Source organism: Rhizobium sp. 62_C5_N11_2 (genome assembly GCF_051811185.1).
GTDB lineage: Bacteria > Pseudomonadota > Alphaproteobacteria > Rhizobiales > Rhizobiaceae > Rhizobium > Rhizobium leguminosarum.
In genome coordinates, this window is record NZ_JBPWPW010000001.1 from 561,846 (window position 1) to 677,188 (window position 115,343).

The following is a 115,343-nucleotide window of genomic DNA, read 5'->3' on the forward strand; positions in this document are numbered from 1 at the left end:
CGTCGCTGCCGAGGAAGAGGCAGAGCCAGCAGCACCGGAAAAACGCGAGCGTCCGCGCCGCGACGAGGACAAGCGCGAACGGGCGCTGAGCCGCCTCGACACCAAGCGCGACGACCGCCACGGTGGCGCGCGCAAAGAGGACGACCGCCGCGATGGCGGGCGCCGGGACGATGAAAGGCCAAAGCGTCCGCAGCCGCTCGGTCAGCGCCGCAGCGCCAATGTCTGGATGGCGCCGGGCGCCCGGCCGCTCGGCGAAAAAGCAGCTGCAAAAGCTGCCAAGAATGCGCAGACCGCGCGCCGGCGTGGCGAGCCGGCGCCGGCAAAGAATGATCGCATCGAGGATCGCCCGCGCACACAGGTGAACCGCGTGCGCGAAGAGGATGGCGAATGGATCCGCTCGAGCGAGCAGCCCCGTCGCAAGGATGAGGGCGAGGGCTTCGGCCGCAAGCGTTCCTTCGGGGATCGCCCCGCCCGCGAAGACCGCGGTTTTGGCGACCGCCCGGCGCGCGGCGAACGGCCGTTCAGTGATCGTCCCTCGCGTGGGGATCGGCCCTTCGGCGACAAACCGCGCGGTGATCGCAAGCCGCGTGCGGAAGGTGTCGAGCGTCCTCGTGCCGCCAGAACCTCCGCCGGCGAAGGCCGTTCGGAGCGTCCGCGCGGCGAACGGCCGTTCGGTGATCGCCCCTCGCGTGGGGATCGGCCCTTCGCCGACAAACCGCGCGGTGATCGCAAGCCGCGTACGGACGGCGACGAGCGTCCTCGTGCCGCCAGAACCTCCGCCGGCGAAGGCCGTTCTGCGCGTCCGCGCGGCGACCGGCCGTTCGGTGATCGCCCCTCGCGTGGAGACCGGCCCTTCGGCGACAAGCCTCGTGGCGATCGCAAGCCGCGCGAGGACGGTGATGAGCGTCCGCGGGCAGCCAGAAGCTTTGCCGGCGAGGGGCGCTCCGAGCGTCCGCGCGGTGAAAGACAGTTCGGCGACAAGCCCTCGGGTGACAGGCCTTCTGGTGACAGGCCGCGCGGCAAGGGCTTTGCGGCCAAGCCCGGTGGGGCCAAGCCTGGTGGGGCCAAGAGTTTTTCCGGCAAGCCGAAAGGCGCCAAGCCGGGCGGTGACAGGCCGGGCGGCGACAGGCCTGCAGGCGGGCCGTCCAGAGGTGGTGCTAAAGGAAAGGGAATGACGCGCGGTGCGGATCGTCGGCGGTGAGTTTCGCGGACGGCCTCTCGCCGTGCCAAAATCCAACGAGATCCGGCCGACTGCCGACCGGACGCGCGAGAGCCTGTTCAATATATTGAGCCATGCCTATCCGGAATGCGTCGATGGCACCCGGATCCTCGACCTTTTTGCCGGCACCGGCGCCGTCGGCCTCGAAGCCGTTTCACGCGGCTGTCGCCATGCGCTCTTCGTCGAAAACAGTGTCGAGGGCAGGGCGCTGCTCTGGGAGAACATCGATGCGCTCGGCTTGCACGGCCGCACGCGCATCCTGCGCCGGGATGCGACCGATCTCGGCAGCGTCGGCAATCTCGAACCCTTCGACGTGCTCTTTGCCGACCCGCCCTATGGCAAGGGTCTCGGTGAGAAGGCGATGGCGGCGGCGGCCGAAGGCGGCTGGCTACGGCCTGGCGCAATCGCCGTGCTCGAAGAACGCGCCGATATTGTCGTTTCCGTCCATCCTTCCTATGTTTTCCTCGAAAGCCGCATCTTTGGCGATACGAGGGTGCATTTCTTCCGATATCAGCCGCAATAAGCGGGGGCGGGCGTGCAGCAGGCAGAGATCATCAGCCCGAAATTGCCCGCGATCAGCGATCTGCCAACGGTTGCGGTCGCTTTCGGCGGCGGCGGCGCGCGCGGGCTTTCTCATATCCACATCATCGAGACGCTGGATGAACTCGGCATCCGCCCGGTGGCGGTATCGGGCTCGTCGATGGGCGCGATCATGGGCGCCGGCATGGCTGCCGGCATGTCCGGCGCCGAAATCCGCGAACATGCGCTGACGACCGTCGGCAACAAGACGGCGGTCGTCGCCCGCATCTGGGGGCTGAGGCCGGCGACGGTGCGCGATGCGGTGGCCAAGGGTATCCGCATCGGCCAGTTCAATCTGGAGCGGATCCTCAAAGCCTTCCTGCCGTCCGAACTGCCGGCCCGCTTCGAGGACCTGCTGGTCCCGATGAAGGTCATCACTACTGATTATTACGGGCAGTGCGAAGTCATCATCGAGCAGGGCGAACTGTTTCCGGCGCTGGCCGCCTCGTCCGCCATCCCCGCCGTCTTCATGCCGGTGCGCCTGCGCGACCGCGTGATGATCGACGGCGGCATCAGCAATCCGGTGCCCTATGAATGCCTGATGGATCTTGCCGACATCGTCGTCGGCATCGATGTCGTCGGCGCGCCGGAAGGCGACGGCACCCATATTCCGAACCGCATGGAAAGCATTTTCGGCTCCGGCCAGCTGATGATGCAGACGGCGATCTCGCTGAAGCTCAAGCTTCGCCCGCCGCATATCTTCCTGCGCCCGACGGTCGGCCGCACCGGCGTTATGGATTTCCTCAAGGCCCGCGAAGTCCTCGCCATGTCCGTCGGCGTCAAGGACGATTTGAAATTCGCCCTCGACCGGGAAATCGAGGCGCGGCTGAAGCGCTAGAGCAATTCCAGGAAAAGTGCGAAGCGGTTTTCCGCCCGGAATTGCGTAAGAATAAAAAGTTAGAGCGGCTCTGCGCTTCAATGAAAAGCTGAACCGCTCTGTCGGTCGGATTGACCGTTGGTCCACGGATGAAGGCTTGGTCAGCCGATGTTCGGTGCGATGGGCCGTGTAGAACCGCGCGAAGATGGACGGGTCAAGGAAGCAGAGGCTGGGGCCTGTGCTGTTTTTCGGGAGGTTCCAAACCGGTCGGGCAGCCCAAATTCCGCGGGCGTTTCACCGAGCATCGCTTCGGCTATCAGCTCGGCATCGTCATTGTCGATCTCGAAGAGGCCAAAGCGCAGTTGATAGCCCCAGCTTGCCCGACCGCTTGTGAAGGATAGTCGGTCGAGCAGTGGCCGGATAGGCGTTTCGATGGCCGGCCACCAGGCGACATCCCGCCTCCAGGGGCGGAAGTCGGGATGAACTTCCACCTGATATGCATCAGTTTCCTTGACCATGCCAATTGCAGTCAACGCTTGCAGCCGATCCCTGCCGCCAAATGTTTCGGTCGGCGAATAGTAGATCACGCGGTCACCAGGCGCGCTCCGCCTAAGCGGAGCGGCCTTTCCGTGACAAACCTGCATGAAACCCGCTTCCCGCCCGATGCGCACATGGTTTGCCGATGCCACTGCGATCCAGTTGCGGGACATGTTTCAGCCTTCCGCCACGTTATAGACGCGCAGGCGATGCCCGTCGGGATCCGCCGCGACAAAGCTACGGCCGAAATCGAGGTCGGTCGGCGGCAAAAGGATGGTCGCGCCCTTGCCTTGCCATTCGGTGTGAAGCGTATCGACGAGGTCTGCTGTCGCGACCTTGAAACCGAGGTCGCAGCCGCCGCCCGTGGGAGCTGGCGCCGGCTCAACGCCCTTCTCGCCCCAGAGTCCAAGTGCCAGACCCGAAGGCAGGATGAACATGGCGAAGGTCGGGCTGGCCTCAACGGCGTCCAGCCCGAGCAGTCGGGTATAGAAGCTGGCGCTCTTTGGCGCGTCGACGACGAAGAGTAGAATGCTGTTGCTGTCGATCACGGTAAGCTCCTGTTTGTCAGTCAGGAGGACATTTACAGAAACATGCTGACAGATTCTGGCAGTAGCGAGTCCCCGGCGGCGAGTTCGCCACGCTCAAGCTTCGCACGTCCTGGAGTTGATCTAAGCGTCCGCCGTCGCATCCGCCGTTCCGGCCAGCGGATCGTCCTCGAAGGGATCGGCAGCACGCTTCGGCTTGACCAGCGGTTCGGGGCGGACGGGGTGGGAAAACAGCATGTCGCGCCCGGCCTGCAGCCCTTCGGACACCTGCAGCACCAGACGCGCCTCGTCGCGCTTGCGGATATCCTCGCCGATTTCATAGGCGTCGACCTCGGAAACGCCAAGCGCCTCCAGTGTTCGCCGCCCGAAGAGCAGGCCCGATTCCAGCGTTTCACGCAGCTCGTAGTCGACACCCTTGTTGCGCAGTTCGATCGAATGGATGCGGTCGTAGGAGCGCACGTAGAGCCGCGTCTGCGGATAGTCGGCCTGCACCAGCTCCACCACCTTGTCGGTGATTTCCTTCTTCTGGGTGCAGACGAGCACGATCTTCGCCCGGTCGATGCCGGCCGAGCGTAGCACGTCCTTGCGGGCGCCGTCGCCGAAATAGATGCGGAAGCCGAAGGAGGAGGCCTGGCGGATGCGGTCGGCCGAAAAATCGATGACGGTGACGCTGCGCCCTCCGGCAAGCAGGATCTGGGCGGCGATCTGGCCGAAACGCGAGAAGCCGACCATCAGTACGTCGGCGCTGGCGCCCTCGAAATCCTCGTCCAGCTCCTCCTGCTCGTCGCCGCGCAGCAGCCGCTTCGAAAGGGCCGATCCGATCGGCGTCAGCGCCATGGACAGCGTGACGACCGCGACCAGCAGCGAGGCCGTACTCGTCGACATCAGCCCGACCGTACCCGCCGTGGTGAACAGCACGAAGCCGAATTCGCCGCCCTGCGGCAGCAGGAAGGCGATGCGGATCGCATCGTCGTGCAGGGAGCCCGAGATCCGGCAGAGCCCATAGATGACGATCGCCTTGACGGCCATGACGATCGGCACGGCGACAATGACGAAGAGCGCGTTGTCGGCGAGAACGTCGAGTTCCAGCGACAGGCCGACGGCGATGAAGAAGATAGCGAGCAACACGCCGCGGAAGGGCTCGATATCCGCCTCCAGCTCGTGCCGGTACGAGGATTCGGCAAGCATCACGCCGGATAAGAAGGCGCCCATCGCCATCGAAAGCCCGGCAAGTTGCATCAGGCTCGCCGATCCCATGACGACGAAGAGGGCGGCGGCAATCATTGCCTCGCGCGCGCCGGTCCGGGCGATGATCTGGAAAAGCGGCGTCAGCAGGTAGCGTCCCATGACGATCATCGCCGCAACCGCACCGACGGCGACCGCGAAATCCAACAGCGGTGCGTTGTTGCCCTTGTCGCCGCCATCGAGGATGGTGATCAGCGCCAGCAGCGGCACGATTGCCAGGTCCTGGAACAGCAGCATCGAAAAGGAACGTTGCCCGTATCTGGTGTTGACGTCGCCGTCGCCCTCGAGGATCTGCATGGCAAAGGCGGTCGAAGACAGCGCCAGGCCAAATCCGGCAACGATGCTGCCGCGCCAGTCGAGAACTTGGGAAAACCAGGCAAGTGCGGTCAGCGCCAGCCCCGTCACCACCACCTGCGCCGTGCCGAGGCCGAAGATGTCGCGCCGCATCTGCCACAGACGGGTGGGCTTCAGCTCCAGTCCGATGATGAAGAGCAGGAAGACGACGCCGAGTTCGGCGACGGCGAGGATCTGTTCGCCATCGGTGATGCCGTGGAAGACCGGGCCGATGACGATGCCGGCGGCGAGGTAGCCGAGCACCGTGCCGAGCCCGAGCTTCTTGAAGATCGGAGCGGCGACCACCGCGCCGCCAAGCAGCAGGATCGTTTCGGAAAAAAGGGCATTGGGCGCTGACATGCTGACAATTTCTTTCAACGGCAGGGAGCACGCAGGCAGCCCCGATAAAGAATCGGCGGCGGCGGCCTTGATGCTTGGGAGAGTGCACAATAAATGGAAGCCGAAGGAAAGGCCAAATCATGTCCTCTGAAATTGATTCCTCGACACTTCTTTCCCGCGCAACTCAATTGATCGATCTGGCAAGGAAGGCAGGGGCTGATGCCGCCGATGCCGTCGTCGTCCGGTCGCGCTCGCAATCGGTCAGCGTGCGCCTCGGCAAGGTCGAGGGCACGGAATCCTCCGAAAGCGACGATTTTTCCCTACGCGTCTTCATCGGCAAGCGCGTCGCCAGCGTTTCGGCCAATCCGGGCTTCGATCTTCAGGCGCTTGCCGAACGCGCCGTTGCCATGGCCAAGGTTTCCCCGGAAGACCCCTTCGCCTGCCTGGCGGATGAGGCGAGCCTTTCGAGATCCTATCCCGACCTGCAATTGCTCGATACCACGGAGGTCTCCTCCGAAATGCTGCGCGAGGCGGGTCTTGCGGCTGAAGCGGCCGCGCTTGCGGTCAAGGGTGTCACCAATTCCTCCGGCGCCGGCGCCTCAGCCGGCATGGGCGGCCTCGTTCTTGCCACCTCGCACGGATTCGAAGGTAGTTACATGGCCTCGCGTTTCGGCCATTCCGTCAGCGTCATCGCCGGTGAAGGCACCGGCATGGAGCGCGATTATGATTTCGACAGCCGTCTCTATTATGCCGAGCTCGACGACCCCGCTGAAATTGGCCGTCGCGCCGGCGAACGGGTGATCAAGCGCGTCAATCCGCGCCAGGTGCCGACCGGCAAGGACGTCACGGTGATCTTCGACCCGCGTGTCGCCCGCGGCTTCGTCGGCCATATCGCCGGTGCGATCAATGGTGCTTCCGTCGCCCGCAAGTCCAGCTTCCTGCGCGACAGAATGGGTCAGCAGGTGCTGAAGTCGGGCCTGTCGATCACCGATGATCCGCTTATCGTGCGTGGGCCCTCCTCGCGGCCCTTCGATGGCGAGGGTGTGTCCGGCGAGCGGCTTGTCATGATCGAGGATGGTGTTTTGAAGCACTGGTTCCTCTCGACCTCGACCGCGCGCGAGCTCGGCCTTGAGACCAACGGCCGCGGCGTACGCGGCGGCACTGCCGTCTCGCCTTCCTCCACCAACCTTGCGTTGGAACCCGGCGACATTTCGCCGGAGGATTTGATCCGCAGCGTCGGCAACGGTTTTTATGTCACCGAATTGATCGGCCACGGCGTCAACATGATCACCGGCGAATACAGCCGCGGCGCCACCGGCTTCTGGATCGAGAACGGCGAACTCACCTTCCCGGTCTCCGAGGTGACGATCGCCTCGAACCTCAAGGAGATGTTCATGCGCCTGACGCCGGCAAACGACATCGATCGCAAGTTCGGCGTCGCGGCCCCCACCTTCGCCATCGAAGGCATGACGCTTGCCGGACGCTAGAGCATGATGCCGAAAAGTGTGCGCGGTTTTCGGACGACATCATGCTCCAACTGTAGTTCAGAAATGGATTGATCTGATGAGCGACATGGAGAAAGCCCGGTGGCAGAGCGATCTCACGCTGATCGCCGATGCTGCGAGAGAGGCGGGCGCCGTCGCTTTCGGCTTCTTCAACCAGTCTCCCGAGGTCTGGTGGAAGAATGAGGATCGTTCTCCCGTCAGCGCTGCCGATTTCGCTGCAAACAAGACGCTCGAGACCTTCCTGCGCAAGGCCCGGCCGGATTATGGCTGGCTGTCGGAGGAAACCGACGACGATGCCGACCGTCTCTCACGCGAGACGCTGTTCATCGTCGATCCGATCGACGGCACGCGCGCCTTCCTCGGCGGGCAGAAGGTCTGGTGCGTCAGCGTTGCGGTGGTTCATCGCGGCCGGCCGGTGGCCGGCGTGCTCTATGCCCCGGCGCTTGAGGAGCTCTATGAGGCGGTTGAGGGCGGCGTGGCGCTGAAGAATGGCGTGCCCTTCACCGTCTCGGCCGCCGGACCGGAAGAGATGAGCCGCCTTGCGATCGGCGATGACCTGCTGAAGACCTTTCCGACGGCGTTCCGCGACCGGGTGACGCGCGAGAAATACATTCCCTCGCTCGCCTATCGCATCGCCATGGTGGCGGACGGTCGTCTCGAAGGCACCTTCGTCAAGGGCAATTCCCATGATTGGGACCTTGCCGCCGCCGATCTGATCCTTGTCTGCGCCGGCGGCGGCCTCGTCGACATCGAAGGCCAGCCGATCGTCTACAACCGTGCCGAAGTCACCCACAAGGTCCTCTGCGCGGCCCCAACACCCCGCCTCGGCGAATTCCTCGCGGCCTTTGCGGAGCGACGAGACAGTTGACGTTTCCGTCAAAATCCCGCAGATGGGTGGCGGAGGAGAATAGGCAGAAAGAGAACAAAAAATGACTGAATCCGGTGACAAGAAGCAACTTCTGCATCTCGTTTTTGGCGGTGAACTGGAAAGCCTCGATGACGTCCAGTTCCGTGATCTGCAGGGTCTCGATATCGTCGGCATTTTCCCGGATTATGCCACGGCGCTGACGGCCTGGAAGGCGAAGGCGCAGCAGACGGTCGACAATGCGCATATGCGCTACTTCATCGTCCACATGCATCGTTTGCTTGATCCGCAGGAAAAGGCCAGGGGCAACTGACCTTGGCAAGTGCTGCCGGCCGGCCTCGTCGAGCGGGGCTTTGGTGCATCGGGCGCCCGTCGATCCGGATTGTTGGACGCATTCTGAACAAATTAATCGGCCATTGCGGCCGCAACGATAATTAGGGAATGGGTTTGATGTCGATCGGTTTTGATCGGAGGCTGGCGCAATGAGCTCCCGGATGGCGCGCTTCGGTCTGAACGCATACCGTCTGGCGGGAACCGTGGCCTCTCCTGTGGTCGGCCTCTACATCACCTACCGCACGGCCAAGGGCAAGGAAGACCGGGCCCGCCGCCTGGAACGTTTCGGCTATCCGAGCGCCAACCGGCCGCAAGGCCCGCTCGTCTGGTTCCATGCCGCAAGCGTCGGTGAAACCAACGCCGTCATCCCGCTGATCCGCGAAATCCGCCGCCGCGACATCCATGTCATCCTGACGACCGGCACCATCACCTCCGCCAAGCTCGCCGCCGAGCGCCTCGGCCAGGAAGCGATCCATCAATATGTGCCGCTCGACCTGAAGCCCTCCGTCAGCCGCTTCCTCGATTATTGGCAGCCCGATTGCGCCATCATCGCCGAATCCGAGATCTGGCCGGCAACGGTGTTGGAACTCGGCCACCGCCGCATTCCGCAGATCCTGATCAATGCCCGCATGTCGGACCGCTCCTTTGCCCGCTGGCGCCGGCGCCCGGCGATCGCCGAAGCCTTGTTCGAGAATCTTGCCCTCGTCATCGCCCAGTCGGATGTCGATGCCGAACGTTTCCGCGATCTCGGCGCTGTCCCTGTCCTCACCTCGGGCAATCTGAAGGTCGATACCGACGCACCGCCTTATGACAGCGCTGTCCTCGCCCGCTATAAGAAGCAGATCGGCGAGCGCAAGACCTGGGCGGCGATCTCGACCTTCGACGGCGAGGAGAATGCCGCCGCCATCGTTCATCGGGCGCTGAGGGAGCGCGACCATCAATTGACGATCATCGTGCCGCGCCATCCCGAGCGCAGCGACGAGATCGAAGCGGCCCTGGTCAAGCAGGGGCTGAAGGTCGCCCGCCGCACCCGCGACGATGTCTTGTCCGCCGATGTCGATATCTTCCTTGGCGATACGATCGGCGAAATGGGCCTCTATTTGAGACTGACGGAAATCGCTTTCGTCGGCCGCTCGCTCTTTGCCGAAGGCGGCCAGAACCCGCTGGAGCCTGCCATGCTCGGCTGCGCTATTCTCTCCGGCGGCCATGTGCAGAATTTCCGCGATGCCTATCAGAAGCTTGCCCGCAGCGGCAGCGCCCGCATGGTGCGCGATACCGAAATGCTGGCCAAGGGCGTGCATTACCTGCTGATCAATGACGACGCCCGCCGCAACATGATCGAGGCCGGCATCACTGCCGTGCACGAGATGCGCGGCGCGCTGACGGCGACAGTGAAGGGGCTGGAACCCTATATCAATCCGCTGACGGTGAAGGCGCGGCTGTTGCCCAAGGCCGTGGCCCAGGTCTAAGGAGATATGATGTCGGTAGCGTCCCCTATCAAAGGCATTCTCTTCGACAAGGACGGCACGCTGCTCGACTATGATGAGAGCTGGCTGCCGGTCAACCGCGAGCTTGCCCGCATCGCAGCCCAGGGGGATGAGCTTCTCGCCGACCGGCTGCTTTCCGCTTGCGGCATGGATCCGGTGACCGGCCATATCGTTCCCGACAGCCTGCTTGCCGCCGGCAATACCCGCCAGATCGCCGAGGGTCTCGTTGCCGCGGGCTCGATGGTCGATGTCGGCGAACTGACGGTCCGCCTTGACGAGCTCTTTTCCAGCGCTGCCGAATTTTCCGTGCCGGTGACCGATCTTGCCGGTTTCTTCGCCCGGCTGCATCGGCGCGGCTTCAAGCTCGGTGTCGCCTCCAGCGACAATGAACGATCGATCCGCCAGACGGCGGAACGTTTCGGTTTTGCCCCCTATGTCGATTACATCGCCGGCTACGACAGCGGCTTCGGCGTCAAGCCGGAGCCGGGCATGGTGCTCGGCTTCTGCGCTGCAACCGGTCTTTCGCCTGAAGAGGTCGCCATGGTCGGCGACAACAACCACGATCTGCATATGGGTCTGAATGCCGGGACGGGGCTGCGGATCGCGGTGCTGACCGGCACCGGTTCGCGGGATTCGCTTGCTGCCGCAGCCGATCACGTGCTTGACGATATCACCGCCATCGAGACCCTGCTGCCCGATCTGCAGCTCGCCTGACCGCCGGCACTTAACCCCGAAATTCGGAATCGATTTTCGCGGTTAAGTGCCGGTTCAAAATCATAGAGCGTCCTTGACGCGTCCTGTCGGAGGCGCAGTGCTGTAAGGGCTTGCATTTTTTCAGGTTTTGGCTTCTCAATCCGGCCGGTCGAAAAGCAAGGGGCTGGCTGTGGCTAAAGCAATTCCAGCAAAAGTGCACAGCGGTTTTGCCGGGAAAAGCGCGCAGCGACTTTCCCAAGGGATTGCGTGAGAACAAGCCGGGCAGGGGAGCGGGACGGCAAGATGATATCCGAAGCGCCACCGTTCTGGTGGAGGAAAGCCGATTGGCGGGCCTGGCTGCTGCTGCCGCTTTCTTTTCTGTATGGCCGTATCGCGGGCCACCGCATGGCCCATGCGCGCCGCGCCTCCGTTCCGGTTCCCGTCATCTGCGTTGGCAATTTCACCGTCGGCGGCGCCGGCAAGACGCCGACGGCGCTAACGATCGCCCGCGCCGCCAAGGCGAAGGGGCTGAAACCCGGCTTTCTCAGCAGGGGTTACGGCGGTTCGCTCGATGTGACGACGGTGGTCGACCCTGATCATCACCGGGCGGGCGCCGTCGGCGACGAGCCGTTGCTGCTTGCCCAGGAAGCGCTGACGGTGATTTCCCGCCGGCGCGTCGAAGGGGCTGCGCGCCTGGTGGCGGAGGGTGCCGATCTCATCATCATGGACGATGGCTTCCAGAGCGCCCGGCTGGCGATCGACTATGCCCTGCTCGTCATCGATGCGACCCGCGGCCTCGGCAACGGCCATATCGTGCCGGGCGGGCCGGTCCGCGCGCCGATCCGTCAGCAGCTGCGTTCTGCGACGGCCTTGCTCAAGGTCGGCGGCGGCAATGCCGCCGACAGGATCGTCCGGATGGCGGCGCGCGCGGCAAAGCCCTATTTCACCGCATCGCTGAAAGTGCGCGGCGACAATACGCTTGCCGGCACGAAGGTACTCGCCTTCGCAGGCATCGCCGATCCCGCCAAATTTTTCCGCACCGTTGAATCACGCGGCGCCGAGATCGTCGTCGCCAAGTCCTTCGGCGATCACGAGCACCTGACCGAGGAGGAGATCGACGACATCCTGACGACTGCCGAGCGTCAAGGTCTCTTGATCGTCACCACGTCCAAGGATTTCGTCCGCCTCTCCGGCCATCAGGGCAAGGCGGCACGGCTCGTCGAAAAGAGCCGGGTGATCGAGGTCGACATGGTCTTCGAGGATCACCTCGCCCCCAGCTTAATCATTGACCGGGCGATCGTCGCCTGCCGCGAGCGGAGGCTGCGGGAGATGAAGGCCGGAGTTAAAACGATTCCAAGAAAGGCTGAACGGCTCTAACAGGCAGCTGCAAACGCCTCGTCCTGCGTACATCTCCACATGCAACGCTATCACGCGATCGAGTGAAGCAAAGTTTCGCGGGCGGAAGTCAGATGCAACCGGCATGCGCGATCGATCAAGGCGATATTGCGGCTTTCGAGGGCTTCGATCAGGGCGAGATGTTCCTTGATGGCGACCTCATTCCGGGCGCGTTCATCACGCTTGTTCCACTGATAATGATAGTGGAAGACCATGGCTATCACGTCTTGGAAGCTTTCGATAAAGCGGTTTGGCGCGACTGCGGTAATTAGCCGGTGGAACCGGCTGTCCAGCTCCGAGAAATCCTGAAACCGGGCGTCGATATCCGCGAGCAGTTCCAAATGTGCCGCCCGCATAGATTGGATCTGTTTCCAGACGGGCGACCCGTCGGGCAGGGCAGCGAAAAGCCGTGCGGAGCGCATTTCGAACATCTCTCTGATCTCGAACAGCTCGAGTGCGAAACTGGCTGTGAACCCTTTAAAAACCCAGCCTGCATTCTGACGCTTCTCGATCAGCCCATATTTCTGAAATCGATTGAGAAACTCACGGACAATCGTTGTCGCGACGCCGAATTTCCGAGCTAGTTCCGCCTCGTTGATTTCTGTGCCCGGACAGGCATCGCCGCGCAGCATCCATTCCATGAAGCTCGTCTCGACCTGTTCCGAAATTGCCAAGGTCTCTTTCTTCGGATAGCGCTCTTTCTGTCGTGGCTGCTCACGTATGATCCGCCTGTGTGCTTCAGATATGATGATCCCACGTGCGGACATCCCCGCCAGCACCTTCCGCACCGTTGTTCTGCTCACGCCAAGCTGGGCGCGCAGTGCATTTTCGGACGGCAATTCCGCCCCAAGATCGAGCGTGCGAATGATATCGATCATATCATTGAATGCCCGCTTGAAAGTCGTATCCGTTCTCATAGTGCAACTCGTGATATGATTAGATATCCATAAAAAACAATTTGACGCACGTGTATCATATGTTTCTTATGTATAAAAAACGGGGAGGCTAGGGGAATTTGGAAGACTCCGGGATTCTGCCTCAGAATTCGTCCCGGCCTGGTGGTTCGCACGATGCAACCTTCCAGCCGAGACAATCTGGCATCACATTCGCACTGAAGCTATTGAGCCTTGGCCCTCTATTGATCCTGATTATGCTCATCGCCGTCGTCAGTTTGATCACACCGGCTTTTCTAAAGCCGGTTAACCTGGGGAACATCCTGGCGCAGACTGCAGTGATTGCTGTTGTAGCAATGGGGCAGCAACTCGTTATCCTGACGCGCGGCATCGACCTGTCTGTCGGCTCGAATCTTGCGCTGGCAACAGTCATCGGCGGACTTGTCTATCAGCAGGTTGATTCTTCAGTCGTCGTCATTATGGCCATGCTGCTTGCCGGCGCTGCCATTGGTGCGGTCAACGGCCTGGTCTTTGTCTACGGTCGGCTGCCACACCCCTTTATCATTACACTTGCGACCTTGAGTATCTGCCGCGGTCTGGCACTTGCATTGGCGCCCGGCCACACCACCATGCGCGGGATGCCCGATGCAGTGACCGCGATCGGTGGCGGTACGACGCTTGGTGTGCCCAATTCCTTCTTTGCCGTTGCGATGTTCGCGCTTCTTTTTCTGATCCTGACGAAGTCGATTGTCTTTGGCCGTTGGATCTATGCGGTCGGCGGCGCGCCGAATGCCGCCAGAAGCATGGGTATCCCGGTAAAGGGCGTTCTGCTCGCAACCTACATTATTTGCGGCTTTTGTGCAGGTGTCGGCGCGGTGCTGCTCGCAGGACGGACCGCCGCCGCCTCGCCAATCTACGGCAATCTTTTGGAACTCGACACGATTGCTGCGGTGATTATCGGTGGCGCCAGCTTCCTTGGCGGACGAGGCCATCTCGGCCACGCCCTGATCGGCGCGGTGCTGATCGGCGTCATCCGCAACGCCCTTAACCTTCTAGGGGTCGACGTGTTCTTTCAAATGATCGCGATTGGGCTCGTCATCGTCATCGCCGTAGAGGCCGACGTGCTTCGTAACCATCTCGAGGCGCGCGCGCGTGTGCTTCAATCGGCGAGAGTGCAATGAACACTGCATCCACCACACCGGCACTTTCGGTTCGAAACGCCCAGAAGCGCTTTGGCGCCATCCATGCCCTGAAAAATGTAAGCTTTGATGCCTATGCAGGTGAGGTAACCGCTCTCTTGGGTGACAACGGCGCCGGCAAGTCGACGCTCGTCAAATGCATCAGTGGGCTTCATAGTCTCGACGAAGGAGAAATCCTCGTGGATGGTGCGCCCGTATCGCTCCATTCAACGGCCGCCGCCCGCCGCGCCGGTATTGAAACCGTCTATCAGGATCTGGCGCTTTTCGACAACCTGACCCCCGTACAGAATTTCTATTGCGGACGAGAAATCTCTTTCCCCTCCTGGCTGCCGCGTCCGCTCCGCATCCTCAACACGGGCCTGATGAAGCGGGAAGCAGCGAGCGTCATCGATCGCCTGAAGGTTAAGCTGCCGAGATTCGATGCGCCGGTCGCGCTGATGTCTGGGGGACAGCGACAGGCGATCGCGGTCGCGCGCGCCATTGTTTTTGCGCGCAAGCTGGTAATCCTTGACGAACCAACCGCCGCCCTCGGTCTTCGCGAGTCTCGCCAGGTTCTTGACCTTATCCATCAGCTCAAAGCCGACGGCAATGCCGTGATCATCATCACGCACAATATGGAGCATGTCGTCGAAATCGCCGATCGGGCGGTTGTGCTGCGGCAGGGGCGCAAGGTGGGTGAACTGAAGCCAACGCAAGCGAACAAGCAGGACCTTGTCGCGATGATTGTCGGCGCCGAGGCTTAAAAGGAGATCGCTGCTTCTTTGGGGCAGCGGACAACGAGATCGCTCTAGAGGAGGGCGGTCGAAACATGGGAGGTCTATCATGAAACTGCAATCCCTGCTGGGCGCTCTTGCGCTCCTGGCCGTCGCTATAGTCCCGTCCTGGGCGCAGGAGCCGGTCAAGCTCGGCTTTATAACCAAATTCCCTGTACCGTTCTTCGCAACAATGGAGAACGCAGCCAAAGATTATGCAAAGAGAAATCCCGGCGTCGAGATCATCTACGGGCAAGGTACATCGGCAACCGACATCGAGGGCCAGATTGCACAGATCGAGTCCATGGTGACACGAGGCGTGCAGGGCATTGCCCTCACGCCCGTCGATCCCACCGTGTCCACTGCGCTGGACAAGGCGGTGGCGGCCGGTGTCAAGATCGTGCTGATGGATAACAACATTCCGGATTGGAAAGGCAGGACGGCACTTGCCACGACCAATAATTTCGCTGCGGGCAAAATCGCTGGCGAATATCTCAAAACCGTTCTTAAAGCCGGCGACACGCTCGGGATTCTCGAGGGCGTGCCCGGTGTGCCGGCGCTTGATGACCGCGTGAACGGTATGCTTGAAGGGCTGAACGGCCTTGATGTCAAGATCGTCGGGAAAGGCGCAACAAACTGCACCGAGGAGCTCGGGATCAGTGTCGCCGAGGATCTGCTCACGAAGAACCCGGATCTCAAGGCCATTTATGCCGCTTGCGGCCCGCCCGCTGCTGGCGCGGCGCGCGCAATCAAGAACGCTGGCACTGCCAATGACAAGATTGTGCTGGTCGGTTTCGATTTCTGCTGCGGCGAAGAGGAAGCGCTGAAGAGTGGAGTCGAGGATGCGTCGGTTGCGCAGTTCCCCACCAAGATGGCTGAACTCGGTGTGGATGCGCTGGTAAAATCGATTCGCGGAGAGAAGGTTGAGTCCTTGATTGACTCCGGCGCTGCGCTCGTGACGCCGGAGAATATGGCGAAATTCAAGTGAACCGTCGCCCCTGTGGGGATCGGATCACGCAAACGGTCCGTCCTTCGCTGGGCGGGCCGGCGGGTGACCGCTCGTTGTGCCCAGATTTCAATCTTTTATCGGGATGGCCAGCACGCCTTCAGCAAAGCCTTGGCTGATCGTTATCGATGGTGAGGCGCGCGACGCTTTAGCGCCGCTGGTTCGGCAGCACGCCGGCGCGTTTGTCGGCCTCGATCGCCGAGATCACGTCGGCATAGGGCTCCTGCCGGGCAACACTCCAGTAGCGCAATTCATCGAGCGGGATCTGTTTTCCCGTCATCGCGCAGACGACATAGGAGCCGGGCGAGAGAATCTGGAAATCGCCATCGAGATACCGGATCTTCGCTTCGCGGTTTCCGTGTCCTTCGAACAAATTCATGCGCTCCGTTCCCTGCAGTCTGTCATTAAAGCATGTTGCGCAAAAGTGTGCCGCGGTTTTGCGATCACGACATGCGGAACACCAAAGACCTAAAGCGTGGCAAGCGAATCTGAAAGATCGCGACACGCTTTAGTCTGCCATACTCCCGAAAGGGTTGCTTTTCCAGCTTTTTTAGCTTCTGCCGAAAAGCCGCTCGATATCGCTGAGCTTCAATTCGATATAGGTCGGCCGGCCGTGATTGCACTGGCCGGAGCCGGGCGTCACTTCCATTTCCCGCAGCAGCGCGTTCATTTCCTCCGGTCGCAGCCGCCGTCCGGAGCGCACCGAGCCGTGGCAGGCCATGGTCGCCGCCACATATTCGAGCTTGGCCGATAGGCCCGACGCCGTGTCCCATTCGGCAATCTCGTCGGCAAGCTGGCGGATCAGCCCATGCGCATCGACCTCGCCGAGCATTGCCGGCGTCTCGCGCACGGCAATAGCGCCTGGGCCGAAACGCTCGATCGCAAGGCCGAGTTCGGAAAGCTCGGCCGCATGCTGCATCAACCGGTCGCAATCCTCTTCCGGAATGTCGATGATTTCGGGGATGAGCAGCACCTGAGAGGCCAGCCGCTTGGAGTGCAGCGCCTTGCGCATTGCTTCGAAGACCAGCCGCTCATGCGCGGCATGCTGGTCGACGATGACGAGCCCGTCCTCGGTCTGGGCGACGATATAGTTGGCGTGGATCTGCGCCCGCGCCGCGCCGAGCGGATACCGTGCGTTTGGTTCGGGGGCTGACGGCGGCGAAAACTGTGGCTCGGCCCGCGCCGTCGGCATCGAAAGTCCGTCGAAGGACGCCTGTGGTCGCTCGCCGAAACCCGTTGTCGGCTGAAAGGGCCGGGAGGGCGATGTCTCGGCCGACCATCCGCCCTGCGGCCGCTGGCTATTCGGCTGGAAGCCGGGGCGGAAGGAACGCAGCATGTCGCTCGCACCGGTCGTTGCCGCTCGGCTGCCGTCGCGCGCCAAGGCCTCGCGGATGGCGCCGACGATCAGACCGCGCACCAGGCCAGGATCGCGGAACCGCACGTCGGATTTTGCCGGATGCACATTGACGTCGACGAGAGCGGGATCGAGCGTGATCGACAGCACCGCCACCGGATAGCGTCCGGATGGGATCGTCTCGGCATAGGCGCCGCGGATCGCCGAGAGGATCAGCTTGTCCTGCACCGGCCGGCCGTTGACGAAGGCATATTGATGAGCGGAGTTGCCACGGTTGAAGGTCGGCACGCCGGCAAAGCCGGTCAGCGAGATCTCTTCGCGCACGGCGTCGAGCGCAATCGCATTGTCCCGGAATTCCTTGCCGAGCACCTGCGCCATGCGCGCCAGATGATCGTCGGCGGTCGCCGGGAATTCCAGCGTCGTACGGTCCGAACCCGACAGCACGAAGCGCACCGCCGGAAAGGCGATCGCCATGCGCTTGACGATCTCGGTAATGGCGCCGGCCTCGGCCTTCTCCGTCTTCAGGAATTTGAGCCGGGCCGGTGTGGCAAAGAACAGGTCGCGCACTTCGACGATCGTCCCGGGATTGGCGGCAGCCGGCCGCATATGCGCGATTTTGCCGCCGATCACGGCGATCTCGTGGCCGCCGGTGCTGTCGCGCTTGCGGCTTGCGATGCTGAGCCTCGCGACCGAGCCGATCGAGGGCAGCGCCTCGCCGCGGAAGCCGAGCGTACGGATATCTTCGAGCGTCTCCGATATCTTCGAGGTGCAGTGGCGCCTGACCGCCAGTTCCAGATCGGCCGCGTCCATGCCCGACCCGTTGTCGCTGACGCGCAGCAGCGCCTTGCCGCCGCCAGCCGTGGCGATTTCGATGCGCGTCGCGCCCGCGTCGAGCGCGTTTTCGATCAGTTCCTTGGCAGCGCTCGCCGGCCGTTCGATGACTTCGCCGGCGGCGATCTGGTTGATGAGAGTTTCGGAAAGCTGTCTGATGGCCATGGGCTATTTTCAGGGATTCGCGGGCCGGAGGGAAGGGCTTTCGATGCGCTTTCCCAAAGCGTGATCACCGCCGTCTCCGAATTTGGGGGTGGCTAGTGTTAAGCCGGTTTTAACATAAAAATGGCATTTCTAATCACATACTTCCGGAAGCTGTGAAATCGAACAGATGTGGGACGCAATGGAATGAGTGCCGGCTTCGAAAAGGCGGACACATCATCAGAAATCGATGGGTCTCCCGCCGAGGCCGATCTGCAGACGGCGCTTTTCGATGTGGTGTGCGACAGCCTTTCCGCAGCTTTCATCATCTACGACAAGAACGATCACCTGATCTTCGCAAGCCGCCAGACCCTCGAATTCTTTCCGCTGCCCGCCGAAATGCTGAAGCCGGGCACGCGGCTTCGCGATTTCCTCGGTGCGATGTACGACACCGGCATTCGCCAGCAATATGATGTCAGGCAGGGCGGCTCGCTGAGCCGCGAGGACTGGCTGTCGCAGAAAATCGCCTCGCATTGGCGTGAGCGCTTCGACGCCGTCGAGCGCCACGGCGCCGATAGCTGGGTCCGCTTCGTCAAGCGCAGGCTGCCGGGTGGTTACGGCGTCACCATCATCTCCGACATTTCCGAAAACAAGAAGCGCGAAGAGCAATGGCGCTCCGATCTGGAGCGCGTGCAGCTGACCGAGGACATTCTCGACAATCTGCCGTTTCCGCTTTTCGTCAAGGACCGCAACCTCACCTATGTCGCGGTCAATCTCGCCTTCTGCGAGAAATATCAAACGAGCGCCGACGAGGTGCTCGGGCGCAAGAGTGGTGATCTTTTTTCAGAGGAGATCGCCAAGCGTTTCGAGGAGAGCGACCGCCACGTACTGGAGACCGGCGAGATGTCCGTCTCTCGCCAGCGTCAGATCTCCCGCGACGGCATCGAGCGCGACATCGTCAGCCGCAAGCACCGCATCGGCAAACCCGGCCGCTATTTCCTGGTATCGACCATGCAGGACCTGCCGCGCGACGGCGCCGATCTCGACGAGTTCGGCCAAGCGTCCGCGATCACCGCCTCCAGCAATCAAAGCTACCGCCGGGCCTATGTGCCGGTACCAACCGGCGTCGAGCGGCGCGAACCGGCGGCGATGGAAGCGATCGTTCCGGAGAATTTCTCCGGCCGCAAGGTCCTCGTCGTCACTGCCGACCTCGCAGCCGAGACCGCCGCGTTGCGGACGCTGACGAAATACGGCTTCGAATCCTGCTCGGTCCGCGGCGAGGACGAAGAGGAGCGGTTCCTGGAGATCGCCACCTCCTCCGGCATCTCGCTCGATCTCTTGATCATCGACAACCAGATGGGCATGCGCTGCCTCGAGCTCGCCGAGCAATGCGGCATCCCGGCGCTCGTCATGGACGGTTTCCAGATCGCCAACGAGCTCACATTCCAGATCGCCCGCCATTTCAATCGCAACAGCCGCAGTGCTGCCGGTTCGGATACCGATTGGGAAATCAGCATTTCCGACGATGTGGTCGGCCTGCAGGTTCTCGTGGCCGAAGACAACGACATCAACCAGATCGTCTTCTCGCAGATCCTCGAAGGCCTCGGCTACCGCCATATGCTGGCAGCGACCGGCGACGAGGCCGTGCGCCTCTGGGCCGAGCACCGGCCACAGATCGTGCTGATGGATATTTCCCTGCCCGGTTTTAACGGCTTCGAGGCCGCGCGCCTCATCCGGCAGATGGAGGAAACCGGCGGCGGCACCCGCACTCCGATCATCGGCGTGCTCACCCAGGCCTTCGAGCGCGACCGCGCCGAATGCGTCAAATCAGGCATGGACGACGTCATCATGAAACCCGTCAGCCCCGATATGCTTGAGACGGTGTTTCAGAAGTACCTGATGGACGAACCTATGCGGGCGCGAAACTAGAAGGCGATACCCGTCAACTCCCTAGAATTTGGGCGTTTCAGGCGGCAGAGGCCGCTGATTTCCTATCGAATTGTTAAGACATGCCGGTCATTCTTTTGCATGGCTGCGGGGGAAGCTCGGGTTTGCATGATGAAATCGGCGGAAATAGCTTTCTTGACCGTGGGTCAGAATGAGCTTCAGGCGATGGCCTATACCGATCCGCTGACCGGATTGGGAAACCGCAATCGCATGCGGGAGAAGGTCCTGCAGATCTCTTCCGAGCGCGCCAGCGATCCGGCCCCCTTCACCATCGGCATCGTCAACCTCGACAGTTTCAAGCCGATCAACGATCTGTTCGGCTCGACAGCCGGCGATGAAATCCTCTGCCAGGTCGCCCATCGTCTCAGGGCCTGTATTCCTGATGGTGCGCTTGTGACCCGCCATGACGGCGACGAATTTGCCTTCGTGCTGCCGTTGATCTTCGAGCGGGCGAGCGCCGAGAAATTCGGCCAGATGATCCGCGAGGTGCTATCGGCCCCTTATGACCTCGGCGACCGCAACGTCCGTCTCTCCGCTTCCCTCGGCTTCTCCATCTATCCGTTCGCCGGAGAGGATTGCGAGGAACTGCTGAAGAGCGCCGAGACCGCCCTTTACCGTTCCAAGCGCCGCGGTCGCGGCCAGATCACCGTCTATTCGCGCGAGATCGCGCAGGAAATGAAGCGCGCCACGCAGCTGGAGCAGGCGCTCAGAAACGCCATCATCTCGGATGCGATCGACGTGCATTTCCAGCCGATCGTCTCGCTGTCCAACAATCAGGTCGTCGGCTTCGAGGCGCTTGCCCGCTGGAACGATCCCGATCTCGGCTTCGTGTCGCCCGGCGTCTTCGTGCCGCTCGCCGAAGAGCGCGGCTTCATCGACGCGCTGTCGGAGGCGTTGCTGCGTAAAGCTGCCGAAGCAGCACTTTCCTGGCCGCGCGAACTCTTTCTGTCGTTCAATCTTTCCTCGGCCCAAATGATGGATCCGGGCACGAGCAGCAGCGTCCTGTCGATCCTTGGGCGCGTCGGCTTCGATCCGCATCGCCTGGAGCTGGAGATCACCGAGACCGCGGTGATGAGTTCGGCCGATACAGCTCATCGCATCATCGCTGATCTGCGTGCCGCCGGTGTGCGCATCTCGCTGGACGATTTCGGCACCGGTCAGTCGAGCCTCGGGCGCCTGCGCGACTTCATCTTCGACAAGATCAAGATCGACCGTGCCTTCGTCTCGCGCATCAATTCCGATCGCGCCTCCGAACACATCATCAAAGCGATCCTTACCATGTGCGAGGGCCTGGAGCTGGAAGTTGTGGCGGAAGGTATCGAGGATTATGCCGAGGCGGTGAAGTTGCGCACGCTCGGCTGCGGCATGGGCCAGGGCTATCATTTCGGCCGTCCGGCGGACGGTATCGCGACGCTGCGCTTCCTGCACGAGAATTATTATGATCCGACCGTGATGGAGCGTGTCAGCGCGTAAAACGATGGCGCCCCTGGGAGCGCCATCGCCTACGCTATACTACCGCGCACGGATTACTTAGGCGTGGTCGAGCCGGTTGCCGTGGTGTCGGTACCGGTCGCAGCCGGAGCCTTTTCGGCCGCCAGCATTGCCAGCGTCTTGAACTCAGGTGCGGCCTTCAGCGATTCAGACGTTTCGCTGGTCGTCAGCTTGACGCTGCCGTCCTGGGTGTTCTGCGCGACGGTAATCTTTTCCATCGGCACGGCGACGTTCTTTTCGCCAATGCCGAGGAAGCCGCCGACACCAACGATTGCAGCAACAAACCCGCCGTCCTTCTTCAGGATCAGGTCGTTGACGCTGCCGATGCTTTCATTGTTGCCGTTATAGACCGACTGGCCGATATAGGTGTTGGCGCTGACCTGGTCCGGAGACTGTTCCGTCAGATAGCCGGCCTGAGCCGTATCTGCCGTCGGTGCTGCGGCCGGAGCCTGTGCGGCATCGCCTGCGGGCTTGGTGACGTCAGGCGTCATCGGCTTCGGTGCTGCCGGATCGGCGGGGGCCGCCTGGGTCGGAGCAGCGGGATCCGCAGGCTGCGGGGCTGTCTGCGAGAATGCCGCCGGTACGAAAGCCGTGGCAAACAGTGCGCCAGCGGCAACGGTCGTCAGAAGTTTGCGTGTCATTTCGAACCTACCTTTGTTTTTCCCTAGAGTGTTCGCTGGCGCGGCAACACCTGTTTCTCAGGTCTCGTTGCCGCGCCGGTTCGAAGGGAAAATGACTGGTGGAGCGATTGGTTCCGGTTGAAAACACGGAAAATTTCTCGATTTTCACGGAACATTTATCGAAGAACCGCCGCTAAAACGAGAAAAGGCGCCCCGGTCGGGAGCGCCTCTGATGGCCTCTGATCACCCCGTGATCAGATCACGTAGACGGGATCGAACACGCCTTTGACCTCGATGCCGAGTTCCAACAGCGCGCCGGCACTGGGCTGCGCCGAACGGGCATCCTCATCCAGCCCTTCCCAGGCGGTCGTTACCGCCAGGCGGTCGGCATTGACGCCGATGAAGGCAGGGCAGGATGGTTGGACGGCAGGAACCTTGTAGCGCGAGATGCGCAGGCCGTCCGGACTGTAGCGGTCGACGACGCCGGCGCCCCAGCGCGCATTCCACAAATAGCCGTCGGCATCGACCACCGAGCCGTCGATGTCGCCGGGGTCGTCCATGCTGTCGACAAGCACGATCGGCTCGCCCGAAGGCAGGCCGGTCAATGGATCGACCATGACGCGCATCAGCCGATTGATGCGGGAATCCGTATAATAACCGATCGTGCCGTCAGGCGAGAAGCAGATTGAATTCGGGATGCTGATGCCGTTGAAGATCTTCGTCACCTTGCCGCTAGCGACGTGATAAATGGCGCCGGCCTGGTTTTCCGCCCGCTTGCTCATCGTGCCGATCCAGAGTGCACCGGAAGGATGCGTGCGGCCGTCGTTCGAACGGTTTTCCGGCCTGTCGTTTTCGAGCGCGGCGTAGAAGGTGAGGTTGCCGCTTGCGACGTCGCGCACGAAAAGCCCTTCTTCCGTCGCGATCAGCTGCCGCCCGGCGTCGATGCGGGCAAGCACGCTCGCCATGACAGGCAGCGGATGCACCTTTTTCGCGCCCGTCGAAAGATTGAGCTCGTGCAGTTCCTTGCCGAGGATGTTGAACCACCAGACGGTATTGCTGTCCGGATCATAGGTCGGGCCTTCACCGAGAACGGAATTGGTATTGCAAAGTGTCTTGCCCTCGAACTCATAAATATCGGTCATACGTTCACGCTCCCAATGGCTGCATCATAGGCGTAAATGGTCGCCTTGGCGCGCTCGGCAACCTCTGATGCGGTCATTCCTGGCTTGTAGATGCTGGTGCCGAGGCCGAAGGCGAAGATGCCGGCCTTGGTATAATCGCCGAAATTCTTATCCGACACACCACCGACGGCGGCAATCATCAGCTCCGGCGGCAGGATTGCCCGGATCGCCGTGATGCCGGAAGGGCCGAGCACGCTGGCCGGAAAGAATTTGAGACCGGTGGCCCCGGCGCGCGCTGCTGCCAGCGCCTCGGTCGGCGTAAAGACGCCCGGCATCGTCACCATGCCGTAGTCGCGCGCCCGGATGATCACCTCGGGCTCGACATTCGGGGTGACGAGCAGCTTGCCGCCGGCCGCATGCAGGCTGTCGACCGCCTCGACGGTTAGCACCGTGCCGGCGCCGATCAGCACGTCGGCCGGTGCCATCTTCGCGGCGATCTCGATGGATTTGAACGGCTCCGGCGAGTTGAGCGGGATCTCGATCGCCGTCAGGCCATTTTCGATCAGAGCACCGACGACGCTTTCGGTCTCGTCAGGCCGGATGCCGCGAAGGATGGCGATCAGCGGGCGCTTCATGTCGGGGAAGGGGATACGGTTCATCGTGTCAGCTTTCTCAATTCGGCCAGATGGCTTCGGCGGCAGCCGAAAGCCCGCGGCGCACGGCGGCGTCGGCGTCGATGGCGGTGAAGGCAAGGGAGAGGGTTTTGAAGGCCTGCTCGTAGAGCGCCTGCAGGCGCCCTGAGGCGACGAGGGTGATGTCGGTGCCGTTTGCCGCATCTTGCAGCGCGCCGGCGATTTCGAGGCCGATCAGCGTGCCGGATAGCCGGGCTTGCGCCGCTGCGGCAGAAATCCCGTGCAGGAGCTGGCCGGAGCGGGCGGTAAACAGCAGGTTGGAGGCAAGGGCCGGGCGCGCGAAAGCGGCCGAGACGGCGGCCTCGAAGGCTGCCGCATCCGCCGGCTGCTCTGCCGCACCGGCAACGGCATGCGAAAGGATCGTGTGTTTGCTGATGACGTCGAACAGCTCGCCGGTCATGAAGGTCGAAAAGCCGGTCACCTTGCTGTCCGTCACATGCACCCATTTCGAATGCGTGCCGGGCATGCAGACCGCCTGCGCTCCGGAGCTTGCGCGGCCGAGCGCGCCGAGAAGCTGGGTTTCTTCGCCGCGCATGACGTCGGGCGTCGCCATGTCCCGCTGGGCAAGGCCCGGCAGGATGCGGATGTCGCGGCTTTCGCCTGGTACGGAGACCGCCCCGGTCAGGATCGAGGCAAGCGGCGCCGGCACGTCGATATAACCGGCCTCGACCCAGCCCTGCCGTGCGCCGGCCATGCCGCAGATGATCACCGGCAGGTTTTCCGGCGCCTCGATGGCTGAGAGATGGCCGGTAAGCACCGTGGAAAAGCCGGTCTTTGCCGCGCTCGTCATGCCTTCGCCGCTGCGGCGTTCGGCAAGGACGGTGCCGTCCCTACCCATCAGCCACAAGCGGAAGCTGCTGGTGCCCCAGTCCACCGCGACATAAGCGGGATTTGCCATTACAGAACGCCTCCATCGACAATCAGGGACTGGGCGGTCATTCCAGCCGCACAGTCGGATGCAAGAAACAGGCAGGGACCGACGATCGCATCGGGTTTGAGCGCGACCTTCAGGCACTGGTCCTCGACCGAGCGAGCAATGCTCTCCTCGGTGAGCCAGTGCTGCATCTGCCGCTCGGTGACGACCATGCCGGGCAGAATACAGTTGACCCGGATGTTCTCCGGCCCGAGCCTGCCCGCCAGGCTCTTCGTCAGCCCGACGACCGCCGCCTTGGCTGCCGCATAGGCGGGAAAGCCGCCCATGTTCAGCTTGAAGGCAATCGACGACATATTGATGATCGCCCCGCCGCCGGCCACCCGCATCGACGGCACGACTGCCTGCGAGGTGAAGAACACATGCTTGAGGTTGACCGCCTGGTTGTTGTCCCAATAGGCCTCGGTCACCGCGTCGAATTCATGGCGGTCGTCCCAGGCGGCATTGTTGACCAGCACGCGGATCGGCCCTGAGCTGGCAATGACGCTATCGACCGTGCGCCGGATCGCCTCGATGTCGCGCAGATCGGCATGGTGAAAGGAGACCGGATGCGTGGTCTCTCGCGACAGCCTTTCGGCGAGTTCGCGGCCGGCAGCCTCGGCGATATCGATGAACGAGACCTTGGCGCCTTGGCGCGCGAAACCTTCGACGATCGCAGCACCGATGCCCGATCCGCCGCCGGTCACCAGCACGGCTCGGTCTTTGAACTCGGGAAATTGTGCTGCTGGCATCATGGTCACCGTCGCCTCCCGACCGTATCGTTGTTCCATTATTTGGAACTTAATTTGACTATATGGAATTATCGAATTACAGTGGCCTTTCTGTCAAGGGTGGATGAGGCAATGGATTCAAACGGCGGCGGCGCAGCACAGGCACGTGAGACCGGCACGCTCGGCAAACTGATGGTTCTGCTCGATCTCGTCACCCACGCGGATGCGCCGCTGCGTTTTACTGATGTTCTGGCTCTCGCCGGCCAGCCGCGCGGCACGCTGCATCGCCAGCTCAGCCATCTGGTCGAGGAAGGGCTGCTCGAGCTCGATGGCGACGGCCGTTATGCGCCCGGCCTGCGCCTGCTCGATTTCGCCGCGCGCAGCTGGGCGCGCAACGAATTCCGCATGATCGCCGAGCCGCACCTTGCCGATCTGCAGCGGGCAACCGGCGAGACGGTGCATCTCGGCGTTCTGAGAGGCCAGTCGATCATCTATCTCGACAAGGTCGAAGGCCGACAGCCGGTGCGCATGTATTCTCAGATCGGCAATGCCTCGCCTTGCTACTGCACCGGCGTCGGCAAGGCCGCCCTTTCGCTGCTTCCGGCCGAAAGCCTCGTCGATCTCGTCGCCGGCCTGAGCTTCACCAGCTTTACCGCCTCGACCCATGTCTCGGCCGAAACGCTGCTTGCCGAAATCCGCGAGATTGCCGATCAGGGCTATGCTTTCGACCGCGAGGAGCATGAGGCCGGCATCCGCTGCGTCGCCGCACCGGTCTGGTCGGAGGATCGGACCTTTATGGGGGGTATTTCGATTACCGGCCCGGCCTATCGGTTGTCGATGGAACTTCTGCACCAATGGGCCGTTCCGGTTCAACTGGCGGCTGCGAGGATCATGGAAGGCATGCGCGTCCGTCTCGGTCCGCGCCGTTGAGAGAAAATTGCAATCAGCCCGCTGCTGGACGCAATCGCAGAGCATGCTTATGATGAGCGCGATATTGAGATTTGCCGACGAATCACCACAACTAGAACGGTCCGCGAAATCTACAACCAGTCACCGGCCGAACGCTCAACGCTGAAGCCGATTCCAACCAGCGATCGTCGTTCCCCGATGCAATCGAAACACCCATAGCGGGCAGGTTTCGCAAACGGTTTGCCGGCCGCTGTGCCGAAGATGAAGAAATGTGATGGCACCCTTGTCGCAAACATCCACGGAAGAAGACGATTATATCAAGGAAATAGCGGGCCTGAAGACCCAGTTCGATATTTTCCGTTTCATGAAACGGGTGACGGAAGCCTATCGCAGCCGTGCCTTCATGGTCCTCAACCTGCCGCCGATCACCTCCTTCGATCTTCAGGGCAGCACTGTCATCACCAGCTGGCCGGCCGAGCTTCTGGCTCTCTACGACCAGGAAGGCCTGATGGTGAACAGCCCGGTCCTCAGACGCCTCAGAACATCTGCGCGGCCCTTCTTCTACGACATGTCAAGACAGAACTGGTCGCGGGACGACGGCAAGTCCATCCTCGTCGCCTCCCTGTTCGAGCGCTTCAAGATGATGCGCGGCGCCTATTTTCCGACGCACGAGCCCTCCGGACTGCGCGGCGCCGTCTCTTTCGCCGGCGACCGCGAACCCTTCAGCCCGGCCGAGATGCGCGAACTCTGCTATATCGCCATCCATGTGTTCGACAGGCTTGCCGAGATCCGCAACCTCGATACGCGCATCACCGACACGCTGACCGACCGCGAGATCGATTGCCTCAACTGGACGGCGGCCGGCAAGACCAGTGCCGAAATCGCCGAAATCCTCACCCTGTCCGAGCACACGGTCAATCACTACCTCAACCGCGCCACCAAGAAGCTCGACACGGTGAACCGCACCCAGGCCGTCGCCAAGGCGCTGCGCATTGGCTTGATCAAATAAGTTGCAAAAAACAACCGAATGCTTTCGAAGCCGCCCAGCGCATAGGCAAGTCCTTCCCGGTGGCGAGCTGTCCCAAGCGCTTTTGCGCTGATTTTCCATCTGGCACGCTTTCTGCATCTCGTTTTGCGAGAGGTCCAGAGGGGACTTTGAGACCAGCGCCAGGAAATGGCGCGGCCGACACACCGCTGCCCGACGCCGATGCCGCTTTCTCCCGGCCCTTCGGTGTCGGCGGCGGTTGTTGCGTTTTGGCACCGCTTCTTTCGCAGCTGTTTGCGATTTCCTCTTCCCGGTTCACTTTTCACTGGCCTTTTGCTCGGCTTGCTCTAGTTCGCCCCGGATTGCGCCGGTTCTCGGGGAGACCGTTGCGGCCATCAGGGCGAAAGCCCGGCGGACTTGATGGCCGCAACGGATTGCCAATTCCCCGGCGCTCTTTTGGCACGCCGTCAAATCGATTTTCTTCCCGATGATTTTGTTTGGCGAAGGCTTCCGTCTCCACTATCTCTACTGCATGATTTCAGCCTTGATCGATTTCGATCAAGGCTGAAATCATGCAGCAATTCAAAGTGCTACAGCGTCCTTTGCGCGTCTTGAAAGACGCGCGGCGCTGTAGTCTGCAAGAAAAAGCAGTGAGGGTGGAATGACCGACGTCACCAAGGAACAGGTTCTCGAAACGCTGAAGACCGTGCGTGGACCGGATCTCGAGCACGATATCGTCGCGCTCGGCATGGTCTCCGACGTCTTCATCTCCGACGGAAAGGTTTATTTCTCGATCACAGTTCCGGCCGACCGCGCCAAGGAGCTTGAGCCGATGCGGCTCGCTGCCGAGCGCGTCATCAAGGAAATGCCGGGCGTCAAGGGCGCCCTCGTCACACTGACCGCGGACAAGAAGGCGGCCGCCGCCGCTCCGGCTGCCCGCCCTGCGCCGAACCCGCCGCACGGTCATCCCGGCCACGATCATGGGAGCCATGCCCACGCCCCTCGACAGCCGCCGCGCGCCGGCAAGATCGGTGTGCCTGGCATCGGCGCCATCATCGCCGTCGCCTCGGGCAAGGGTGGGGTTGGCAAATCGACCACCGCCGTCAATCTCGCGCTCGGGCTGCTCGCCAACGGTCTTCGCGTCGGCATTCTCGATGCCGATATCTATGGTCCCTCGATGCCGCGACTGCTGAAGATATCCGGCCGCCCGACGCAGATCGACGGCCGCATCATCAATCCCATGGAGAATTATGGCCTCAAGGTCATGTCGATGGGCTTCCTTGTCGATGAGGAGACGGCGATGATCTGGCGCGGGCCGATGGTCCAGTCGGCGCTGTTGCAGATGCTGCGCGAAGTCGCCTGGGGCGAACTTGATGTCCTCGTCGTCGACATGCCGCCCGGCACCGGCGACGCGCAATTGACCATGGCCCAGCAGGTTCCGCTTGCCGGCGCCGTCATCGTCTCGACGCCGCAGGATCTCGCTCTGATCGATGCCCGCAAGGGCCTCAACATGTTCCGCAAGGTCGAGGTGCCGGTGCTCGGCATCGTAGAGAATATGAGCTATTTCATCGCTCCTGATACCGGCACCCGCTACGACATCTTCGGCCATGGCGGCGCCCGCAGGGAGGCCGAGCGCATCGGCGTGCCCTTCCTCGGCGAAGTGCCGCTGACGATGAACATTCGCGAAACCTCCGACGCCGGCACGCCGCTGGTCGCCTCCGAGCCGAACGGCGTCGTCGCCGGCATCTATCGCGGCATCGCCGCCAAGGTCTGGGATCAGATCGCCGGCCAGTCCCAGCGCCCGGCGCCGATGATCGTCTTCGAATAATGCATGTCGCCCGGAAGTGTGCAGCGGTTCCGGGATAACGACATGCATAAGGAATAATGCATGTCGCCCGGAAGTGTGCAGCGGTTCCGGGATAACGACGGTGCTTGAGCGAGCCGAATCACCGCGGCGGATACCCCAAATTGTGGGGGAAACGTGGTGAAAAGCCGCGCTTCACGGAAGATGTCTTGATTATTTCACGGCTTTGCTTCATATGCCGCGGCGCCATGATGGCGTTTTGCTGCAGATGCTCAATGACGGTCGTCTTCGTTTCGAAGAGGCGGCCCGCCTGCAAGTTCGGAGTTGTCTTGTCGATCGAAGGATTGGGAACTGCGATGCGGTTGAGCACAATGCGCATGCCGGCCTTTGAGGTTGGATGCAGCCGGAGAGACTACCGGTGATTACCGCTTACTGTTCGAATTGCAAGTCGGTCGAGATCCGCGATCTGTCGCATGCCGCCTCCTTTCCCGAGGATGTCGTCTGGATCGACATGATCGAGCCGACCCGCGACGAGGAGCTCTATGTCGAAAAAATTCTCGGCATCGAGGTCCCGACCCGCGACGATCTCAAGGATATCGAGCCTTCCGCCCGTCTCTATGTCGAAAACGACGCCGTCTTCATGACCGCCTCGCTGCTCTGGAAGGCTGACACCGACGTACCGACTCTGACCGATGTCGCCTTCATCCTGGCCGGAAACCGCCTGGTCACCATTCGCTACGCTCATCCCAAATCCTTTGCGCTGTTCATTGCCGCGCTCCACCGGCTGCCGGAAAACTGGCGCAGTGGTGCCGCCCTTCTCGCCAAGCTCTTGGAGACGATCGTCGACCGCACCGCCGAGATCCTCGAAATCTCCGTTTCGCGCCTCGACATCTTGTCGACACATGTCTTCGGCGACCGGGCAAGGAAGGTGCGCAAGCCCTCGAACTACCTCGAGGAGAAGCTGCGCGATATTGCCGGCCATCACCGGATGATCAGCAAGGTGCGCGACAGTCTCGGTTCGCTTGCGCGCCTGCTGACGTTCTTTCACACGATCCCGGCGATCCAGCAGGACCGCGAGGCGAAGGAGCTCTGCCGCACCGTCTCGCGCGATATCCAGTCGCTGTCGGAGCATGCTTCCTTCGTCGCCGCCAACATCACCTTCCTGCTCGATGCTTCGCTCGGGCTGATCAACATCGAGCAGAACTCGATCATCAAGATTTTCTCGATTGCCTCGGTGGTGTTCTTGCCGCCGACATTGGTCGCCTCCATCTATGGTATGAACTTTCAGATCATGCCGGAGCTGACCTGGGTCGCGGGTTATCCCTACTCGCTGGCCCTGATGGTGATATCCGCCGTCATCCCCTTCTTCTTTTTCCGCTGGAAAGGCTGGCTCTAAGGAGCCTGTTGCAACTTCATGTCCGAAGAGAGCCATCCGAACGAACGCCATATGACGCCGCGAAAGCTGTTCTATCTCGGGCTGGGTTCCGTCGGTGTCGTCTACGGCGATATCGGTACCAGCCCGCTCTATGCCTTTCGCGAGGCGTTGAAGCCGGTGGCCCATGACGGCGTCACCCGTTTTGAAGTCATCAGCCTGATCTCGCTGATGATCTGGGCACTGACGATCATCGTCACCATCAAATATGTGCTCTTCCTGCTGCGCGCCGACAACGACGGCGAGGGCGGCACGCTGTCGCTGCTTGCCCTGCTGATGAAGACCGCCAACGGCCATACCGCCATCCTGATGCTGCTCGGCCTGATGGGTGCTGCCCTCTTCCTCGGCGATGCGATGATCACGCCGGCGCTTTCAGTGCTGTCGGCCGTCGAGGGTCTGAAGCTCGTCACACCCAGCCTCGCGGAATATATCGTGCCGATCTCGGTGGTGATCCTGGCGCTGCTCTTCGTCGTGCAATCGCGCGGCACCGGCGCCGTCGCGAAGTTCTTCGGCCCGATCACCGCCGTCTGGTTCCTCGTCATGGCTGCCGCCGGCATTTCCCATATCTCGGACGATTACGGCATCCTGGCCGCCTTCAATCCCTATTATGCCGTCAGCTTCCTGCTGCATGAGGGCTTCTACGGCGTCGTCGTGCTCGGCGCCGTCTTCCTGACGGTGACGGGTGCCGAGGCGCTCTATGCCGATCTCGGCCATTTCGGCCGCCGCCCGATCCAGTGGGCCTGGTTCCTGCTGGTTTTCCCGGCGCTGACGCTGAACTATCTCGGGCAGGGGGCGCTCGTTCTCGGCAATCCGATGACGATGTCCGATCCCTTCTATCTGATGTATCCGAAATGGGCGCTGCTGCCGGTCGTTATCCTGGCGACCGCTGCGACGATCATCGCCAGCCAGGCGGTCATCACCGGCGCCTTCTCGATGGTGCGTCAGGGCATCAACCTCGGCTTCCTGCCGCGGATGGAAATCCTCTTCACTTCGGAAACCAATACCGGGCAGATCTTCGTGCCGTCGGTCAATGCCGTGCTGTTCATCGGCGTCATCTTCCTGGTGCTGAGTTTCAAGACTTCGGACGCGCTGGCGACCGCCTATGGCATCTCCGTCACCGGCGCCATGGTCGTCACCTCGATCATGGCCTTCGAATTCGTCCGCGCCCGCTGGAACTGGTCGCTTCCCGTCGCGGTGATCGCGCTTGCGCCGCTGGTCGTGCTCGAAATGATCTTCCTCGGCGCCAACCTTTTGAAGATCCACGACGGCGGCTATATCCCGATCATGATCGCCACCGCCTTTACGGTCGTCATGTGGACCTGGCGTCGCGGCACGGCGATCCTGATGGAGAAGACCCGCCATACCGATATTCCGCTCGCCTCCTTCGTCAGCTCGATCGAGCGCAAGAGCGAACATTCGCCGGCCCAGGTCCCGGGTACGGCGATCTTCCTGACCAGCGATCCGGAATCCGCCCCCGCCGCCTTGTTGCACAATCTCAAGCACAACCATGTGCTCCACGACCGCAACGTCATCCTAACGATCCGCACGATCAACAAGCCGCGCGTCCCAAGCCACGACCGCTACAAGGTCGAGCAGATTTCCGAGCGTTTCTCCCGCGTCGAGCTGCTGTTCGGCTTCATGGAATCGCAGAACGTCTCGCAGGCCTTGGCGACGCTGCGCAAAACAGGACTGAAGTTCGACATCATGTCGACCTCCTTCTATCTCGGCCGCCGCAAGCTGGTGCCGGACGCCAAGTCGGGCATGCCCTATTGGCAGGACCGGCTCTACATCGCCCTCGCCAACGCCGCTGCCAATCCCTCGGACTACTTCCGTCTGCCGGCCAACCGCGTGGTGGAACTGGGCTCGCACGTTATTATTTGATTGCGCTTCGCCGCCGGCCTTTCTCCCCGTGTCGACGGGGAGAAGCCGCGGGTATTTCGACAGCACGCATCCCTTCGGGTTGTGCTGATCTGCCCCTAGGCACATTCCGGCACGGCCTGTTAACCGGACGTCAAGGTTAATGCGAGATTTTCAATGGAATGTTCCCGCGTTCCATGCCCGGAGTCCGTGTTGCGTCGAAAGAGCCCTTCCCGTAGCAAGCTGCGTCTCATTCCCGAGAATTGGGTGTCGCCCGTAATCTTCGGTCTTGCCGGCTGGCTGATTTTCCCGAGCGTCGCATCTCATGCCGATCTGGCCGCCATGCTCGCCGGCCTCGATCATGAGGGGGAGAACTGGCGCATGGTGCTGACCAATTCGCCGGCCGGCTCCATCCACCAGGCCGAACTCGCCTTCGCCGAGCCGATGGTGACGGGTTCGATCTCCGCCGGTGCCGGCATGGTGCTGCCCGATGGCCGCAAGGTCGCTTTTACCACCAAGGACAAGGGCCACGAGGACACGCCGGACGAGGATCGGGTCAATCGCAGCACCAAGAAGGGCCGCGTCGTCGCTGTCGAGAAGATGCAGCCGCCGAAGGACTTTTCCGCCGGCTCGATCCTCGAGCGCACCAAGATGCTCTTCACCCCGAGCTTCGATCTCAAGGACAGGTCGGCCTTCGTCAAGCCGAAGATCCAGGGCAAGGAAATCCAGATCGCCACATCTTTCTATAAGACGCAGCCTGTTGTGACCGATAATGGCGTGCCGGCAATGCTCGCAAGCCTCGTCACCAGCAACAAGGCCGATGTGCTGGCCACGGCCTATGCGCCGGCAACACCTGACTATGCCCGCCAATCGCCCTTCGATTCCATCCTGGCCGAGCCGGACAGCGGCCGCTTCGTTCCGGAGATCGGCCCGCGCGATCATGCCTGGGCCGCAAGCGTGCTGGCACCGAGCGTCTTTTCTGCCCGCGAACAGCAGTGCCTCGCCTCCGGCATCTATTTCGAGGCACGGGGAGAATCGGTGAAGGGCCAGGCGGCCGTCGCCCAGGTCATCCTCAACCGCGTCCGCAACCCTTCTTATCCGAAGACCATCTGCGGCGTCGTCTACCAGAACGAGGACTGGCGCAATCGCTGCCAGTTTTCCTTCGCCTGCGACAGCATCAAGGACAGGGTGAACTCGGAATATCACTGGCGAGTCGCCCGCGATGTGGCGATGGCGGTGACATCAGGCAAGATCTGGCTGCCGCAGGTGGGCTCGGCGACGCACTATCATGCCGTCTATGTCAGACCGAAATGGGCAAAGACCATGGAAAAGGTCGGTCGCATCGGTCTTCACGTCTTCTATCGCACCTATGGCGGCGGCTGGAGTTGAGATAAATCGCTTGGGCAAGCAGATTTCCGGCCCGGAAAAGCGGATTCTTTCCGTCGAATTTGCGCGATCGATCCGGAGTCGATTTATCTCTTTGATTTGATAGAATTATTTTCTCGCTGGACAGAAGCTGTCTACGCCTTGACTATGCTAATCCCTAAAACTATGTTGCGCGCGACTTCAGAACGGGCCGGAAGGGTCTCAACCTTCGTGTCCGGGGTCCGAATGACCGGGGTAGCGGGAGTGCGGGCGACGGGCAGACGAGGAGAGATCCATGGCGGACGACCGCGAGGAAAGTCTTGAAAAGCGCCGTGCGCAATTGGGAGCGAAACTCGCGACCAAGGGCGTCGAGACGGGAGAAGATGAGGCTAGGGAAGCCCGCGCCGAGGTAAGCCGCAAAGGTTATGCCCAGGCGATGAAGCTTTCCAGCGAGTTCATTTCCGCAATCGTCGTCGGTGCTCTCCTTGGCTATCTCCTCGACCGTTTTGTTGGCACGGCGCCTTGGGGTTTGATTGTTCTTCTGCTTCTCGGATTTTGTGCCGGCGTTCTGAACGTGCTGCGTTCTGCGGGGGTGGTGGCCCATCCCCTGGACGACAAGGACGACAAGAAATAAGGACCGGTTCCGGTCCAGTGCAATGACCCCGCGTCCTGCGGGCCAAAGAGAGAGAACAAGCGGTGTCTAACGATCCGACTCATCAGTTCCTGATCCAGAAGATTGTGCCGATCGAAATCGGCGGAATTGATTTTTCGTTCACCAATGCATCGCTCTTCATGGCCGCTTCGGCTGCCGTTGCCGTAGGCTTCCTCTATTTCGCGACCTCGAACCGCGCCATCGTGCCGGGCCGTTCGCAGTCGGTCGCGGAAATGTCCTATGAGTTTATCGCCAACATGCTGAAGGAAGGCGCGGGCAAGCAGGGAATGAAGTTCTTCCCGCTGGTCTTTTCGCTCTTCACCTTCGTTCTGACGGCGAACCTGCTCGGTATGTTCCCGTATTTCTTCACGGTCACCAGCCAGATCATCGTCACGTTCGCGCTGGCGCTCTTGGTTATCGGTACGGTTCTCGTCTACGGTTTCTATAAGCACGGCTTCCACTTCCTGAATGTCTTCGTGCCCTCGGGCGTGCCGGGCGTTCTGCTGCCGCTGGTCGTCACGATCGAAATCATCTCCTTCCTGTCCCGTCCGATTTCACTCTCTGTTCGTCTTTTTGCGAACATGCTCGCCGGTCACATCACACTGAAAGTGTTCGCAGGCTTCGTCGCCTCGCTCGGAGCCCTTGGTGCTGTCGGTGTCGGCGGCGCCGTTCTTCCCCTCATCATGACCGTCGCCCTGACCGGTCTCGAGTTCCTCGTCGCCTTCCTTCAGGCTTACGTCTTTGCGGTGCTGACTTGCATGTACCTCAACGACGCAATCCATCCGGGCGGGCACTAAGGATAACGACATCGACGTCAAAGGGCGTCAGTCATTCGCCGCAACAACCATTTCAAAGGAGTTCAACATGGAAGCGGAAGCAGCAAAGTACATCGGTGCAGGCCTGGCTTGCTTTGGTATGGCCGGTACGGCTCTCGGCCTCGGCAATATTTTCGGCAGCTACCTCTCCGGCGCTCTGCGCAATCCGTCTGCCGCTGACAGCCAGTTCGGCCGTCTGGTATTCGGCTTCGCCGTTACGGAAGCTCTGGGCATCTTCTCGCTGCTCGTCGCTCTCCTCCTCCTCTTCGCCGTCTGATATCGGCGAATAGATGGATCACGGCCTGCGACCGCAAGCCGTGATCCTTTGCATTTGCAGTCCACCTGGAGGTGAGCATGTTTTTTGTGACCCCGGCTTACGCTGAGGAAGCACCGGCGGCAGCGACGGGTACGGATGCGCACGCCGCTCCGGCCGCAGGCGAGGTCCATACCGAGACTGGTGTTGCCGAAGGCGAACACGCCCGCGGCCCTTTCCCGCCTTTCGATTCGACGACCTTCGCGTCCCAGCTGCTCTGGCTGGTGATTACGTTCGGCGTCTTCTATTTGCTCATGCAAAAGGTCATCGCGCCGCGCATCGGGGCCATCCTTGATCAGCGTCACACGCGTATTTCCCAGGATCTGGAAGAGGCAGCCCGCCTGAAGGCGGAAGCCGACGCCGCCGTCCGGACCTATGAAGGTGAACTGGCCGCTGCCCGCGCCAAATCCAACGCGATCGGCGCCGCCGCCCGCGACGCCGCCAAGGCCAAGGCCGAAGAGGATCGTCGCGCTGTCGAGGCGAGCCTGTCGGAAAAGATCAAGGCTGCCGAACTCCGCATCGGCGAGATCAAGGCCAAGGCCTTCGCCGACGTCGGCACCATTGCCGAGGAAACGGCGGCTGCCGTTGTCGATCAGTTGATCGGCGGCACCGTTGCCAAGGCCGATGTCGCTGCCGCCGTCGCGGCTGCCAAGAAGGAGGCTTGATCGATGGAAATTGCCTTTGACGCGACTTTCTTCGCCTTTGTCGGCCTCGTCCTCTTCCTGGCGCTGGTCGTTTACCTGAAGGTTCCGGGCATGATGGCACGGTCGCTCGACGACCGCGCCGACCAGATCCGCAACGAATTGGCCGAAGCCAAGCGTCTGCGCGAAGAGGCCCAGCACCTGCTCGCCGAATACCAGCGCAAGCGCAAGGAAGCGGAAGCCGAGGCGGCCCATATCGTTGCCGCCGCGGAGCGTGAAGCCCAAATGCTGACTGCTGAAGCGAAGAAGAAGACGGAAGAATTCGTCACCAATCGCACGGCGCTCTCCGAGCAGAAGATCAAGCAGGCCGAGGCCGAAGCGATGAAGGCGGTACGTTCCGCTGCTGTCGATCTGGCGATCGCCGCCGCAGAAACCGTGCTTGCCAAGCAGGCCGATGCCAAGGTTCAGTCCGAGCTCTTCGGCAATGCCGTCGGCCAGGTCAAGACGCGGCTCAACTGAGCGCTTCGAAAAAGATTGAGAGGAAAGGCCGGGCATGTCCCGGCCTTTCCGTTTGAGCGGTTTTTTCTTCTGCTTGGCTTTTTTTGAATGGCCTATTGGGAAAGCAGCTCGTCCGTCTCAGGACCGTCCTCGACCTTTCGCAACGGCCTGAAGCTCATCCGGTGCAGGGAACAGGGGCCGTGCCTCTCGATGCCGGCGCGGTGCTGCGCCGTGCCATAGCCAACATGCGCGGCAAAACCGTAATCCGGAAATACATTATGCGCTCGTGCCATCATCCGGTCGCGCGTCACCTTGGCGACGATCGAGGCGGCGGCGATCGAGACCGAGCGGGCATCACCCTTGACCACGGCCTGCCCGGGGCAATCAAGGCCGGGCGGCACATCGAGCCCGTCGGTCAGCACGTAGCTTGCTGGAATGGCGAGGCTGCAGATGGCTCGGCGCATGGCGTCGAGGCTTGCCTTGCGGATATCCGTCTCGTCGATGCGCGTCGAGCTGGAGGAGGCGATCGAGACGGTCGCCGTCGCCAGAATCTGCACGAACAGTTCCTCGCGCCGTTGCGCCGAAAGCTGCTTGGAATCGTTCAGACCCTCAGGGATGCGCCGCGGATCAAGGATGACCGCAGCAGCAACGACCGGTCCCGCCAGCGGCCCGCGTCCTGCCTCGTCGGCACCGGCAACCGGCCAGTGGCCGGCCTTGCGGGCTTTGAGTTCCAGCCGGAAATCCGGCACGAGCGGAACCGTGTCGAAAAGCAGGGGAGAATCGGGTGACGTGCGAGGTTTCATGCGGCTGAACCTCGCACGCCAACCCGATTGCCCGCAAGTCCCCGGATCAGGGCGGCGGCCGGGGACGCTCCGGCGGATGGTGGCGGTCAGGGCCATCCGCGGGAATTGCGCTCGGGCTCGAAAACAGGCGGTTTTCTCGAGAGCCGATGCGCAAGCTCGAAGCAATTCCAGGAAAAGTGCCGCGCGGTTTTCCGTCCGGAATTGCGTAAAAGGTTAGAGGCAATTCCAGGAAAAGTGTGGCGCGGTCTTCCGTCCGGAATTGCGTAAAAACAAAAGGTTAGAGCAGCGACAACTGCACGCCGCTGCCATCGGGCGGCACGAACAGATCGTCGCGCAGCGGCACGCTGCGGCGTGTCAGGCCGAAACGTCGGGCTGCCATTTCAAAACGCCGGGCGATCTGCCAGGCATAGGGGCCGGCGCCCTTCATGCGCTTGCCGAATTCGGCATCATAATCCTTGCCGCCGCGCATCGAGCGCACCAGCGACATCACATGCCGGTAACGATCGGGGTAATGCTGCAGCAACCAGTCGCGAAACAGCGGGCTGACCTCGAGCGGCAGCCTGAGGATGACATAGCTCGCCTCTGCGGCGCCGGCAGCCTTTGCCGATTCGAGGATGCGCTCAAGTTCGTGGTCGTTCAGCGCCGGGATGAGCGGGGCGGCCATGACAGCCGTCTGCACGCCTGCTTCGGCAAGGGTGCGGATCGTCTCCAGCCGCCGCGGCGGCGTGGCGGCACGCGGCTCCATCGTCCGGGCAAGCTTGCGATCCAGCGTGGTCACCGAGATGCCGACGCGCACCAGGTTCTTAGCTGCCATCTCCTGCAGAATGTCGAGATCACGCAGGATCATCGCCGACTTGGTGACGATGGATACCGGATGGTTCGCCTTGTTCAACACCTCGAGAATGCCGCGCATGATGCGCCATTCCTTTTCGATCGGCTGATAGGGATCGGTATTGGTGCCGATCGCAATCACCCGCACCTTGTAGCCGGGCTTGGCGAGTTCCCGCTCCAGGAGTTTTGCTGCATCGGGCTTGGCAAAAAGCTTCGTCTCGAAATCGAGCCCTGCAGAAAGCCCCATATAGGCGTGTGTCGGCCGGGCGAAACAATAGATGCAGCCGTGCTCGCAGCCGCGATAGGGATTGATCGAGCGGTCGAACGGAATGTCCGGCGATTCGTTGCGGGTGATTGCCGTGCGCGGCTTCTCGACCTGCACTTCGGTCTTGAAGGGCGGTAGCTCTTCCCACGTCTGCCAGCCATCGTCGACGGTCTCCCGCTGCAGCGCCTCGAACCGACCTGTCGGGTTCAGCCCGGCCCCACGTCCACGCCGCCGATCGACCTCGACTCTCAGCCCGGAGGAAACGATCATCGCATCGGCAATATCTGCCGTATTGGCAGGCGCGAATGCGGCCTGCCCTGCCAGGGACTGCTCTCTCATCGGATTCTCCCGTGGCGGAAAGCCATCGCCTCCGCCCGTTCTGCTGATTAAATTCCTATCTGCAAAACGAGAACAATGCAAGAACAAAATGAGGAAAACGGTGCTGGCAAAAATTTGTGCGGCGCATTATAAATGGTCAATGTTGACGGTTGTTCTCGAATGTCAGGATCAGGAATCTGAGCTGGCGCAGACCTTATCGGTATTGGTGGCAGGCGCGGTGGAGGGGCTGGTGAGCGATGTGGTCGTGCTCGATCACGGCTCGCGCGACGGCACCTCGCGGGTGGCCGACGCCGCCGGCTGCCGCTTCCATTCGCAGTGGGATATCAAGGACATCGTCCGCTCCGCCCGCGGCGAATGGCTGCTCTTCGTCGAGCCGGGCGCGAGACCCCAGGCCGGCTGGATCGATGAGATCGCCGAATATGTCGCGCTGAACAAGCTGCCGGCGCGCTTCACCGCCTCGCGTGGTTACAGGCGCCCGTTCTTCCAGCGTGTCGGCCGTGCCGTGCCGCCGCTGGAACTCGGCTTTCTCCTGCCGAAGAAGCAGGCGCTCGCCATCGCCAAAAGCGGGATGCGGCTTACCGAATTCGTCAAGGGCCAGAAGCCGCGCAAGCTCGCGAGCGAACTGATTCCCTCCTGGGTCGCCCGCGCTGCACGATAGGTGCCGCAATCCTCTCCATGAGCAAAAGATGGCGCCCAATAGGATTTCGCGCTATAATTCGAACATGGCGCCGTCGAAGCGCCGCGCTTCGCAACGGAATGGCCATGGAATGCCGGTGAACGGCAGAACAGGTCAGCGAAAATCTCCTCTTCTGCCGGGTTTCCGGCGAAAGGAGGTGCGTCATGGTACGCAATATGATCTACGGCCTCATAGCCGTCATATTGCCGACATTGGTGATCGCGCATCCGCATTCGGCAGCATCGCAGATGATGCGCAGTTGCGCAGGCCGACCCGAAATCGTCAATTTCCTGGACAAAAACTTCGCCGAAAAGCTCACGGCAGTCGGACTGATCAACGAGAACGCCATTCTTGAGGTCTATGCCGCCGAAAGCGGCACCTGGACCCTCATCGTCACGGATGTTCACGGCATAAGCTGCGTTCTGCTGTCGGGTGATAGCTGGGACACCATGCCCGTCTTGCCGGGCCTGGCCACATAGTGAATGCCCCTGGTTCGCCAGGGGCAACCATGCCCTACTTCGTCGCGCCGCGTTTCAGGTGTTCGTCCAGACGCGGCATGATCTCGACGAAATTGCACGGCGCGCTGCGGTAGTCGAGCTGTCCTTTCAGAATGCCGTCCCAGGCATCCCGGCAGGCACCGGGCGAGCCCGGCAGCACGAAGATGAAGGTGGAGTTGGCAACACCTGCCGTGGCGCGCGACTGGATCGTCGCCGTGCCGATCTTCTCGTAGGAGATCCGGTGGAAGATGGCGGAAAAGCCGTCCATCCGCTTTTCGAACAAAGGCTCCAGCGCCTCTGGCGTCACGTCGCGGCCGGTAAAGCCGGTGCCGCCGGTGGTGATGACAACGTCTATGTCTTCTCTGTCAGTCCAGGCCTTCACCCGCGCGGCAATCTCCGCGCGATCATCAGGCACGATCCCCCGGTCGACCAACCTATGGCCCGCCTCTGTAATCCGCGCCGCCAGCGTGTCGCCTGACTTGTCTGTCTCCGGCGTGCGGGTATCCGAGATCGTCAGAACCGCAATGCCGACCGCGATGAAGGGCCGCTTTTCGTCCAGACCTGCCATCATGCGCCTCCCGAAACCGTTTCCGTCGCCTGGAAATACCAGTCGGGCCGCTCGTCGTGAAGAGCTGCCGCCGCATCTTCGGCAGCAGCCATGGTCGCAAAGATGCCGAAACAGGTGGCGCCGGAACCGGACATGCGGGTCAAAAGCGCGCCGTTAGCCTGCAGCATCGCCGAGATCGCCGCAATCTCCGGCACGAGTTCGCGCGCCGGCGGCTCCAGGTCGTTGCGGGCAGCGGCAATCGCCGCGAGCCAGTCGGCAGCTAGAGGCCGGCTCGGTGGCAGGCTCAGGGCCGGATTGTTCTTTGTCGCCAGTTGGCGGAAAACCTCGGGCGTGGAGACGCCCTTCAGCGGATTGGCGAGCACCATGGCAAGGACGGGCAGCTCCGGCACGGGTTCGATCTTTTCGCCGATGCCGCGGGCAATCAGCGGCCGGCTCGCAAGGCACATCGGCACGTCGGCGCCGAGCTTCAGGGCGAGAGCTGCGAGCGCCTCCTCGGGCAAGCTCGTGCCCCAGAGCCGCATCAGCCCACGCAGCGTCGCGGCCGCATCGGCCGAGCCGCCGCCGATGCCGGAGGCAACCGGCAGATTCTTTTCGAGCTGGATACGGACGGGAAAGGCGAGGGGACCGATCGCCTCGCGCAGGAGATCGCGCGCCTTCAGCACCAGGTTGGTGCCGCCGTCGCCGGCAAGTGTTTCGCCGAAACGGCCAGACAGGGTAAATTCGTCGGTCGGCGACCGCATGAAGTCCAGCCGGTCGCCATGATCTGTGAAGGTCACCAGCATATCGAGCAGATGATAGCCATCCGGCCGCTGGCCCGTCACATGCAGGGCCAGGTTGATTTTCGCACGAGCTTCCTCGGAGATGCTGGAGCATGATGCCGAAAAGTCTGAGCGGTTTTCGGACGACATCATGCTCTACTTCTTTGATCTCGAAGCGGCCAAGCCCTCTTCAGGGCCCTCTTCAGGCAAACGTCCCGCCCGTCAGGATTTCTTGTCGACCGGCGGCGGGATGACGGGTGCCGGATCCGGCTGCTTCTTGTCGGCCGCCTTGGCATCGTCGCTGGCGGGAGGCAGGCCGTTGGCGACCTTGTCCTTGATCTTCGGAATTTCGGCGGCTTCAGGCTCCGAGCTGAGCGCCCGGTTCCACTGGTAGACGGCCTCGAGCTTGCGCCCGACGCGCCAGTAGGCATCGCCGAGATGGTCGTTGATCGTCGCGTCGCCGGCCTTGATCTGTGCGGCCCGTTCCAGCTCGTCGACGGCATCGTCGAAGCGGTTGAGGCGGAAATAGGCCCAGCCGAGCGAATCGATGATGTAACCATCGTCAGGGCGAAGATCGACGGCCTTCTTGATCATGCCGAGACCTTCGTCGAGGTTCCGGTTCATGTCGATCCAGGAATAACCGAGATAGTTCAGCACCTGCGGCTGGTCGGGATTGAGCTCCAGCGCCTTGCGGAAGTTCGGTTCCGCCTGGTCCCACTTCTTCAGCCGCTCATAGGCGATGCCGCGTTGGAAGAAGACGCTCCAGTTGGCGCGGCCGGGAATGGGGCCGATCGCATCGACGGCCTTGTCGTAATTGGTGGCCATCGCCTGGTAGTCCTTGGCGTCGGAGAGCACGCTGCCATAGGCGAGGTAACTGCGGATGTCCTTCGGGTCGGAGGCGATCAGCGCCTGCAGGTGCTTGCGCGCCTCATCCACCTTGCCGCCCTGGGCAAGGGCAAGGCCGAGCTGCAGCTCGGAGATGCGCCGCATCGGTGAATTCTCGGGCACCTTCTTGTAGAGCGCGATGGCGCGGTCCATCTGGTTCTGCTTCTCGGCAATGCCGCCGAGCAGCACCAGCGTATCGGCGCTGTTCGGATCGAGCGCATTGGCCGTCTGCAGGTAAAGCGAGACGATATCCTCGGCGCCGTCGCGGTTCAGCGCGCCGCCGACGGAGAAGAGCACGCCGGCAGCCCCTTCTTCGGCCGTCTTGACCTGCTGTTCCTGCTTCTCGTTCTTTTCGACGCTGTCGCGCAGCGCATTCAGCGGCGCATAGTTCGGCAGCAGGTTGTCGCCGACGGAAACGGCGTCGAGCGCCTTCTGCTTGTTGCCTTGTGTTGCTTCGAGGCGGGCAAGCGCCATCACCGCGCGCATGAAGGTATCGGGCGCCGTCGCTCCGCCTTCCTTGTCGAGCACGGCATCGTTCAGATGCTGGCGGGCGGATTTCACGTCGCCGATGGCGATGGCGATCGCGCCGGCATTGTAATTCTGGAAGATGCGGAACCAGTCCGGCCCCTTCATCTTCTCGACCATAGCAAGCGCCTCCTTGCCGCGGCCGGCGCCGACACGAGCCCAGGCGAGCAGCAGGTCGTTCATCATCCGGTCGAGATCGTTCGGCCCCTTATATTTCAGGATGGACTCGGCGGTCTTGTAGTCGTCGCGGCGCACGGCATCCATGCCGCGCACAATCGTGGTGATGCGCTCGACGGAAGGATCGCCTTTCAGGTCGTTGGCGTATTTGACGCCCTCCTTGATGTCGCCATTGAGCAGCAGCGAGATCATCAGCCGCTGGCGAATCTCGGGATTGCCGGGCTCGATCTGCAGCGCCTTCTTGTAGAGCTCGATCGCCGTTTCGTAGTCATGATCGACATCGGCCGTGCGCGCGGCAAGGAAGGCTCCGGAGAAGCTGGTAACGCTATCGGCATCAAAGTGAGCGGCCGTACCGGCATCGTCTGCCTTGGCCGCATCCTCGGCGTTCACGCCGCCGACACTGCCCAGCGAAAGGACAGCTGCAAGCGCTGCGCTCGTAAGAAGACGGATGGCAAGTCTCTGCCGCATTAGGAAACCTTTCTTCGACAGCGTCCCGACAATGGTGCCGGCCGCAAAACAAGTTGCGATCACTGATTCATAACAGGATGGCTTTTTTGAAGCGGCGCCGCAAGAAAATCAGCCTGCGATCAAGGACGTTTGATCAATTGACGCGCTCGATGCAGAAGTCGATCACTTCCATCAGGGCGGATTTCCACACCGTATCGGGAAGCGGCGCAAGCGCGTCCCGCGCGATCGTGCCATAATGGATCGCGCGGCCGATCGTGTCGCTGAGCGTGCCATATTTGGTGATCAGCCCCAGCGCTTTTTCGAGGTTGGCGTCGGTGCTGTTGCCGGCTTCGATCGCATCGCGCCAGAAGGCGCGCTCGTCCTCGGTGCCGCGGCGATAGGCGAGAATAACAGGGAGGGTGATCTTGCCCTCGCGGAAATCGTCGCCGACATTCTTGCCGAGATCGGCAGCCTTGCCGCCGTAGTCGAGCGCATCGTCGACGAGCTGGAAGGCGAGCCCCAGATTCATGCCGTAGGATTTCAGCGCATTGCGGCCGGAGCGGCCGGCCTCTGCGACGATCGGCCCGACTTCGGCGGCGGCAGCAAAGAGAGCCGCCGTCTTGGCGCGAATGACGGAGAGATAATCGTCCTCGGTCGTCTCCATGTTCTTGGCGACCGAAAGCTGCAGCACTTCGCCTTCGGCAATCACGCAGGCGGCGGAAGACAACACGTCGAGCGCATCGAGCGAGCCGACATCGACCATCATGCGGAAGGCCTGGCCGAGCAGGAAGTCGCCGACCAGCACGCTTGCCTGGTTGCCCCAGATCATCCGCGCCGTCGGCTTGCTGCGGCGCAGATCGCTTTCGTCGACGACGTCGTCATGCAGCAGTGTCGCCGTGTGCATGAATTCGACCGATGTGGCGAGCTTGACGTGGTTTTCGCCCCTGTAGTCGAACAGCGAGGCGGAAGCCAGCGTCAGCATCGGCCGCAGCCGCTTGCCGCCGGACGAGATCAGATGGTTCGCCACTTCGGGGATCATCTGCACGTCGGAGCCGGCCTTGGACAGAATGAGCTGGTTCACTCGCTCCATGTCCGCCCTGGTGAGATCGACCAATGGCTTGATGGATGCCAGTTTGTTTTTGCTTTCTTCAAGCGGTATGACCACGCCCAACGACCCGGACTCCTGTTCATTCTTTGCACCAGACAATAGAAAGGGGCGATGGACGCGGCAAGGGGTGAATTGTCGCGCTGAGCGAAATTGGAAGGAAAACGACGGCAAATGCATGAGCTTATCCGCGCCAACGACCCCGTTCTGCTCTCTTATGCCGAGAGTTTGATGAAGGATGCCGGAATTCACTGCTTCATCGCCGACCAGGGCATGAGCGTGCTGGAAGGCTCGCTCGGCATGCTGTCGCGTCGCCTGCTGGTGGATGAGGAGATGGCCGATCAGGCGCGCCGCATCCTCACCGATGCCGGTCTCGGCGGCGAGTTGCGCGAGCGGAAGTGAGCTCCGATGACCGGGGAAACCGCTGACACCATCGATGCCTTTCATCGCGGCGCCTTTCATGTGGTGCAGCCGAAGGGCAGGGGCCATCGCTCCGGCATGGATGCGATGCTGCTTGCGGCTCTGGTCGCCGACGATCGCCCGGTCAGGGTTGCCGATCTCGGCGCCGGCGCCGGTGCTGCCGGCCTTGCCGTCGCCTCGCGGCTTGCAGATTCACAAGTGGTGCTATTCGAGCGCTCGGCCGAGATGGCCGATTATGCCCGCCGCAGCATCCTCTTGCCCGACAATGCCCATATCGCCAACCGCGTCAGCGTCGTCGAGGCCGATGTGACGCTGACCGCCAAGGCGCGCAACGATGCCGGGCTCACCGATGAAAGCTTCCACCACGTCATCATGAACCCGCCCTTTAACGACGCCGGCGACCGGCGCACGCCGGATGCGCTGAAGGCCGAAGCCCATGCGATGACCGACGGCCTGTTCGAAAGCTGGATACGCACCGCCGGCGCGATCATGATCCCAGGCGGGCAAATGTCGCTGATCGCCAGGCCCCAGTCGATCGCCGAGATCGTTGCCGCCTGCGGCCGGCGCTTCGGCGGCATCGAGATCACCGCTATCCACCCGCGTCCGGGCGAAAACGCCGTCCGTATCCTGGTGACTGGTATCAAGGGATCGCGGGCGCGGCTGTCGCTGCGCGCCCCTCTGATCATGCACGAAGAGGGGAGCCACAAGTTCTCCCCTCTCGTCGATGATTTCAACAATGGCCGGGCGGCCTACGCCAGGCTTTAGAGTGGTAAGTTCACGCTTTAGCCGGTGACAAAGTCGAAGAGCAGCTTGACGTTCAGCCCGGCGATGACGACCGCGATCAGATAGGCGATGCCGCTCAGCCAGCGGGGCGCCACCAGTTCGCCCATCTTCGCCTTGCTGGCGGTGAACATGACAAGCGGGAAGACGGCGAAGGAAAGCTGCAGGCTGAGCACCACCTGGGTGAGGATCAAAAGCTGCGCCGTGCCCTGGTCGCCGTACCAGATGGTGACGATCGCCGCCGGCACGATGGCGATGGCGCGGGTGATCAGCCGGCGTATCCAGGGCTTCAGCCGGATCTTCAGGAAGCCTTCCATGACGATCTGGCCGGCAAGCGTTGCCGTCACCGTCGAGTTGAGGCCGCAGCAGAGAAGCGCGATGCCGAAGAGCGTCGGCGCGATAGCGAGGCCGAGCAGCGGCGACAGCAGTGAATGGGCCTCGCCGAGTTCGACGACGTCGGTCTTGCCGTGCGCATTGAAGGCGGCCGCCGCAAGGATGAGGATCGAGGCGTTGATCAGGAGCGCGAAACACAGCGCCACCGTCGAGTCGATCGTCGCAAAGGTCAGCGCCTCCTTCTTTTCGGGAACAGTATGGCCGTAGGCCCGCGTCTGCACGATGCCGGAGTGAAGGTAGAGATTGTGCGGCATGACGGTCGCGCCGAGAATGCCGAGCGCCAGATAGAGCATCTCCGGATTGGTGACGATGTCGGTGGTCGGGAAGAAGCCGGTGAGGACGGCGCCCCACTGTGGGTCGGCAAGCAGGATCTGCACGCCGAAGCAGACCGCGATGACGCCGAGCATCGCGATGATGAAGGCCTCCACCCAGCGGAAGCCGAGCTTTTGCAGGAAGAGGATCACGAAGACGTCGAGCGCGGTGATCAGCACGCCGAGTTCGAGCGGGATGCCCATCAACAGATTGAGGCCGATCGCCGTGCCGATCACCTCGGCGATATCGGTGGCGATGATGGCGATTTCCGCAAGGGCCCAGAGCGGTACCGAGACATATCTCGGAAAAGCGTCGCGGCAGGCCTGCGCAAGATCGCGCCCGGAAGCGATCGCGAGACGCGCACAGAGCGCTTGCAGCACAATCGCCATCAGGTTGGAAAGCAGTGCGACGGTGAGCAGCGCGTATCCGAATTTCGAGCCGCCGGCGAGCGAGGTCGCCCAGTTGCCCGGGTCCATGTAACCGACGGCGACCATGTAGCCCGGCCCGGCGAAGGCTGCTGCCCTGCGCCACCTCGAGCTGTGACGCCCGGTTCCGACGGTGCGGTAGACATCGGAGAGCGATCCCTCTCCGCGTTCGTGCCGCCAGCCGCTCTTTGCATTCGGATTGAGGACGTCCATGCGATTTCCACCTGTTTTATCGTCAGGGCACTATGACGAATTAGAATGATAATGCAAGTCATTCGCAACAACAAAATCAAACCTGCTATTTTCAGGAACGCGGCCATTGCGTTTGCCGTTCCAGCGCATACATGGATGCCGATCGTAAACTGCGATCGTGCGACCCGAAGCGAAGGATGGGAAATGGCCGGATTCTTGAGAAAACTGCTGCCGAAACGGTTCCGCAAGGACGGCATCACCATCCCGGTCGTCCGGCTGCAGGGGGCGATCATCAGCGGCGGCGGCCAGTTCCGGCCGACCCTCAATCTCGCCAATGTCTCTCCGGTTCTGGAAAAAGCCTTCGCCATGAAGGACGCGCCGGCGGTTGCCATCTCCATCAATTCGCCGGGCGGCTCGCCTGTCCAGTCGCGCCTGATCTTCACCCGCATTCGCGAGCTCGCTCGCGAGAAGCAGAAGAAGGTGCTGGTCTTCGTTGAGGATGTCGCCGCCTCCGGCGGTTACATGATCGCCCTTGCCGGTGACGAGATCATTGCCGATGCCACCTCCATCGTCGGCTCGATCGGCGTCGTCTCCGGCGGCTTCGGTTTTCCCGAACTCCTGAAGAAGATCGGCGTCGAACGCCGCGTCTATACGGCGGGCGAAAACAAGGTGATCCTCGATCCTTTCCAGCCGGAAAAGGAAAAGGATATCGAGTATCTGAAGAGCCTGCAGCTCGAAATCCATCAGGTCTTCATCTCAATGGTGCGCGAACGTCGCGCCGGCAAGCTGAGGGACGATGCGGCGGTGTTTTCCGGCCTGTTCTGGAGCGGCACACGCGGCCTCGAACTCGGCCTCATCGATGGCCTCGGCGACATGCGCCAGGAACTGAAGAGGCGCTACGGCCAGAAGACCAAGCTGGAGCTCGTCACCGCCGGCCGCGGCCTGTTCGGTCGCCGGATTCCAGGCGTGTCGCCGGTCTCACTCGAGGGTGCTGCATCCGGTCTCGCAACGGGGCTTGTCGAAGCGGCGGAAGAGAGAGCATTGTGGAGTCGTTTCGGGCTTTGAAGGGAGCAAGAGAGGGGCATGCCGCAGTTAATTACCATTCTGATCCTGGTTTTCTCAGCCTGGTGGCTTTACCGCCGCTTCGTCTCCGATGCCCGTAAGCTCGCCGAAAAGTCGCGCCGCGCTGAAAAGGAGCGCCAGACCGGCGCAATCGGCACGCTGGTCAAGGATCCGGCGACGGGAGAATACCGGCTGAAGCGCGAGGGCGAATAAGAGGCGTCGCCACGCACTGCCGCTCACCCGGTTGGTGAGGGGGAGGGGCAGCGGAATTCCTCTTCCCCATCGGCATTCGACGCCTCTTCAGTGCTGCAAAAGTCTTGACCCCCGCCGCCCTCCATGGCACCTGTCGCGCCGATAATTCCCAAGCAATCGGTGCCGTTCGATGTCAGCTATTCCAGACCATATGAACCCGAAGCGCTCTTTCCAGGCGCTGATCCTGACCCTGCATAGCTATTGGGCGGACAAGGGTTGCGCGGTGCTGCAGCCCTACGACATGGAAGTCGGCGCCGGCACCTTCCACCCGGCCACCACGCTGCGCGCCCTCGGCCCCAAGCCATGGAAGGCGGCTTACGTTCAGCCGTCTCGCCGCCCGTCCGACGGCCGCTATGGCGAAAACCCGAACCGGCTGCAGCATTACTACCAGTACCAGGTCATCCTGAAGCCGAACCCTGCAAATCTGCAGGAGCTTTATCTCGGCTCGCTGGCGGCGATCGGTCTCGATCCGCTGCTGCATGATATCCGCTTCGTCGAGGACGACTGGGAAAGCCCGACGCTCGGCGCCTGGGGCCTCGGCTGGGAATGCTGGTGCGACGGCATGGAAGTCTCGCAGTTCACCTATTTCCAGCAGGTCTGCGGCATCGAATGCTCGCCCGTCGCCGGCGAACTCACCTATGGTCTCGAACGCCTCGCCATGTATGTCCAGGGCGTCGACAATGTCTACGATCTGAACTTCAACGGTCGCGACGGCGACGAGAAGATCAGCTATGGCGACGTCTTCCTGCAGGCCGAGCAGGAATATTCGCGTCATAATTTCGAGTTCGCCAATACCGAGATGTTGCATCGCCATTTTGTCGATGCTGAGAAGGAATGCCGCGCGCTGCTCGATGCCGGCGCCCCCGGCGACAACGCCAACCAGCGCCTGCACAAATGCGTCTTCCCGGCCTATGACCAGTGCATCAAGGCAAGCCATGTCTTCAACCTGCTCGATGCCCGCGGCGTCATTTCGGTCACCGAGCGCCAGAGCTATATCCTGCGCGTTCGCACGCTCGCAAAGGCCTGCGGCGAAGCCTTCCTGCTGACCGATGCCGGCGGCGTCAACCTGGGCAAAGAGGCGGCGTAACGCAACAGCCTGCCAGCCGTATCGTCGATATCGACGGCTGGTCGGGCACCCCGAATCGTCGCGGATATCGGCGTTTGACGGCAGCCGGCAAACCCGCGTAGTCTCCGCGCGGACATTACTTCGCTGCGGGGGAATTCGCGATGTTTATTGCGCTTGGCGTCATCGTTCTGGTCGCGCTCTATCTCATCTTCATCTACAACGGCCTGGTTCGCGCGCGGCAGATGGCGGAAGAGGCCTGGTCGGGCATCGACGTCCAGCTCAAGCGCCGCGCCGATCTGATCCCGAACCTGATCGAGACGGTCAAGGGTTATGCCGCCCATGAAAAGTCGACGCTTGAAGAGGTGGTTGAGCTCCGCAACAAGGCGCAGGCCGTTCCATCAGGCGATGTCGCCGGCAGGGCGCAGGCGGAAGGCCTGCTCGGCCAGGCGCTCGGTCGTGTCATCGCGCTCGCCGAGGCCTATCCCGATCTCAAGGCCAACCAGAATTTTGCCGAGCTCCAGGCTTCGCTGGAAACCATGGAAGGCGAGTTGCAGATGGCGCGGCGTTACTACAATGGCGCGGCCCGCGACCTGAACGTCAAGGTCGAAAGCTTCCCGTCCAATCTCGTCGCCGGCCAGTTCGGATTTTCGAAACGGGAATATTTCGAAATCACCAACGAGGCCGATCGCGCCGTCCCCACCGTGAAATTCTGACGATCCGGCATTTTGCCTTTGCCCGAAAGCGATTAAGAGCAAGGGCAGATTTGCGGCCGGCTAGAGCATTTCGCGCTTTAAGGTCGCCCCATGGACGGAAGAAACAGCATGACACGCACAGCCAAACTCACGATCATCCCGCCTGGCAGGCCGCTTTCCGGCCGCGCCATGCCGCCGGGCTCCAAGTCGATCACCAATCGCGCCCTGCTGCTCGCCGGCCTTGCGAAGGGCACCAGCCGGCTGACCGGGGCCCTGAAGAGCGACGATACGCGTTATATGGCCGAAGCGCTGCGTGCCATGGGTGTCGCAATCGACGAGCCTGACGATACCAGTTTCGTCGTCACCGGCAGCGGCAGGCTGGTGCCGCCCAAGGCGCCGCTCTTCCTCGGCAATGCCGGTACGGCGACACGCTTCCTGACAGCGGCCGCGGCTCTGGTCGACGGCACCGTCATCGTCGATGGCGACGAACATATGCGCAAGCGCCCGATCGGCCCGCTGGTCGAGGCGATGCGCACGCTCGGCATCGATGCGACCGCCGAGACCGGCTGCCCGCCGGTCACCGTCAGGGGCACCGGCCGCTTCCAGGCCGACCGCATCCGAATCGATGGCGGCCTGTCCAGCCAGTATGTCTCCGCGCTGCTGATGATGGCGGCCGGCGGCGACCGGCCGGTCGACATCGAACTCGTCGGCGAGGATATCGGTGCACTCGGCTATATCGATCTGACCACGGCGGCGATGAAGGCTTTCGGCGCCAAGGTCGAGAAGACCAGCCCGGTCACCTGGCGTGTCGAGCCCACCGGCTACCGCGCTGCCGATTTCATCGTCGAGCCCGATGCCTCGGCTGCGACCTATCTCTGGGCGGCCGAAGTCCTCACTGGCGGCGCGATCGATCTCGGTGTTCCCTCCGATGCCTTCTCGCAGCCCGATGCGCGCGCCTATGACATCATCGCCAAATTCCCGCATCTGCCGGCAGAGATCGACGGCTCGCAGATGCAGGATGCCGTTCCGACGCTTGCCGTGCTTGCCGCCTTCAACGAGACGCCGGTTCGCTTCGTCGGCATCGCCAATCTGCGCGTCAAGGAATGCGACCGCATCCGGGCGCTCTCGACCGGCCTCAACTGCATTGTTTCAGGGCTCGCCCGCGAAGACGGCGACGATCTGATCGTGCAGTCGGATCCCGCACTTGCCGGCAAGCGTCTGCCGGCGGATATCGACAGCTTCGCCGATCATCGCATCGCCATGAGTTTCGCGCTCGCCGGGCTGAAGATCGACGGCATCACCATTCTCGATCCCGATTGCGTCGGCAAGACCTTCCCCGCCTATTGGCGGACGCTGGCGGCACTCGGCGTGACCTATCAGGACAACGATTGACGAAACGCGCAGCCGAGGCTGCCGGCGGGAGACAGGGATGGGGCGTCGGTTTTTCGGATTTTGCTTTGCACTGCTGTTGATGCTCGCCGCCCCGGCGGCCTTTGCCGCCGAGGTGATCGACAGTTTTGCCTCCGACATTACGCTCGAAAAGAGCGGCGCGATGACGGTGACGGAAACGATCACCGTCAATGCCGAGGGCAATCAGATCAACCACGGCATCTTCCGTGATTTCCCGCTCTATTTCACCGATGCCGCGGGCCGCCGCCGCAGCGTCGATTTCGATATGGTGTCGGTCCAGCGCGATGGCGATAACGAGCCCTGGCACACCGAATCGATATCAGGCGGCATCCGCATCTATGCCGGTTCTGCCGACGTGACCGTGACGCCGGGCCGTCATCGATACGTCTTCACCTACAGGACCAATCGCCAGATCCGCTATTTCGACGATCACGACGAACTCTATTGGAACGTCACCGGCAATGGCTGGATCTTCCCGATCCGCTTGGCCACCGCGACGGTGAAGCTGCCGCCCGGCGTCGGCGCGACGGAGACGGCCTTCTTCACCGGCCCCCAAGGCGCGACGGAAAAGAATGCCCGCGTCAGCGAGAGCGGCGCTGGCCTGGTCTTTTCCACCACCGCGCCGCTTGATGCCCACGAAGGCCTGACCTTCGCGATCCGCTTGCCGAAGGGGTCGATCGATCCGCCGAGCGCGGATATGGAAAGCACCTGGTGGTTGAAGGACAACCGCAATTATTTCATCGGCTTCGGCGGCCTGATCCTCGTTTTCGCCTATTACACGCGCTCCTGGCTGAAGGTCGGCCGTGATCCCGCCCGCGGCGTCGTCGTGCCGCGCTGGGACGCGCCCGATGGTATCTCGCCGGCGCTGGTCAATTATATCGACAATAAGGGCTTCTCCGGCGAGGGCTGGACGGCGCTGTCCGCCACCGCGCTCAATCTTGCCGTCCGCGGCTACGTCAAGCTCGAAGACCTGAAGAATTCGATCGTCATCCAAGGCACCGGCAAGCCGCTCGGCAAGGAGAAATTCCAGGCCGGCGAAATCGAATTGCTCAAGGTTGCCGGCGGTGCCGGCTCGACGCTGACGATCGACAAGGCGAATGGCGAGCGGGTGAAATCCGTCGGCCAGGCCTTCCGTTCGGCGATCGAAAAAGAGCATCGCGGCAAATATTACAATTCCAACCTGGCTTATACCGCAGGCGGCATCGCGCTCAGCGCCGCGGCCCTGGTGATCCTGTTCGTCTTCGGTTCGCTGGCGCCGGACACCATCGCGCTGATGCTGATCCCGAGCGCCATCTCGGTCTTCGTCGCGGTGTTCGCCGCCGGCCTCGTCAGGTCGTTGCATCGCGGCAAGTCACTGTTCGGCAAGATCATCGCCATCATCGCCGCCGCGGTCGGCGTTTTCGTCGGCATCAGCATTCTGGCGACCATGGTTCTGGCGCTTGCCTCCTCGCTGGTGGAACTGCACGAAACGCCGATGCTCTTTGCCGTCGGCGGCATCGTGCTTTTGAACATCCTCTATTTCTTCATCATGGGCGCGCCGACCCCCCTCGGCGCCAAGATGATGGATGGCATAGACGGCCTGCGCCAATATCTGACGCTTGCCGAGAAGGACCGGATGAACACGGCAGGCGCTCCGGAAATGTCGCCGCGGCATTTCGAGACGCTGTTGCCCTATGCGGTGGCGCTCGGCGTCGAAAAGCCTTGGTCGCGCACTTTCGAAACCTGGCTTGCGGCGGCCGCTGCCGGCGCGGCTGCTGCCTATGCGCCCGCCTGGTATTCCGGCAACTTCAACAGCGGCAGCTTTTCCGATCGCATCGGCGGCTTTTCCTCGTCCATGGCCTCGACCATCGCGTCGACGATTCCCGCGCCGCCGCCATCGAGTTCCTCCTCCGGTTTTTCCGGCGGCGGCTCGTCGGGAGGCGGCGGCGGAGGCGGCGGAGGCGGGGGCTGGTAAGCTTTCCCGCTTGACCTTTTAGCCCTTGGCCCTTAACCGCCAGACAGAAAAGGAAAGGGTCGCGCATGAAGGTTCTGTTGATCGGATCGGGCGGACGCGAGCATGCGCTCGCCTGGAAGCTGGCGCAATCGCCGTTGATGACGGAATTCTACGCCGCACCCGGCAATCCCGGCATTGCCGAACACGCCGTCCTCGTGCCGGTTGACATCGAGGATCACGAAGCGGTCGCGGCCTTCTGCAAGGACAAGGCGATCGATTTCGTCGTTGTCGGCCCGGAGGCGCCGCTGGTTGCCGGCCTCGCCGACCGGCTGCGCGCCGATGGCCTTGTGGTTTTCGGTCCTTCCGCTGCTGCAGCCCAGCTCGAGGGCTCCAAAGGCTTCACCAAGGATATCTGCGCCCGCTACGACATTCCGACAGGCGCCTACCAGCGTTTCAACAATGGACCGAAGGCCAAAGCCTATATCCGCGCCGAGGGCGCGCCGATCGTCGTCAAGGCCGATGGTCTTGCCGCCGGCAAGGGCGTGACGGTTGCGATGACGCTGGACGAGGCGCTGGCGGCGGTCGACGACTGTTTCGAGGGCGCCTTTGGCGCTGCCGGCGCCGAAGTCGTCGTCGAAGCCTATCTCGATGGCGAGGAAGCGAGCTTCTTCTGCCTCTGCGATGGCAAACATGCGCTGCCGCTTGCAACCGCCCAGGATCACAAGCGGGTGGGCGAGGGCGATACCGGCGTCAATACCGGCGGCATGGGCGCCTATTCGCCGGCGCCTGTTATGACCGCCGAAATGGTCGAGCGGACCATGAAGGAGATCATCGAGCCGACGATGCGTGGCATGGCCGAGAGCGGTCATCCCTTCTCCGGCGTCTTTTTCGCCGGGCTGATGATCACCAAGAAGGGGCCGGAGCTGATCGAATACAATGTCCGCTTCGGCGATCCCGAATGCCAGGTGATGATGATGCGGTTGAAGAGCGATCTCCTGCCGCTGCTGCTCGCCACCGCCAATGGCACGCTCGATCAGGTCAAGGCCGAATGGAACGACGATCCGGCACTGACGGTGGTCATGGCCTCCAAGGGTTATCCCGGCGCCTACGAGAAGAACACGCCGATTCTTTCCGTGCCGGATGCAGGCGAGGGCGAGAAGGTGTTTCATGCCGGCACGGGTCTGAAAGACGGTGCACTGGTTGCGACCGGCGGCCGCGTGCTGAACGTCACCGCGTCAGGCGGCACGGTCGCCGAGGCCAAGAACCGCGCCTACGCGCTGCTCGACAGGGTGAGATGGGAAAACGGCTTCTGCCGGCGCGACATCGGCTGGCGGGCGATCGAACGCGAAACGGGCTCGGAGTGAGTATAAACCGGCCCGTTCTTTAAATTTTTACCCTTTCCCCTGACGGGATGGAAACAAAGCTGCGCTATACCGCTCCCAAGATGAGACGGAGTGGCATTGATGCGTCAGATTTTCCTCGGTGCGGCAATCCTGCTGATGGCAGGCCCTGTGATGGCGTCCTCGATAGAAGTGGTCGGCAAGATTGCGCCGCGCGCTGAAGGCAGCATCGTCACCGAAAGCTGTGCCGATTGCCCGCCGCTCCAGGCCGAACTGACCAAGAAAGACTATACGGTGCCGGAGCTGAAGCCCGGCGCTTTCCAGGCAAGTGAAGTCCGCGACGTCGGCGGCGAAAAGAAGGTCTATCGCACCGAAGGCTGGATGGGCGGCTCGCCCGTCGTCTTCGTCAGCAAGGCGACGCCTGAATCCATGATTGCGGCCGCGCCGCCAGCGGCGCCGGTAGACGGCATCGACATGAATGCAACCACCGCGGCCGTCATTGGCGGCGACGCCAGGCCCGTTGCGGCAGGTATGGCGGAACAACCAGCAGCGATTAACGTTTCCGAGTTTAAGCTGCGTTTCTAAAAAAGTTCCCTGCCCCTGCCTGATCAAGGTTTCGATCGCTTGGGGTTCCACCACCGGTGGACGAATGCACCCTCGATGAGCAGCGGGGGTGCATTCCTGTTTTGAAGTGCAATTATAAGCGGCATCGAGAAGTCGTCGTCGGAAATTACCAAGATCATCGGCGTCATCGACGAGATCGCCTTCCAGACCAATCTGCTGGCGCTGAATGCCGGCGTCGGGGCAGCCCGCGCCGGCGAATCCGCCAAGGGTCTTGCGGTCGTCGCCCAGGAAGTCCGCGAGCTTGCCCAGCGCTCGGCTGTTGCGGCCAAGGAGATCAAGGATCAGATCGCCCGCTCCTCCAGCCAGGTCGACCATGGCGTCCGTCTGGTCGGCGAGGCAGGCGAGGCGCTGAAGCGCATCTCCGACCAGATCGAGGCCGCCAACGAGATCGTCGCCAAGATCGCCCACAGCGCCCCCGAACAGGATACGACGCTGCGCTCGATCTCCTCGTCGATGAATCAGCTCGACGCCGCCACCCAGCAGAACGCCGCCATGGCCGAGGAGACCACGGCATCGGCCGAAACGCTGGCCAGCGATACTGACGAGCTGATCGATCTCATCCGCGGCTTCCGTGTCGGTGCGCCACAGCACCGCCAGGCCGAACCGATGCGCCGGGCCAGCTGAGAACTTTAGAAGCAAATGATATGGACCGCCGGATGAAAATCCGGCGGTGTGCCTTGTAACTCTACCCCTTGATTTTGAGGGAAGTTCGCATCGCATTCAATAAAGTTAAAGCTTTTTTATAGGGTGGGCATCAATTGTTACTTACCCGGTCGCAGCATGTTTATTTTAGCAGCGGTAGACGCGTCGTCTTGTTTGGCGCGCTCGCACAGGCGGTAGAAAACCGCACCGGAATGCAGCTATCCATTCCCGTTGCGAGGCGTCATGAAAAATTTGAAGATATCGAAGCAGCTCATATTGCTGGTCGTCGGCCTGATGATCGCCTTTGCGATCGCCACCTCCCTGCAGATCCGATCCTCGGTCGATGCGATCTACAAGGAGCGTTATGACATGCTCCGCGCCGAGGTTCAGTCGGCGGTCTCGGTTCTCAAGCTTTACCAGGCCAAGGTAACCGTGGGCGAAATGACGCTCGAGGATGCCCAGAAGCAGGCCTACGCCACCGTCAACGGGATGAAATACGATCCGGACGGCTATTTCTTCGGTTATAGCTACGACGTCCAGATGGTATTCCACTACGACGCCTCGAAAGTCGGGCAGATCAACAAGGGCCAGCCGGACAGCAAAGGCAAGCTCTATCGCGATGAGCTGGTCAAGCTCGGGCAGCAGGGCGGCGGTCTCGTCGAATATTATTCCACGGTCAAACCGGGCCAGCCGGCCGGCGATTACCGCAAGACGGCCTATGGCCAGGCCTTCGATCCCTGGAAGGTCGTCGTCGTCACCGGTGTCTACATGGACGATCTCGATGCGCAGATAAACAGCACGATCCTCACCGCGCTCTCCGGCAGCATCGTTCTGTTCTTCCTTGCCATGACGGCCGCCTACATCGTCATCCGCGGCATATCGGGACCTCTCAACAACGTCCATGCCGCCCTGAAGGCTGTCGCCGAAGAGGATGTTTCGATCGCCATCCCGCATACCAGCATGAACAACGAAGTCGGCATGATGGCGAAGGCGACGCAGTCGCTGCAGGAAAAGATCAGGGAACGTCATGCGATGTCCGATCGTGAGGCGGCCCAGCAGCTGGCGCTGGAAAACGAGCGCGAAACCAATCTGCGCCAGCAGCAGGATGAAGCCACGCTGCAGGCGCGGGTGGTGACGACGATCGGCCAGGCGCTGGAGATGATCGCCCGCGGCGACCTCACTGTCCGCTGCGCCGATCTCGGCCAGAAATACGCCGCCCTTCGCGACAACTTCAACGATGCGCTGTCGCATCTCGAAGCCGCCATGGCCAAGGTCAGCGCCAAGGGCACCGACATCGGCACCAGCAAGGAAGAGATCCGCCGCGCCTCCAACGAGCTGTCGCAGCGCACCGAGCGCCAGGCCGCCAGCCTCGAGGAAACCTCGGCCGCGCTCGACGAACTCACCGTCGCCGTCCGCCAGACAGCCGATGGCGCCCATGAAGCCAGCAAGCGTGTCCACGCGGTCAGCACCGAAGCCACCCATAGCGATGCGATCGTCACCCAGGCGATCGAAGCGATGAGCGGCATCGAGAAGTCGTCGTCGGAAATTACCAAGATCATCGGCGTCATCGACGAGATCGCCTTCCAGACCAACCTCTTGGCGCTGAATGCCGGCGTCGAGGCGGCCCGCGCCGGCGAATCCGGCAAGGGTTTTGCGGTCGTCGCCCAGGAAGTCCGCGAACTTGCCCAGCGTTCCGCCGCGGCCGCCAAGGAGATCAAGGACCAGATCGCCCGCTCCTCCAGCCAGGTCGACCACGGCGTCCGTCTGGTCGGTGAGGCAGGCGAGGCGCTGAAGCGCATCTCCGACCAGATCAAGGCCGCCAACGAGATCGTCGCCAAGATCGCCCACAGCGCCTCCGAACAGGATACGACGCTGCGCTCGATCTCCTCGTCGATGAACCAGCTCGACGCCGCCACCCAGCAGAACGCCGCCATGGCCGAGGAGACCACGGCATCGGCCGAAACGCTGGCCAGCGATACTGACGAGTTGATCGACCTCATCCGCGGCTTCCGGGTCAGTGGCGAAAGCGCCGCTCCGGCCATGCATCAAGGTCGCCGCGCCGCTTAAACGGCGCGGGGACAAAAGCGTTTTTATCACCAAATTTTTAGCGGCCGTCGGTTCTCCGGCGGCCGTGCCATTTGAGGCTCAATGCGCGATACGGTCGATCAGTTCCTCGATCTGGTGATCGGAAAACACCTCGACGCCATCAGCTTTCAGCGCCGCCGCCGTCACGCCGTGGCCGGCCTGCTTGCGGCCGGAAAACGTGCCGTCATAAATGAAAGCCGAACCGCAGGACGGGCTGCCGTCGATGAGCAGCGCATAGCGGCAGCCTGCCTGTCGTGCGAGCGCCACGGCATTTTCCGCCGCCTGCAAGAACTCTTCCGTCACGTCGGCGCCCGTCAGCTCGACAACCCGCGCCGTGCCGGCCAGCACCTCTTCGCCGGTTGCGGCATTTGCGATCTCGGCCGGCGGCCGCGGCACCTTCATGCCTGCCGACATCTCCGGACAGATCGTCACCAGCCGGCCCTCGGCCTGCCATGTCTCGATCACAGGATGAAGCAACCGCTTCGCCCGGCCGTCATAGCGGACGGCCTGGCCCATAAGACAGGCGCTGACAAGAATCTTGCTCTGCATGTCTCTTGAATAACGCGATGACGGCGGCAATGCCAGACCGCCGATGGCGGCCGAATATCACCCCGAGATCTTCGAGAAATCCGCAACCGTTCCCGTCGCTTCGCGGATCAGCCGCAGCAGGGCGAGACGGTTGGCGCGGATGGCGGCGTCCTCGTCGTTGACGAGCACGTCTTCGAAGAAGCGGTCGACCGGGCCGCGCAGCTTGGAAAGCGCTTCCATTGCCGAGCGGAAGTCTTCCCCGGCGACGGCGTCCGAGGCATCCTTCGAGGCGCTGGAGATTGCGGCGAACAGTTCCTTCTCAGCATCGAGCTTCAGAAGCGCTTCCGAAACGCCATCGGCGATCACGGTGCCCTTCTTTTCCTCGGCGGCGAGCAGCTGCGTCGCGCGCTTGGTGCCGGCGAGCAGGTTCTTGCCGTCCTCCGAGGTGATGAAGGCCGTCAGCGCTTCGACGCGGCGCGCCACCATCAACAGGTCGTCGGCATCTGAAGTCAGCACGGCGTCGATGAGATCGTGGCGGGCGCCCTGGTCGCGCAGATAGACCTTGAGACGGTCGTGGAAGAAGGAGAGCAAGTCGCCATCCCTTGTCGTTGCCAACAGCGGCAGGCGGATCTTTCGCTCGAGCAGGATCCTGACCACACCGAGTGCTGCCCGCCGCAGCGCAAACGGATCCTTCGATCCCGTCGGCTTTTCATCGATCGCCCAGAAGCCGATCAGCGTATCGAGCTTGTCGGCAAGCGCGATCGTGATCGCCACTCTGTCCTCCGGCACGCGGTCCGACGGACCCTGCGGCTTGTAGTGGTCCTCGATCGCGGCGGCAACGGAGGCATCCTCGCCCTGCAGCGCCGCATATTTGCGGCCCATCAATCCCTGCAGTTCCGGGAATTCGCCGACGGCTTCGGTGCGCAGATCGGCCTTGGCGAGCACGGCGGCGCGATCGACCAGAGCCGCGTCGGCACCGGTGATCTTTGCCAGCTCCTTGGCCAGCGCCTGGATGCGAGCGACGCGCGCTCCCTGTGTGCCGAGCTTGGCATGGAACGTCACGTCAAGCGCATCGAGCTTGGCCATGCGCTGGTCGAGCGGCTTCTTGATGTCGAGGCCGAACTTTGCCGCCGAAGCCGTGAGCGTCTCGAGATCCGGCAGATTGCCCTGGTCGCGTTTCCAGAAATGCAGCGCATCCGAAAGCCGGGCCCGCACCACCTTGCCGTTGCCGTGGACGATTTCCTTGCCGCCGTCGCTTGCCTGGATGTTGGAGACGAGGATGAACTTGTTCGAAAGCGTCTCTTCACCCTGTTTGCGAGTGACAAAACACTTCTGGTTGGTCTTGATCGTCAACCGGATGATCTCGGAGGGGATCGAGAGATAATCCTCCTCGAAACTGCCCATCAGCACCTGCGGCCATTCGACGAGGCCGGAGACTTCCTCCAGCAGGCCTTCGTCTTCCACCAGCTCCAGCCCGTTGGCAAAGGCGATGTCGCGGGCGTCGTGCAGGATGATGTCCTTGCGCCGCTCGGCGTCGAGGATGACCTTGGCCTTTTCCAAGTTCGCCGCATAATCGTCGAAGCGCCGGACGGTGATCGCATCGGGCGCATGGAAGCGATGGCCGTAGGTGATGTTGGAAGCGGTAATGCCGTCGATCTCGAAGGGGATGACGGTGGTCTCCTCATGCTCCGGGCCGAAGGTGCAGACGATCGACTGCAGCGGCCGCACCCAGCGCAGCGCACCGGGCTTCGACGAGGCCTTGCCCCAGCGCATCGATTTCGGCCAGGGAAAATCGCGGATGATGCCGGGCATGACATCGGTGACGATCTCTTCCGTCGCGCGGCCGGGCTTGGAGATGACCGCGACGTAGAAATCGCCCTTCTTCGGATCGCTCACCACCTGCGCCTCGGAGACCGAGGAAAGGCCGGCGCCGCGCAGAAAACCCTCGATCGCCTTCTCGTTGGCGTCGGTGCGCGGCCCCTTGCGTTCCTCGCGCACATCGGCGGAGCGGGCCGTCAGGCCGTGAATGTCGAGCGCAAGCCGCCGCGGTGTCCAGTATTCGCGCGCCCCCTCGTAGGACAGACCCGCTTCGACAAGCGCATCGGTGACGAGCTTCTTGAGGTCGCCGGCAGCCTTGCGCTGCATGCGGGCCGGAATCTCTTCGGAGCGGAGTTCGAGAAGAAGGTTTGGCATGTCGAATTTCCTTGCCTCCCGCGACAGGGGAGGGATGGCATGGGCGCCGGGTCAAAACGTTGCTTCTGCTAGCAAAGAATGGCGCATCTGCACAACCGCAAAATCGCCGCCTTTCCGGCATGCTTATCCTGTGGATCGGCGCCTAGCCGTAAACTCCAACATTGCCTTGCCGCTTTTCGCCGCTATGGTCCCGCCACCTCTGACGAAACAGGAAATCCCATGGCCGCAGACCTCCGTTTTCTCGCAGCCCGCATCTCCGCCGAAATCAACGCCCGGCCCGAACAGGCCAAAGCCGCCATCGAGTTGCTAGATGAGGGTGCCACCGTGCCCTTCATCGCCCGCTACCGCAAGGAAGTGACGGGCGGGCTGGACGATACGCAGCTGCGCAATCTCGCCGAGCGGCTGGTCTATCTGCGCGAGCTCGAAGCCCGGCGCGACGCGATCGTCGAATCGATCACCGGCCAGGGCAAGATGACCGACGAGCTGATGACCAAGGTCACTGGGGCCGAAACCAAGGCCGAGCTCGAGGATCTCTACCTGCCCTATAAGCCGAAGCGCCGCACGCGGGCCGAAATCGCCCGTGAACGCGGCCTCGGCCCGCTCGCCGAGACGATCCTCGCCGACCGCGCCAGGGAACCGGCGGTCTTGGCCGAAGGCTTCGTCACAGCTGACGTGCCCGATGTGAAGACGGCGCTCGAAGGCGCGCGCGATATCATCGCCGAAGGCATTGCCGAAAATGCCGACCTGCTCGGCAAGTTGCGCGCCCATATGCGCCAGGCCTCGTTGCTGAAGGCGAAAGTCGTCGACGGCAAGCAGGCGACCGGCGAGAAGTTTTCCGACTATTTCGACCATTCCGAACGCTGGGCGACGGCGCCGGGCCACCGCGCGCTCGCCATGTTGCGCGGCTGGAACGAGGAGGTGCTGACGCTGACGATCGAGGCCGACGCCGAAACCGCCTCTCCGAACAAGCCGGTCGAACGCATGATCGTGGCGGCCTACGAGATCGGTACCAGCCGTCCCGGCGACCGCTGGCTGATGGAGGTCGCAAGCTGGACCTGGCGCGTCAAGCTTTCCATGTCGCTCTCGCTCGACCTGATGCGGGAACTGCGCGAAAGGGCCGAGGAAGAGGCGATCCATGTCTTCGCCCGCAATCTCAAGGACCTGCTTTTGGCCGCGCCCGCCGGCTCGCGCGCGACGATGGGCCTCGATCCCGGCATCCGCACCGGCGTCAAGGTCGCCGTCGTCGACGGCACCGGCAAGGTGGTGGCGACATCGACCGTCTATCCCTTCCAGCCGAGGAACGACGTGCGTGGCGCCCAGGTCGAGCTCGCATCGCTGATCCGCAAGCACAATGTCGAGCTGATCTCGATCGGCAACGGCACCGGCAGCCGCGAAACCGAAAAGCTGGTGGCCGACATGCTGGCCGAGTTGCCGGCGCCGAAGCCGACCAAGGTCATCGTGTCGGAAGCCGGCGCCTCGGTCTATTCCGCCTCGGCAACCGCAGCAGCGGAGTTTCCCGATCTCGACGTGTCGCTGCGCGGCGCCGTCTCCATCGCGCGGCGCCTGCAGGATCCACTGGCCGAACTCGTCAAGATCGAGCCGAAGTCGATCGGCGTCGGCCAGTATCAGCACGATGTCGACCAGCAGAAGCTGTCGCGTTCGCTCGATGCCGTGGTGGAAGACGCGGTGAATGCCGTCGGCGTCGATCTCAACACTGCGTCTGCGCCGCTGCTGTCGCGCGTCTCCGGCCTCGGCCCGTCGATCGCCGACGCCATCGTCCGCCACCGCGACAGCGAAGGCCGTTTCGAGACGCGAAAGGATCTCCTGAAGGTCGCCCGCCTCGGCGGCCGCACCTTCGAGCAATGCGCCGGCTTCCTGCGCATTCCCAACGGCAAGGAGCCGCTCGATTCCTCCTCGGTGCACCCGGAGGCCTACGGTGTCGCCAAGAAGATCGTCGCCGCTTGTGGCCGCGATCTGCGCGCGCTGATGGGCGATAGCGCGGTGTTGAAATCGGTTGATCCGCGCCAGTTCATCGACGAGAAATTCGGTCTGCCGACGGTGAAAGACATCATCGCGGAGCTGGAAAAGCCCGGCCGCGACCCGCGTCCGAGCTTCAAGACCGCGACCTTCGCCGAGGGCGTCAACGAAATTTCCGACCTCCAGCCCGGCATGGTGCTGGAAGGCACGGTGACCAATGTCGCCGCCTTCGGCGCCTTCGTCGATATCGGCGTGCACCAGGATGGTCTGGTGCATGTGTCCCAGCTTGCCGACCGCTTCGTCAAGGATCCCCACGAGGTCGTCAAGGCGGGTGATGTCGTCAAGGTGCGGGTTGTCGAAGTCGATGCCAAGCGCAAGCGCATCGGTCTTTCCATGCGACGCGATGACGGCTCATCAGCGCCGCCGCCGCGTGGTGATTCTCGCCCAAGCCAAGGGTCGCGGCCGCAGAACGAGCGCCGGCCCGCGGCTCAGAAACCGGAGAGCCAGGGCGCATTCGGCGCGGCACTTGCCGAAGCCATGAAGCGAAAATAAGGGTTTAACCGGCATTTCGGCAAAAATGCAACAGTTTGGCAGCGTTCTGAACGGAGTGCTAAATCCGGCGCTTGTAAGGCGAAAGAGAGCTACTAAGTTGATGTGACCATCCTGTCACATTTGCGAGGCGTCCATGGCGTCGGCATTCTTATCGATCGTCCAGCAAATCGTCCGCAAGGGTTCATTGAAACTTACCCTTGCCAATGGCGAAACCCATACTATCGGCGACGGCACGGGTGAAACCGTTGTCGCCCGCCTTGCCGATCAGGAGGCCGAGGACGCCATCCGGCGCGACCCGACCATGAAGCTCGGCGAAATGTATATGCAGGGCCGGTTCATTCTCGAACAGGGCAACATTTACGATTTCCTGTCGCTGGTGAAACAGAACACCACCAACGAAATCTTCGATTTCAAGATGGCGGCTCTGCTCCTCGGCCGCATTGCCTGGCAGCAGCTGAAGAGCCGCGTGCCGGTCAATCGCAACAAGCACAATGTCGCCCATCATTACGACCTGTCGGCCAAGCTCTTCGATCTTTTCCTCGACGAGGACTGGCAATATTCCTGCGCCTATTTCGAGCCGCCGGGCATTGGTCTCGACGAGGCGCAGCTCGCCAAGAAGCGCCATATCGCTGCCAAGCTTCTGCTCGAGCCGAATCAGCATATCCTGGAGATCGGCTCCGGCTGGGGCGGCATGGGCATGTATCTGACGGAAGCGACCGACGGTGCCGATTTCACCGGCATCACGCTGAGCGAGGAACAGCTCAAGGTCTCGCGTTTGCGCGCCGAAAAGCGCGGCCTTGCCGACCGTGTGCGATTCGAACTGCAGGACTACCGCACCATGACGGGCAGGAAGTTCGACCGCATCGTCTCGGTCGGCATGTTCGAACATGTCGGTATCGGCAACTACGGCAATTTCTTCCGCAAGGTATCGGATCTGCTCGATGACAACGGCGTCATGGTGCTGCATTCGATTGGCCGTCCGAAGCCAAGCTTCGGCACCAATGCCTTCATCGAGAAGTACATCTTCCCCGGCGGCTACATCCCCTCCGTCGGCGAGGTCGTGCCACCGCTCGAAAAAGCCGGGCTGCTGGTCAAGGATATCGAAATCCTGCCGATGCATTATGCCTATACGCTGCGCCACTGGCGCGAGCGTTTCGTGACGCGCAAGGCTGAAGCGGTGGCGCTTTACGACGAGCAGTTCTTCCGCATGTGGGAATTCTATCTGGCTGGTTCCGAAATGGGCTTCCGCTGGGACGAGCTCTTTATCCTGCAGATCCAGGTCGCCAAGAACCAGTTTGCCGTTCCCGACAATCGCAACTACATCGCCCGCAACGAAGCCAAGCTGAAGGAGTTCGAGGCGAGGCGCGCACCGTTGGAAAAGGTGACGTTCTGATCCCGCGGAGGGGCCGCTTCCGCTGGCGGTTTTGCCGAGGGACCGCTTCCAATGAAAGGACGTGCCGATGAGCAGTGCGTTTCCCGAGATCTACCTGGTCCGCCACGGTGAAACCGAATGGAGCCTGTCCGGGCGCCATACCGGACGCAGCGATATTCCCCTGACGGCGAACGGCGAGGAGGCCGCCCGCAAACTCGCCGACCGGCTGGCGGGCCCTACCTTCTCCGCCGTCTGGTCGAGCCCGTCCGCGCGGGCCCGCAAGACCTGCACGCTCGCCGGATTCGGATCGGGCGCGGTGATCAAGGACGATCTCGCCGAATGGGACTACGGCGCTTATGAAGGTATCACCACCAAGGCGATCCTTGCCGACCGTCCGGCTGGCAGCTCTTTCGCGACGGCTGCCCGAATGGCGAGTTCGCCGCCGATGTCGGTGCCCGCGTAGACGCCGTCATCCATGCGCTTCGCGAAACGGCCGGCACCATTTTGATCTTTTCGAGCTCGCATTTCCTGCGCGTCCTTGCCGCCCGCTGGCTTGGCCTGCCGCCGGAAGACGGCGCGCGCTTCGTGCTCGATACGGCCAGCATCAGCGTGCTCGGCTACGAACACGATCTGACCGAACCGGTCATCCGCCGCTGGAACCAGCGTTAGCTACAATCGTCTCCCTCACCGCCGTGGTTAACATTGGGGTAACGAGATCGGGATAAATGTAGCGGCCGCCGCCCTCCGCGGCTTTGTTTTTGCGTTTTCTGGAGTGCGGACGTGTCTCATCGATCAGTCGTATCGATCCCTTTGGCTATTGCCCTTTTATCTGCCAGTTCGGCCGCCGCCCAGGAAAGCGGCCAGCACTTCTGGTCCGGCGACTGGTATCTGAGCGTCGGCGTCGCCGGCTTTTCCGCCCCGAAATTCGAGGGCTCGTCGCATAATGAATTCAAGTTCAGCCCGCTGATCTCGGTCGGCCGCCAAGGCGCCGGCCCGCGTTTTTCGTCGCGCAATGACAATCCGTCCTTCGCCCTCATCGACAAGGGCGCCTTCCGTGCCGGCATCGTCGGCAGGTTCGTCCCGTCGCGCGATGACGGCGACGGCAGCGAGCTGAAGGGCTTGAAGAAGGTCAAATGGGGGGCGGAAGCCGGCGGTTTTGTCGAAGTTTACCCGACCGATTTCCTTCGCGCCCGCGCCGAAGTCCGCCAGGGCATCCGCTCGCATGACGGTATCGTTGCCGATCTCGCGGTCGATGCCTTCACCGATATCGCGCCCGACCTGCAACTGTCAGGCGGCCCGCGCGCGACCTTCGCCACCAGCGGCTATTACGACGCCTATTATGGCGTCAACGCCAAGCAGGCGGCGGCAAGCGGCCTTGATCCCTATAAGCCCTCGTCGGGCATCCAGTCCTATGGCGCCGGCACGGCGCTCACCTGGAAGGCGACGGAAAACCTCTCGGCCAGTTCCTTCCTCGAATATAAGCGGCTGGCAGGTCCTGCCGCCGACAGCAGCCTCGTGCGCGAGCGCGGCTCGAAGAACCAGGTCCTGATCGGCGTCTCGGCGACCTACAAGTTCAATTTCTCACTGCAGTGATTGACGGCGCTGCGGGTCCTTTCAGGCGCGCGGCGCTGCAACACTTTGAATTTACGTATATTTTATCCTTAAATCGATTCCGATCGAAGGAATGATGCAACTGGCAATACAATGATCGCTTCTTGACCGGATCGGCGGCCCGCCGCTAGATGAGCGGCATGCACGATACTGGCGACTTCAACGATCGCGTCTCCGACGCACCTTCCGATAACTGGGTCTACCGGATCCTGCCGCCATGGCTTTGGCCCTATGCGCAGCTCGCGCGCTGGGATCGCCCGATCGGCTGGCAGCTCTTGATGTGGCCGTGCTTCTGGTCGGCGACCCTTGCCGCCAACGCGGCGATCGGCGAGGGGATCTATTCCGGCAGCCTGCTGGTATCTCACCTGTTCCTCTATTTCATCGGCGCGGTCGCCATGCGCGGCGCCGGCTGCACCTACAATGATCTCGTCGACCACGAGATCGATATGGAAGTGGCGCGCACGCGGTCACGTCCGCTCCCCTCCGGCCGCGTCACCCGCCGTCGGGCAAAGATCTTCATCGGCTTGCAGGCGCTGGTCGGCCTCTTCGTGCTGCTGCAGTTCAACTGGCTCAACGTCTTCCTCGGCGTGCTCTCGCTCGGGATCGTGGCGTTTTATCCCTTTGCCAAACGCTTCACCGACTGGCCGCAATTCTACCTGGGGCTTGCCTTTTCCTGGGGTGCGCTGATGGGGTGGGCCGGAATTTTCGGCGGCCTCTCCTTTGCAGCCATCCTGCTCTACGCCGCCTCCGTCGCCTGGACGATCGGTTACGACACGATCTATGCGCATCAAGACAAGGAGGATGACGAGCTGATCGGCGTCCGGTCCACTGCGCGCCTGTTCGGCGACAGGACGCGGCAATGGCTGATCGGCCTTTATGGACTGACGCTGGTGCTGATGTTCATCGCTTTCGCTCTCGCCGGCGCCAATCTCATCGCATTTCTGGGTCTGCTCGGTGCGGCCGGCATGTTCGCCTGGCAGATCGTCCGGCTCGATATCGATGATGCCGACCAGTGCCTGGCGCTCTTCAAGTCAAACAACCGCGTCGGCCTGATCATCTTCTTCGGCCTCTTCATCTCGCTGTTGTTTGCCATTCCCTGATTGGGACGACGAATGAAACGATAAACCCGGCGCGGGCGCCGGGTTTCAAAATGGTTCCGAAGCGACGTCGCCAAATGGAACTGTCGCGTTTTTGTTCAGTTGCGGGCGATGATTTCCTTACCTTCGATCTTCATCGCGACGCCCAGCCGGCCGGTTGTACGGCGCACGAGGAAGCGCGGACGGCGATTGGCGAAGTAGGAATGACGGCGGCGAGGCTTGAGGTCGCTGGTGCGCAAGGCACCGATATGGTCTTCGAGCGGCCGGGCGACGCCGTCGGCCTCGACCATCAGCATCGGAATGCGGAAGGCTTCGGACCAGCTGCGCCAGTCGGCGGCGATGTCGCTGAGATCATGGGCGACGAGCAGCGGAATGCAGAGCTCCGGATCGGAGTGATGGAGTTCGAGGGTTACGGTGACATCGCCGTCGCCATGGTCGATGGCGCGGGCGGCGACGCCCTTGAAAACGCGCTTCGGCAGCGCAATCGATAGCGGCAGGCCGCTGGAGGGGAGGACCTTGCGCAGGACCGCACCGCGTTCGTCTATCGTGATATTGACGTCATCCGAACAATCGTGGATGGCGTAGCTGACCTGCTGGGGAAAGCGGGACGGATCGAGGCGCAACGTCGTGCCAGCCCAAGCGGGCTTCATAACGGGATTGTTCATTTCATTCTACCCTTGTCTTACCTGAGAGCCGATTTCCGGTCTTCTCCTTGGGACTTTTCGTCCTCTATGGCCGACAATAGGCAGCCGCCCTTCCGTACAGCTTAAAAATTGCGGTTAAGAAAACTTTGCCTCCTCTGATGGTTATCAAAACCGAATCCGGCAGGGTTTCCGGAAGGTGAACGGCGTGGTGTCCTGAAATGATGCATCCAGAGGTAAGCCTCAGGTAAGTTTTCCATGGCAAAATGTGCTCACCAGCAGTTCGTCGTTCTTTTAGAGATTTTGCCGAAAAGGGCGCTTTTTATGATCACGGCTTCCCTCGCTTACACGATCCTGTCGCGAGATATGACGTCCAGCCTCAACAAGGTTGCGTCGCAAGCGACGGTCAAGAAGGATGCCCAGTATTACGCTGACCATATCAACAAGGTCACGTCAGTCGACGACTTCCTTGGTGACTACAAGCTCTACAGCTATGCGATGAAGGCCTATGGTCTCGAGGACATGACCTACGCCAAGGCCTTCATGAAGAAGGTGCTCGAGAGCGATCTCACCGATCCCAACAGCTACGCCAACAAGCTTTCCGATACGCGCTACCGCGAGTTCGCCGCCGCCTTCAATTTCAACGAGCCGGCCAAGGACGTGCAGACGGACGCGCAGGAGGACGACCTCATCGGCCTCTACAAGCAGTCCTTCATCGATGCCGACAAGGCCGCGACCGCCGAGAGCACCTATTACAGCAACAATATCGATAGCGTGCAGACCGTCGACGACCTGGTCAACAACACCCGGCTGCGCACCTATGTGCTGAAGACCTTCAAGATCGATCCGACCTATGCGTCGAAGGATTTTCTGCGGCAGGTGCTGACGAGCGATCTCAGCGACCCCACGAGCGTCGTCAACACCCAAGGCGGCGACAAGTACAAGGCGCTTGCCGCCCAGTTCAGCTTCAATGCGGATGGCACTGTCAACGGCACGGCGCAGACCGCCGCGCAGAAGGCCTCGGTCATCGAGTCCTACACCCTGAATTCCCAGTCCCTCATCATCGACAATTCGGTCGGTTCGGATGTCTACTACGTCGGCCAGACGGCGGCGGACTACAACAAGGCCTATTACACCGCGAAGATCGGCACGATCACCAATGTCGACGATCTGGTCGCCGACAAGCGACTGACCTCCTACATCACGACGGCCTATAGCATGGGCGCCGACTTCACCGCGGCAGCGCTGCGCGCGGTGTTGACCGATCCCGGTTATGCCCAGCTGATGGGCTTTACCAATGTCTACAATGCTTTCAACTTCAAGGCTGACGGGTCGACCTCCAACACGGCGCGCGTCCAGTCGGTCGATCAGGCAAACAGCCTGAAGGCAGCGGCATCGAGCACCAACAACTATTATACCGTCACCTCGCAGTCGACCGGGATCACCAATGTCGACGACCTGCTCGCCGACAGTGTGCTGGCCCGCTACATCAAGGATGCCTATGGGCTCGGCACGAGTTTCAGCAATGCCGACCTGAAGAACATCCTGACCGATTCCGCCTATGCAGCGGCCCAGGGGCATGCCGATCTCAATGCCGACTTCAACTTCCAGGCAGACGGCTCGATCAATGGTTCCGTGATCCAGACCGCGGCGCAGCGGAAGTCGACCACCGACAAGTCGGCGGCGAACGCAGCGCATTTCAACAGCATGATCGGCAATGTCACCAATGTCGATGACATCATGTCCGATGCTGTTGCGGTCAGCTATATCAGAAACAGCATGCAGATCGCCGACAGCGTCTCCGATGCGACGTTGAGGACTTTCCTCGTCGACCGCACGGCTGCCAGCGCCCAGGGCTACAGCGACGTTCACGACCTCTTCAATTTCAAAGCGGACGGTTCGGTCGCGACCCTTTACGCCTCGCAGACGGCAACCCAAAGTGCCAGCACTGCCAGCAAGGCCGACAATGCGGCAGTCTACTACCAGTCGACCATTGCGGGCATCTCAAACGTCGATCAGTTGCTGACGGACCAGAAGCTGAACAATTTTGTGCGCAACGCCTACGGCATCCCGTCGACGGTCAGCGACGTCGCTCTTCGCAATATCCTGACCGATCAGAGCGGCACCGGCACCTATGCCGACGTTGCCGCCGCCTTCAACTTCAAGGCGGACGGCACGCTTGAGGACGGTATGGCGGCGCAGACGGCCAGCCAGATCAGCAGCACGAAATTTACTGCCTCAGCGCGGACGGACGACTATTCCGCCCGGATGGCGACGATCGGCAATGTCGATGATCTCATCGCCGATGGCACGATCACCAATTTCCTGAAGAGCATCTACAATCTGCCGTTCGATATCTCGGACGCCGATCTGAAGAGCATCCTGACCGATGCGACGGCGGCTGCCGCAGCCGGCCACGCCGATCTCAACGCCGACTTCAACTTCGCCGCCGACGGATCGCTTCCTGTCGTCAGTTCGGTCCAGACGGCCGACCAGGCGCAGACCACCAACGACAATTATGCGGCGCGTTATGACGACGAACGCGACGAGGCGATCGACGAGGTCGCATCCAACTACCAGAAGCTTATGGCCGACAGCAGCAGCCTGCTGAATTTCTCCGACGTCAAGGCCGTCAATGATTTCCTGCGCAGCAATTCGTCCGCCGATTTCAGCAAGGGCAATGACAATCTGCCGGATCTCTACCATGTGGCGCTGCAGGCTTTCGGGCTGACCGACCAGGATGTCCCGCGCTCGATGATGCGCAAGATCCTGACGAGCGATGCCTATGATCCGGATGGCTATATCGCCTCGCTCAAGGATGAACGCATCACCAACCTTGCCCGCGCCTTCAACTTCGGCCCCGACGGCAAGGCGGCATCACCCTTCCAGGCGCTTCCCGACGCGACCATGGCCAAATACGCCACCGACTATAAATCGCATATCACCATGCTGATGAAGGACGGTCCGGTGAAGGACAAGGCCTCGAAAGATGCGACGGCCGAAGTCGACTATTTCGCCAAGGGCATGGCGAAGGTGAAGTCGCTCGACGATTTCCTGGATGACAGCCGCCTGACCGACCTGGTGCTGAAGGCGAACAATCTTGACCCGAAGGATTACGACAAGGCCACGCTGAAGAAGATCTTCACCTCGGATCCCGACGACAAGAAGAGCTACCTCAACACCAAGGCCGATGCGCGTTTCCAGGATATCGTCGCCGCCTTCAACTTCGACAAGGACGGCAATCTGACCCGCGCCAAGATCGGCACGATCCAGAACAAGGCGGCCGAGGACCACACCCAGGAACTTTACGTCCAGCAGACGATGGAAGCCCAGCAAGGCGAAACCAACGACGGCGTGCGCCTGGCGCTCTATTTCAGCCGCAAGGCCTCGAGCATCACTTCGATCTATTCGATCCTCGGCGACAAGGCGCTTTATCAGGTCATCACCACGGCCTACAGCCTGCCATCGCAGATCTCGGGCATGGATGTCGCCAAGCAGGCCGATCTGATCAACCGCTTCGTCAAGCTCGAGGATCTCCAGGATCCGAAGAAGGTCGACAAGCTGCTGCGCCGGTTCACCGCCATGTACGATGTCCAGAACGCTGCCCAGCAGTCGCCGGCGCTGATGATCCTGAACGGCGGCGGCACGCAGCAAAGCTGATCGCCCTGACCTGCTGCACGCAGCAGGCCTGATCGCTCTGACCGTCGGCCTCAAGGATCGAGGCTGACAACCTTTTCCGGGTTCATGATATTGGCGGGATCGAAGGCGCGCTTGATGCGGCGCATCAGCTCGATTTCGATCGCCGGCCGGATCGCCGCCAACTCGTCGCGCTTCAGCTGGCCGATGCCGTGCTCGGCTGAGATCGAACCGCCATGCGCCAGCACCAACCCATGCACGATATGGTTCATTTCGCGCCAGCGGGCGATGAAGGCGGCCTTGTCAGCGCCAACCGGCTGGGAAATATTATAATGAATATTGCCGTCGCCCATATGGCCGAAGGCGCAGATGCGGGCGCCCGGCATCGCCGCCATCACAGCTTCTTCAGCCTCGGCCATGAAATGCGGGATGTTCGATACCGGCACGGAAACATCGTGCTTGATCGACCCGCCTTCCGGCTTCTGAGCATCCGACATGCTCTCGCGCATGTGCCAGATCGCTTTCTGCTGGGCCACGGATGCGGCGATCGCGGCATCCAGCACCAGCCCGGCCTCGAAGCCCTGTTCCAGCACGCCATTCATCATCCGCTCCGCCGTCTCGGCCGAATCCGAGGTCGAAATGTCGATCAGCACGTACCAGGGATAGGCCGCGTCCAGCGGATCGCGCACGCCGTCGATGTGGCGGGTGGTGATCTCGACACCGAAACGCGGCATCAGCTCGAAACCGGTGAGCGAGGCGCCGCAGAGGCTGGAGGCCAGGTTGAACAGAGCAAGCGCATCCACCACCGAATTCAGGCCGGCGAAGGCCACCTGATGGCCGAGCGGCTGAGGAAAGAGCTTCAGCACCGCGCCGGTGATGATGCCAAGCGTGCCCTCGGCGCCGATGAAGAGATCGCGCAGATCATAGCCGGTATTGTCCTTCTTCAGGCGGCGTAAGCCGTCCCAGATCTCGCCGGTCGGCAGCACCACTTCGAGGCCGAGGCAGAGCTGGCGCATATTGCCATAGGCAAGCACGGCGGTGCCGCCGGCATTGGTGGAAAGATTGCCGCCGATGCGGCAGGAACCCTCCGAGCCGAGCGACAGCGGAAACAACCGCCCATGCGCCTCGGCTGCCTTCTGCACCTCGGCCAGGATGGCGCCGCCATCGGCCACCAGCACGTTGGCCACCGGATCGACATCACGGATCTTGTTCATGCGCTCGAGCGACAGGATGATATCGGACTTGCCCTGACGCGGCGTCTGGCCGCCGACGAGACCGGTATTGCCGGTCTGCGGCACGATCGCCGTTCCGGTCTCCGTCGCAAGCTTCATGATATCAGAGACTTCCTCGACCGAGCCGGGTTTCAAGAGGAGAGGGGAGGAGCCGTGATAGAGCCCGCGGTTTTCGATCAGATGCGGCGCAAGATCGGCTTCGCTGCGAAGCGCGTATTTTTCGCCGACGATTGCGGCGAAGCGGTTGAGGAGTTCGGTGGAAATGCTGGAATTGCTCATTCGGACTCGGTCCTCCATCGTCATGCGCAGTCTTTTCAGTCGCGGGGTGCCGCCGCCCGCTGCAGCCGGTCGTTGATCGCTTCGCCCAGCCCCTCTTCGGGAATCGGCGAAAAGGCGATGCTCTGAGCGCCGCTGGCATCGGCCCGCTTCATGTAGTCGAAGAGATTGGCCGCCGCCTCTGCCAGGTCGCCGCGCGGGCTGAGATCAAGCACGATCCGTGCACTGTTTGCGCCGGAGACCGCAGCGCTGCCGAAGGCAATCAGTGCCTCGCCCGGTTCCACCGCCGTCGCATTGAGGCGCACGGAAGCGCCCGGCGCGTAATGCGAGGCGAGCATGCCTGGCGCCTCGATTGCCGCCGATGCCGTTTTCGCCCGCAGCAGCGGTTGGCCTGCGATGCGCTCGATCTCGCGCGCCGCCAGTCCACCCGGCCGAAGCAGCCTCAGGCGGCCGCCCTCTGCCTTGACGATCGTCGATTCGACGCCGACAGCGCTTGGACCCGCATCGAGGATCAATGGGATCCTGGCCCCGAGATCGGCTTCGACATGGGCGGCACTCGTGGCGCTTACCCCGCCCGAGGTGTTGGCGCTGGGGGCTGCGAGCGGCCGTCCGAAGGCGCCGATCAACGCGCCCGCGAAACCCTTCGGCACACGGATGCCGACGCTGTCGAGTCCGGCGGTCGCCAGCGAATGGATCGAACTCTGAGGCTTCAGCGGCAGCACGAGGGTCAGCGGGCCGGGCCAGAAGGCTCTGGCGAGCGCCCGCGAGACCGGGTCGAATTCGGCATGCTCTTCGGCCATGGCGAGGTCGGCCATATGGCAGATCAGCGGATTGAAGCGCGGCCGTCCCTTTGTCTCGTAGATGTGGGTGATGGCTGCGGGATTGGTGGCGTCGGCCGCAAGGCCGTAGACGGTCTCAGTCGGGATGGCGATGGCAAAGCCGTCGGCAAGAGCGGCTGAGGCCGCCTCGAGCGCTGCTTGCCTGTCGGTCCTTATGTCGATCGTGCGTGCCATGTTCTGCCCAGCAATCCAAAGTGCCACAGCGTCCTTTGCGCGTCTGGAAAGACGCACGGCGCTGTAGGTCGGCAGTCATTAGGCTTTCCGCCGCCGGCGATCAATCGCTTTAGAGCTGCCGGATGATTTCGCGCAGCTGTTCGTTGCGGGCGCCGAGCAAGAGGATGTTGCGGATCGCAGCCTGCGGATCATGGGTGCGGAAGAGCAGGCCGTTGCCGCGCACCGAGCGGTCGATGGTCATCTTTTCCGCGGAGTTCTCGCCGGGTTTGATCGCGACGGCGAAATACATGCGGGAATAACCGACATCGATGCGCTCGAAGAAATTATCGTTCTCGCCGATGTCGGAATAGAAATTGGAGATGTAGAAGGCCCAGCTTACCTCTTCGTAATGGGCGAATTTCGTCCGCGCGGCGGTGACGTGGCAGTAACCGAGATGTGGGCTGTCCTCCAGCGTCCGGTGGAAGATCATCTTCGGAAACTGGATCGAGTGGTGAAAGCCGTTGATGTGCTGATGGGTCTTTTCGCCGGCAACTTGCAGCTTGCGGCCGGTCTTTGCCGCGACCTCATCATGGGTGAAATACCGTTTTTCCTCGGCCAGCCAGTGCCGCCGCTCGCGGGGGATGCGACCAGTGCGCAAAAATTCGGAATGCGCGGCAATCAGCTGCGGCTCTTGCAGTTTACTTGCTTCTTTCGCGTCGAAATAACGGAGTTTGGCCATGGTTCGCGTTCTTCGGTCGGTCTGAATCAGCAGCAGGATAGGGCGGTATGCTTAAGGCGATGTTAAAAAATCGCCATGGCAGCCGGCCGGCTGAAAGGCAAATGCCGGGAGATGTCGCAAACGCGACTGACCTCGATACCAGGCAGCCGACCTCTTTGCGCAACGGGTCTTTACGCCATGTCGCAATTGACGATAATTGCCGGGAGAGTCGGGCAATGTCATCGACCGGGATGGGCAGCCTGTGGCTTGCTGCATCCTGTCGTCAATGTCGAAGCCGATGTCGCATTACAACCAAGCGGCAGCCATGCTCGGTGATTAAATGGCGCCATGAACAATTCTCCCGAAGGAGAAGGAAGCGGGCGCGCTTCCGCCGGCCTTCCCACGCGAGGGTGGCAACCGGATGCACGAGGACATGAAGATGGATATTCGCAGCAACGTTTTGCGTCAGCTCAAGAGCCGCCGTGAGGGCTTCAGCCTCGAACAGCCGTTCTATATCGACGAGGATTATTTCCAGCTCGACATGGAGATGATCTATTATCGCGACTGGCTGTTCATCGGCCATGATTGCGAGCTGCCGAAGCCGGGCGCCTATTTCACCGTCCAGATCGGCAACTATCCCGTCGTCGTCGTCCGCGGCCGCGACAATATCATCCGCGCCTTCCACAACAGCTGTCGCCATCGCGGCTCACGCGTCTGCACCAAGGAGCACGGCTCCTCCGTGCGTCTTGTCTGCCCCTACCATCAGTGGACCTATGATCTCGAAGGCAAGCTCGCCTTTGCCCGCCACATGGGCGATGATTTCGACAAGACCGGCTTCAACCTGAAACCCGTCCATTGCGAAACCGTCGCAGGCTATGTCTTCATCTGCCTTGCCAATACCGCCCCGGATTTCCAGCCGGTGCGCGACAAGATCGAACCCTATGTCGCGCCGCACCGGATCAGTGAGAGCAAGGTCGCCTTCCAGAGCACGATCATCGAGAAGGGCAACTGGAAGCTTGTCTGGGAAAACAACCGCGAGTGTTATCACTGCGCCGCCAATCACCCCGAACTCTGCCGCACCTATCCCGAAGCCCCGAGTGTCACCGGCACGGATGGCGGCGCCGACGATCCTGAGATCGCCGGCCATTGGGCGCGCTGCGAGGCTGCCGGCCTGCCGAGCAAGTTCCAGATTTCGCCGGACGGTCAGTTCCGCACCGCCCGCATGCCGCTGATCGAAGATGCCGAGAGCTACACCATGTCGGGCAAGCGCGCTGTCCAGCGTCAGCTCTCCGACGATATCTCGATCAGCCATATCGGCACCATGTTGCTCTTCCACTACCCGACGACGTGGAACCATCTGCTTGGTGACCACGCCATCTCCTTCCGCGTGCTGCCGCTCAGCGCCAACGAGACGGCGGTGACGACCAAGTGGCTCGTCCACAAGGATGCCGTCGAAGGCGTGGATTACAATCTCGAGGAACTGACCCACGTCTGGACCGAGACCAACGATCAGGATCGCCGCATCGTCGAGGAAAACGCCTTCGGCATTCACTCACCCGCCTATGAGCCCGGCCCCTATTCCGCCTTGCACGAGGGCGGCGTCATGCAGTTCCTCGAATGGTATTCGAACTTCATGGTGAACCGCCTGCAGGGTGACCAGGCGAAGTTCTCCGTCGTTGCCTGATAGCGCTTTGCCGCACCGGTTAATGTCCGGTTCAGTTCAGCTGACCTAAAAGGGAGAGTAGCCGGCCCCGGCTGCTTTTGGAACCATTCAGGCGAAAAGGCGTTGCTAGGCAGGCGGTGATCGCTGTTGTATGGGAGTTGAAGCAATGATCGGGCTGAGAAACAAGATCGCGACCGCAGTGCTGGCTGCCGCCGTGGTCCTGACGGGCTTTGCGCCGTCGCAGGCAATCCAGATGCCCACCGCCCCGCAGGTGGAAAAATCCTCCGCAGTTGAGAATGTCCAGTACCGCCGTTATTATCGCCCCGGCTATCGTCCGGGCGCCTATTACCGGCCTGGCTATCGTCCCGGCGCCTACTACCGGCCCGGCTATTATGGCGGCTATCGCGGATATTCCTATTACCGCCCGGGCTATCGCCATTATAACGGCTACTGGTATCCGCTTGCCGCCTTCGGCGCCGGCGCAGTGATCGGCGGCGCGATTGTCGCGCAGCCGCGTTACGTCGACCCTGCGCCCCGCATGGGTTCGAGCCACGTCGCATGGTGCGCAAACCGCTACCGGTCCTATCGCGCCTACGACAACACCTTCCAGCCCTATAACGGCCCGCGTCAGCAGTGCTATTCGCCCTACTGACGTCACCCCAAACCGCGTAGCGGTTTTGGCATGTCGTGATATCGAGCTAAGATAAGAACCAGGCGCCCGGCAGTCATGCCGGGCGTTTCGCGTTCAAAGAATATCCACACGCCGCAGCAGCCACCAGGCAAAGGCGATGGAGGCGACGATGAGGGCGACGGCGTATTCGGTGCCGTAGTCGCCGACGGCGAAGGGCAGGTTTGCCGTGTTCATGCCGAAGAAACCCGTCACCAGCGTCGGCGGCAGCAGGAAGGCCGTCATGATCGACAGCAGATAGAGGTGGCGGTTGGTTTCGGAGGATTGTTTCGAATCGATTTCTTCGTGCAGCAGGCGTGCCCGGTCCTGCAGCGCATAGATATCGTGGTCGACCGTTTCCAGCCGGCTCGTCAGCCGCCGCGCCACATCGTCGAAGCCGAAGGGCATCTCGTCGTCGTCGGCCGCCGCCGCCCGGCGCATCAGCGCCAGTACGGTGCGCAGGTGCCGATGCAGCCTGACCACGGTGCGCCGGACCGGCGCCAGGCGCCGGCGCTCGTCGCGCTGCGCACTGTCGTAGACGATATCCTCGATCTGGTTCAGCTCTTCGGTGAGTTCGATGACGATCGCGATCAGCGTGCGCTGGAACTCGATCACCAGCAGTTCGAAGAGATCGACCGGTCGGGAGAATTTGCCCGGGTTTTTCTCGATCAGCGCCCGAGCCCGTTCGACGCTGCGTAGCGGCTGCAGCCTCGTGGTGATGAGGAAGCGGTCGGACATCGCGAAATGCAGCCAGCCGAGATTGTTGGTATCCTGGGCAAAATCGCGCTGGCAATCGACGAGCGTCCCATAGAGCATCTGCTCGTCGACGGTGATGGCCGCATGTGTATCGCGCGTCGTCAGCGCCGATTTCGCGTCCTCTGTCAGTCCGTCCAGCGTATCGAGCAAGGCCGGCACGCGAGCGTCGACAAGGTTGAGGTGCAGCCAGTAGAAACAGTTGTCGGCGGTCAGTTCCGCTACCGTCGCACTATTGTTCAGTCGCACCGCGGTCTTTTCTTCGGGCGAAAAGCGATAGGCCCAGACGAAACCGGGTATGTTGACGGGCAATGTATCCATTGTTCGCCGGTCCTTTGCGAAGGCGATGTCTTCCCTTAGAGATTGTTCATGACGTCCATTTATCCAAAGGTGCAAGAGCAAAGCGCCCTGTCAGGCGATTTATCGCATGGCGGCCGAGGAAATCGAAATTGACGTTTACGTAAAAATCAATTAGCCCTTGCCTCGGAGGGGCTTGCCCAAGTGCAGGCCGGTCTGCGGAGGAAAAACCATGTACAAGGCGCCCGTCGAGGAAATCGCGTTCACATTGAAGCACGTAGCGGGCATGGACGAGGCGATTTCAAGAGGGCTGCTCGGCGATCTCGGCGAAGATCTGGTCGATGCGATCCTCGCCGAAGCGGGACGTTTTGCCACAGAAGAAGTGGCGCCTCTCGCCGAAATCGGCGACCGCCAGGGCGCCCGCCTGATCGATGGCGAGGTCAGGCTGCCGGATGGCTGGCGCGATCTCTATCGCCACTGGATCGCCGGCGGCTGGAACGGCCTGACGGCGCCGGAGGCCTTCGGCGGCCAGGCCTTGCCGCATATGCTGAATGTCGCGGCGCTTGAAATGTGGAATTCCGGCTCCATGGCCTTCGCGCTTGCCCCGACGCTGACGATGGGCGCCATCGAAGCGGTCAGCACCCATGGCAGTGCCGCGCTGAAAGACAAATATCTGGAAAAGATGGTCTCCGGTGAATGGACCGGCACCATGAACCTGACCGAGCCGCATGCCGGCTCCGATCTCGGCGTGCTGAAGGCTCGCGCCGAGCGCCGCGATGACGGCAGCTACCGTCTCTTCGGCCAGAAAATCTTCATCACCTGGGGCGAGCATGACGCGGCCGACAATATCATCCATCTGGTGCTTGCCCGCCTGCCGGATGCACCGGCCGGCACCCGCGGCATCTCGCTGTTCCTGGTGCCGAAATTCCTGGTGAACGACGACGGTTCGCTTGGGCCCCGCAACGATCTGTTCTGCCACTCGCTGGAGCACAAGCTCGGCATCCATGGTTCGCCGACCTGCACGATGATCTACGGCGACGGAAAATTCGGCGGTGAAAAGGGTGCCGTGGGATGGCTGGTCGGCGAGGAGAACAAGGGGCTGGCCTGCATGTTCACGATGATGAACAATGCCCGCCTTGCCGTCGGCATGCAGGGCGTGGCGATCGCGGAAGCCGCCACCCAGAAGGCGCTCGCCTATGCCAGGGAACGCACCCAGGGCAGGGCGCCGGGCGCAAGCGGCGCCGGCATGAGCCCGATCGTCGAACATCCCGATGTCGCCCGCATGCTCCTCACCATGAAGGCGCTGACTCAAGGGGCGCGCGCCATCTCATATGCGTGCGCCCATGCGATCGACATGTCGCATCGGGCAGGTGACGCCAGCCGCCAATGGCAGGAGCGCGCCGCTTTGCTGACGCCGATCGCCAAATCCTTTTCGACCGATGCCGGCGTCGACGTCGCCTCGCTCGGTATTCAGGTGCATGGTGGCATGGGCTTCATCGAGGAGACGGGTGCGGCGCGTTATCTCCGCGATGCCCGCATCGCCCCGATCTATGAGGGCACCAATGGTATCCAGGCGATCGACCTCGTCACCCGCAAGCTGCCGCTCTCCGGCGGCGATCAGGTGAAGGGCTTCATCGCCGAGCTCAGAGAGATCGCCGATGGCGTCCGCCGCTCCAATCTCGACGGTTTCGGCGAAACCGCTGCGAGGCTCGACGCTGCGATCGCCGATCTCGAGCAGGCGACCGCCTGGCTGATGAAGACGCTTGCCGAGAACAGCACCGCCGAGGCGCTCTCGGGTGCCACGCCCTATCAGCGGCTGTTCGGCCTCGTGCTCACCGGCTGTTACCTCGCCAAGGGCGGACTTGCCGAAAGTGCCGATGGCGCGGCCGAAAACCGTATCGCGCTCTGCCGCTTCGCCGCCGAAAACCTGCTCGCCGAAACCGCAGCCCTTCGCGACCGGGTGGTCAATGGCGCGGCAAGCCTTGCCGCCGCCCGCATCCTGCTAGCCTGAGGAGACCTTATGACCGATTACATCATCGTCGAGCAGCCTTCCGCCTATCCCGGCGTCCAGTCCATCCGCTTCAATCGGCCGGAAAAGAAGAACGCCATCACCCGCGCCATGTATCGGACGATGGCCGATGCGCTGAATGCGGCCAACACAAGCCCCGACATCCGCGCCACCGCTTTCCTCGGCACCGAAGGCTGCTTCTCGGCCGGCAACGACCTGAACGATTTTCTGGCTGCCGCAATGGGCGGCCGCGGCCTGGAGCAGGAGATCCTCGATTTCCTCTATGCGCTGGTGAATGCCGAAAAACCCGTCGTCTCCGGCGTCGACGGTCTGGCGGTCGGCATCGGCACGACGATCCATCTCCATTGCGACCTGACCATCGCCTCCAGCCGCAGCCAGTTCCGCACACCCTTCGTCGATCTGGCGCTGGTGCCGGAGGCAGGTTCCAGCCTCGTCGCGCCGCGCCTGATGGGACATCAGCGCGCCTTCGCCATGCTTGCCGCCGGCGAAGCATTCTCTGCGGACGAGGCGAAGGAAGCCGGCCTGGTCTGGAAGGTCGTTGAAAGTGGCGAGGTCGATTCACTGACGCTTGGCCTCGCCGCAAAGCTCGCCGCCAAGCCGCCGGAGGCGTTGCGCATCGCCCGTGACCTCATTCGCGGCAACCGCGGCGAGATCATCGCCCGCATCGACGAGGAGGCCCGCCATTTCTCCGCGCGGCTGAAAAGCGCCGAGGCCCGGGCGGCCTTCGAAGCCTTCATGCGCCGCTGAGCGGCGATCTCGGTCGTTTCCGAAGTATCTATGGCAAGCAGGCCGACACCAACACCAGTCCGGGAGCAAACGGATACCGATTAGACCGCCGGCACATTGAATACCTCGCCGGCCCTGAGCGGCCGGAACCGCTCCGGGGGAATATCATGCTCGCTCATTGCGTCTTGCAACGCTCTTGCCGGCGCGTCGACCGCTTCATTCGTCAGTTGGAACGTGGCGAAGTGATGCCCGGCCACATAGGCAGCATTTGCCAACTTCATCCCGATCACCGCTTCCTGCGGATTCTGGTGCTGCCCTTTCATGAACCAGCGCGGCTCATATGCGCCGAAGGGTAAAATGGCCAAACGAAAGCCGCCATGCTTCTGCTGTGCCGCTTGGTAATTGATGCCGTGGTGAAAGCCCGTATCTCCGACGTGATAAATTTTTCCGGCTGGAGTCGACAAAACGAACGACGCCCAGAGTGCCATCCGGCGATCGGCGGTTCCGCGCGCGGACCAATGGTGTGCAGGCTCCGCATCAATGCTTATTCCGGCGTGCGAAATCCGCTCGCCCCAGTCCATCGATGTCGTCCGTATATCGGGCACGGCACGGCGAATGATCGTGTCATTGCCGAGTGGCGTCACGACACGCGGCCGATGCTTCGCACCCAACCGCCTGAGCGTTGCGATATCGAGATGATCATAATGATTGTGCGACACCAGCACGAGATCAATTGGCGGCAAATCATCGAACGCGATGCCTGGTTGGACGACGCGCTTGGGTCCGGCAAAAGCGAAGGGACTCACGCGCTCCGACCACACCGGGTCGGTGAGGATATTGAGCCCAGCGACCTGCACGAGCATTGTTGCATGACCAACCATGGTCACCCTTAGATCCTCGCCGTCGACGCATGGATCCGGCTTGGCCGCCGGGTATGGACTTGGGACCGACTGCGGCCAGCGCTCACGGCCACCGCCGAATTGCCACCGCAGCAGATCGCGGAAACCAAGGGGCTCGATACCATCGGGATTGAAGAAATGTGTGCCGTCGAAGTGATCGGACACCGGGCCGTGATAGTAGGGGTTGCGTCTTTTGGTCTTTCCGACAGGCACGCCTATTTCTCCAGCGTCGCCACCACCTCGACATGCGAGGTCCAGAGGAACTGGTCGATCGGCGTCACTTGCGTGATCCGGTAGCCGCCCTCGACGAGGATCGCGAGGTCCCGCGCCAGCGTCAGCGGATTGCAGCTGACGGCCACGATCTTCTTCACCGCCGAACGGGCAAGCTCCTGGCACTGGAACTCGGCACCGGCGCGCGGCGGATCGAAGACGACGGCGTCATAGGGCTTGAACTCCTGCGTCATCAAAGGACGGCGAAAGAGATCGCGCTTTTCGACGGTGACCGGCTTCAGTCCTTGCGTGTTGCGGGCGGCATGATCGAGTGCGGCGAGCGCCTTTGCTTCGGCTTCGACGGCGTGCACGCGGCCGATCCGCGCCAGCCGCAGTGAAAACGTGCCGGAGCCGGCAAAGAGATCGGCGATCCGCTTCGCCTTACCGGCATGGGCAATGACCAGCTCCGCCATCGCCTCTTCCGCCGGCTTGGTCGCCTGGGTGAAACTGCCCGGCGGCGGCGAAACCTGGACGCCGCCGAATTCGACCATCGGCTTCGACGGCTCGACGAGGATTTCGCCGTTCAGCGAAACACGGGCGATGCCGCGCAGGCCAAGCGCGGTCTCGATTGCCTTGCGCCGCTGCGGGTCGGAGAGTTTCTTCACCTCGTCGACGGAGATGTCGAGGCCGGAAAGCGTTTCGAGCACCGCGACGCGGAAGGGTTCGGCGCTGGTCGCCAGCGAAGCCGCAATCGCCCTGATCGCCGGCAGCCGGGCGATGATCCCTGCCGACGAGATCGGACATTCCTCGATGGCGACGATATGGTGGCTTTCGGCCTGGTTGAATCCAACAAGCATGTCCTTCTCGGTCTTGCGCGCCGCAAACACCACGCGCCGGCGTTCGCCCGGCCGGGCCGGAACGATCTCGCCGACCTCGGGTGTCAGCCCCTTCGATTTCAGCGCGTCGATGACCAGCTGGCGCTTGAAGGCGCGGTAGGGCGTATCCGCCATATGCTGCAGCGTGCAGCCGCCGCAGGTGCCGTTGACGCCATCAGGGCCGAAATGCCGGCAGGGCGGCTCCTGCCGGTCGGGCGAGGGCGTTGTGATCGACATGATCGTGCCCTGGCTCTTGACCCGGGCAATCGCCACCGTTTCCCCGGGCAGGGAAAAGGGCACATAGACAGGTCCGCCGGCGCTGCTGGCGATGCCGTCGCCCTGGGCGCCGAGCTTCTCGATCGTGACGGTTTCGGTGCTCACGGTTTCAATCCTGCCAGAAGAAATTCCTGATTGCCGTCGCCGCCGGAAATCGGAGAGGGGATGAGGCCGAGGCTTTTCCAGCCCATGTCCTCGATGAACCAGCGCTCCAGTTCTGCAGCGACGGCGGGAGCAGACGAGGGGTCCTTCAGCATCCCACCCTTGCCGATCGCCTCGCGGCCGGCCTCGAACTGCGGCTTGACCAGCAAGATGGCGACAGCGCCCGGTTCGGCGATCTCAAGAGCCGGCGCGAGCGCCAGCTTCAGCGTGATGAAGGAGACGTCGGAAACGATGAAGGTGGCGGGATGGCCGATATCCTCTGCCGTCATGTTGCGGGCATTGAGGCCTTCCCTGTTCGTCACCCGCGGATCGCCTGATATGCGCGGATGCATCTGCCCATGGCCGACATCGATCGCGGTGACATGCTGGGCACCGCGCAGCAGCAGCACCTCGGTAAAGCCGCCGGTGGAGGCACCGACATCGAGACAGTGATGGCCGGCAGGATCGAGCCGGAAATGGTCAAGTGCTGCGGCAAGCTTCAGTGCGGCGCGCGAGACATAATCCTGCGCCGGATCGTCGATCTCGATTGCCGCGTCTGCGTTAAACAGCGCGCCGGCCTTGGTGACCACCTGGCCGCCGATCCTGACGGTGCCGCGCTGCACGGCGTCGCGGGCGCGTGAACGGCTGGCAAAGAGGCCGAGGGAGACGAGAAGCTGGTCGAGGCGTTGGGTGTTTTGATCTGACATCGGCTGTGCATGACCGGCAAAGCCGCCGGTTGCAAGCATTTTGTTCCCAAGACCGTCATTGACCCTCAAAAGCTTTCGGCGATAATCCTGCCGCGGCGATCGCGGGGCGGGCCGCAGACACGGGGGTGTTCCATGCTGAAGCTCTTCACTCTGATTGTCGCGGCAGTCATCGCATCGCCCGCGCTCGCGAACGACACCATGGCCGAGGTCAAGACCGGCGGGCTGATCTTTGCCCAATCCGATGATGTCAGCATGGCGGAAGAGGATCTCTTCATCTCCGCTTCGGAAGTGCGTGTCGACTATATCTTCGAGAATAGCTCCGACAAGGATGTCGAAAGCCTGGTCGCCTTTCCGATGCCTGACATATCAGGCCAGGTCGACAACAATTCCGCCATCTCCGATTACGACAGCGACAATTTCCTGCATTTCTCCACCGTGCAGGATGGCAGGCCGATTACCGCCAAGCTGCAGCAACGCGTCGTTTCGCTCGGCATCGACGTGACCGACGAATTCGCCAAGTTGGGCATTCCCGTCCTGCCCTATAGCCAGAAGACGACCGAGGCACTTGCCAAGCTTCCCGAAACCGTCCGCAAGGACTGGATCTCCCGCGGCGTCGTCTATCCCATGGGCGCAGGCGATGCCGCCGCCGGGGTCGACCTCGTGCCGCTCTGGACGCTGCGCTCGACCTATTGGTGGCGTACCACCTTCCCGGCAAAGAAGAAGGTCAGCGTCGAGCATCGCTACAAGCCGGCCGTCGGCGGCACCGTCGCCATCAGCTTTCTCGAAGGTGGCGAGCCGAAGGGTGATCGTTTCGAGGAATATTCGCGCAAATATTGCCTCGACGGAGATTTCGTCCGGGTTGCCCAGCAGCGTGCTCGGGAAGCCGAGGCGGGAGGCGCCAACTATACCGAAAGCTGGATCTCCTATGTGCTGTCGACCGGCGCCAACTGGGCGGGGCCGATCAAGCGCTTTCAGCTGACGATCGACAAGGGCAAGCCCGGCAGCCTCATCAGCTTCTGCGGCAGCAACGTTCAGAAGATCGGCCCGACGACCTTCCGGATGACATCAGAGGATTTCGATCCCACTAGGGATTTCGACATCCTGATCCTCAATCCTCCCGAAACGGCACAATAATCCGCAGGCTCTGCCGCTGTTGCGGTGCACAAATTTAAACAAATTTAAAGCCTGCCCATATAGGTTCGGCGTGATTGCAGCGGTTCATCTGAACTGCTCGGCGCCATGAGGGCGCAAGCGTTTCCACGCCGATCATGTTCTCAGGTTCAAACATCCCGGCGGTTGCGTCTCGCGCGACCTGCCTCTCGCCGCGTCGACTGTCGTCAGGAGAAATCACCGATGTCCGCCAAAAACATATCCTTGAACGGTAAACTTGCGGCCACGTTCGCAGCCCTCATTCTTATTTTCGTCGCCATATCAGCTTTCGTTTATTCCAAGGCGACGGCGTCCGCGGCCGCTTCTGCCGAGCAGGAAAAGTCCGAGCTGCTCGTCAACCAGATCGACGATGCGCTGCAGGCAATGCTCGAGCAAGCGGTCAACCTGCGCGGCTTCATCCTCTTCCGCAGCGACAGCACCTATGGCGATGTCTTCGCCAACCGCGAGCGCATGTTGAAAGCGATTGCCGCCGCCAAGCAGACGGCGACGGGCGAGCCGCAGCTGGTCGAGATGATCGACGGCATGCAGAAGGCCGCCGACCTCTATTTCCATGAACTCGCCGAGCCGCAGACCAAGGCGCGCAAGGAAACCGACATGCCGATCGAAGAGGTCGTCAAGATCGGCGTCAACGCCACCAAGGGCCAGCTCGACGGGTTCCGCCAAGCCTCTGCCAAGATCAAGGCCACCGCGCGTGAAAAGTCGAACGCGCTTGCCGCCATCCGGGCCGATGCCAACAGCGATCTGAAGACGACGCTGCTTGCCGGCGGCATCCTCGCCTCGCTTGCGGCCGCCGTTCTCGCCTGGCTGATGTCGCGCACCATCGTCCGGCCGGTGGTCGGCATGACTGCGGCCATGGATCGCCTTGCCGGCGGTCAGAACGACATCGAAGTCCCGGCTGTCGAGCGCGGCGACGAAATTGGCCGCATGGCCCAGTCGGTCTTGGTCTTCAAGCAGGCGGCGATCGAGAAGCTGCGCCTTGCCGGCGAGACCGACCGCATGCGCGACGACGCCGAGCGCCAGCGCCGGGCAGGCGACGAGCAGAAGGCGCGCGAGGAAGGCGAGATCCGCTATGCCATCGACGCCTTGGCGGGCGGCCTTGCCGAGCTTGCCAATGGCGATATGGCCGGCCGTATCCAGACGCCGTTCGCCTCGCAATATGACAGCCTGCGCAATGACTTCAACCATGCCGTCGAAAAGCTGCAGGCGGCGCTGCAATCGGTCGGCCGTAACGCTTCGGCGATCAATGCCGGCGCCGGCGAAATCCGCTCGGCCGCCGACGATCTTGCCCACCGCACCGAGCAGCAGGCTGCCGCCGTCGAACAGACCGCCGCAGCGCTCGAAGAAGTGACGACGACCGTCCGCGACAGCGCCAAGCGCGCCGAGGATGTCGGCAATCTCGTCGAGCGCACCCGCCTCGGCGCCGAGAAATCAGGCGAGGTCGTCCGCAAGGCGGTCTCCGCCATGCAGCAGATCGAGAAGTCCTCGGGCGAAATCTCCAACATTATCGGCGTCATCGATGACATCGCCTTCCAGACCAACCTGCTGGCGCTGAACGCAGGCGTCGAAGCGGCGCGTGCCGGCGATGCCGGTAAGGGTTTTGCCGTCGTAGCCCAGGAAGTGCGCGAGCTCGCCCAGCGCTCGGCCAAGGCGGCCAAGGAGATCAAGGCGCTGATCACCACATCGGGCGAACAGGTCGTTGCCGGTGTCGGCCTCGTCGGCGAGACCGGCAAGGCGCTGGAGGTCATCGTCTCCGAGGTGCAGGAGATCAACCACCACGTCAACGCCATCGTCACCGCCACCCGCGAACAGTCGATCGGCCTGCAGGAGATCAACACCGCCGTCAACAACATGGACCAGGGCACGCAGCAGAACGCGGCCATGGTCGAGGAGCAGACCGCGGCCAGCCATGCGCTCGCCCAGGAGGCAAACGCCCTCGACGAATTGCTGCGCCAGTTCAAGCTCGGCCAGGCGGCCCCGGCGCCGCGCGCTGCCGTCGTCGGTACGAGCTCGCGGCCGGTCGCCTCACCGGCCCACGCCCTGACCCGCACCGTCGCCAAGGCCTTCGGCGGAAGACAGGCAGCCGCTACGGCTACCGTTCAGGAGGAATGGACGGAGTTCTGAGAGGGCCCTTCGCAGGGACGTTAAATGAAGAGGGCGGTGCAATGATGCGCCGCCCTTTTTTATTGGGCGGAACGGCATAAGTGGGAGCAAGTGGCTGCCCCTCACCCTAACCCTCTCCCCGCTCGCGGGGCGAGGGGACGTGCCCTGCGAGAGGTTGGTGGGGAACGGAGAGGGCCGCGACAGGTCCCCTTCGCCCCGTTTACGGGGAGAAGGTGCCGGCAGGCGGATGAGGGGCCCTCACACGGCAAGCCCTCACATAATCTTATCCCGCAACCCCAACCGCAACACCGCGTCCCAGCGCCCTGAACACCGTCGAGACGATGCCGGCGCGGTCGAGGCCGGCGTGGGCGTTCATGGCTTCGGGCTTGGCCTGTTCCATCCAGATGTCGGGCATGACGAGCGAGCGCAGCTTCAGGCCGTTGTCGAGCAGGCCTTCGGTGGCAAGGAAATGCATCACATGGCTGCTGAAACCGCCGATCGAGCCTTCCTCGACGGTGATCACCATCTCGTGGTGGCGGGCAAGCTGGCGGATCAGGTCGTGGTCGAGCGGCTTGGCGAAACGTGCATCGGCGACCGTCGTCGAAAGCCCCGCAGCATCGAGATCCTCGGCGGCCAGCAGACAATCGGCAAGCCGGGTGCCGAAGGAGAGCAGCGCCACCTTGGTGCCTTCCTTGACGATGCGGCCCTTGCCGATCTGCAGGATTTCGCCGCGCGCCGGCATGTCGACGCCGACACCTTCGCCGCGCGGATAGCGGAACGAGATCGGCCCGCCATCATAGGCGACAGCCGTGCGCACCATATGCTTGAGTTCGGCCTCGTCGGCCGCCGCCATCACCACGAAGCCAGGCAGGGTGGTGAGAAAGGCGGTGTCGAAGGAGCCGGCATGGGTCGGCCCGTCGGCGCCGACGAAGCCGGCACGGTCGATCGGGAAACGCACCGGCAGTCCCTGGATCGCCACGTCATGCACGACCTGATCGTAGGCGCGCTGCAGGAAGGTGGAATAGAGGGCGGCGAACGGCTTGTAGCCTTCCGCCGCAAGGCCGGCGGCGAAAGTGACGGCATGCTGTTCGGCAATACCGACGTCGAAACAGCGCGACGGAAAGGCCTCGGCGAGCTTGTCGAGGCCGGTACCATTAGGCATGGCGGCGGTGATGCCGACGATCTTATCGTCGAGAGCGGCTTCCTGCACCAGCGCTTCGGCAAAGACGCTGGTATAGCTCGGCGCATTCGGCTTGACCCTTGCCTGGGCGCCGGTGATGACGTCGAACTTGTTGACGCCGTGATATTTGTCGGCCGCGGCTTCCGCCGGCGGATAGCCCTTGCCCTTCTGGGTGACGACATGGATCAGCACCGGTCCGCGACCATTGTCGCGCACGTTGCGCAACACAGGCAGCAGGTGGTCGAAGGAATGCCCGTCGATCGGGCCGATATGGTAGAAGCCCATCTCCTCGAACATCGTGCCGCCGGTGACGTAGCCGCGCGCATGCTCGACGGCGCGGGTGATCGCCCGGTCGATGTTCTTGCCGAGATAGGCCGTCAGCTTCTTGCCGAAGTCACGGAAGCCCATATAGGTGCGCCCCGAAGCGAGACGGGCAAGATAGGCGCTCATTGCGCCCGTCGGCGGCGCGATCGACATATCGTTGTCGTTGAGGATGACGATAAGGCGGGCGTCGAGGGCGCCGGCATTGTTCAGTGCCTCATAGGCCATGCCGGCCGACATCGCCCCGTCGCCGATGACGGCGATGACGCGGCGGTCTGATTTGTCGAGGTCGGCGGCAATCGCCATGCCGAGGCCGGCGGAGATCGAGGTCGAGGAATGCGCGGCGCCGAACGGATCGTATTCGCTCTCCGCCCGGCGGGTGAAGCCGGACAGCCCGTCTTCCTGGCGCAGCGTTCGGATGCGGTCACGCCGGCCGGTGAGAATCTTGTGCGGATAACATTGATGGCCGACATCGAAGATCAGCCGATCATCAGGTGTGTCGAAGACGCTGTGGATGGCGATCGTCAATTCGACGACGCCGAGACCGGCGCCCAGATGGCCGCCGGTGCGCGACACCGCATCGATCATTTCGTCCCGGACTTCGCGGGCAAGCTGCGGCAGGTCGCGATCCTCGAGCTTGCGCAGGTCGGCGGGATAGATGACCTGGTCGAGCAGGGGGGTCTTCGGCAGTTGTGTCACGGGCGGGCGCTCTTTCTTGCTTTTCCTTGTTCCGCTTTATTCGATTAGATTGCGGCAAAACAAGTGCATTTCAGGAACCGAAGCTTTTCACCTTAGAGCATGATGCCGAAAAGTGTGAGCGGTTTTCGGGCAACATCATGCTCCCACTATTAAAGCATGGTGCCGGAAAGTGTGAGCGGTTTTAGGCGGATATCCTGGTCTATTTCGTTCATTTCGTGTCGTTCAGCCTTCCGGCAAAGGCACGAATTCCTCTTCGTCACCGGGAACGATATCGAACCGGCCGGTGCGCCATTCCTCCTTGGCCTGTTCGATCCGCTCCTTCGAGGAGGACACGAAATTCCACCAGATATAACGTTTCGAATTGAGCGCTGCCCCTCCGAAGAGCATCAGGTGACAGCCATCGCGGCCGGCTTCCAGCGTGATCGCATCACCCGGCCGGAAGACCAGCAGCTGGTCGGCAGCGAAACGGTCGCCTGATATGACGACCTCGCCCGACAGCACATAGACGGCGCGCTCCTCGTGGCCCGCGCCGAAGGGAAATTTGGCGCCCGGCTGCAGGTCGAGATCGACATAGAGCGTGTCGGAGAAAACACCGACGGGCGATGTCATGCCTTCGAACGAGCCGATGACCACACGCCCGCGCACGCCTGCCGTCTCGATCAGCGGCATGGCGGACTTTTCCGTATGGGCGAAGGAGGGATCGATTTCCTCTTTGTCGTTGGGCAGCGCCAGCCAGGTCTGCAGCCCCGACATCAGCAGCGGATGGCCGCGCAGATTGTCCGGGGTGCGCTCGGAATGCACGATGCCGCGGCCGGCCGTCATCAGGTTGATATCGCCGGGACGGATGACCTTTTCGGTGCCGAGGCTGTCGCGATGGCGGATCTCGCCGTCGAACAGATAGGTGACCGTCGACAGCCCGATATGCGGATGCGGCTTGACGTCAAGCGCCTCGTCCGGCTTCAGGATCGCCGGCCCCATGCGGTCGAAGAAGATGAACGGCCCGACCAGCCGTCGCTGCCGACTGGGAAGCGCGCGGCGCACCTGAAAACCGCCGATATCGCTGGTGCGCGGGATGATCAGGTTCTCGATCGCGTCGCAGGCGAAGGCATCGCCGGGCAGAGGATCTTTACCGGGAAAGAAGGACATCAGGGATCTCCGATCACTACAGTGCCGCGCGTCTTTCAGACGCGCAAAGGATGCTATAGTTTTGAATTGCTGCATAATTTGTCCTTAAATCGATGTCGATTTAAGGAATGAGGCAGTCGCGCATCGACCAGGGATAGCAATTAGCGCGCCGCACGTCCAACGGGACGTGCCAAGGACGCCCTAACTTTGAAGCGCGCCGCACGGATGGCTCAGATTGCGGTGAAGCCATTATCGACGAAGAGATGGGCGCCGTTGACGAAACTCGACTCATCGCTGGCGAGATAAAGGGCAGCCCGCGCGACGTCTTCGGGCTCGCCGATCCGCCCCTGCTGCGCGGCAATGGCGGCATCCGAAACGTCGACGCCGAGCGCCTGCAGATCGGCCACCTCGCGCAGGCCATGCGGCGTGCGGATGAAGCCCGGGCAAACGGCATTGCAGCGGATGTTGCGGTCACGGAATTCCACCGCGATGGCGCGGGCAAACATATGCACGGCACCCTTGGTCGTGTCGTAAAGCACTTCCATCGGCGTGGCGGCGACCGCCGAGATCGACGAGGTGCAGACGATCGATCCGCCGCCGCTCTCAATCATCTTCGGCAGCACGGCCTTGGTCATCAGAAACATCGAGCGCACATTGACGGCGTGCAGCCAATCCCATTCCTGAAGCGTCGTTTCCAGGAAAGGTTTGATGACGATGGTGCCGGCATGGTTGAAAAGCACGGTCACTGCGCCGTAACGTTCTTCGACACCGGCGACGGCGGCAATGACGGCTGCTTCGTCCGAGACGTCGGCCGTCCAGTATTCGGCCTCGCCGCCGGCATCACGGATGGCTTGGACGGTCTCGGCTGCTGCTTGGCCATTGCGATCGATGATCGCAACGCGCGCGCCTTCCGCCGCAAAAAGCTTCGAGGCGGCACCGCCCATGCCGGTCGCGCCGCCCGAGATAATGGCGACCTTGCCCTTCAACCTGTCTGTCATTTCCTCGTCCCCTCATCGTTTTGGATGGGGATCATAGATCGGTCTGAAGCCGATAGCCAAGCGCCTTCGAAAGGGGGTTTTGCTGTGCCTCAGGCGCCGTCCAGCGGCTCGACACCTTGCGGCTTGCCGGCGCGGTCGAGCCGGATCTTCTCGATGCGGTTCTCGGCGGCCGAAAGCAGCGTCTCGCAATGTTTCTTCAGCGCTTCGCCGCGCTCGTAGATCTCGATCGATTCATCCAGCGCCACATCGCCACGTTCCAGCCGGGCGACGATGCTTTCGAGTTCGGCGACCGCCTTTTCGAAGGAAAGGCCGGACACCTCCGGCTTGGCGCTGTCAGTCATTCTCAACCCTTCATCATTCTCAGAATATGCATGCCCGCCGATTCGGCGAGTCCCTCGAGATCATAACCGCCTTCGAGCAGGCTGACGACCCGGTTCTTCGCGTGCCGGTCCGCCAGTTCGAGCACGCGCCCGGTCGCCCAGTCGAAATCCTCACCGGTCAGATTGATCTGCGCCAGCGGATCGCGGTGATGCGCGTCGAAGCCGGCGGAGATGATGATGAGGTCCGGCCGGAAATCGTCAAGCGCGGGCAGCACGCGCGATTTGAACGCCTCGCGGAAGTGGTCGCTGCCGACATTCGGCGAAAGTGGCGCGTTGACGATGGTGTTGTGCGTACCCTTCTCGTCCTTGGCGCCGGTGCCGGGATAAAGCGGCATCTGATGCGTCGAGCAGAACAGCACCGAGGCATCGTCCCAGAAGATATCCTGCGTGCCGTTGCCGTGATGCACGTCCCAGTCGACGATGGCGATGCGCTCGGCGCCATGCGCCCTTTGCGCATGCCGGGCGGCGATTGCCGCATTGTTGAAGAAGCAGAAGCCCATCGCCGTCATCTTCTCGGCATGGTGCCCCGGCGGGCGGGCGGCGACGAAGACATTGTCGGCCCGGCCGGTAAAGACGTCGTCGACCGCCGCCATCGCCCCGCCGATGCCGGTCAGCGCCGCCTGCAGGCTCTTGCTGCTGGCATAGGTATCGGCTTCGATCTGGTTGATCTCACCCTCTTCCTCGGGAATCTCCCGCATGACGGCGATGAGATGTTCTTCAGGATGGGCAAGCAGCACCGCATCCTCGTTCGCCTGCGGCGCCTGCCGGCGCTCCAGGCGCTCGAAATTCGGATGTTCCAGCGCGACGTTGATGGCGCGGATCCTGTCCGATCGCTCCGGATGACCAGCGGGCGTCACATGTTCCAGGAAGATCGGGTGTTCATAAAGACGGGTGCTCATGAAGACACTCTATCGGTCGCTTATGTCATGTGCCACAGCAGATGGGGCATCATCGGTCGATTTCAACAAGCGCTCTGCCGCCGTCCAACCGTTCGCCTGTCACAACCGTCTCAGTTACGCCGTTTCCGTCGAACAGCTCCATTGCAACGGAGCCGCGCCTTTCCGGTGCGTGAAGGACACTGTAACACTTTGAACTATTGCGTAATTTTATCCTTAAGCCAGTTCCGATATAAGCTATTATGAAGTAGTGTTGCCATGGGAACTCTGTAAGGCAGATCTGTTGATGAGTCAGTCGAAACGTCCTGATGTGGCGGAAATACGTGTGCCGTTTCGCGATGTCGATATGACCGGCCAGATGTTTCTGGCCTCCTATATTTCCTATGCCGAGTCCGTCCTTGCGAGCTTCTGGTCCTCACGGCCCGATGTCGATGACGAACCGGTCTATAGCCCTAGCAAGGTTTCCTGCATGCTGCACCGTCCGCTGCACTACGATGAGCTGGCAACCTTCACCGCCACCGTCGACAAGATCGGCATGCATTCCATCGGCCTCCTCGTTGCGATCGACACCGGGGAGGAGCGTGCCGCCGAGGTCGAGATCATCTGGCAGGCCCGCACCCGCGAGGACCAGTCGCCGGCCTCGCTGCCGGAGGAAACGCGCGACTGGCTTTATCGGTTTTTGGATTAGGGGCAAAGCAGAGCCGATCGACCAGCCAGAATTGCCACTAGGTGCTTTTGCCTCGGAGGAGTGGCTCGCTGAGTATATTGATCTCGACGCTTGGATAAACGCGCTCTTCCAGCAATTTAAGGGATCCAACCTTCAGTCCCGTGGGCAATAAGCCTGCGTCGAAGTTGACTGCTGGTAGCCTGTCTTCTGCAAAAAATCTGAACAGTGTTATGTGCGCTATTCGGGGCGGGGTTGGACACCACTGTTCGAAGCAGATGGCATGTGAAATGGCCGAACGAAGCCTGCGCAATTCCGGCGGCTCCTCTGCCTTTACGAAGACAGCGGCTTCCGAAGCAGCCACCTCATGAAAATGGAGCTCAAATGGCGGGGTCTCTTCGACCAGTCTCTCCACAATCTCCTTCCATCTTTCCCCATTCAGCTTCCAGACCTCGTCGTTTGGAATACTGAATTGGGCCGCGGCGTTGACCAGGGTGACGACCGTCATGTGTAGGCTCTTAGCCGGGACGCGTGAGAGCGGCGCGTCGCTGTCTCGCTCGATCCTGTCCTGCAAGTTGCAGAGCTTTGACAGAGCTTCGCCATCGGGAAAAAACTGCAGGTGAAACGCGCAGCACTGCTTAAACAGCGTATCGACCTTCGTGCGGATCACAGCAGCAGGTCCTTCTATCCAACACGGGCACGCCGCGAGCGTGCAATTCCCATGCCTTGCTATCACATCACGAAACCGCTCGCCAATGATGGCAGGCGCCTGCCAGGCATTCGCGATGGTGATGGAAGTCTTGGAGACATTCGTTAAGATGGCGGCACTATCCGCCATCATGGACAGCAAACCAACGCGATCCGGCTTCGACAGCGTCTTCAGGATTCACCTCGCCCTCACAAGCCCAGGCGACAATTCCATCCGGACGGACAAGCAGGGCGGTCAGTCCCAGCCGGTCCTTCACCTCACCCTCGACATATTTGACCCGGTCATCCCAACGGCGTGCGATCGACCGGAGCGGTGCGCGGTCGCCGAAGTCGATCAGCAGACCGGTTCCGTCGGCGAGCAGGGCGGCGAGCCTGGTACCGTCGGTCCATTCGAAGTCCGGGACGCTGCGGCCGACCAGTGCGTGGCCGTCGCCGAGATCGTAGCGCATCGACGCATTCCAGACCCGGTCGGCGAAATAGGTGGCCCCGTCGCGGGTGGCGATGAGATCGCGGATGATGGATTCCATCGCCCGGGCGTGGGGGCTTGGCCGCATGATCGAGACCTGCGCCCGCGACCAGGCGAGAATCTGTTCACCGATCGGATGCCGTTCGCTGAAATAGCTGTCGAGCAGTCCGTCCGGCGCTTCACCGCGGACGGTGGCGGCCAGTTTCCATCCAAGGTTCATGGCGTCACCAAGTCCGAGATTGAGCCCTTGCCCGCCGAGCGGCGAATGAATATGGGCCGCGTCACCGGCAAGCAGCACCCGGCCCTTGCGGTATTCTGTCGCCTGCTGGGCGCGGTCGGTCCAACTGGTGGCGACGCGCAGCGCGGTCAGCGTGACATCGGTCTGCGATATCCGCCGCAGCACCGCTTGCACATGCGCAAGCGTGATCGGTCCGGTGCGGTGAGATGCGCCGCTGTCAAACTCCACCATGCCGAAATGGCCGGGCTGCGTCTGGAAATACATGCCGGTCGGCGTCAGCTGTCGGCCGAGCTTCAGCTTTTCCGGGTCAGCCAGATCGACCTGCACGGAATAGCCGGTAAACTCGGGATCGGTTCCGACGAAGGAAAAGCCGCCCCCCTTGCGCACCATGCTGCGGCCACCGTCGCAGCCGACCAGCCAACGGCCCTCAAAACTCTGATCTCCAGCTTGGATCATGACCCCGTCGGCTGATTGTGCCAAACCTTCGACGCGCACACCCCGTCTGATCTCGACGCCGATGGACTGCGCGCGGTCGGCAAGGACGGTCTCGACCCGTTCCATTTCTGCCGCCATATTGCTGTCGGCGGGGCTCGGCAGTCGATAGGCCCAGTCCGAGGGATTGATCCTGTCATAATCGAAGGGGATGCCGGCGAAGTGTCCGGCCTGCTTGCGCGGTTTTCCCTCTGGCTTTGCCTGACGCCCGGGCGCTTCAAGGGAATCGAGCAGGCCGCGCCGGTAGAACGCTTCAATCGTCGGCAGCGTCAGGCCGCGCATGCCGAAGGGCAGCTTTTTCAACGGCGAGTGCGGGCTTTCCGCCTGCTCCAGCACCAGCACGGAGACACCTGCAAGCCTGAGCTCGCAGGCCAGCAACAAGCCGACCGGCCCGGCGCCTGCAATCACGACATCGAAGAGAAAAGACGTTGGGTGGCGATTATTCATGAACGGCTCCTTTTGGTCGTTCGACCGGAGCAGTTCGTCGTTCTGACAACCACACGGACGAACGGGTGGGCGCTCTCAGCGTCCGACGTTCGTCGCGGGGTCTCATGCCTGGGGCAGGGGACAGAGCTTCCGTTTCCAGAAGGACTTGGGCTTACCAAACCAAGTCTGCCTTTTCCGACACCGGCAGCATATCGGCATGCCGCTCGATCGGCAACGGGTCTGTAACAATCCGCGCCTAGAGCCAGTCCTTTCTCAAGGGGCAGCGCGGTCCGAAAGCGAGTGCAGATCGAGCACCGCCTCGGACGGTGCTTCCTCCTTCAATTGAACCACCCTCAAATTGTTTGTCGTTCCCGGTCGGCCGAAGGGGATGCCGGCAACCACGACGATATTGTCATGGGGTGAGGATAATCCGGATCTGCTCGCCATCTGCCGGGCGTAGTCGATCGTGTCTTCGTAGGTAACGATCTCCTTGGAATGGATACTGACAGCCCCCCAAAGAAGACAAAGTTGCCTGGAGACCAGCTCGTCAGGCGTAATGGCAAGAATGGGCAACGATGGTCGCTTGCGGGCAATTCGGGCGGCGGTTGTGCCGCTGGATGTAAAGGCCGCGATCAATGGCGCGTTGATGGCGGTTGCCAGGTCGGCAGCGGCGGACGCCACGGCGTGGGGCGGTGACGGTTCGATCTCCGGCTCCGACGCGGCTATCAGCGAGCGGTAGAGCTTGTGGCCCTCGGTACTCCGGATGATGCGGTCCATGATCTCCACCGTCTCGCGGGGAAATCTGCCAGTCGCGGATTCGGCAGACAGCATCACCGCATCTGCTCCGTCATAAATCGCCATGGCGACGTCGGAGGCTTCCGCCCGTGTCGGCGTCGGCGCGGCCACCATCGAATCCAGCATCTGGGTGGCGACAATGACGGGTTTGACGGCAAGGCGGCAGGCGCGAATGAGTTCCTTCTGACGACCGGGAACCTCCTCTGGCGGAATTTCGACGCCGAGATCGCCGCGCGCCACCATGATGCCGTCCGAAAGACGAATGATATCGTCGATCTGATCGAGCGCCGAAGGCTTCTCGATCTTGGCGATCAGCCCGGCCCGCTGACTGACGAGCGCGCGCGCCTCGATCATGTCGCTGGCCTTTTGAACGAAGGAGAGGGCGACCCAGTCGACCCCGAGTTCCAGCCCGTACTCCAAGTCGCGCCTGTCCTTCTCAGTCAAAGGCGAGATATCGAGAATTGCCCCGGGAATATTGACGCCCTTGCGGTCGGAAATCACCCCGCCGACCACGACCTCCGCCGTTATCGTTTCAGCTCCGACGCCATCGATCCGAACCCTGACGCGGCCGTCATCAATCAGCAGGTCATCGCCCGGCTTGACGGCTGCGAATATCTCACGATGGGGGAGGGGAATGGAATCCGCTATGCCCTCGTCTGTTCCTAGAACGAAGCGGATCCGATCGCCTTTCGAAACCGAAATTGCGCCGTTTCGAATTCGTCCGACACGGATTTTCGGACCCTGAAGATCCTGCAGGATACCGATCGGTCTTCCCGTTTCTCTTTCCAAGGCGCGGATCGATCTGAAGACAGCCGCATGATCCTCGTGTGAGCCGTGGCTGAAGTTGAGGCGAAACGTGTCGACGCCCGCTTCGAACAGTGACTTCAGCATGTCGGGAGACGCGCTTGCCGGCCCGACAGTCGCCACGATCTTGGCCCTGCGATTGCGATGCATCGAAATTTCCTCAGGCTTGGTCGCCGTTTCAGACGATGAGTATGGCTCGGATATCGTTGACATTGGTCAGGGTCGGCCCGGTTTTGACCAGATCCCCGATCTCGTCGAAGAATGAATAGCTGTCGTGCGAAGCGAGATAGGCTCGGGCATCAAGGCCCTTCTTACGGCCGCGCTCCAACGTGTCGGGCGTGACGACGGCCCCCGCTGCATCTTCGGTGCCATCGATGCCGTCGGTATCGCCAGCAATCGCCCATATTCCGGCATGTCCCTTGAGGGCCACCGCAAGGCCGAGAAGGAATTCGGTGTTGCGGCCACCGCGCCCCGCGGCCTCGCAGCCGATCGTAACCGTCCCTTCGCCGCCCGACAGAAGGACGGCGGGCCCGCGAACCGGAAGCCCCTTGGTCTTTGCGGATAAGGCGATGCCCGCCATCACCGTACCGAGCTCGCGCGCCTCTCCCTCGATGGCGTCGCCGAGGACAAGTGTTTGCAGGCCCGCGTTGGCGGCGGCTTTCGCTGCACTATCCAGGGCGAGCGAGGGGGCAGCGATGATGCGGACATCGCTTGCGAGATCCGCGGGTTTCGGCGTCTCGTCGCCGCTTTCGAGGACGGAGCGTGCCGTGTCGGGCAGAACGATCCTGTAGCGGGATATGATGCCGCGAACCTCGTCGATCGTGCTTTCATCGGCGATCGTCGGGCCGGATGCGATGGATGCAGGATCATCGCCCGGCACATCGGAAATGACCAGGGTAACGACTTTCGCGGGCTGGGCGGCCAGCGCGAGACGGCCTCCCTTGATACGCGAGAGGTGCTTGCGAACGGCGTTCATCTCGGTGATCGTCGCGCCGCTTGCCAGAAGCGCGCGATTGACGCTCTGCTTGTCCGCCAAGGTCATGCCGCCCGCCGGAGCGACCAGAAGCGCCGAGCCGCCGCCGGAGACGAGAGCAACAACGAGATCGTCCGGTGTCAGCCCGCGAACGGCTTGCAAGACATCGGCAGCCGCCCTTTCGCTCATCGCATCCGGAACGGGGTGCGATGCCTCGATGATGCGGATGCGACCGGCAGGCACCGCGTGACCATAGCGTGTCACGACAACACCGGAGAGATCGACATTCGGCCAGGCGCTATCCAGCGCGGCCGCCATGGCCGTCGATGCCTTACCGGCGCCGACGACGATGCATCGGCCCTTTGGCTTGTCCGGGAGGTTTTCGAGAACCGCCCGCTGGGGACTGGCGCTTTCGACCGCTGCATCAAAGATCTGGTGCAGCGTTTCCCGTGCTTTCTGATCGGTCCAGGACATCGTCGTTCAGACGTTCGATGTGTGGATCTCATCGACGACCGCGTCGGTGACTTCCTTGGTGTTGGCCGTTCCACCGACGTCAGGCGTCAATATGCCGGCCCCGGTCACGCGTTCGACGGCCCGCATCAGGCGTGCGGATGCATCTGTTTCACCGAGATGGTCGAGCATCTGCGCCGCCGTCCAGAAGGTCGCCACCGGGTTTGCAATGCCTTTGCCGGTGATGTCGAAAGCAGAACCATGGATCGGCTCGAACATCGACGGGAAGCGGCGTTCCGGATCGATGTTGGCGGTCGGCGCGACGCCGAGGCTGCCTGCGAGCGCGCCTGCAAGGTCCGAGAGGATGTCGGCATGAAGATTGGTGGCGACGATGGTGTCGAGGCTCCTCGGGTTCAGGGTCATGCGGACGGTCATGGCGTCGACGAGCATCTTGTCCCAGGTGACATCGGGGAATTCCTCGGCCACCTCAGCCGCGATTTCATCCCACATCACCATGCCGTGCCGCTGGGCATTGGACTTGGTGACGACGGTCAGGAACTTGCGCGGCCGGGACTGGGCGAGCTTGAACGCATAGCGCATGATGCGGGTGACGCCGACGCGGGTGAAGATGGCGACCTCAGTGCCCACCTCTTCCGGCAGCCCCCTGTGCGCACGGCCGCCGTGACCGGAATATTCGCCTTCGGAGTTTTCGCGGACGATAACCCAGTCCAGATCGCCCGGGCCGCAGTTGCGCAGCGGCGGCGTGATCCCGGGCAAAATTTTCGTGGGGCGAACATTCGCATACTGGTCGAAGCCCTGGCAGATAGGCAGCCGCAGTCCCCAGAGCGTGACGTGGTCGGGAACATCAGGCGCTCCGACGGCGCCGAAGTAGATGGCGTCGAACTTCTTCAGCTGCTTCAAGCCATCGGTCGGCATCATGACGCCGTGCTTTTTGTAGTAGTCGGATCCCCAGTCGAAATTCTCGAGATTGAACTTGATCCCGCCTTCGCGCTTCTCGATTGCAGCCAGGACACGTGTGCCGGCAGCGATGACTTCAGGGCCGATGCCGTCGGCGGGGATGGTGGCGATTGCATATTCACGCATTGGTATTCTCCGATTGGGTCAGCTCTGGTCAGTGTTGACTGGCGGCGCGGGTATCAGCCGCTTTGGGGCCGGACCGTGCCAGGACGAGGGTGAGGATTGCCGAGATCAGCAGAAGCCCGGCGACGAAGTAGAGGCCACCGGTGAAACTCCCGGTCGTATCCTTGATCCACCCGATCATCGACGGACCGACGAAGCCGCCGAGGTTGCCGATGGAGTTGATGGTGGCGATGCCGGCCGCCGCAGCCGGGCCGGAAAGGAAGAGGGTCGGCATGCTCCAGAGCGGCGGCTTCGACGAGCTGATGCCGATATTGACGAGGGTGAGAGCGATGAGGACAGTGAATACGCTGGTCGCACCCGTTGCGAAGGCCAGTCCTGCGGCTGCCAGCAGGCAGGCTCCGACGACGTGCCATGTCCGTTCGCCGGTCTTGTCGGAATGACGTGCCCAAAGAACCATGGCAATGACGGCGAAGATACCGGGAATAGCATTGATGAAGCCGACCTGGAGTGCCGATAGGCCGAACTGCTTGATGATCTGCGGAGCCCAGATGCCGAGGGTGTAAAGCCCGGCAGAGGTGCCGAAATAAACCAGGGCGAGGGCAATCACGCGGATGTCGGCCAGTCCTGCCAGGATGCTGTGGCTGGCCTTGCTTTTGCCTGCCTGCTCCGCATTCATCGTTTTGACGAGCCAGCTGCGCTCTTCGTCCGTCAGCCATTTCGCCTTTTCCGGACGATCGGTGAGATAGAACAGGACGACGACACCAAGGATGATGGCTGGGGCTGCCTCGATCAGGAACATCCACTGCCAGCCGGCAAGGCCGAGAAGGCCGTGCATTTCCATCAGCGCGCCGGAGATCGGCGAGCCGAGGACCGTGGAGAGCGGTGCTGCGGCCATGAAGATCGCGGTCACCGCGGCGCGGCGGCGGGCCGGGAACCAGAAGCTGAGATAGAGGATGATGCCGGGGAAAAAGCCCGCTTCGGCGACGCCGAGAAGGAAGCGCAGGATGTAGAAGCTGGTGGTCCCCTGCACCAGAGCCATGAGGCCCGAGACGATCCCCCAGGTGATCATCACCCGGGCGATCCAGATGCGGGCACCGACCTTGTTGAGGATGAGGTTCGAGGGAACTTCGAAGAGGAAGTAGCCGACGAAGAAGATGCCTGCACCGATGCCGAAGACGGTCGACGAGAAGCCGAGGTCCTGGTTCATCGTCAGGGCGGCAAAGCCGATATTCACGCGGTCGAGAAACGCGATGAAATACAGCAGCATGATGAACGGTACGATGCGGAATGTGATTTTGCGCAAGACGCGCGTTTCCAAGTCGTGAGTCACGACGGTCTCCTCCCAGATTGGACGATAAACGAAGCGCACCTCCTGCGCTTGCGAATATCTATGACCACCGCCGGCTTGATCCTCAAGCGACACAGGAATATATAAAAATTTGATATAATCGAACTCTGGAGCAGACGTTCGTGGACCTGAACCAGCTTCGATGTTTCGTGTCGGTAGCGGACGAGCTTCATTTCGGGCGGGCTGCTCAAAAGCTTGGCCTCCTGCCGGCGTCGCTATCTCGGCACATACGCCTGCTTGAAGAATCCCTCGGGACGCGGCTGATGGCGCGAACGACACGCAGCGTGTCGCTGACGGAAGACGGTCTCGTCTTCCTGGAAGGCGCGCGGGAGATCCTCGCCAAGACCGAAGCTCTTCAGCAACGGTTCCACACTTCCCGCCAGGCAAAAGCGGATGTGCTGCGGATCGGGGCGATCGACAGCGCGGCAGCAGGGCTCGTCCCCATGCTGTTGCACGATTTCCGCCAGCAGTGTCCCGACGTCTCGACGCAGTTGTCGGAAGACAAGACGATCAGGCTGATCCCGAAACTCCTGTCGGGTTCATTGGATTTGGCATTCATCCGCGCCCCCGATATCGTCGACCCCAAGCTGAAGACGATGTTTCTCTTCCATGAGACCGCGGTCGTCGCCATGTCCGAGAACCATCGACTGGCTTCGAGAGCCAGCGTGAGAATCGAAGACCTCGCCGACGAACCGTTGATTGTCCCGGAACGTCGATCGCGGCCGCATAGCCATGACCTGACGATGAAGCTGTTCATCGAGGCGGGACTGCAGGCGCGGGTGGCCCAGCTTGCTGAAGAAAAGCAGACGATTGTCAATCTCGTGGCCGCAGAGATCGGGCTGGCGATCGTTCCTCAATGGACATCGCGGCTCGCCGTCAGCGGCGTCCGTTACATCGCTCTCGATATGGGAGGGACGGCGGCCATGAACAAGCTTCCCCTATCGGTCGCGTGGTTGAAGGGCGTCCGCGACCCGGGACGGGATCGCATTCTCGCCATGCTTCAAGACAAGCTGGCCCACTATGCCGAGCTTGCCTGACAATCGAATTCAATTGCCGCCGCGTGGTTTGACGATGGGCGCCAACGAGCACGCTTGTTCGAAACTGCTCTTGATGATAGGAAAATCGCATGGACAACACCGTGATCAGCACCTTCGTGATGATGATGCCGCGCTCATAGCGTGGCGGGTTTCGTGCGTCCAGAATGCACCAGCGACCGCCCTCGAGGCGGTCTTTTCATGGGTCGATCCGTCTCGCGGGCATTAACAGCCTTCGAAAGGAAACGCCGATGAACAAGATCTACATCACCACCTCCATCCCCTACGTGAATGCCGCGCCGCATGTGGGCTTCGCTCTCGAGCTCGTCCAGGCCGATGCCTATGCCCGCCATTTCCGGCTTCTCGGCCATGACGTGCGCTTCCAATGCGGAACCGACGATAACAGCCTGAAGAATGTCCGGTCGGCGGAAGCCGCGGGACTGGAGGTGAGGGACTTCGTCAATGCCAACGCCGACAGGTTCGAGCGCCTTGGCGGCCTGCTCGATATATCCAACGAGGAATTCGTCCGCACGTCGCGCGATCCGAGGCATATTGCCTGCGTCCACGCCTTGTGGAGGGCATGCGCTGAAAATGGCGACCTCTATCGCAAGGCCTATGAGGGCCTCTATTGCGTCGGTTGCGAGCAATTCTACGAGCCGTCGGAACTCGATGACGGGCGCTGCCCGGAACACGGCATTGCCCTTGAGACCATCCGTGAGGAGAACTGGTTCTTCAGTCTCTCGCGATACGGCGACCGGCTGCGTGAGCTCGTCGAGACCGGGGGGCTTCGGATCGTTCCCGCCCATCGGCGCAACGAGGTCCTTGCCCTTTTGCGGCACGGCCTGAGCGACATCAGCGTGTCGCGCAGCGCCGAACGGGCGCGCGGCTGGGGTGTGCCCGTCCCCGATGGAGATGAGGTCGTCTACGTCTGGTTCGATGCCCTGGCGAACTATCTCACAGGCCTCAGCCACGGGTCCGACCCAACCCTGCTGCAGCACTATTGGAACGGCGGCCAACGCATCCACGTCGTCGGCAAGGGCATCTCCAAGTTCCACGCCATCTACTGGCCGGCCATCCTGCTTTCCGCAGGCCTGCCGCCACCTTCGTCGATCCTGGTGCACGGCTACGTCACGGTGGCCGGAAGATCGGCAAGTCGGCCGGCAACGGCATCGATCCGGAACGCATCATCCAATCCTACGAAACGCCCGACGCACTGCGATATTACCTGCTCCGGCATATACGCTCGGGTGACGATGGCGATTTCTCAGACGAGCGTCTGGAAGCCGCCTGGTCGGGAGAGTTGGCAGGGCAGCTCGGAAATCTCGCCAACCGGGTCCTTGCCCTTCTGTCGACCTCGTTCAACGGCATCGTTCCGCCAGTGCCAGACAGCGAGCTTGTGGAGGAGGCTGCCCGCCTTCCGGAGAAGGTGGCTCGAGCCTTCGCTGCCTACGAGCTCCATGTCGGCCTCGCGGATATTTTCGAGTTCATCGGTGCGGCGAACAGGCGGTTTGCACAACGCGCGCCATGGGCCGATGCGAAAGCCCTGCTTGCCGATCTCACGCCGGGCGATCGGAAGGCGACCGCTACTCGTCTTGGCGCTTCCCTGGCCGAGCAGGTCCACGGCCTTGCGATCATCGCCCGCTGCCTCCTGCCGTTCCTGCCAAGCTCGGCCGCAAAGCTGCATTCCAGGCTCGGAATACCGTCTCCTCGCCTCTATCGGGACCCCTTGATCGTGGCTGGAGTCAAAGCCGCCCCGCAAGCCGTCCTCTTTCCGCAAAGAGCGGCGGCTTGAAGGGGAACCAGCCCGAGATGCTCTGCGCTGCAACTAGCCAGCGCAGGGTTTTGACGTGATCCAGAGTGTCATGAAAGTTTCATATTCAGGCTATTTCCGAGAGCGGGAAAATAATCTACTATTTTAGTCAGGAAACGAGATTTCCTGAAACAACGAAAAGGATACTGATTGGAGATATTTCTTGTGGTTACCGTGCTCGTTGGAGGCTTCGCACTGATCTTTGCGCTGATCGCAAGGGCAGAAAGAGGCGCCACCACCCAGACCACCGCAAACACCAAGCGCAGGTGGGGCAATTCGGAAGGCTCCGGCGATGGAGGTGGAGGCTGGTTCGATGCCTCAGGCGACGGCGGCTGTGATGGCGGTGGCGGAGATGGCGGAGGAGGAGACTAAATCAAACTGAAATCGATAGAATGCCCGACCGCCTCAAGGCGGTTTTTTGTTGCCCGGATTCCAGGCCGTATCGAGACGGCCATACCGCGGGACCATCAGACGGAGCTGTCGAAGGCTATTTGACGGGCAAGTGGACCAACTGACCCACAATCATTATTCCTACGCCAACTGCGAGTATCTTGCGCCAAAATCCAAGTCCAGGTAGTACTGGATTTGATTTTGGGGGAAATCGCTATGGTAAAATCTGAAGCCGGCAGCCCGTATATTTACGGCGTCGACGCACTACGATTTGTATGTGCACTCATGGTAACGATGTTTCATCTTGGATTTGCTTCCTGGGCTTCGCCCTTATATCTAAGACCTTACAAAATGCCCCTGATAGAGAATATCGCCCAACCTGGATGGGTTGGTGTCGAATTGTTTTTCGTCATATCAGGGCTCGTCATCGTCAACTCTGCCGCTGCAGCCACTGCGATGTCGTTTCTCAGGGGGCGAATTCTGCGGCTCTATCCAGCAGTATGGATATGTGCGTCACTGACGCTGATCGTCATTGCAACTCAAGACGTTAATCGCCGCATCATCAAGAACTATCTGCGGTCGATCACCCTCTACCCTGGCGGGCCATGGATCGATGGCCAATATTGGACCCTGGCATGTGAGATCTGTTTCTACGCCCTTGTCTTCATCATGTGTGCGATGGGTCAGAAGGCAAGGATGCCTGCTCTGGCGCTCGGCTTGTCACTGGCCAGCACGGTGTTTATCGCTCTGTTATACGCCCTTCCCGATTCAGACATCCTGGCCACATTCACGGAGACCGCCTGGCGGGCCATCCCTTTTTACTATGGCTGCCAATTTGCCATTGGCATCTACATCTGGCTTTTGTCTCAAGCTCGGATGAGCCGAATTTCCTGGGTGGGTTTGATCTGCGCCTTGGTGACGGGGGCGGCTCAGATATACATGGCAGGCGAAAATACCAGCGAGCGCACTCTTGCCGCAGCCGGTCATTCCTTCTCGCCGCTTCCCGCAGTCGCAATCTGGGTGGCGGGGCTGATATCAATCGTTGCAAGCGTGACCTATGCCAAGCAGATCAGTCGTCTGCCGACCGCCCTCCTTCAATCGGTCAAAACCCTCGGCTCGATGACCTACCCGCTCTATCTGCTGCATTTCGCGATCGGCGTCCAACTTCTCGACTGGCTGACTGATCTGGAGATGACACCGCTGTTGGCGCTGGCCTTGGCCGTTGCGATCGTCTGTGTAATGTCGCTGGCGGTGTGCAAATGGGGAGAGCCTCCCATCCGCAGCGTTTTGCGATTGGTCTTCGACAGGCTTGGGCAACGCGTTGCGGGTCTTCAGGCGAAAGAGTCTCGGGTTTAGGTGCCCGAGCCCTTCATAGCGTCTGCGCTGTGAATGTGTCTTTCCGCCCACGTCGGCGCAGCTGTGCGGTCGGGTTCAATCCAAGGGCATCACAAAGGTGAAGCGTGTCTCGTTGTCACCGGAACTGACCGTGATGGCCCCGCCATGGGCGCGGGCGATTTCCGAAGCGATATACAAACCCAGCCCCAATCCTCTTTGACTTGTGCCGGCTTCGCCTTTGAAGAAAGGCTGGAAAAGCCGTGTCATCGCATCGCTGGAAATAGGAGCGCCGCCGTTGGCGATCCAGAGCTCCAGTCTTCCGTCGACGGTTGCCGCAGATAGCCGCACCGGTTCGTCCGGCGTCCCATGGGTCAGGGCATTTCCCAAGAGATTGGACACCAGCTGGCCAATCCGGCTGCTGTCGCAACTTATAGGGCCGTCTAATTCGATGCTCACCTCAATCCTGCGGTCGAGGTGACTATAGCGGAGTTCTTCGATGACCTGCCGCAGGATCGGCTCGAGCTCCTCCGCTCGCCTGTCGAGCACGATGCCGCCACCCAATCGTGCACGCGCGAAGTCGAGGACGTTGTCGATCAGGCCAGACATGCGAACGACGCTGCCCTGCATCAAATCGAGAACTTTAGTCGAGCGATCGGTCTGCTCTTCCTTTCGCAACATACGCCCCGCAGCGGCAATCGAGGCAAGCGGGTTGCGCAGGTCATGGCCAAGGATGGCGATGAACTGCTCCCGCAACTCGGCGGTTTGCTGTTCGAAGTCGAGCTGGGATTTGACGATGGCACCGGCCGTGTCCGCCGCCGCGCGCGCTTCGACCAGCTCCCGTTCATAACGGCGACGCTCGGCAGCCTGGAACATCGTCACACGGGTGAAAAGCAAGGCACCGTCTTCTGCACGTCTTTCCATGGCATTGGCGAGCACAGGCAGTTTTCTACCGTCCGCCGCCACAAGATCGAGGGCAACCTCGTTGAAAAACCCTTGCATGCGCAGCAAAGGCGCAAAATGGGTTTCGTAGAATATACGGCCCGAGGTGTTGAGCAGATCGTGAAGTCGTTTGCCGAGGAGTTGCTCGGCAGGGATGCCGATCCAGGTCGACAGCGTTTTGTTCACCTTGACGATGCGCCCGTCCGGCTGCAGCGAAAGATAGCCGCATGGCGCGTTTTCGTATAAGTCCTCAAGGTCTTCCGCCGGCATGGAGATCTGCGTGTCGGGACCGCTCATCAGACGAACCGCCGGATTGCAGAGATGACCTCGTCGGGAGCGCTGAGGTTAGGGCAGTGGCCACTTGCGTTCAGCACGACCAATTGACTATTCGGGACCTGCTGATGGACGAATTCGCCGACCTCTTCGGAGGCGATGATATCGTCGCGGCATTGAAGGATCAGCGTTCTGGCGGTGACGCGCGGAAGGTCGCGGCGATTGTCTGAGGTGAAGGTCACCCGTGCGAATGCCTTGGCGATCTCAGGATCGGTGCGGCAGAAACTGTTTGTCAGCTCTTCGCTAAGTTCCGGTCGATCCGGATTGCCCATGATGGCGGGTGCCATGGCGGCAGACCACCCCAAGTGATTGTCGTCCAACGATTTCAGGAGTTCGTCTATCTCGGCCGCGCTGAAGCCGCCGATATAGTCATCGTCGTTGATATAGCGCGGCGACGGCCCGACAAGGATCAGGCTTTCAAACAGTTCCGGTGCCTCCAGCGACGCGATGACGCCAATCATCGCGCTGACGGAGTGCCCGACGAAGACTGTTTGCGTCAGGCCAAGCGCGCGGCAAATTTCCACGAGGTCATCGGCATAACCAGACAATGAAGAATACTTTCCGGCATCATAAGCTGTGAGATCGGATCGTCCCGCGCCAACATGATCGAACAGCACTGTCTTGAAGTCGCCTTCAAAAGCCGGAGCCACGAAGCGCCACATATTCTGGTCGCACCCGAATCCATGCGAAAAGATCATCGCACGCTGGCCATCGCCCCGGACTTGAACATGATTTCGATCGATGACGGTCATCTCGTCCTCTTCCCTGCTTTCATAGCATGTTCAGCCTGTTTTGGATTGAGGAAAGATTATCCAGGCGCCAGCCGTTTGCTGCATACCTCAGTCCGTCACTTTCCGGAGCTTGAAGAAGAATCGCCGAGGGTCGTCGCGCACACACATCATTCCGGCAATCTCGTCATCGTCAATCCTCCGGAAGTAGTCCACGATCGGCTGTTTGTCGTAGATCATCGCAGCCGTTTCGATGCCGTCGACGGCCTGAAGCCGTAACGAAGCGGTCGTGCCTCTCGCTCGAAGCATCTTCTGCAGGTATGAGAACCAGCTGCGCGCGACGAACGTCCGGCCAAAGGGCGCTATCTTGATCGCCAGCCTGATGGGTAAGAAGCTTGGCTCGAGCGCCACCAGTCGGCCCGGTCTCCACGTGAAGAGCAGGGCGTCCGCCCGCATGTCGGAATGGAAGCGCTTGCCGAACCAGTTGAGATTCTCGAGCACGCCGTCCAGTGGATGATCCGACGGAATGCCGACGCCGCTCCAGAGGCCGACCATGTCCTTCGGCTGGACAGGATCCAGCGACCGGAACCAGGCAGCCATCTCCTCCTGCTGGTCGCCTCGCATGATTTCTCCTTCAGGGATGTTCGTTGCGACAAATGAAAAGAAGGTTTGGAAGGTCCCGTTCATGCGGACCAGGCGGAACGCCTGGTGCAGGCTTTCGCATAGGCTCTATGTCTTTAAGCGCAACGGCCCCCGAAGGGGCCGTTGGGGTATTCACCAGACAAGACCGGTCTATGCGTCAGGCGCGCGACGGCAGCAGGGGATAGCCGACCATGACGGCGCGGCCAAGCAGGGCTGCGACGAAGGCCTTGATCACGTCGCCGGGAATGAAGGCCATCGAGCCAACGAAGGCTTTCGTGAAGCCGAAGCCGGCGACGGTGGCGAGATAGGTGATGCCGAAAGCGTAGAGCACGACGATGCCGCCGGCCATGGCGGTGAGGAAGAAGCTCACCGTCTGCACCAGGCCGGATTGCTGTTCGTTGACCAGCCGTTCGCTGAGATAGCCGGTGACGAAGGCGGCAAAGATCCAGCCGATCAGGAAGCCGGCCGTTGGCGACGCGAAGATCGCAAGCCCGCCGCGGCCACCGGAAAGCACCGGCAGGCCGATCGCGACCAGAACCAGCACGATCAGCACGGCAATCGCGCCGCGCCGGGCGCCGAGCACGACACCGGCCATCATGACGCCGAGGGATTGGGCGGTGATCGGCACCGGAATGAAGCCGAGCGAGATCGGCGGCAGCAGGCCAAGCGCCACGATGATCGCGGCAAAGAGGGCGGTAAGAACGAGGTCGCGAGTGCTCATCATGAATTCCGTGTTTATCAATCGTTAACTCACATGCCGCCGAATTCCGCGCGCGTCAATCGCCGCGGCGATATTATCCGCATCCTTAAGGGTCAGGATGATCAGCGGCGCAAGCAGCGTCGTCGGCCGGACCTTCAGCCCGCGTGCCTTATGCGCCTCGCGGATCGCCTGATAACGGCCGACGATCTCCGGCACGAAACGCAGCACCAGCCCCAGCGCCAGGCCGATATCGTCGGCCTGCACCCAGCCGGTGCGTTCGAGCGGGCGGGCAAGCGCCGTCACTTCGTCGATGAACTCGGTGATCGACGTCGTCGCCGTCACGGTGGCGGCAAGCAGCATCAATGCCGTCAGCCGCAGCAGCGGCACGAGCGCCTCCTGCCAGGGATTGAAGATGAGGTTGAAAAGCGCCACGACCGCGATCGTCAGGAAGACCGGCCGCAGCCGCCTGAGCCCATTGGCAAACGGCAGGCCGATCATCCGGTAGAGAACCGCCGTCAGCAGCACGGCGATCGAAAGCAGCAGGATGTTGCCGCTGATGAACAGCACGACGCCGAAGACCGTCAGCGACAACAGCTTTACCCGCGGCGAAAGCCGGTGCATCACGCTGTTGCCTTCGACATAGAGCGATTGCATCAGGCGGCGATCTCCTTGTAGCGGGCGATCGCCTCGGCAGCCGGCGCATCGGCGGCAAGCCGCCCTTCATGAAACAGCAGCACCCGCTCGAAACCGGCGATCAGCTCCAGATCATGCGTGATGATGATGGCGCTTTCCGGGAGCCCGGCGATAATCCCTTCGACCAACGCCCGGTTCTTGAGGTCGAGCTGGTTGGTCGGTTCATCGAGGATGAGAATGCCCGGTCCCGTCGCCAGCACCGAGCAGAGGGCCGCCACCTGCAGCTCGCCGCCGGAAAGCTCGTGCGCGCGGCGCTCGCCCAGCGCCTCAGCGCCGAAGCGGGCCAGCACGCCCTCGACCTTTGCCTCGATTTCCGCCTTGGTTAAGCCGCGCCGCTTCAGCCCGAAGGCGATGTCGTCTTTGACGATCGGCAGGATGATCTGGTTCTGCGGCGACTGGAAGATGAAACCGACATCGGCCACAGCAGCCTTCTCATCGCTCGTGTCGCGGCCGTTGACGGTGACGCGGCCGACCGATGGCTTGGTCAATCCGTTGATCAGCCGCGCGAAAGTGGTCTTGCCCGAACCGTTCAGCCCGATGACGCCGATGCGTTTTCCACTGATGCCAAGCGTCAGCGGCTGCAGCGCCACCCGTGCCCCGAAACTGACCCCGGCGCCTTCGAAACGAATATCCAAACCCATCCCTCGCATCCTCGCGATCCCGCTTCTATACGGGGAATCTCGGGTGATGAAAGAGTAAATCTCCTTGTCGATATCGGGTGGCTAGGAAGATTTTCCGGATTATGATGCAGTCATGACGAATCTGCTTTCCAATTCCGACGCCCGCCGTGTCTTTCTTGCCAAGCAGGGCCTCAGCGCCCCGCCGAACCGCGCCCTGACCAAGGCCGGCCTGCTGCAGCTCATCCATGAACTGGGTTTCGTCCAGGTGGACAGTATCCAGACGGTGGAGCGGGCGCATCATCAGATCCTGTTTTCCCGCAACCAGACCTACAGGCGCGAGCATCTGACCGCGCTGCTCGAAAAGGACGGCGCGCTGTTCGAGCACTGGACACATGACGCTTCCATCCTGCCGAGCGCCTTTTTCGTCTATTGGAAGCACAAGTTCCGCCATCAGGAGAAGGTGATCGTCGAGCGCTGGCGCAAATGGCGCGGCGAGGGCTTCGAGGCGGCGTTCGCGGAGACCTATGAGCGCGTTGAGCGCGACGGCGCGATCCTGGCGCGCGACATCAAGGCCGACGGCCACGTTTCCGGCGGCTGGTGGAACTGGCATCCGAACAAGACGGCGCTCGAATATTTCTGGCACACCGGCAAGTTCGCCATCGCCGGCCGCTCGAATTTCCAGAAGATCTATGACCTGGCGGAACGCGTCATCCCGGCCGAGTTCCGCGAGCCGGAGGTGAGTCGCGAGGAGTTCGTCGACTGGGCCTGCCGCAGCGCGCTTACCCGGCTCGGCTTCGCCACCCATGGCGAGATATCAGCCTTCTGGAACCTGGTCTCGCCCGATGAGGCCAAGGCCTGGGTATCAGCCCATCGCGACGAACTGATCGAAGTGTTGATCGAACCGGCGCTTGGCGGCAAGGCGCGCCCATCCTGGGCTTTTACCGATTTCCTGTCGACACTCGACACTTACCCCGGCGCTCCGCCGCGCGTCCGCGTGCTCAGCCCCTTCGACCCGATGATCCGCGACCGCAACCGCACCGAACGCCTGTTCGGCTTCTTCTACCGCATCGAGATCTTCGTGCCCGAGCCGAAGCGCGAGTATGGCTATTACGTCTTCCCGCTGCTCGAAGGCGACAGGCTGATCGGCCGCATCGACATGAAGGCGGATCGGAAGAAGTCGACGCTCGACGTCAAGCGGCTCTGGCTGGAGCCGGGCGTCAAGCTGTCAGCCGGGCGGCTGGAGAGACTGGAAGCCGAGCTGGACCGGGTCGCGCGGTTTGCCGGTGTGGAGAAAGTCGTGCTTCTCGAGGGCTGGAGAGGGTAGGCGAATCTCGTCCGATATATCTTGCTCCTACCGAGGTGAAAGGACCGAGACGTTGCTACGTATCCCTTCGCCCCAGCGGGGAGAAGATGCCGGTAGGCAGATGAGGGGGTGAGCGGCAAAGCCGCGAATGCACTGAGCGTAAGCGAAGAGCAATAAATGGCGTGCCGTGTGGCCCCCTCATCCGACCCTTCGGGCCACCTTCTCCCCGCTGGGGAGAAGGGAAAAGCCTTTAGCAGATCTCCGTCGTGCTGATCTTGATGCCGAAACCTTCGAGGCCGACATAGTGGCGCTCGCGGCTGGTGAGCAGTTTGATCGAGCTGACGCCGAGATCCCTGAGGATCTGGGCGCCGAGGCCGATTTCCAGCCACTCGCTGTCGCGCGTCTGGGCTTCGGCATGGGCTTCGCGGCCCTGGTTGCGGGCCTTGCGGCCGTTGTCGTGGTGGCCGACGCCGACCGAGCCTTCGCGCAGATAGACGATGACGCCGCGGCCTTGCTCGGCAATCTTCTGCATGTAGAAATCGACCGGGCTGTTCTTGCCGAAGAGATCATCGGCGACATTCTCCGGATGCAGGCGCACCGGGATGTCGACACCGTCGCGGATGTCGCCGAAGACGACGGCGAGATGCTGCATCGGGTCCCAGGGCAGGGAATAGGTATGGGCCTTGGCTTTGCCGAACGGCGTCTCGATGTCGAAGCTGGTGCCGAGCTCGATCAGCGTTTCCTTGCGCTGGCGATAGGCGATCAGATCGGCGACGGAAACAAGCTTCAGCCCGTGCTGTTCGGCAAAGTCCACCACCTCCGGGCCGCGGGTGACGGTGCCGTCGTCGTTGACGAGTTCTGAGATAACGCCGATCAGCGGCAGGCCGGCGAGCTTGCAGAGGTCGACGGCAGCTTCCGTATGGCCGGAGCGCATCAGCACGCCGCCTTCGCGGGAAACCAGCGGGAAAATGTGGCCGGGACGGACGAAATCGGAAGCGCCGACATTCGGATTGGCGAGGTTGCGCACCGTCAGCGTCCGGTCGTCGGCGGAGATGCCGGTCGTCGTGCCGTGCTTGAAATCGACCGAGACGGTGAAGGCCGTCGTATGGGCCGAATCGTTTTCCGCCACCATGGCGTTGAGGTTGAGGCGCTTGGCCTCTTCCTTCGGCATCGGCGCGCAGACGATGCCGGAGGTGTGGCGCACGATGAAGGCCATCTTCTCAGGTGTGCAATGCACGGCAGCGACGATCAGGTCGCCTTCGTTCTCGCGGTCATTGTCGTCCATGACGACGACGATCTCGCCGGCCTCGAAGGCCCGGATGGCGTCGACGACACGCTTCTGGTCATAAGACATGGGACGAGCGCTCCTATTTCAGACGGCCGGTCTGGCCGCGGTCGCGAAGATAATGATCGGCGACGGCGCAGGCGACCATCGCCTCGCCGATCGGCACGGCGCGGATGCCGACGCAAGGGTCGTGTCGGCCCTTGGTGCGGATATCGACATTCTTGCCCTCCGCATCGATCGACTGGCGTTCGGTCAGGATCGAGGAGGTCGGCTTGACGGCGAAACGCGCCACCACCGGCTGCCCGGTGGAGATGCCGCCGAGAATACCGCCGGCATTGTTGGAAAGGAAGATCGGCGTGCCGTCATTGCCCATGCGCATCTCGTCGGCATTGTCTTCGCCTGACGTTTCGGCGGCGGCAAAACCATTGCCGATTTCGACGCCCTTGACGGCGTTGATCGACATCAGCAGCGAGGCGATATCCTGGTCGAGCTTGGCATAGATCGGCGCGCCGAGGCCGGCCGGCACACCTTCGGCGATCACCTCGATGACTGCGCCGATCGAGGAGCCGTTCTTGCGGATGCCGTCGAGATATTCCTCCCAGACCGGCACGATCGCGGCATCGGGCGAGAAGAACGGGTTCTGATCGACCTGGTCCCAATCCCAGTTGCGGCGATTGATCTTGTGTTTGCCGATCTGCACCAGCGCGCCGCGCACGGTAACGCCTGGCACGACAAGGCGGGCGATGCCGCCGGCGGCAACCCGCGCAGCGGTTTCGCGCGCCGAGGAGCGGCCGCCGCCGCGATAGTCGCGAATGCCGTATTTGAGGTCATAGGTATAATCGGCATGGCCGGGGCGATATTGCTTGGCGATCTCGCCGTAATCCTTGGAGCGCTGGTCGGTGTTTTCGATCAGCATGGAGATCGGCGTGCCGGTGGTCGTCATCGTCTCGCCGTCGGCGTCCAGCATGACGCCGGACAGAACCTTCACCAGATCGTCCTCGCGCCGCTGCGTCACGAAGCGGGATTGTCCGGGCTTGCGCTTGTCGAGCCAGACCTGCAGGTCTTCGAGCTTGAAGCGCAGCCCCGGAGGGCAGCCGTCGACGACGCAGCCGAGCGCCGGACCATGGCTTTCGCCCCAGGTGGTTACGCGGAAAAGGTGACCGAATGTATTGTGCGACATGTGTTCCCACGGTGGCGCGCCAAAACCGGTCGCTGCCGGCCGCGCCATTGCTTGAAAAGGCGCGACACTCATAGGCCAAAAACCCGCCGAGGCAAAAGCCTTTCTTTGCGCCAAACCACCAGCTCAGGAAATGCTGTTTCCGTTCGTTGTCGGGGATGGACGGCGCATCCTGCCGCCACTCTCTCTGCGCGGGCGGGGAGGGGTTAGGACGAGGCCGATCGGCAGGCGGCGATCACGAGGCCAGCCGCCACCCCGTTCCTGTGGCTTCTGCGGTGAAATCGTCAAAGGAGAGCGGCCGCGAGAAGGCATAGCCCTGCAGGATGTCGCAGCCGAGATCGCGCAGCAGTGCGGCATGTGCTGCCGTCTCCACTCCTTCGGCCACCGTCTCGACGCCGAGCGAGCGGGCGATCTCGATGATCGAGCTGACGAGTGCGCGCTCCTGCGAGGCATTGACGATCGGCTGCACCAGCTGCCGGTCGATCTTCAGCCGTTTGGGCTTCAGCTTCAACAGGCTGACGATCGAGGTATGACCGGTGCCGAAATCGTCGATCTCGATATCGATGCCGAGCGCCTTGATGCGCTCGAGATTCTGCG

At 62.0% G+C, this 115,343-nt stretch carries 102 protein-coding genes and 5 pseudogenes (2 of these 107 cut by a window edge); 57 read left to right on the top strand and 50 right to left on the bottom strand.

Translation table 11 applies throughout. The annotated features are described in order from the left end of the window. The 3 genes in view from AB8B31_RS02780 to AB8B31_RS02790 are tightly spaced (at most 12 nt apart) and all read left to right on the top strand, a layout consistent with a single transcriptional unit that may run on beyond the window. Positions 1–1,201 carry the 3' portion of a pseudouridine synthase gene (locus AB8B31_RS02780; protein WP_018244976.1) on the top strand. The gene continues 911 nt to the left of window position 1, outside the view, so 1,201 of the gene's 2,112 nt are visible here — the last part of the coding sequence; the start codon falls outside the window, past its left edge; the stop codon is at positions 1,199–1,201. Continuing rightward, on the top strand, positions 1,182–1,742 hold the full coding sequence (rsmD, locus tag AB8B31_RS02785; protein ID WP_017959156.1) for a 16S rRNA (guanine(966)-N(2))-methyltransferase RsmD: 561 nt from the start codon (positions 1,182–1,184) through the stop codon (positions 1,740–1,742). The genes AB8B31_RS02780 and rsmD overlap by 20 nt, the downstream gene beginning before the upstream one ends. A 12-nt stretch (positions 1,743–1,754) precedes the next feature. Beyond that, the gene (locus AB8B31_RS02790; protein ID WP_018244977.1) at positions 1,755–2,636 is read left to right on the top strand and encodes a patatin-like phospholipase family protein; all 882 of its coding nucleotides are present in this window, start codon (positions 1,755–1,757) and stop codon (positions 2,634–2,636) included. A 95-nt stretch (positions 2,637–2,731) separates the two neighbouring features. Here the strand turns inward: AB8B31_RS02790 and AB8B31_RS02795 are convergent. From AB8B31_RS02795 to AB8B31_RS02810, 4 genes and pseudogenes are all read right to left on the bottom strand, one after another. Beyond that, a pseudogene (locus AB8B31_RS02795) lies at positions 2,732–2,873 on the bottom strand (IS481 family transposase); the annotation flags it as partial. Positions 2,874–2,917: 44 nt separating this feature from the next. After that, positions 2,918–3,325 (bottom strand): annotated as a pseudogene (locus tag AB8B31_RS02800) (EVE domain-containing protein); the annotation flags it as partial. A gap of 3 nt (positions 3,326–3,328) precedes the next feature. After that, positions 3,329–3,700, bottom strand: a complete 372-nt coding sequence (locus AB8B31_RS02805) for a VOC family protein (RefSeq protein WP_018244979.1) — start codon at positions 3,698–3,700, stop codon at positions 3,329–3,331. Positions 3,701–3,820: 120 nt separating this feature from the next. Next, on the bottom strand, positions 3,821–5,635 hold the full coding sequence (locus AB8B31_RS02810; RefSeq protein WP_018244980.1) for a monovalent cation:proton antiporter-2 (CPA2) family protein: 1,815 nt from the start codon (positions 5,633–5,635) through the stop codon (positions 3,821–3,823). Positions 5,636–5,754: 119 nt separating this feature from the next. Between AB8B31_RS02810 and AB8B31_RS02815 the strand changes: the two genes are divergently transcribed. The 6 genes from AB8B31_RS02815 (at position 5,755) to lpxK (ending at position 11,874) form a co-directional block, all read left to right on the top strand. Then, complete coding sequence (locus AB8B31_RS02815) at positions 5,755–7,101, top strand: TldD/PmbA family protein (RefSeq protein WP_018244982.1); 1,347 nt, start codon at positions 5,755–5,757, stop codon at positions 7,099–7,101. Positions 7,102–7,177: 76 nt separating this feature from the next. Then, complete coding sequence (locus AB8B31_RS02820; RefSeq protein ID WP_018244983.1) at positions 7,178–7,987, top strand: 3'(2'),5'-bisphosphate nucleotidase CysQ; 810 nt, start codon at positions 7,178–7,180, stop codon at positions 7,985–7,987. Between the two features lie 61 nt (positions 7,988–8,048). Further along, on the top strand, positions 8,049–8,297 hold the full coding sequence (locus AB8B31_RS02825; RefSeq protein ID WP_018244984.1) for a DUF4170 domain-containing protein: 249 nt from the start codon (positions 8,049–8,051) through the stop codon (positions 8,295–8,297). A gap of 169 nt (positions 8,298–8,466) precedes the next feature. After that, a complete protein-coding gene (gene waaA / locus AB8B31_RS02830; RefSeq protein WP_018244985.1) occupies positions 8,467–9,786 on the top strand; it encodes a lipid IV(A) 3-deoxy-D-manno-octulosonic acid transferase in 1,320 nt (439 codons plus the stop codon). Between the two features lie 9 nt (positions 9,787–9,795). Next, positions 9,796–10,518, top strand: a complete 723-nt coding sequence (locus AB8B31_RS02835) for an HAD family hydrolase (protein ID WP_018244986.1) — start codon at positions 9,796–9,798, stop codon at positions 10,516–10,518. Between the two features lie 282 nt (positions 10,519–10,800). Next, complete coding sequence (lpxK, locus tag AB8B31_RS02840; protein WP_018244987.1) at positions 10,801–11,874, top strand: tetraacyldisaccharide 4'-kinase; 1,074 nt, start codon at positions 10,801–10,803, stop codon at positions 11,872–11,874. Positions 11,875–11,924: 50 nt separating this feature from the next. Here the strand turns inward: lpxK and AB8B31_RS02845 are convergent, their stop codons facing one another. Beyond that, complete coding sequence (locus AB8B31_RS02845; RefSeq protein ID WP_018244988.1) at positions 11,925–12,809, bottom strand: GntR family transcriptional regulator; 885 nt, start codon at positions 12,807–12,809, stop codon at positions 11,925–11,927. A 98-nt stretch (positions 12,810–12,907) separates the two neighbouring features. Between AB8B31_RS02845 and AB8B31_RS02850 the strand changes: the two genes are divergently transcribed. The 3 genes from AB8B31_RS02850 to AB8B31_RS02860 all read left to right on the top strand — a co-directional run bounded on the left by AB8B31_RS02850 (position 12,908) and on the right by AB8B31_RS02860 (position 15,724). Continuing rightward, positions 12,908–13,966 carry an ABC transporter permease gene (locus tag AB8B31_RS02850; RefSeq protein WP_018244989.1) on the top strand — a complete coding sequence of 353 codons (1,059 nt, stop codon included), beginning with the start codon at positions 12,908–12,910 and terminating at the stop codon, positions 13,964–13,966. After that, positions 13,963–14,727, top strand: coding sequence for an ATP-binding cassette domain-containing protein (locus tag AB8B31_RS02855; protein WP_018244990.1), 765 nt, complete (start codon positions 13,963–13,965; stop codon positions 14,725–14,727). Before AB8B31_RS02850 ends, AB8B31_RS02855 begins: the two co-directional genes overlap by 4 nt. Before the next feature lie 79 nt (positions 14,728–14,806). Beyond that, the gene (locus AB8B31_RS02860; RefSeq protein ID WP_018244991.1) at positions 14,807–15,724 is read left to right on the top strand and encodes a sugar ABC transporter substrate-binding protein; all 918 of its coding nucleotides are present in this window, start codon (positions 14,807–14,809) and stop codon (positions 15,722–15,724) included. A 166-nt stretch (positions 15,725–15,890) separates the two neighbouring features. On the opposite strand, the gene AB8B31_RS02865 is transcribed toward AB8B31_RS02860, so the two are convergent. After that, positions 15,891–16,121, bottom strand: coding sequence for a DUF2093 domain-containing protein (locus tag AB8B31_RS02865; RefSeq protein ID WP_003588271.1), 231 nt, complete (start codon positions 16,119–16,121; stop codon positions 15,891–15,893). A gap of 171 nt (positions 16,122–16,292) precedes the next feature. Continuing rightward, complete coding sequence (gene mutL / locus AB8B31_RS02870) at positions 16,293–18,092, bottom strand: DNA mismatch repair endonuclease MutL (RefSeq protein ID WP_018244992.1); 1,800 nt, start codon at positions 18,090–18,092, stop codon at positions 16,293–16,295. Between the two features lie 183 nt (positions 18,093–18,275). Here mutL and AB8B31_RS02875 point away from each other — a divergent pair, with 183 nt between their 5' ends. Both AB8B31_RS02875 and AB8B31_RS02880 read left to right on the top strand, forming a co-directional pair. Further along, positions 18,276–19,997, top strand: a complete 1,722-nt coding sequence (locus tag AB8B31_RS02875; protein WP_018244993.1) for a response regulator — start codon at positions 18,276–18,278, stop codon at positions 19,995–19,997. Positions 19,998–20,123: 126 nt separating this feature from the next. Beyond that, positions 20,124–21,488 carry a putative bifunctional diguanylate cyclase/phosphodiesterase gene (locus AB8B31_RS02880; RefSeq protein ID WP_018244994.1) on the top strand — a complete coding sequence of 455 codons (1,365 nt, stop codon included), beginning with the start codon at positions 20,124–20,126 and terminating at the stop codon, positions 21,486–21,488. Positions 21,489–21,541: 53 nt separating this feature from the next. On the opposite strand, the gene AB8B31_RS02885 is transcribed toward AB8B31_RS02880, so the two are convergent. The 5 genes from AB8B31_RS02885 to AB8B31_RS02905 all read right to left on the bottom strand — a co-directional run bounded on the left by AB8B31_RS02885 (position 21,542) and on the right by AB8B31_RS02905 (position 25,604). Next, a complete protein-coding gene (locus AB8B31_RS02885) occupies positions 21,542–22,147 on the bottom strand; it encodes a PRC-barrel domain-containing protein (RefSeq protein WP_018244995.1) in 606 nt (201 codons plus the stop codon). 233 nt (positions 22,148–22,380) lie between these two features. Then, complete coding sequence (locus AB8B31_RS02890) at positions 22,381–23,268, bottom strand: SMP-30/gluconolactonase/LRE family protein (RefSeq protein ID WP_018244996.1); 888 nt, start codon at positions 23,266–23,268, stop codon at positions 22,381–22,383. Continuing rightward, positions 23,265–23,906: a 2-dehydro-3-deoxy-6-phosphogalactonate aldolase gene (locus AB8B31_RS02895; protein ID WP_018244997.1), complete on the bottom strand. Its 642-nt coding sequence runs from the start codon at positions 23,904–23,906 to the stop codon at positions 23,265–23,267. The genes AB8B31_RS02890 and AB8B31_RS02895 overlap by 4 nt, the downstream gene beginning before the upstream one ends. Before the next feature lie 13 nt (positions 23,907–23,919). Then, positions 23,920–24,837 (bottom strand): 2-dehydro-3-deoxygalactonokinase, encoded by a 918-nt coding sequence (locus AB8B31_RS02900; RefSeq protein WP_018244998.1) that lies wholly within the window; start codon positions 24,835–24,837, stop codon positions 23,920–23,922. After that, a complete protein-coding gene (locus AB8B31_RS02905) occupies positions 24,837–25,604 on the bottom strand; it encodes an SDR family NAD(P)-dependent oxidoreductase (protein ID WP_018244999.1) in 768 nt (255 codons plus the stop codon). The genes AB8B31_RS02900 and AB8B31_RS02905 overlap by 1 nt, the downstream gene beginning before the upstream one ends. Positions 25,605–25,712: 108 nt before the next feature. On the opposite strand from AB8B31_RS02905, the gene AB8B31_RS02910 reads away from it, so the two are divergent. The 3 genes from AB8B31_RS02910 to AB8B31_RS02920 all read left to right on the top strand — a co-directional run bounded on the left by AB8B31_RS02910 (position 25,713) and on the right by AB8B31_RS02920 (position 29,302). Beyond that, positions 25,713–26,510: an IclR family transcriptional regulator gene (locus AB8B31_RS02910; RefSeq protein ID WP_018245000.1), complete on the top strand. Its 798-nt coding sequence runs from the start codon at positions 25,713–25,715 to the stop codon at positions 26,508–26,510. Between the two features lie 253 nt (positions 26,511–26,763). Continuing rightward, entirely contained in the window at positions 26,764–27,498 is a 735-nt protein-coding gene (locus AB8B31_RS02915) for a LuxR family transcriptional regulator (RefSeq protein ID WP_018449364.1), read from the top strand. 637 nt (positions 27,499–28,135) lie between these two features. Further along, positions 28,136–29,302 carry an Mrp/NBP35 family ATP-binding protein gene (locus AB8B31_RS02920; RefSeq protein WP_018245002.1) on the top strand — a complete coding sequence of 389 codons (1,167 nt, stop codon included), beginning with the start codon at positions 28,136–28,138 and terminating at the stop codon, positions 29,300–29,302. 118 nt (positions 29,303–29,420) lie between these two features. On the opposite strand, the gene AB8B31_RS02925 is transcribed toward AB8B31_RS02920, so the two are convergent. After that, positions 29,421–29,657: a hypothetical protein gene (locus AB8B31_RS02925; RefSeq protein WP_018245003.1), complete on the bottom strand. Its 237-nt coding sequence runs from the start codon at positions 29,655–29,657 to the stop codon at positions 29,421–29,423. A gap of 39 nt (positions 29,658–29,696) precedes the next feature. On the opposite strand from AB8B31_RS02925, the gene AB8B31_RS02930 reads away from it, so the two are divergent. The 8 genes from AB8B31_RS02930 (at position 29,697) to AB8B31_RS02965 (ending at position 36,872) form a co-directional block, all read left to right on the top strand. Then, positions 29,697–30,674 (top strand): magnesium transporter CorA family protein, encoded by a 978-nt coding sequence (locus AB8B31_RS02930; protein ID WP_018449361.1) that lies wholly within the window; start codon positions 29,697–29,699, stop codon positions 30,672–30,674. A gap of 18 nt (positions 30,675–30,692) precedes the next feature. Continuing rightward, positions 30,693–32,591, top strand: a complete 1,899-nt coding sequence (locus AB8B31_RS02935; protein ID WP_018449360.1) for a potassium transporter Kup — start codon at positions 30,693–30,695, stop codon at positions 32,589–32,591. A gap of 153 nt (positions 32,592–32,744) precedes the next feature. Further along, positions 32,745–33,956 (top strand): cell wall hydrolase, encoded by a 1,212-nt coding sequence (locus tag AB8B31_RS02940; RefSeq protein WP_018245006.1) that lies wholly within the window; start codon positions 32,745–32,747, stop codon positions 33,954–33,956. A 271-nt stretch (positions 33,957–34,227) separates the two neighbouring features. Continuing rightward, a complete protein-coding gene (locus AB8B31_RS02945) occupies positions 34,228–34,566 on the top strand; it encodes an AtpZ/AtpI family protein (protein ID WP_012756239.1) in 339 nt (112 codons plus the stop codon). 62 nt (positions 34,567–34,628) lie between these two features. Further along, entirely contained in the window at positions 34,629–35,381 is a 753-nt protein-coding gene (locus AB8B31_RS02950) for a F0F1 ATP synthase subunit A (protein ID WP_018245007.1), read from the top strand. Between the two features lie 67 nt (positions 35,382–35,448). Next, entirely contained in the window at positions 35,449–35,676 is a 228-nt protein-coding gene (locus AB8B31_RS02955) for a F0F1 ATP synthase subunit C (RefSeq protein WP_003545854.1), read from the top strand. A gap of 77 nt (positions 35,677–35,753) precedes the next feature. Further along, positions 35,754–36,377: a F0F1 ATP synthase subunit B gene (locus tag AB8B31_RS02960; protein WP_018245008.1), complete on the top strand. Its 624-nt coding sequence runs from the start codon at positions 35,754–35,756 to the stop codon at positions 36,375–36,377. 3 nt (positions 36,378–36,380) lie between these two features. Further along, the gene (locus AB8B31_RS02965; protein ID WP_439007347.1) at positions 36,381–36,872 is read left to right on the top strand and encodes a F0F1 ATP synthase subunit B; all 492 of its coding nucleotides are present in this window, start codon (positions 36,381–36,383) and stop codon (positions 36,870–36,872) included. Positions 36,873–36,964: 92 nt separating this feature from the next. On the opposite strand, the gene AB8B31_RS02970 is transcribed toward AB8B31_RS02965, so the two are convergent. Further along, complete coding sequence (locus AB8B31_RS02970) at positions 36,965–37,654, bottom strand: ribonuclease HII (protein WP_018245010.1); 690 nt, start codon at positions 37,652–37,654, stop codon at positions 36,965–36,967. A 277-nt stretch (positions 37,655–37,931) separates the two neighbouring features. Next, on the bottom strand, positions 37,932–39,089 hold the full coding sequence (locus AB8B31_RS02975) for a PA0069 family radical SAM protein (protein ID WP_018245011.1): 1,158 nt from the start codon (positions 39,087–39,089) through the stop codon (positions 37,932–37,934). 139 nt (positions 39,090–39,228) lie between these two features. On the opposite strand from AB8B31_RS02975, the gene AB8B31_RS02980 reads away from it, so the two are divergent. Together AB8B31_RS02980 and AB8B31_RS02985 are read left to right on the top strand one after the other, a co-directional pair. Further along, positions 39,229–39,747 (top strand): glycosyltransferase family 2 protein, encoded by a 519-nt coding sequence (locus tag AB8B31_RS02980; RefSeq protein WP_018245012.1) that lies wholly within the window; start codon positions 39,229–39,231, stop codon positions 39,745–39,747. Between the two features lie 182 nt (positions 39,748–39,929). Further along, positions 39,930–40,244: a hypothetical protein gene (locus tag AB8B31_RS02985; protein ID WP_018245013.1), complete on the top strand. Its 315-nt coding sequence runs from the start codon at positions 39,930–39,932 to the stop codon at positions 40,242–40,244. 34 nt (positions 40,245–40,278) lie between these two features. On the opposite strand, the gene moaB is transcribed toward AB8B31_RS02985, so the two are convergent. The 4 genes from moaB to AB8B31_RS03005 all read right to left on the bottom strand — a co-directional run bounded on the left by moaB (position 40,279) and on the right by AB8B31_RS03005 (position 44,793). Beyond that, complete coding sequence (gene moaB / locus AB8B31_RS02990) at positions 40,279–40,830, bottom strand: molybdenum cofactor biosynthesis protein B (protein ID WP_018516570.1); 552 nt, start codon at positions 40,828–40,830, stop codon at positions 40,279–40,281. Next, complete coding sequence (locus AB8B31_RS02995) at positions 40,830–41,741, bottom strand: 4-(cytidine 5'-diphospho)-2-C-methyl-D-erythritol kinase (RefSeq protein ID WP_018245015.1); 912 nt, start codon at positions 41,739–41,741, stop codon at positions 40,830–40,832. The genes moaB and AB8B31_RS02995 overlap by 1 nt, the downstream gene beginning before the upstream one ends. A gap of 69 nt (positions 41,742–41,810) precedes the next feature. Next, entirely contained in the window at positions 41,811–43,643 is a 1,833-nt protein-coding gene (locus AB8B31_RS03000) for a tetratricopeptide repeat protein (RefSeq protein ID WP_018245016.1), read from the bottom strand. A gap of 133 nt (positions 43,644–43,776) precedes the next feature. After that, on the bottom strand, positions 43,777–44,793 hold the full coding sequence (locus AB8B31_RS03005) for a polyprenyl synthetase family protein (RefSeq protein WP_018245017.1): 1,017 nt from the start codon (positions 44,791–44,793) through the stop codon (positions 43,777–43,779). 108 nt (positions 44,794–44,901) lie between these two features. On the opposite strand from AB8B31_RS03005, the gene AB8B31_RS03010 reads away from it, so the two are divergent. Beyond that, a complete protein-coding gene (locus AB8B31_RS03010) occupies positions 44,902–45,129 on the top strand; it encodes a putative signal transducing protein (RefSeq protein WP_003545870.1) in 228 nt (75 codons plus the stop codon). Between the two features lie 6 nt (positions 45,130–45,135). Continuing rightward, positions 45,136–45,912 carry a tRNA1(Val) (adenine(37)-N6)-methyltransferase gene (locus AB8B31_RS03015; protein WP_018245018.1) on the top strand — a complete coding sequence of 259 codons (777 nt, stop codon included), beginning with the start codon at positions 45,136–45,138 and terminating at the stop codon, positions 45,910–45,912. A 17-nt stretch (positions 45,913–45,929) separates the two neighbouring features. On the opposite strand, the gene AB8B31_RS03020 is transcribed toward AB8B31_RS03015, so the two are convergent. After that, the gene (locus AB8B31_RS03020; protein ID WP_018245019.1) at positions 45,930–47,270 is read right to left on the bottom strand and encodes an Nramp family divalent metal transporter; all 1,341 of its coding nucleotides are present in this window, start codon (positions 47,268–47,270) and stop codon (positions 45,930–45,932) included. A 183-nt stretch (positions 47,271–47,453) separates the two neighbouring features. On the opposite strand from AB8B31_RS03020, the gene AB8B31_RS03025 reads away from it, so the two are divergent. The 10 genes and pseudogenes from AB8B31_RS03025 to AB8B31_RS03070 all read left to right on the top strand — a co-directional run bounded on the left by AB8B31_RS03025 (position 47,454) and on the right by AB8B31_RS03070 (position 58,337). Next, entirely contained in the window at positions 47,454–48,314 is an 861-nt protein-coding gene (locus AB8B31_RS03025; protein ID WP_024321292.1) for a S49 family peptidase, read from the top strand. Positions 48,315–48,332: 18 nt separating this feature from the next. Continuing rightward, entirely contained in the window at positions 48,333–48,524 is a 192-nt protein-coding gene (locus tag AB8B31_RS03030) for a membrane protein (RefSeq protein ID WP_003556931.1), read from the top strand. Between the two features lie 169 nt (positions 48,525–48,693). Continuing rightward, positions 48,694–49,650, top strand: coding sequence for a glycine--tRNA ligase subunit alpha (locus tag AB8B31_RS03035; protein WP_018245021.1), 957 nt, complete (start codon positions 48,694–48,696; stop codon positions 49,648–49,650). Positions 49,651–49,790: 140 nt separating this feature from the next. Beyond that, on the top strand, positions 49,791–50,342 hold the full coding sequence (locus AB8B31_RS03040; protein ID WP_018245022.1) for a LemA family protein: 552 nt from the start codon (positions 49,791–49,793) through the stop codon (positions 50,340–50,342). A 108-nt stretch (positions 50,343–50,450) separates the two neighbouring features. Then, complete coding sequence (locus AB8B31_RS03045; RefSeq protein ID WP_018245023.1) at positions 50,451–51,713, top strand: 3-phosphoshikimate 1-carboxyvinyltransferase; 1,263 nt, start codon at positions 50,451–50,453, stop codon at positions 51,711–51,713. A 37-nt stretch (positions 51,714–51,750) separates the two neighbouring features. Next, positions 51,751–53,685, top strand: coding sequence for a DUF2207 domain-containing protein (locus AB8B31_RS03050; RefSeq protein WP_018245024.1), 1,935 nt, complete (start codon positions 51,751–51,753; stop codon positions 53,683–53,685). 65 nt (positions 53,686–53,750) lie between these two features. Beyond that, the gene (gene purD, locus AB8B31_RS03055; protein WP_018245025.1) at positions 53,751–55,028 is read left to right on the top strand and encodes a phosphoribosylamine--glycine ligase; all 1,278 of its coding nucleotides are present in this window, start codon (positions 53,751–53,753) and stop codon (positions 55,026–55,028) included. A 99-nt stretch (positions 55,029–55,127) separates the two neighbouring features. After that, positions 55,128–55,589, top strand: coding sequence for a plant virulence effector HPE1-like domain-containing protein (locus tag AB8B31_RS03060; protein ID WP_026188638.1), 462 nt, complete (start codon positions 55,128–55,130; stop codon positions 55,587–55,589). A gap of 114 nt (positions 55,590–55,703) precedes the next feature. Then, positions 55,704–56,252: pseudogene (locus tag AB8B31_RS03065) on the top strand (methyl-accepting chemotaxis protein); the annotation flags it as partial. 261 nt (positions 56,253–56,513) lie between these two features. Continuing rightward, positions 56,514–58,337 (top strand): methyl-accepting chemotaxis protein, encoded by a 1,824-nt coding sequence (locus AB8B31_RS03070; RefSeq protein WP_018245030.1) that lies wholly within the window; start codon positions 56,514–56,516, stop codon positions 58,335–58,337. Between the two features lie 78 nt (positions 58,338–58,415). Here the strand turns inward: AB8B31_RS03070 and AB8B31_RS03075 are convergent, their stop codons facing one another. Together AB8B31_RS03075 and glyS are read right to left on the bottom strand one after the other, a co-directional pair. Beyond that, entirely contained in the window at positions 58,416–58,904 is a 489-nt protein-coding gene (locus AB8B31_RS03075; RefSeq protein WP_018245031.1) for a DUF523 domain-containing protein, read from the bottom strand. 57 nt (positions 58,905–58,961) lie between these two features. Next, entirely contained in the window at positions 58,962–61,076 is a 2,115-nt protein-coding gene (gene glyS / locus AB8B31_RS03080) for a glycine--tRNA ligase subunit beta (RefSeq protein ID WP_018245032.1), read from the bottom strand. 219 nt (positions 61,077–61,295) lie between these two features. Here glyS and AB8B31_RS03085 point away from each other — a divergent pair, with 219 nt between their 5' ends. The 5 genes and pseudogenes from AB8B31_RS03085 to ubiA all read left to right on the top strand — a co-directional run bounded on the left by AB8B31_RS03085 (position 61,296) and on the right by ubiA (position 67,688). Beyond that, a complete protein-coding gene (locus AB8B31_RS03085) occupies positions 61,296–63,605 on the top strand; it encodes a Tex family protein (protein WP_018245033.1) in 2,310 nt (769 codons plus the stop codon). Between the two features lie 133 nt (positions 63,606–63,738). Further along, positions 63,739–64,998: an SAM-dependent methyltransferase gene (locus AB8B31_RS03090; protein WP_018245034.1), complete on the top strand. Its 1,260-nt coding sequence runs from the start codon at positions 63,739–63,741 to the stop codon at positions 64,996–64,998. Between the two features lie 67 nt (positions 64,999–65,065). After that, positions 65,066–65,646 (top strand): annotated as a pseudogene (locus tag AB8B31_RS03095) (histidine phosphatase family protein). Positions 65,647–65,757: 111 nt separating this feature from the next. Continuing rightward, a complete protein-coding gene (locus AB8B31_RS03100) occupies positions 65,758–66,570 on the top strand; it encodes a MipA/OmpV family protein (protein WP_018245036.1) in 813 nt (270 codons plus the stop codon). Positions 66,571–66,728: 158 nt separating this feature from the next. Continuing rightward, entirely contained in the window at positions 66,729–67,688 is a 960-nt protein-coding gene (gene ubiA, locus AB8B31_RS03105) for a 4-hydroxybenzoate octaprenyltransferase (protein WP_020493423.1), read from the top strand. Positions 67,689–67,783: 95 nt separating this feature from the next. Here ubiA and AB8B31_RS03110 read toward each other — a convergent pair whose 3' ends face one another. After that, positions 67,784–68,350, bottom strand: coding sequence for a DUF6101 family protein (locus tag AB8B31_RS03110; RefSeq protein ID WP_018245038.1), 567 nt, complete (start codon positions 68,348–68,350; stop codon positions 67,784–67,786). A 300-nt stretch (positions 68,351–68,650) separates the two neighbouring features. On the opposite strand from AB8B31_RS03110, the gene AB8B31_RS03115 reads away from it, so the two are divergent. Beyond that, on the top strand, positions 68,651–71,986 hold the full coding sequence (locus AB8B31_RS03115; RefSeq protein WP_439007348.1) for a DUF1217 domain-containing protein: 3,336 nt from the start codon (positions 68,651–68,653) through the stop codon (positions 71,984–71,986). 50 nt (positions 71,987–72,036) lie between these two features. Here AB8B31_RS03115 and AB8B31_RS03120 read toward each other — a convergent pair whose 3' ends face one another. From AB8B31_RS03120 to AB8B31_RS03130, 3 genes are all read right to left on the bottom strand, one after another. After that, the gene (locus tag AB8B31_RS03120) at positions 72,037–73,473 is read right to left on the bottom strand and encodes an FAD-binding oxidoreductase (protein WP_018245040.1); all 1,437 of its coding nucleotides are present in this window, start codon (positions 73,471–73,473) and stop codon (positions 72,037–72,039) included. A gap of 35 nt (positions 73,474–73,508) precedes the next feature. Next, a complete protein-coding gene (locus AB8B31_RS03125; RefSeq protein WP_439007349.1) occupies positions 73,509–74,483 on the bottom strand; it encodes an L-threonylcarbamoyladenylate synthase in 975 nt (324 codons plus the stop codon). A gap of 109 nt (positions 74,484–74,592) precedes the next feature. Then, the gene (locus tag AB8B31_RS03130) at positions 74,593–75,201 is read right to left on the bottom strand and encodes a DUF6656 family protein (protein WP_018245042.1); all 609 of its coding nucleotides are present in this window, start codon (positions 75,199–75,201) and stop codon (positions 74,593–74,595) included. A gap of 418 nt (positions 75,202–75,619) precedes the next feature. Here AB8B31_RS03130 and AB8B31_RS03135 point away from each other — a divergent pair, with 418 nt between their 5' ends. Continuing rightward, complete coding sequence (locus tag AB8B31_RS03135; protein ID WP_026188639.1) at positions 75,620–76,864, top strand: aromatic ring-hydroxylating oxygenase subunit alpha; 1,245 nt, start codon at positions 75,620–75,622, stop codon at positions 76,862–76,864. Positions 76,865–77,009: 145 nt separating this feature from the next. Then, on the top strand, positions 77,010–77,495 hold the full coding sequence (locus tag AB8B31_RS03140; protein WP_018245044.1) for a BA14K family protein: 486 nt from the start codon (positions 77,010–77,012) through the stop codon (positions 77,493–77,495). A 93-nt stretch (positions 77,496–77,588) separates the two neighbouring features. Here AB8B31_RS03140 and AB8B31_RS03145 read toward each other — a convergent pair whose 3' ends face one another. Then, a complete protein-coding gene (locus tag AB8B31_RS03145; RefSeq protein ID WP_003556974.1) occupies positions 77,589–78,584 on the bottom strand; it encodes a transporter in 996 nt (331 codons plus the stop codon). 208 nt (positions 78,585–78,792) lie between these two features. On the opposite strand from AB8B31_RS03145, the gene AB8B31_RS03150 reads away from it, so the two are divergent. Together AB8B31_RS03150 and AB8B31_RS03155 are read left to right on the top strand one after the other, a co-directional pair. Further along, a complete protein-coding gene (locus AB8B31_RS03150; protein ID WP_018245046.1) occupies positions 78,793–80,571 on the top strand; it encodes an acyl-CoA dehydrogenase in 1,779 nt (592 codons plus the stop codon). A gap of 9 nt (positions 80,572–80,580) precedes the next feature. Then, positions 80,581–81,336 carry a crotonase/enoyl-CoA hydratase family protein gene (locus tag AB8B31_RS03155; protein ID WP_018245047.1) on the top strand — a complete coding sequence of 252 codons (756 nt, stop codon included), beginning with the start codon at positions 80,581–80,583 and terminating at the stop codon, positions 81,334–81,336. 80 nt (positions 81,337–81,416) lie between these two features. Here AB8B31_RS03155 and AB8B31_RS03160 read toward each other — a convergent pair whose 3' ends face one another. The 3 genes from AB8B31_RS03160 to AB8B31_RS03170 are packed head-to-tail and all read right to left on the bottom strand — an operon-like array spanning position 81,417 to position 84,462. Continuing rightward, the gene (locus tag AB8B31_RS03160; protein WP_018245048.1) at positions 81,417–82,427 is read right to left on the bottom strand and encodes an MBL fold metallo-hydrolase; all 1,011 of its coding nucleotides are present in this window, start codon (positions 82,425–82,427) and stop codon (positions 81,417–81,419) included. A 2-nt stretch (positions 82,428–82,429) separates the two neighbouring features. Further along, positions 82,430–83,680: a class I SAM-dependent RNA methyltransferase gene (locus AB8B31_RS03165; RefSeq protein ID WP_018245049.1), complete on the bottom strand. Its 1,251-nt coding sequence runs from the start codon at positions 83,678–83,680 to the stop codon at positions 82,430–82,432. Beyond that, on the bottom strand, positions 83,677–84,462 hold the full coding sequence (locus AB8B31_RS03170) for a TlyA family RNA methyltransferase (protein ID WP_018245050.1): 786 nt from the start codon (positions 84,460–84,462) through the stop codon (positions 83,677–83,679). Before AB8B31_RS03170 ends, AB8B31_RS03165 begins: the two co-directional genes overlap by 4 nt. Before the next feature lie 93 nt (positions 84,463–84,555). Here AB8B31_RS03170 and AB8B31_RS03175 point away from each other — a divergent pair, with 93 nt between their 5' ends. After that, positions 84,556–85,557: a DUF4424 domain-containing protein gene (locus tag AB8B31_RS03175; protein WP_018245051.1), complete on the top strand. Its 1,002-nt coding sequence runs from the start codon at positions 84,556–84,558 to the stop codon at positions 85,555–85,557. A 219-nt stretch (positions 85,558–85,776) separates the two neighbouring features. Beyond that, positions 85,777–87,714 carry a methyl-accepting chemotaxis protein gene (locus AB8B31_RS03180; RefSeq protein WP_018449328.1) on the top strand — a complete coding sequence of 646 codons (1,938 nt, stop codon included), beginning with the start codon at positions 85,777–85,779 and terminating at the stop codon, positions 87,712–87,714. A 262-nt stretch (positions 87,715–87,976) separates the two neighbouring features. Here the strand turns inward: AB8B31_RS03180 and dxs are convergent, their stop codons facing one another. From dxs to AB8B31_RS03205, 5 genes are all read right to left on the bottom strand, one after another. Then, entirely contained in the window at positions 87,977–89,893 is a 1,917-nt protein-coding gene (dxs, locus tag AB8B31_RS03185) for a 1-deoxy-D-xylulose-5-phosphate synthase (RefSeq protein WP_018245053.1), read from the bottom strand. A 222-nt stretch (positions 89,894–90,115) separates the two neighbouring features. Continuing rightward, complete coding sequence (locus AB8B31_RS03190) at positions 90,116–91,039, bottom strand: pirin family protein (protein WP_018245054.1); 924 nt, start codon at positions 91,037–91,039, stop codon at positions 90,116–90,118. A 209-nt stretch (positions 91,040–91,248) separates the two neighbouring features. After that, positions 91,249–92,016 (bottom strand): SDR family NAD(P)-dependent oxidoreductase, encoded by a 768-nt coding sequence (locus AB8B31_RS03195; protein WP_018245055.1) that lies wholly within the window; start codon positions 92,014–92,016, stop codon positions 91,249–91,251. An 89-nt stretch (positions 92,017–92,105) separates the two neighbouring features. Next, positions 92,106–92,357, bottom strand: coding sequence for an exodeoxyribonuclease VII small subunit (locus AB8B31_RS03200; protein ID WP_003545921.1), 252 nt, complete (start codon positions 92,355–92,357; stop codon positions 92,106–92,108). 2 nt (positions 92,358–92,359) lie between these two features. Then, entirely contained in the window at positions 92,360–93,295 is a 936-nt protein-coding gene (locus AB8B31_RS03205) for a histone deacetylase family protein (protein ID WP_018245056.1), read from the bottom strand. Positions 93,296–93,578: 283 nt separating this feature from the next. On the opposite strand from AB8B31_RS03205, the gene AB8B31_RS03210 reads away from it, so the two are divergent. Further along, positions 93,579–93,980, top strand: coding sequence for an acyl-CoA thioesterase (locus AB8B31_RS03210; RefSeq protein ID WP_018245058.1), 402 nt, complete (start codon positions 93,579–93,581; stop codon positions 93,978–93,980). A gap of 37 nt (positions 93,981–94,017) precedes the next feature. Here the strand turns inward: AB8B31_RS03210 and AB8B31_RS03215 are convergent, their stop codons facing one another. The 6 genes from AB8B31_RS03215 to AB8B31_RS03240 form a co-directional block, all read right to left on the bottom strand. Continuing rightward, complete coding sequence (locus tag AB8B31_RS03215) at positions 94,018–94,626, bottom strand: 2'-5' RNA ligase family protein (protein WP_026188640.1); 609 nt, start codon at positions 94,624–94,626, stop codon at positions 94,018–94,020. 157 nt (positions 94,627–94,783) lie between these two features. Continuing rightward, positions 94,784–96,307, bottom strand: coding sequence for an FAD-dependent monooxygenase (locus AB8B31_RS03220; protein ID WP_018245060.1), 1,524 nt, complete (start codon positions 96,305–96,307; stop codon positions 94,784–94,786). A 252-nt stretch (positions 96,308–96,559) separates the two neighbouring features. Continuing rightward, complete coding sequence (pyk, locus tag AB8B31_RS03225; protein ID WP_018245061.1) at positions 96,560–98,035, bottom strand: pyruvate kinase; 1,476 nt, start codon at positions 98,033–98,035, stop codon at positions 96,560–96,562. A 28-nt stretch (positions 98,036–98,063) separates the two neighbouring features. Next, complete coding sequence (locus AB8B31_RS03230; protein WP_439007350.1) at positions 98,064–99,332, bottom strand: glycerate kinase type-2 family protein; 1,269 nt, start codon at positions 99,330–99,332, stop codon at positions 98,064–98,066. Between the two features lie 6 nt (positions 99,333–99,338). Beyond that, on the bottom strand, positions 99,339–100,412 hold the full coding sequence (locus tag AB8B31_RS03235; protein WP_018245063.1) for a tartrate dehydrogenase: 1,074 nt from the start codon (positions 100,410–100,412) through the stop codon (positions 99,339–99,341). Positions 100,413–100,440: 28 nt separating this feature from the next. Further along, positions 100,441–101,832 (bottom strand): MFS transporter, encoded by a 1,392-nt coding sequence (locus tag AB8B31_RS03240; RefSeq protein ID WP_018245064.1) that lies wholly within the window; start codon positions 101,830–101,832, stop codon positions 100,441–100,443. A 47-nt stretch (positions 101,833–101,879) separates the two neighbouring features. On the opposite strand from AB8B31_RS03240, the gene AB8B31_RS03245 reads away from it, so the two are divergent. From AB8B31_RS03245 to AB8B31_RS03260, 4 genes and pseudogenes are all read left to right on the top strand, one after another. Next, positions 101,880–102,794: a LysR family transcriptional regulator gene (locus tag AB8B31_RS03245; RefSeq protein WP_018245065.1), complete on the top strand. Its 915-nt coding sequence runs from the start codon at positions 101,880–101,882 to the stop codon at positions 102,792–102,794. Positions 102,795–103,042: 248 nt separating this feature from the next. Further along, positions 103,043–104,583 (top strand): annotated as a pseudogene (locus tag AB8B31_RS03250) (methionine--tRNA ligase). A gap of 168 nt (positions 104,584–104,751) precedes the next feature. Continuing rightward, positions 104,752–104,973 (top strand): hypothetical protein, encoded by a 222-nt coding sequence (locus AB8B31_RS03255; protein ID WP_104891238.1) that lies wholly within the window; start codon positions 104,752–104,754, stop codon positions 104,971–104,973. A 234-nt stretch (positions 104,974–105,207) separates the two neighbouring features. Beyond that, entirely contained in the window at positions 105,208–106,347 is a 1,140-nt protein-coding gene (locus AB8B31_RS03260) for an acyltransferase family protein (protein ID WP_018245067.1), read from the top strand. 75 nt (positions 106,348–106,422) lie between these two features. On the opposite strand, the gene AB8B31_RS03265 is transcribed toward AB8B31_RS03260, so the two are convergent. The 6 genes from AB8B31_RS03265 to AB8B31_RS03290 form a co-directional block, all read right to left on the bottom strand. Then, the gene (locus AB8B31_RS03265; RefSeq protein WP_018245068.1) at positions 106,423–107,562 is read right to left on the bottom strand and encodes a PAS domain-containing sensor histidine kinase; all 1,140 of its coding nucleotides are present in this window, start codon (positions 107,560–107,562) and stop codon (positions 106,423–106,425) included. Next, positions 107,562–108,350: an alpha/beta fold hydrolase gene (locus tag AB8B31_RS03270; protein WP_018245069.1), complete on the bottom strand. Its 789-nt coding sequence runs from the start codon at positions 108,348–108,350 to the stop codon at positions 107,562–107,564. Before AB8B31_RS03270 ends, AB8B31_RS03265 begins: the two co-directional genes overlap by 1 nt. Positions 108,351–108,437: 87 nt before the next feature. Further along, positions 108,438–109,013 (bottom strand): GXWXG domain-containing protein, encoded by a 576-nt coding sequence (locus AB8B31_RS03275; RefSeq protein WP_018245070.1) that lies wholly within the window; start codon positions 109,011–109,013, stop codon positions 108,438–108,440. 112 nt (positions 109,014–109,125) lie between these two features. Next, positions 109,126–109,689, bottom strand: a complete 564-nt coding sequence (locus AB8B31_RS03280) for a biotin transporter BioY (protein WP_018245071.1) — start codon at positions 109,687–109,689, stop codon at positions 109,126–109,128. 24 nt (positions 109,690–109,713) lie between these two features. Then, complete coding sequence (locus AB8B31_RS03285; protein ID WP_018245072.1) at positions 109,714–110,322, bottom strand: energy-coupling factor transporter transmembrane component T family protein; 609 nt, start codon at positions 110,320–110,322, stop codon at positions 109,714–109,716. Then, positions 110,322–110,996 (bottom strand): energy-coupling factor ABC transporter ATP-binding protein, encoded by a 675-nt coding sequence (locus tag AB8B31_RS03290; protein WP_026188642.1) that lies wholly within the window; start codon positions 110,994–110,996, stop codon positions 110,322–110,324. The genes AB8B31_RS03285 and AB8B31_RS03290 overlap by 1 nt, the downstream gene beginning before the upstream one ends. 118 nt (positions 110,997–111,114) lie before the next feature. Between AB8B31_RS03290 and AB8B31_RS03295 the strand changes: the two genes are divergently transcribed. Then, positions 111,115–112,305, top strand: coding sequence for a winged helix-turn-helix domain-containing protein (locus tag AB8B31_RS03295; protein WP_018245074.1), 1,191 nt, complete (start codon positions 111,115–111,117; stop codon positions 112,303–112,305). 229 nt (positions 112,306–112,534) lie between these two features. Here AB8B31_RS03295 and ribB read toward each other — a convergent pair whose 3' ends face one another. The 3 genes from ribB to AB8B31_RS03310 all read right to left on the bottom strand — a co-directional run. Continuing rightward, entirely contained in the window at positions 112,535–113,638 is a 1,104-nt protein-coding gene (gene ribB / locus AB8B31_RS03300) for a 3,4-dihydroxy-2-butanone-4-phosphate synthase (RefSeq protein WP_018245075.1), read from the bottom strand. 13 nt (positions 113,639–113,651) lie between these two features. Then, positions 113,652–114,749 (bottom strand): chorismate synthase, encoded by a 1,098-nt coding sequence (aroC, locus tag AB8B31_RS03305; RefSeq protein ID WP_018516574.1) that lies wholly within the window; start codon positions 114,747–114,749, stop codon positions 113,652–113,654. Between the two features lie 232 nt (positions 114,750–114,981). Next, a protein-coding gene (locus AB8B31_RS03310; protein WP_018245077.1) for a bifunctional diguanylate cyclase/phosphodiesterase crosses the window boundary here: on the bottom strand, positions 114,982–115,343 show its end. The gene runs 2,818 nt beyond the window's last position; the window shows 362 of its 3,180 coding nt (coding positions 2,819–3,180); its start codon lies off the right edge, out of view; the stop codon is at positions 114,982–114,984.

Coding starts and splice junctions, on each gene's coding strand:
- AB8B31_RS03090 (WP_018245034.1), top strand. CDS start 63,739: ATGGCGTCGGCATTCTTATCGATCGTCCAGCAAATCGTCCGCAAGGGT.
- AB8B31_RS03280 (WP_018245071.1), bottom strand. CDS start 109,689: ATGAGCACTCGCGACCTCGTTCTTACCGCCCTCTTTGCCGCGATCATC.
- AB8B31_RS03180 (WP_018449328.1), top strand. CDS start 85,777: ATGTCCGCCAAAAACATATCCTTGAACGGTAAACTTGCGGCCACGTTC.
- AB8B31_RS02835 (WP_018244986.1), top strand. CDS start 9,796: ATGTCGGTAGCGTCCCCTATCAAAGGCATTCTCTTCGACAAGGACGGC.
- AB8B31_RS03040 (WP_018245022.1), top strand. CDS start 49,791: ATGTTTATTGCGCTTGGCGTCATCGTTCTGGTCGCGCTCTATCTCATC.
- AB8B31_RS03015 (WP_018245018.1), top strand. CDS start 45,136: ATGACCGGGGAAACCGCTGACACCATCGATGCCTTTCATCGCGGCGCC.
- AB8B31_RS02935 (WP_018449360.1), top strand. CDS start 30,693: ATGTCCGAAGAGAGCCATCCGAACGAACGCCATATGACGCCGCGAAAG.
- AB8B31_RS03110 (WP_018245038.1), bottom strand. CDS start 68,350: ATGAACAATCCCGTTATGAAGCCCGCTTGGGCTGGCACGACGTTGCGC.
- AB8B31_RS03050 (WP_018245024.1), top strand. CDS start 51,751: ATGGGGCGTCGGTTTTTCGGATTTTGCTTTGCACTGCTGTTGATGCTC.
- AB8B31_RS03115 (WP_439007348.1), top strand. CDS start 68,651: ATGATCACGGCTTCCCTCGCTTACACGATCCTGTCGCGAGATATGACG.
- waaA (WP_018244985.1), top strand. CDS start 8,467: ATGAGCTCCCGGATGGCGCGCTTCGGTCTGAACGCATACCGTCTGGCG.
- AB8B31_RS02825 (WP_018244984.1), top strand. CDS start 8,049: ATGACTGAATCCGGTGACAAGAAGCAACTTCTGCATCTCGTTTTTGGC.
- AB8B31_RS03175 (WP_018245051.1), top strand. CDS start 84,556: ATGCTGAAGCTCTTCACTCTGATTGTCGCGGCAGTCATCGCATCGCCC.
- AB8B31_RS03085 (WP_018245033.1), top strand. CDS start 61,296: ATGGCCGCAGACCTCCGTTTTCTCGCAGCCCGCATCTCCGCCGAAATC.
- AB8B31_RS03295 (WP_018245074.1), top strand. CDS start 111,115: ATGACGAATCTGCTTTCCAATTCCGACGCCCGCCGTGTCTTTCTTGCC.
- AB8B31_RS03135 (WP_026188639.1), top strand. CDS start 75,620: ATGGATATTCGCAGCAACGTTTTGCGTCAGCTCAAGAGCCGCCGTGAG.
- glyS (WP_018245032.1), bottom strand. CDS start 61,076: ATGCCAAACCTTCTTCTCGAACTCCGCTCCGAAGAGATTCCGGCCCGC.
- AB8B31_RS02900 (WP_018244998.1), bottom strand. CDS start 24,837: ATGGCAAATCCCGCTTATGTCGCGGTGGACTGGGGCACCAGCAGCTTC.
- AB8B31_RS02895 (WP_018244997.1), bottom strand. CDS start 23,906: ATGAACCGTATCCCCTTCCCCGACATGAAGCGCCCGCTGATCGCCATC.
- AB8B31_RS03265 (WP_018245068.1), bottom strand. CDS start 107,562: ATGAGCGGTCCCGACACGCAGATCTCCATGCCGGCGGAAGACCTTGAG.
- AB8B31_RS02855 (WP_018244990.1), top strand. CDS start 13,963: ATGAACACTGCATCCACCACACCGGCACTTTCGGTTCGAAACGCCCAG.
- purD (WP_018245025.1), top strand. CDS start 53,751: ATGAAGGTTCTGTTGATCGGATCGGGCGGACGCGAGCATGCGCTCGCC.
- AB8B31_RS02820 (WP_018244983.1), top strand. CDS start 7,178: ATGAGCGACATGGAGAAAGCCCGGTGGCAGAGCGATCTCACGCTGATC.
- AB8B31_RS03000 (WP_018245016.1), bottom strand. CDS start 43,643: ATGCGGCAGAGACTTGCCATCCGTCTTCTTACGAGCGCAGCGCTTGCA.
- aroC (WP_018516574.1), bottom strand. CDS start 114,749: ATGTCGCACAATACATTCGGTCACCTTTTCCGCGTAACCACCTGGGGC.
- AB8B31_RS02960 (WP_018245008.1), top strand. CDS start 35,754: ATGTTTTTTGTGACCCCGGCTTACGCTGAGGAAGCACCGGCGGCAGCG.
- AB8B31_RS03260 (WP_018245067.1), top strand. CDS start 105,208: ATGGTAAAATCTGAAGCCGGCAGCCCGTATATTTACGGCGTCGACGCA.
- AB8B31_RS02980 (WP_018245012.1), top strand. CDS start 39,229: ATGTTGACGGTTGTTCTCGAATGTCAGGATCAGGAATCTGAGCTGGCG.
- ribB (WP_018245075.1), bottom strand. CDS start 113,638: ATGTCTTATGACCAGAAGCGTGTCGTCGACGCCATCCGGGCCTTCGAG.
- AB8B31_RS02920 (WP_018245002.1), top strand. CDS start 28,136: ATGACCGACGTCACCAAGGAACAGGTTCTCGAAACGCTGAAGACCGTG.
- AB8B31_RS02875 (WP_018244993.1), top strand. CDS start 18,276: ATGAGTGCCGGCTTCGAAAAGGCGGACACATCATCAGAAATCGATGGG.
- AB8B31_RS02915 (WP_018449364.1), top strand. CDS start 26,764: ATGGCACCCTTGTCGCAAACATCCACGGAAGAAGACGATTATATCAAG.
- AB8B31_RS03170 (WP_018245050.1), bottom strand. CDS start 84,462: ATGCTTGCAACCGGCGGCTTTGCCGGTCATGCACAGCCGATGTCAGAT.
- AB8B31_RS02845 (WP_018244988.1), bottom strand. CDS start 12,809: ATGAGAACGGATACGACTTTCAAGCGGGCATTCAATGATATGATCGAT.
- AB8B31_RS03140 (WP_018245044.1), top strand. CDS start 77,010: ATGATCGGGCTGAGAAACAAGATCGCGACCGCAGTGCTGGCTGCCGCC.
- pyk (WP_018245061.1), bottom strand. CDS start 98,035: ATGCATCGCAATCGCAGGGCCAAGATCGTGGCGACTGTCGGGCCGGCA.
- AB8B31_RS03025 (WP_024321292.1), top strand. CDS start 47,454: ATGGCCGGATTCTTGAGAAAACTGCTGCCGAAACGGTTCCGCAAGGAC.
- AB8B31_RS03045 (WP_018245023.1), top strand. CDS start 50,451: ATGACACGCACAGCCAAACTCACGATCATCCCGCCTGGCAGGCCGCTT.
- AB8B31_RS03210 (WP_018245058.1), top strand. CDS start 93,579: ATGAGTCAGTCGAAACGTCCTGATGTGGCGGAAATACGTGTGCCGTTT.
- AB8B31_RS03285 (WP_018245072.1), bottom strand. CDS start 110,322: ATGCAATCGCTCTATGTCGAAGGCAACAGCGTGATGCACCGGCTTTCG.
- AB8B31_RS03230 (WP_439007350.1), bottom strand. CDS start 99,332: ATGTCCTGGACCGATCAGAAAGCACGGGAAACGCTGCACCAGATCTTT.
- AB8B31_RS02970 (WP_018245010.1), bottom strand. CDS start 37,654: ATGAAACCTCGCACGTCACCCGATTCTCCCCTGCTTTTCGACACGGTT.
- AB8B31_RS03145 (WP_003556974.1), bottom strand. CDS start 78,584: ATGGATACATTGCCCGTCAACATACCCGGTTTCGTCTGGGCCTATCGC.
- AB8B31_RS02995 (WP_018245015.1), bottom strand. CDS start 41,741: ATGATGTCGTCCGAAAACCGCTCAGACTTTTCGGCATCATGCTCCAGC.
- AB8B31_RS02910 (WP_018245000.1), top strand. CDS start 25,713: ATGGATTCAAACGGCGGCGGCGCAGCACAGGCACGTGAGACCGGCACG.
- AB8B31_RS03075 (WP_018245031.1), bottom strand. CDS start 58,904: ATGCAGAGCAAGATTCTTGTCAGCGCCTGTCTTATGGGCCAGGCCGTC.
- AB8B31_RS03275 (WP_018245070.1), bottom strand. CDS start 109,013: ATGAACGGGACCTTCCAAACCTTCTTTTCATTTGTCGCAACGAACATC.
- AB8B31_RS03200 (WP_003545921.1), bottom strand. CDS start 92,357: ATGACTGACAGCGCCAAGCCGGAGGTGTCCGGCCTTTCCTTCGAAAAG.
- AB8B31_RS03120 (WP_018245040.1), bottom strand. CDS start 73,473: ATGAGCAATTCCAGCATTTCCACCGAACTCCTCAACCGCTTCGCCGCA.
- AB8B31_RS02890 (WP_018244996.1), bottom strand. CDS start 23,268: ATGACCGATATTTATGAGTTCGAGGGCAAGACACTTTGCAATACCAAT.
- AB8B31_RS02975 (WP_018245011.1), bottom strand. CDS start 39,089: ATGAGAGAGCAGTCCCTGGCAGGGCAGGCCGCATTCGCGCCTGCCAAT.
- AB8B31_RS03205 (WP_018245056.1), bottom strand. CDS start 93,295: ATGAGCACCCGTCTTTATGAACACCCGATCTTCCTGGAACATGTGACG.
- AB8B31_RS03070 (WP_018245030.1), top strand. CDS start 56,514: ATGAAAAATTTGAAGATATCGAAGCAGCTCATATTGCTGGTCGTCGGC.
- AB8B31_RS03060 (WP_026188638.1), top strand. CDS start 55,128: ATGCGTCAGATTTTCCTCGGTGCGGCAATCCTGCTGATGGCAGGCCCT.
- AB8B31_RS03130 (WP_018245042.1), bottom strand. CDS start 75,201: ATGGCCAAACTCCGTTATTTCGACGCGAAAGAAGCAAGTAAACTGCAA.
- AB8B31_RS03030 (WP_003556931.1), top strand. CDS start 48,333: ATGCCGCAGTTAATTACCATTCTGATCCTGGTTTTCTCAGCCTGGTGG.
- mutL (WP_018244992.1), bottom strand. CDS start 18,092: ATGGCCATCAGACAGCTTTCCGAAACTCTCATCAACCAGATCGCCGCC.
- AB8B31_RS02810 (WP_018244980.1), bottom strand. CDS start 5,635: ATGTCAGCGCCCAATGCCCTTTTTTCCGAAACGATCCTGCTGCTTGGC.
- lpxK (WP_018244987.1), top strand. CDS start 10,801: ATGATATCCGAAGCGCCACCGTTCTGGTGGAGGAAAGCCGATTGGCGG.
- AB8B31_RS03010 (WP_003545870.1), top strand. CDS start 44,902: ATGCATGAGCTTATCCGCGCCAACGACCCCGTTCTGCTCTCTTATGCC.
- ubiA (WP_020493423.1), top strand. CDS start 66,729: ATGCACGATACTGGCGACTTCAACGATCGCGTCTCCGACGCACCTTCC.
- AB8B31_RS03150 (WP_018245046.1), top strand. CDS start 78,793: ATGTACAAGGCGCCCGTCGAGGAAATCGCGTTCACATTGAAGCACGTA.
- AB8B31_RS03235 (WP_018245063.1), bottom strand. CDS start 100,412: ATGCGTGAATATGCAATCGCCACCATCCCCGCCGACGGCATCGGCCCT.
- AB8B31_RS03270 (WP_018245069.1), bottom strand. CDS start 108,350: ATGACCGTCATCGATCGAAATCATGTTCAAGTCCGGGGCGATGGCCAG.
- AB8B31_RS02965 (WP_439007347.1), top strand. CDS start 36,381: ATGGAAATTGCCTTTGACGCGACTTTCTTCGCCTTTGTCGGCCTCGTC.
- AB8B31_RS02985 (WP_018245013.1), top strand. CDS start 39,930: ATGGTACGCAATATGATCTACGGCCTCATAGCCGTCATATTGCCGACA.
- AB8B31_RS02860 (WP_018244991.1), top strand. CDS start 14,807: ATGAAACTGCAATCCCTGCTGGGCGCTCTTGCGCTCCTGGCCGTCGCT.
- AB8B31_RS03125 (WP_439007349.1), bottom strand. CDS start 74,483: ATGGCACGCACGATCGACATAAGGACCGACAGGCAAGCAGCGCTCGAG.
- AB8B31_RS02925 (WP_018245003.1), bottom strand. CDS start 29,657: ATGCGCATTGTGCTCAACCGCATCGCAGTTCCCAATCCTTCGATCGAC.
- AB8B31_RS02940 (WP_018245006.1), top strand. CDS start 32,745: ATGGAATGTTCCCGCGTTCCATGCCCGGAGTCCGTGTTGCGTCGAAAG.
- AB8B31_RS03195 (WP_018245055.1), bottom strand. CDS start 92,016: ATGACAGACAGGTTGAAGGGCAAGGTCGCCATTATCTCGGGCGGCGCG.
- AB8B31_RS03220 (WP_018245060.1), bottom strand. CDS start 96,307: ATGAATAATCGCCACCCAACGTCTTTTCTCTTCGATGTCGTGATTGCA.
- AB8B31_RS02815 (WP_018244982.1), top strand. CDS start 5,755: ATGTCCTCTGAAATTGATTCCTCGACACTTCTTTCCCGCGCAACTCAA.
- AB8B31_RS03020 (WP_018245019.1), bottom strand. CDS start 47,270: ATGGACGTCCTCAATCCGAATGCAAAGAGCGGCTGGCGGCACGAACGC.
- AB8B31_RS03155 (WP_018245047.1), top strand. CDS start 80,581: ATGACCGATTACATCATCGTCGAGCAGCCTTCCGCCTATCCCGGCGTC.
- AB8B31_RS02885 (WP_018244995.1), bottom strand. CDS start 22,147: ATGACACGCAAACTTCTGACGACCGTTGCCGCTGGCGCACTGTTTGCC.
- AB8B31_RS02955 (WP_003545854.1), top strand. CDS start 35,449: ATGGAAGCGGAAGCAGCAAAGTACATCGGTGCAGGCCTGGCTTGCTTT.
- AB8B31_RS02880 (WP_018244994.1), top strand. CDS start 20,124: ATGATGAAATCGGCGGAAATAGCTTTCTTGACCGTGGGTCAGAATGAG.
- AB8B31_RS02945 (WP_012756239.1), top strand. CDS start 34,228: ATGGCGGACGACCGCGAGGAAAGTCTTGAAAAGCGCCGTGCGCAATTG.
- AB8B31_RS02905 (WP_018244999.1), bottom strand. CDS start 25,604: ATGATGCCAGCAGCACAATTTCCCGAGTTCAAAGACCGAGCCGTGCTG.
- AB8B31_RS03190 (WP_018245054.1), bottom strand. CDS start 91,039: ATGTCCTTCTTTCCCGGTAAAGATCCTCTGCCCGGCGATGCCTTCGCC.
- AB8B31_RS03035 (WP_018245021.1), top strand. CDS start 48,694: ATGTCAGCTATTCCAGACCATATGAACCCGAAGCGCTCTTTCCAGGCG.
- AB8B31_RS02865 (WP_003588271.1), bottom strand. CDS start 16,121: ATGAATTTGTTCGAAGGACACGGAAACCGCGAAGCGAAGATCCGGTAT.
- moaB (WP_018516570.1), bottom strand. CDS start 40,830: ATGGCAGGTCTGGACGAAAAGCGGCCCTTCATCGCGGTCGGCATTGCG.